Genomic DNA, 114,158 nt, shown 5'->3' with positions numbered 1-114,158 from the left:
GGCGTTGTCGTATCCGGACGTCGGATCCTCGCCGAGGCGAGGCCCAGCACTCAGTCGAGCACGACGAGCCGGTTGGGCAGTTCATTGCGCTCGTGGGTCGCCGGCACATGGGCCTCGAGCAGCTCGCCACAGCTATCGATGCAGTCCAGAAAGCCCTGCAACGTCTCGCCGGCTTTGACGCGAGCGGTGAACGCCTCGACGATCGCCTGCCAGGTATCGTCGCTCAAGCGTGCCGAGATGCCCCGATCGACGAGGATCTCGACGTAGCGCTCGGCCTCGGAGACGAAGATCAGCATACCGGTACCCGCCTCGGTGTGATGCAGGTTCTGCTCCAGGAACTGGCGCCTGGCCAGGTTGGAGGCGCGCCAGAAACGCACATGCCGCGGAATCAGTCGCGTCAGCACCGGCGGCAGCCGGAACACCACCGCCAGCACGATGAAGACCAGCCACTGCGCCAGCAGCAGATACCAGGCGCTGCTCCCGCCCAGCCACCCCAGCCAACTGGCGATGACGCTCAACGCGCCGGGGACGATGAGCGCCGTCAGTCCAGCCCACAGCAGCGGAATATAGGTGTAATCGTCGGCCTGACGCGCCAGGACGGTGACGACCTCGGCGTCGGTGTCGCGCTCGATCCGGGTGATCGCATCGCCGACTTGCCGTTGTTCGCTTTCACTCAATAAAGCCATGCTGTCGTTATCCTGTCGTCTACCAGCCACCGGACGCGCCGCCGCCGCCGAAACCACCACCACCGCCGCCGAAGCCGCCGCCCCCGAAACCACCACCGCCGCCGAAGCCGCCGGAACCGCCGAGAGCGCCGAGAGCGCCGCCCAGCAGCACGCCGCCCATGGCGCCTCCGCGCCGGCGCCGTCTGCCGCCGCGTCCACCACCGCCACCGCCGCCACGCACGATCAGCATGACGATCATGAATAGCGCGAAGAACCAGATCCCGGCACCACCCAGGTGACGGGATTCCTGCTGGGCGGGCTGAGGCGGCGGAGCCGCCTCAGCCTGGGCGTCGCCGCCGAGCGCTGCGATCATCGCCTGAACGCCACCCGTGATCCCGCCGGCGTAATCCCCCTTGCGAAACGCGGGGGTGATGGTCTGGTTGATGATCGCGGAAGACCGGGCGTCGGTCAGCCGGCCCTCGAGGCCGTAACCCACTTCGATCCGCACGGCGCGCTCGTCCACGGCGACGATCAGCAGCGCGCCGTTATCCTCCCCCTCCTGGCCGATACCCCAGTGGCGGCCGAGCTGGTAGCCGTAGTCCTCGATGGCCTCTCCCTGAAGGTTCGGCAACGTCACCACGACGAGCTGCTCGCCGGTCGCCTCCTCGTGGGCCGCGAGCATGTCGGTCAGCCGATCGCGGGTCGAGGCATCCAGCAGGTCGGCGTTGTCGACGACGCGCCCGGTCAATTCGGGAAAGTCCGGGGCCGCCTGGGCGAGCAACGCGAATGCCATTAGCCAGAGGCCCAGCGTCAGCGAGATAGCGCGCGTGTACGTTCGTCGCGTCGGACAGCGCATCAGAACTCCACCTTGGGCGCCTGGTCGGCGTTCTCCGCGGTGGCCTCGAAGTTCTCGCGAATCGGCATATCGCTGTAGAGCACGCTATGCCAGATCTTGCCCGGGAAGGTCCGGATTTCGGTGTTGTACGCCTCGACCGCCTGGATGAAATCGCGACGTGCCACCGCGATCCGGTTTTCGGTGCCTTCCAGCTGCGACTGCAGCGCCAGGAAGTTCTGGTTCGACTTCAGATCGGGATAGCGCTCGGAAACCGCCATCAGCCGGCTCAGCGCCCCGGTCAGCTGGCTCTGGGCCTGCTGGAACTGCTGCAGTTGCTGGGGATCGTTCAGCGTATCGGCATCGACCTGGATCGAGGTCGCCTTGGCCCGCGCTTCGACGACCGCCGTCAGCGTCTCCCGCTCCTGGCTGGCGAAGCCCTTGACCGTCTCCACCAGGTTGGGCACCAGGTCTGCGCGGCGCTGATACTGGTTCTCGACCTGGGACCAGGCCGACTTCACCTTCTCGTCCAGGGTCGGAATGTTGTTGATGCCGCAGCCGGAGAGCGACAGCATCAATACCAGCAGCAATAGCCACCGCCACGGTTGACGGGCGGCGACGGGCAAGGCGGTCACGGGTGTCTGCATGAAGGGTTCCCGGTTGAAGGAGATTGGAGATCGGAGCCTCGAGGGTTCGCGAATGCGCGGGCCCTGGCGGCGATGACGCCAAGTTACAGGTTGGCCGGCGCCATGGGAAGGCGGTTCCCCGCCACTTAGGCCGTGTCGCCGGCGACCCGGATCCGGGCGGCAAGCGCTGCCAACTCGGCATCGTCGGCACGCCGGTAGTCATGGGAGGAGAGATAGCCTTCGTAAACGTCGAAGTACTTGTCGACCCTGGACTCGACCGGTTTGAACGCGGCGTCGTCCCCCGTGCCATGCATGGGGAACAGCTTGGCGTGGAGATGATCGACGCCGTAGCCCTCGAAGAACATGCCGCAGCGGGCCACGCCCTCCAGCGCCCGATCCAGGCGCCTGGCCACCTGCTTGGTCGCCACGATCAGCTCACGCAGCACCGCGTCTTCCTGATCGAAGGCATAGCTGCCGTGATGCGCCTTGGGGATCACCACCGAAAAACCCTCGGTATTGGGGAAGATGGAGAGAAAAGCCAGGTGCGACTCGTCTTCCCAGATACGGTGGGCCGGCGCACGACCGGCGACGATGTCGCAAAAGATGCAACTCATGAGGGTCCCTTCTCTGTATTGGACTGATGACCGATGGCCGGCCCTCCACTAGCCAATGGTCGATCATGAAGCGTCAATCGATCCCCCCGAGCGAAACCTTTCGCATCGCCATGGCGTGTCGATCCCGGCTCGTTTCCTGGCCTTCGTGAGTACCCTGCGCGATCATCAGGCGGTGCATCGATCACAACAACATGGACAACACCAAGGATCCTATAGTGACACAACCTTTCAACCACCGAGTCACCCTCTCCCTCGTCGCCGTGGCGATCGGGCTCGGCCTGTCTTCCACCGTTCAGGCTGCCGCTCCGCAGCACGTACGAATCGCCGTCGACGTGCCCTATCCGCCGTTCGAGTATCGCAATGCTGACGGTGAGCTGGAGGGGTTCGAGATCGACCTGGGCAACACCCTGTGCCAGCGCGCCAAGCTCGACTGCGAATGGGTGGTGCAGGGCTGGGACGGCATCATCCCCGGCCTGCTCTCGCGCAAGTACGACGCCATCATGTCGTCGATGCGGATCACCCCGGCGCGGGAGCGCCAGGTGCTGTTCACGCGCCCCTATGCGATGTCGCCCAAGGTGTGGGTCGCCCGCCGCGGCGAGACGATCGATCTCGACGACCCCGCCTCGCTGAAGGGATTGTCGGTCGGCGTGCAGCGCGGCACCACCCAGGACAGCTACATCACCCAGCAATACGCGGACACGCTCGACATTCAGCGCTACGCCACCGCGGCCGATGTGGCGCTGGACCTGGAGTCGCAGCGGCTCGACCTGGCTTTCCTCAACTATCCGGTGGCGCTGGATTCACTGGAGATCGGCAGTCCCGACAGCCAGTTCGTCCAGGTGGGCCCGCGCATCGACCGGCCGGAGTCGATCTTCGGCAAGGGCAACGCCATCGCCGTGCGCCCTCGCGACCAGGATCTGGCCGACATCTTCAACCAGGCGCTGGATGGCGTTTACGCGGACGGCACGTTCGAAACCCTGATGCACCAGTATTTCGACTACGACCTGCGCCCCGCTTCCCGCAAGACGGATAGCTGACAGCGATCGGAAGGTGTGAAAAAGCGCCGCCGGACANNTGTCCGGCGGCGCTTGCGGTTTACCTCAGGTGGCCACGCCAGTGATTGACGCTAACGATCAGAACTCAAGGCAGATCTTGCCGAAGTGCTTGCCGGACTCCTGGTGGCGGAAGGCATCGGCGATTCGGTCGAGCGAGAACGAACTGTCGATGACCGGTTTGAGTCCGGTGATCTCGAGGGCGCGGATCATCTCGATCTGATGACGACGGCTGCCCACGATCAGCCCCTGCAGCCTGGCCTGCTTCGCCATCAGCTTGGAGGTGGGAATATCGCCGCCGCGACCGGTCAGGACACCGATCAGCGAAATGTGGCCGGCAATGGCCACGGCGTCGATGGATTGCGGCAAGGTGCCCGGTCCGCCGACTTCGATGACGTGATCGGCACCGCGGCCATCGGTCAGCGCCTGGACTTTCTTGCCCCATTCCGGCTCTTCGCGGTAGTTGATAGTGTGATCGGCGCCCAGCGCCTTGAGCCGGGCGATCTTCTCCTCGGTGGACGAGGTCGAGATGACCCTCGCCCCCATCGCCTTGGCCAGCTGCAACGCGAAGATCGAGACACCGCCGGTCCCCAGCGTGAGCACGGTATCGCCGGCCTTGAGACCACCATCGACCACCAGCGCGCGCCAGGCGGTGAGGCCGGCCGTGGTCAGCGTGGCCGCTTCGGCGTGGGTATACCCCTGGGGCGCATGGGTGAACCAGTGGGCGGGGCGTACCACCTGCTCGCGGGCGTAGCCATCGACGCCGTCCCCCGGCACCGTCTTGAAGTCGGCCACGCGTGCCGGTCCATCGAGCCAGTGGGGGAAGAAGGTCGAGACGACATGGTCGCCGGTGGCGAACTCCGTGACGCCCTTGCCGACGGCCTCGACGACACCCGCGCCGTCGGCCATGGGAATACGTCCCTCCTCGGTCGGGGATTTCCCGCTGGCGACGACATAGTCGTGGAAGTTGAGCGAACTGGCGTGAAGGCGGACGCGGATTTCTCCCGGGCCCGGCTCTCCCGGCCCTTCGACCTCGTGCAGCTTGAGCTGGTCCAGGCCGCCGGGAGACTTGAGATTGATGACTTGCATGGGGCACTCCTCGAACGCGACGACCTCGAAGGATCGCCTGATGGTGTGCTCAGAGTGTAGACGCTCCCCTCCCGCACCGATCAAGCCGTGCCGACGACGCCCCGCTTTTTGCCGGCATGACAGCTGCCTCGTCGCCCACTACCACGCCGGCTCGTCGTCATCCTGCTCCCGCGCCTGGCGCTCCGCCGCTTCTTCGCGGGCGGCGTCGATGACCTGCATGACATCGCTGACATCGACGAGCGTCGCATCCGGCACGAACCGACCCGTGAGCCGAACCTCGGGGTGGAGCTCGCCCGCCTCGTAGAGCGCCCAGATCTCCTTGCCGTAGTCGGTCTTCAGCAGTGCCGGTTCGAAGCGACCGAAGTAGCCGCGCAGATTGTCGACGTCGCGCACCAGCATCCAGGGCGCGTTGTTGTTGCCCGCCGCATCCACCGCCTGGGGCAGGTCGATGATCACCGGCCCTTCGGCACCGACCAGAATGTTGAACTCGGACAGGTCGCCGTGGATCAGCCCCGCGCACAGCATCTGGACGACCTCGCCGATCAGGCGCTGGTGATACTCGAGCGCCAGCTCCGGCGTCAATTCGACGTCATCGAGACGTGGCGCAACGTCGCCATCGGCATCGACGATCATCTCCATCAGCAGCACGCCATCGACGAAGCCGTGAGGCGTCGGTACTCGCACGCCCGCTTCGGCGAGGCGATAGAGCGCGTCGACTTCCGCGTTCAACCAGGCAGACTCCTGCTCGCGCTGACCGTAGCGGGTCTTCTTCGACATCGCCCGCGCGCGGCGGCTGTTGCGCACCTTGCGGCCCTCCTGGTAGGCCACCGCCTGCTTGAAGCTGCGCTGCTTGGCTTCCTTGAACACCTTGGCACAGCGCAGCTCGTCACCGCAGCGAACCACGAAAACCTGGGCCTCCTTGCCACTCATCAGTTGACTGACGACCTCGTCCACCAGGCCATCCTCGACCAACGGCTGCAATCGCTTGGGTACTTTCATGCTTTCGCTATCCTCACAGGTCCTCGCTATCCTCAGCGTCCGATTCGGCGCACCCGGCAGCTGCGCCCTTTCAGTTTACCGGCGCTCAACGTCGTCAGCGCCTGCTTGGCGATACCGCGCTCGACCGCGACATAAGCGCTGCGATCGAGCACCTTGATCTTGCCCACCTGGTCGCCTTCGATGGCGTCGTCACCGTTGGTCAAGGCCCCCAGCACGTCACCCGGGCGGATCTTCTGCTTCTTGCCGGCGTCGATCTGGAGCGTCGCCATGCGCGGTTGAAACGGTTGTTGTCCGGCGCCGGCACGGCCAGGCAACGGCTCCACCGGCAGTCGTTCACCCAGGAACGCCTCGAGACGTTCGAGTCGATAGGCCTCCTTCTCGGTCAACAGCGTGCAGGCCACGCCGCTCGCGCCGGCACGCCCCGTTCGGCCGATCCGATGCACATGCACCTCCAGTTCACGGGCGATCTGGTAATTGAATACCGCATCCAGGGCGTCGATATCCAATCCGCGTGCCGCCACGTCGGTCGCGACCAGCACCGAGAGACTCTTGTTGGCGAACCGAATCAGCGTCTGGTCGCGATCGCGCTGCTCGAGATCGCCGTGCAGCGCCTCGGCGCTGAATCCCATGGCGGCCAGTTCGTCCGCCACCGCCTGGGTCTCGCGCTTGGTATTGCAGAACACCACGCTGGATTCCGGCCGGTAGTGCAGCAGCAGCTGGCGGAGTGCCGCGAGACGGGCCGGCTCGTCGGCGACCTGATGGAAATGCTGGTGAATGCTCTGCTCGTCGTGGGTCGAGGCCACTTCCACCGTCACCGGCTCGCGCAGCATGCGCTCGGCCACCGGGCGCACGCTGTCACCATAGGTGGCACTGAACAGCAGCGTCTGGCGTGTCGCCGGCGTCGCCGCGACGATGGCGTCGAGGGCGGCCTGAAATCCCATGTCGAGCATGCGGTCGGCTTCATCCAGCACCAGCACGCCGAGCGCGGACAGATCCAGCGATCCCTTGCGCAGATGCTCTTCGATGCGGCCCGGCGTGCCGACGACGACGTGCGCCCCGTGGGAGAGCGAGTTCAGTTGCGGGCCCAGCGGTGCGCCGCCGCAGAGCGAGAGAATCTTCACGTTGGCCAGCATGCGAGCCAGCCGGCGCAGCTCCTCGGCGACCTGATCGGCCAGCTCGCGAGTCGGGCAAAGTACCAGCGCCTGGACCTGGAACCGGGTGACCTCGAGTGCCGACAGCAGGCCGAGCCCGAACGCCGCGGTCTTGCCCGAACCGGTCTTGCCCTGGCCGATCACGTCCCTGCCGTCCAGGATGGGCGGCAGGCTGGCGGCCTGAATCGGGGTCATCGTCAGATAGCCCAACGAGGCAAGATTGTCCTGCAGCGCCGGCGGCAGCGACAGCGAGGAGAACGGCTCGGGCGAGTACGCCGAGGCTGACTGTTCCTCGCCGCGGCGCGTCTCGTGATGGTCGGTATCGGGCACGGCAGGCGCTCCTGGTCGAGATGAAGGGATCGATGCAGTCAACCGGCGGACGCCTCGGTCTCGCCATGTCATGCTCGGGCGCGGCAGAATAACAGAGCACGGCGAGATTGACGCCGTCTCGTCGCCCGGGGGTGGTCAATTGGTACCGGAAAGGCCAAATAAACCTGCAACATCGGCGCGATGTTGCGTAAAATCTCGCCCGTCGTTGACAACCTGATAGGTAGTGACAATGGGTAGGGCCTTCCAGAATCGCAAGGAATCCATGGCCAAAACGGCCGATGCCAAGACCAAGGTCTACAGCAAGTATGGTCGCGAAATCTATGTCTGCGCCAAGTCCGGTGGCACCGACCCCTCCGGCAACCTGACGCTGCGCGGGCTGATCGACAAGGCCAAGAAGGACCAGGTTCCCTCGCACGTGATCGACAAGGCGCTCGACAAGGCCAAGGGCAGTGGTGGCGAGGACTTCTCGTCGGCACGCTACGAAGGCTTCGGTCCCGGCAACTGCATGGTGATCGTCGAGTGCCTGACCGACAACCCGAACCGGACCTTCGGCGACGTGCGCGGCTGCTTCACCAAGACCAAGAGCAAGATCGGCACCCAGGGCACGGTCAGCCACATGTTCGACCACTGCGCGATCTTCGCCTTCGCCGGAGACGACGAGGAGGCCGTGCTCGAGGCGCTGATGGAAGCCGATGTCGACGTTACCGACATCGAGAGCGAGGAGGGCCGCATCACCGTCTTCGCGCCGCACACCGACTACGCCAAGGCCAAGCAGGCGCTGCTCGATGCCTTGGGCGAACTCGAGTTCGAGGCCGACGAGATCCAGTTCCTGCCGCAAACCCATACGCCGGTCGAAGGCGATGACGTGGCGATGTTCGAGAAGTTCATCGACATGCTGAACGATCTCGACGACGTGCAGAACGTCTATCACAACGCCGAGCTGCCCGAGAGCGCCTGACCCCTCGCGCCCGCCGATCTCCCGGCTTGCTGCAAAAAGAAAACCCACCTCACGGTGGGTTTTCTGCGCTGGGCCGGTGAATCACTCGGCTCGACTCAGGGGCTGACCTTGGAGATCTTGGCGCCGTTGAGCGAAACGCCACCCTGGATGCCCTGGTTGTTCATCACGAATGCCACCACCTCCTGGTTGGCGGTGTTGTTGGTGATCTGGCCGTTGGCACCGATATCCGCCACCGCGACCCCGGCGCTGGCGCCTACCGACCAGTCGTTGTCGCTGCGTACCCGATTGAGCGCCTTCTCGGTCATCAGCATGTAGACGATGGCCTGGGACTGGGCCCCGGCCTGGAAGCCGATCGAGCCGCTGGTGGTGGTGTAGTAACCCGCCTTGGCGCCATCGATCAGCAGTGAGCCGTCGCCATGGCTGGCGCCGACGATGAAGCTGGCGCCCAGCACGCCGGGGAACACCAGTACGCCCTCCGCGCGCTCCGCCAGTGACCGAGCCTCCGGCACCGAACGGTAGAGCCGATCCAGCGTCTGTTGCACGTCCTGGTCTAGCTGCTGGCGCTGAGACAGGCGACTCTCCCTGTCGGAGGTCGTCGTCGTGGTACAGGCGGACAGCGCCGTGCCGCCGAGGACGGCAGCGAACAACACGATGGCGGTGCGATGGATAAAGGAAGAACGTGGCATGAATGGCCTCCTTGCTGATGCGAGCTCGGTCTCTTTTCGACACCGGCCTTATCGGTAAGATTTTTTATGTTGCCTGTTCGTTATAGCCAACTCTGTGCCATTACGCCCGTTTACGCCCATGGCAGGGCCCCTTTCACGCTTTCCCGGCCCCATCGGCACGCTCCCGCTCTCTGACGGGTCCAGCCGGCGCGCTTTTTCGCCTACAATGATGGCCCCTCACGTCACGATGTATCGCCTTTCATGAATCACGAGACGCCCACAGCGCCAGAGCACCAGGCCAAAGCCGACTCCCCCGCCGACCGGCCGGCGCCGGTGATCGCCATCTCCGGCCTTTCCAAGCGCTACGACTCCGGTTTCGAAGCGTTGAAGCAGATCGACCTGGAGATCCAGCGCGGCGAGATATTTGCGCTGCTAGGTCCCAACGGGGCCGGCAAGACCACCCTGATCAGCATCATCTGCGGGCTGGTCAATGCCACCGGCGGCAGCGTGGTGGTCGACGGTCACGACAGCGTCACCGACTACCGCGCGGCCCGCGCCAAGATCGGCCTGGTGCCCCAGGAACTGACCAGCGATGCCTTCGAGACGGTCTGGAACACGGTGCGTTTCAGTCGCGGCCTGTTCGGCAAGCCGCCCAAGGACAGCCATATCGAGCAGGTGCTCAAGGCGTTGTCGCTCTGGGACAAGCGCAAGAACAAGCTGATCACGCTCTCCGGCGGCATGAAGCGCCGTGTCCTGATCGCCAAGGCCCTGGCGCATGAGCCGGAGATCCTGTTCCTCGACGAACCCACCGCGGGTGTCGACGTCGGGCTGAGGCGCGACATGTGGGAAGTGGTCAGGGAGCTTCGCAACAGCGGCGTGACCATCATCCTGACCACACACTACATCGAGGAAGCCGAGGAGATGGCCGATCGGATCGGCGTCATCAATGGCGGTGAGATCGTGCTGGTACGGGAGAAGGCGGCGCTGATGCGCCAGCTCGGCAGCAAGCAGTTGACGCTGCACCTGCAGACGCCGCTGGCCAGCGTGCCGCCCGCGCTGGCCCACCACCCGTTGACGCTGGCCGAGGACGGCAACGTGCTGGTCTACACCTACGATGCCAGCGAGGCCGGCGATAGCGATCACGTCAGCATCAGCGCGCTGATCAACGAGATCGAAGCCGCCGGGATCCGCTTCAAGGACCTGCATACCAAGCAGAGTTCGCTGGAAGATATTTTCGTCAACCTGGTCAGAGAGCGCCCATGAACCTGCAAGCCGTCCGCTCCATCTATACTTTCGAAATGGCGCGTGCCGGGCGCACGCTGCTGCAGAGCCTGATCTCCCCGGTCATCTCGACTTCGCTCTACTTCGTCGTCTTCGGCGCCGCCATCGGCTCGCGCATCCAGGAGGTCGAGGGGGTCAGCTATGGCGCCTTCATCGTGCCCGGTCTGATCATGCTGATGCTGTTGACCCAGAGCGTCTCCAACGCCTCCTTCGGCATCTTCTTCCCCAAGTTCACCGGCACCATCTACGAGGTGCTGTCGGCACCGATCTCGTACTTCGAGATCGTGCTCGGCTACGTCGGTGCCGCCGCCTCCAAGTCGGCCATCCTGGGGCTGGTGATACTGGGCACGGCCAACTTCTTCGTCGACCTGCATATCCAGCATCCGTTCATGATGATGCTGTTTCTACTGTTGACCGCCCTCACCTTCAGCCTGCTCGGCTTCATCATCGGGATCTGGGCGGACAGCTTCGAGAAACTGCAACTGGTGCCGCTGCTGATCATCACGCCACTGACGTTTCTGGGCGGCAGCTTCTATTCGATCGATATGCTGCCACCGTTCTGGCAGGCGGTGACGCTGGCCAATCCGGTGGTCTATCTGGTCAGCGGCTTCCGCTGGAGCTTCTACGGCATCAGCGACGTCAGCGTGATCGCCAGCCTGGTCATGATCGGCGTCTTCCTGGCCGTCAGCCTGGCCGTCATCAGCTGGATCTTCCGCACCGGCTATCGCCTCCGTCCCTGAGGAGGCCCCGGCCAGGATACGTCATCGTCTCTCTCGCGGGCTGCCGGCCGGTGGCCCGCCCTTTCACGCTTCACGAGCCATCTCATGCCGATACTGCAGACCTGCGCCCACCGCGTCGATAAACCGGGCGACGAACAGCCCGCCACGCTGACGAGCGGCGAAGCCATGAGCGACATCGCCACGGCAGAGTCGCTGCTGGCCGCGTTCAACTCGAGCTTTCACGGCAAGCCCAAGGCGTGGGGGCACTTCGTCGAAAGTGAGGCGGAAGATAGCGATGACACCAACGGCGAAATGGCGTCATCGTCGCGTTTCGCCTACGAACTGGCGCGCTATCGACGCGGCGAGGTCAACTTCACCGACTTCACCCGCCAGACCACCGAGAGCCTGACGCCGCTGATCGACGCCCATCTCTCGATCGGTGGCCACTGGTGGTTCGTCCACTCACGCCAGGGCGAGGCGGAAATCCTGACCCTGACACTGCTCCATCAGCGTGACGGCTACGGTGTCGATTCCGATCTCAACATCATTCCCGCCCAGCAGCTCAACCTGGGCCAGTTGATGCTGGCAGCGCGAATCGACCTGACCCAGTGGCAACGGGGGGAGTCACGCCAGTACATCACCTACGTGCAGGATCGGGGCAACAAGAAACTGGTGGAAGCCTTTCGACAGTGGCTGGGGTGTCAGGAGGGCGTCAACGCCGGGGCCGAGACGCGCACCCTGCTCAAGGCGTTCAGCGACTACGTGGAAAACGAGGATCTGCCCGAGGAGGCGAGCCGGGAGAAGACCGACACCCTGATCGACTATGCCAATGCCCAGGCCAAGCGTGGCGAGCCGATCACGCTGGACGAGCTCTCCGAGCTGGTCGACGAGCAGCACCCCAAGGCGTTCTACGACTACATCCGCAATCAGGATTACGGCCTCGCCGCGGAAATTCCGCCGGACAAGCGCACCCTGCAGCAGTTCAAGCGCTTCGCCGGGCGCGCCAGCGGCGTTTCGATCAGCTTCGACTCCCATCTGCTCGGCAACAGCATCGAATACGACGATGAGCGGGATCGGCTGATCATCAAGCAAGTACCCGATCAGTTGAAGGACCAGATCAAGCAGCGCGGTCACTGAGCCGCCCCCTCGCGCGGCGTCCAGGAGACGCCGCCACCCTCTTTCTCTTCGTTCCCGCCTCCCATCCTGCCGCGTCGACGCCGCCTGTCGCTGTAGGTCGACACCTCTCGAAACTCAATCGCCACCGCAGCGTCTTTTAGCGTCGACAAAAGTTAAATTGCACTTCAATAAAAATTGAATTTTGCCGATAGGAATTTAACTACGCGGGCCCGCGTGGAAACACGCGCCTTATCTGAAAGAGTGTTTTGAGGGACCAAACATGAGAATTGCGCTTCATAGCGTCAAAGCCAGGCTATTCCTGGCGCTGGGCCTGATCATCCTGCTGCTGATCCTGATCGGGGTACAGGGCGTCCTCAGCAACCGTCAGACCCAGCAGGCGATGCAATCCATCGTCGCAGAGAACGTCCAGGCCATGATTCAGCTCTCCACGGTGAGGGGAGCCACCGGCGACAATCGCACCATCTTCGCCAGGGTTGGGGCCGGCAACCTCTCCGATGCCCAGCGCCAGGAGGTCGAGGCGAACCGCAAGCGCACCGACGACGCCTGGAACAGCTACTACCCGGCGCTGGTGTCGAGCGACACGGAGCGGCGACTGGCCGATAGCTACCTGCAGCAGCTACAGTCGCTGCGCAATGATTTGGATAGCGGCCAGGCTAGCGAAGCGCAGGTCAACCAGGGCTATGCCAACCTCTACGAGACGATCACCTCGCTCTATCGCGGGGCACGGCAGGCCACCCTCGACAGCTACCAGCAGAGCGTCAAGGAGTATCAGTTCAGCCGAAACGTGATCATCGGCGCCATCCTGTTCGGCCTGCTGATCGCCATCGCCATCGGCTGGTGGCTCAGTCGCGGCATTCTCAAACCCTTGCGGGAGGCCACGGCGTTTTCCGGATCGCTGGCCGAGGGGGATCTCGGCGTCCGCCTGAGCGCCAACTACCGCGACGAGTTCGGCCACATGCTGGACACCATGGCGTCGATGCGGGATAGGCTATCGGGCGTGATTGGCGAAGTCGCGCGCAATGCCAGAAACGTCGAATCGATCTCCGCGGAACTGGCGGCCGGCAACGAGAACCTGAGCCAGCGCACCCAGGAGCAGGCCGCCAGCCTGCAGGAGACCGCGGCGGCGCTGGAGCAGATCACCAATACCGTCAAGCAGAATGCCGACAACGCTTCCCAGGCCGACAGCCTCGCCGAACAAGTCAGCAGCCAGGCCAAGCAGGGCGGAGAAGTGGTCAATGAAGCGATCACCGCGATGCAGGAGATCGACAACTCCAGCAAGCAGATCGCCAACATCATCGGCCTGATCGACGAGATCGCCTTCCAGACCAATCTGCTGGCGCTCAACGCCTCGGTCGAGGCTGCCCGTGCCGGTGAGCAGGGCCGGGGGTTTGCGGTGGTGGCCCAGGAGGTACGTCAGCTGGCGAGCCGCAGCGCCGATGCCGCCGGCGAGATCAAGCAACTGGTATCAGAGAGTGCGCAACGGGTGTCGCGAGGCTCGGAACTGGTCAACCGCTCCGGGGAGACGCTGGCCGAGATCGTCAGCAACGTGGAAAAGGTGACGGATCTGGTCTCGGAGATCGCCGTTGCCAGCCGCGAGCAGTCCACCGGCATCCAGCAGATCAACCTCGCGGTCGGCGAGATGGACAGCGTCACCCAGCAGAATGCGTCGCTGGTCGAGGAGTCCACCAGCGTGACCGGCAACCTGCAGGGCCAAGCGGAGCGGTTGGCTCGCGAGGTCGGCTTCTTCCGTGGCTACGACGCCTCGCAGCCAGCGCAACACAACCCCGTGCCGCTGCCGATGACCACCACGCGTGCCGATGCTCCGCGCCAGGCCAAACGGCCGGAGACGGCAGAGGCCGAGGAGTGGTCCAGCTTCTGACGCCGCAATAACAGGACGAGGCCCCGCTCACCGGTGGTGAGCGGGGCCTCTTGGTCATGCGTCGGCCAGGTTTCGGCGTTACTTGCCGCGATTGGCCTTCACCCCCTCCTCGATGCGCTTGCCGATCGTGGCATCGATGTTGTGCCAGTATTCGAACACCCGGGACAGCACCGGCTCCTCGACACCGCCGGAGACGTGACCGACCACGTTGTTGACCAGCCGGTCGCGGGCGGCATCGTCCATCACCTTGTTGACCAGATCGTTGGCCTGGCTGAAATCGTCATCCGCTGGACGCAGGGTGTAGGCGGTGCGGACGAATTCGCCATCGGCCTGCCACACCGCGTCTTCCGGATAGCGCTCGGGGTCGGCCTTGGAGCCGCCTTTGCTGTTCGGCGCATAGACCGGGTCGCTGGCGTTATGCATGCGCATCGCGCCGCCCTTGCTGTAGCTGTTGACCGGCGACTTGGGCGAGTTGACCGGGATATGCTTGTAGTTGACCCCCAGCCGGGCACGGTGTGCATCGGCGTAGGAGATCGAACGCGCCAGCAGCATCTTGTCCGGCGACAGCCCGGTGCCCGGCACCATGTTGTTGGGCTCGAAGGCGGCCTGCTCGATCTGGGTATGGAAATCCTCCGGATTGCGATCCAGCGTCATCTTGCCCACTTCCATCAGCGGGTAGTCGTCATGGGGCCAGACCTTGGTCAGGTCGAAGGGGTTGAGGCGATAGGTCTTGGCATCCTCGAACGGCATGATCTGGACCTGCAGCGTCCAGGTCGGATAGTCGCCGCGCTTGATCGCCTCGAACAGGTCGCGCCGATGGTAGTCGGCATCGCTGCCGGCCATCTGGTCGGCCTGCTCCTGGGTCATGCACTTGATGCCCTGGTCGGTCTTGAAGTGATACTTGACCCAGAAGCGCTCGCCTTGAGCGTTGACCCACATATAGGTGTGGCTGGAGTAGCCATTCATGTGACGCCAGGAGGCAGGAACGCCCCGGTCACCCATCAGCCATGTCACCTGGTGGGCAGACTCCGGCGCCATGGTCCAGAAGTCCCACTGCATGTCGTGGTCGCGCAGGCCGTTATCGGCACGACGCTTCTGGGAATGGATGAAATGCTGGAACTTCATCGGATCGCGCACGAAGAAGACGGGGGTATTGTTACCCACCATGTCGAAGTTGCCTTCTTCGGTGTAGAACTTCAGGGCGAAGCCACGAGGATCCCGCCAGGTATCGGGGCTTCCCGATTCGCCGGCCACCGTCGAGAAGCGCGCAACCATCTCGGTCTTCTTGCCCGGCTGGAGAAACTTGGCCTTGGTGTATCGGCTGACATCCTGGGTGACTTCGAAATGGCCGAAGGCCCCGCCCCCCTTGGCGTGCGGCTGGCGATCCGGAATCATCTCGCGGTTGAAGGCAGCCATCTGCTCCATCAGGTAGTGATCGTGCAGCACGATCGGACCGTCGGGGCCTACCGATAGTGCATTTTCCTCACTCGCTACCGGGATGCCGGCATCCGTGGTCGTCGGTTTGCGGTTGTCGCTAGTCACGATGATCTCTCCCTAATTCAACGCTGCAGGACGATGATCGACCTGCACGGGTAACTCCTGCGGCGATGCCCTTCATGGGCGGTCACGACGAGTCGATGCCATATGGCGGTGAAGACTCGACTGTCAGGTTCGCGACACGATCGCCTGAATGCTGTCCACCAGAACCGCTAGAGACCCGAGCGCGGGAACCCGGCTCAAGCAGGACGTCCGCCCGATCCGGGCGCACCACAATGTATAGAGTGAACCCTTGGCCCTGTCCAACCACTGAAAACCGACCTTCGGCCAATGAGGCGGCCCTGGGTCGTGGGCTCCCCTCGCGAGATTCCACCCATTATCTGCCGAGCCCGCTAACGGCAAGGGCTTGGCGATAGCCAAAGACTTTTCTAAGCATGACTGCGATAGCCCCAGACAATACTTCCCATGCTCAAATTTCATCGCGACCGTCAGGGAAATCCTTCCTCGAACAACGCTGGCATCGATCAGAATCGTTTCTATAGTAAAGAGGCTAACGAGTTGGGTTAGCGAACCATGAGTTTCGAAACAAGGACGTTTCCAGAGGTCACCGTGTTCCATCCCCTTTTCCATCTGCGAACCCATTCGCACTATCGCTACTGGTCGATCGGCCTGCTGGCGATATGGCTCTCCGGTTGTAGTGAGCACCCCATCTCGTTTCTCGATCCGCAAGGACCGATTGCCGCCGCGCAGCGGCATCAACTGGGGGTGATCATCGGCTTGACGTCGATCGTGGTTCTTCCGGTGCTGATCCTCACCCCGTGGCTCATCGTCCGCTACCGCTATGGCAGTCGATCGACGTACCGTCCTCACTGGGGATTTTCGAAGCTGGCGGATATCGTGATCTGGGGGATTCCCTGTCTCGTCGTCGTGGCCCTGGCCGTGGTGGCGTGGCGCGGCACGCTGGCGCTGGATCCGTACCGCCCCCTCTCCGGTAGCGAGGACGTCAAGCCACTGCGAGTCCAAGTCGTGGGCTTCGACTGGAAGTGGCTGTTCATCTATCCCGACCAGGGCATCGCCACGGTCAATGAGCTGGTCGTCCCCGTCCACCGCCCCCTGGCGCTGAAACTGACCTCCGCCAGCGTCATGCAAGGGTTCTTCATTCCCGCTCTCGGCAGCCAGATCGACGTGATGAACCGCATGGTCACCCAGTTGCATCTCGAGGCGGACAACCAGGGCGAGTTCCCCGGCAAGAACATGCAGTACAACGGCAAAGGCTTTCATCACCAGCACTTCGTCACCCGCGTGGTCGACGATTCCGCATTTCAGAACTTCGTCACCCGCACCCGCGAGAGCGGCATGACGCTCGGCCCCCGGGTCTTCGATCGACTGATGGCACAGAATACCGGCCGGGCGCTGGTGCAATCGCTGGAGCCCCCCGGCGCGGACAATGCCACTCCCGAAGGCGATCGGCGCCTGCGCTTCGGCCATCTCCCCGCCAACCTGTTCGACGACATCGTCGAGCATGCCACTCCCCACTGGTCATCGATCGAATCGGGCGGAACGAGGAACGATGCTTCGTCTTCACCGGAGGCCCGACCATGACTCACTGGGCCGAATGGATGCTGGGCCGACTGGACTGGAGCGCGTTGCCGTTCTGGGACGCCATCGTCGACCCGACGACCAAGAACATCGTCAACGCGATCATTGCCAGCGGCGCGGGTGCGATGGTGATTCTCGGCGGCCTGATCGTCGTCGGCGTGCTGACCTGGACCCGACGCTGGCGCTGGCTGTGGCGCGAATGGCTGACCAGCCCCGACCACAAGAAGATCGGCATCATGTTCATCGCCATTGCGCTGGTGATGTTGGCGCGGGCAGTGATCGAAGCGGTTTTCATGCGCCTGCAGCAGGCCTTCGGGCTGGACGGCGGCTTCCTGACGGCCGATCACTTCGGCCAGCTGTTCACGACCCACGGCACCATCATGGTGTTCTTCATGGCGATGCCCTTCCTGACCGGCATCATCAACTACGTGATGTCCCTTCAGATCGGCGCACGGGATCTTTCGTTTCCGGTCATGAATTCGATCAGCCTAGGCCTCACCGCCGCCGGCGCGGCGATCGTCATGGTCTCACTGATCCTCGCGCCGTTTTCCACTGGGGGCTGGAGCGGCTATCCCTCGTTCACCGAAAGCGCGGCCAATCCCGGTGCCGGGGTCGACTACTGGATCTGGGCCGTGACCCTGTCGACGCTGTCGTCGACACTCACCGGCATCAATTTCGCGGTCACCATCTACAAGCAACGGGCACCGGGCATGAGCTGGCTGCGCCTGCCGCTGTTCACCTGGACGGCGCTGTGCACCTCGATCCTGATGATCTTCGGCATGCCACCGCTGACCGTCGCTACCGCCCTGCTGGCACTCGATCGCTACCTCGACTTCCACTTCTTCACCGCCGATCTCGGCGGCAACATGATGAATTACATCAACCTGTTCTGGGCGTTCGGCCATCCCGAGGTGTACATCCTGATCCTGCCGGCCTTCGGCATCTTCTCGGAGATATTCTCGACCTTCTCCGGCAAGAAGCTCTACGGCTACGGTGCCCTGGTGATCGCGACCCTGGCGATCGCGGTGCTCTCCTTCACGGTCTGGCTGCACCACTTCTTCACCATGGGCCAGAGCGCCCATATCAACGCCATCTTCGGCATCGCCACGATGCTGATCGGCATCCCCACCGGGGTCAAAATCTATGACTGGATGCTGACGATGTTCCGCGGCCGTATTCGCTTTTCGGTACCGATGATCTACGCCATCGGTTTCATCATGCTGTTCGTGATCGGCGGATTGACGGGAATCATCCTTGCCGTACCCAGCGTGGACTATCAGATCCACAACTCGCTGTTTCTGGTCGCCCACTTCCATAACATGCTGATCCCTGGGTTGCTGTTCGGCATGCTGGGCGGTACCAACCTTTGGTTCTCCAAGGCCTTCGGCTTCCGCCTGGAAGAGCGCTGGGGCCGGCGAGCAGCGTGCTGCTGGATCGTCGGCTTCATGCTCGCCTTCTTCCCGCTCTATGCGCTTGGCGTACTCGGCATGCCGCGGCGCTCGGTGGCATTCTTCGAGCCCGCCTATCTGCCGTGGACGGTGGCCGCCATGGTCGGCGCAGTGATCATCCTCGTCGCCATGCTCTGCCTGCTGATCCAGCTCTGGGTCAGCGTTCGCGACCGCCATGCCAATCGCGTGCCCGGTGGCGACCCGTGGGATGGCCGCAGCCTCGAGTGGTCGGTCTCGTCGCCACCGCCCGAATACAACTTCCCGGTCATTCCCGAGGTCCACAGCCGCGACGCCTACATGCGCCAGAAGGAGACCGGCGGTGGCGCGCATCCGCGACCCGACGACTACGAAGATATCGAGATGCCCGCCAATAGCGCCATGGGACCGATCTTTGCCATCACCGGCTTCCTGCTGGCATTCGGACTGACCTGGTACCAGTGGTGGCTGGTCGTGGCGGCAGGAGTGGCGGCGCTGATCGCCCTGATCGCCCGCGGCTATGTGCGTGATACCACGCGCTTGATCCCGGCAGCCGAGGTCCGCCGACAGCACGAAGCGTGGCTCGCGACGCTGGCATCGCTCACGCCGGTCACCCGCGCCGACGAGCAGAGCGCCGCCAACCGCGGCCTGCCCGCTTCGCCCATCGAGGGAGCGGTCCAATGAGTTCGACCCCCATCAGACACCCGGGCCTCAACCTGGGGCACGCCCACGCCGAGGCCCACGAGGCGAGCGAGTCGCTGGTCTTCGGCTTCTGGGTCTTCATGATGAGCGACCTGATCATCTTCGGTCTGCTCTTCGCCACCTACGTCACCATGCTCGGCGGCACCGCCGGCGGCCCCGGCCCCGGCGAGTTGTTCGAGCTCAAGAGCGCGTTCATCGAGACCTCGCTGCTGCTGGTGAGCAGCTTCACCTTCGGCATGGCGTCGCTGGCACTCAAGTACCGCACCGATCGCAAGGTGCTGGTGGGCTGGCTGGTGGTGACGCTGCTGCTAGGCCTCGCCTTTCTCGGCCACGAGCTCTACGACTTTCACAAGATGTTCACCGAGGGCGGCGTGCCGAGTCGCAGCGGCTTTCTTTCGGCGTTCTTCGCGCTGGTGCCGCTCCACGGGCTCCACGTGACCGCCGCCTCGATCTGGCTGATCGCACTGCTGGGGCAGATCGCCGTTCACGGACTCGATACCCAGACCAAGACCGGCCTGATGCGCCTGGCGATCCTGTGGCACTTTCTCGACGTGGTCTGGATCGGGATCTTCTCACTGGTCTACCTGGGAGGGACGGCATGAGTCATCGACAGCTCAGCGACGAGGAAGCGCGGGAAAAGGCGCAGGAGCTTCGCAGCTACTGCTGGGGCTTCGGGCTCGCGGCCGTGTTGACGCTGATCCCGTTCGGCCTGGCGGCGTTCACCCAGATCGCCACCGCGACGCTCTATTGGGTCATCGGTGTCTGCGGCGTGATCCAGATCGTGGTGCACTTTCGGTTCTTTCTGCACATCACGCTGGCCAGGAACAAGCGCGAGGACCTGCAGTTGATCCTCTTCACGGTGCTGATTCTCACCATCATGGTGGGTGGCACGCTGTGGATACTGTTCAATCTCTATTACCGCATGATGCCATCGATGATCCCCTGAGCCCTGTCCCCTGGCCTTTCGGCTAGGCGCGCCAGCGCTGCCTGTCTCGCTGCGGCGGCAGGCCGAAACAGCGCCGATACTCGCGGCTGAACTGGGAGGGGCTCTCGTAGCCGACGCGCTGCGCCACCGTGGTCACCTCGAGGGTGCCGGCGAGCAGCAATCGCCGCGCCTCCTGCAGCCGCAACTGCTTCTGGTACTGCAGGGGACTCATCGCCGTGACCGCCTTGAAGTGATGATGAAGCGACGACACGCTCATGTGCACGTTTTCGGCGATGACGGCGATCGGCAGCGGTTCGGCGTAACGTTCTCGCAGCAGGCGAATCGCCGCCGCGACCCGTCGGGTCTGGCTATCCTGCAGCGCGATCTGGCGGAGTCGGTTGCCGTGCCCATGACGAAGCAGGCGGTAGGCGATCTCGCGCTGGATCATCGGCGCCAGTACCGGGATGTCCTGCGGCGAGTCCAGTAAGCGCAGCAGACGCAGCACCGCCTCCAGCAGCGGGGCTTCGAGCCGGTTCACGTAGAGCCCACGTGCCGGTTCCGCAGCCGGATCGGGCGGCAGCTTGTCGTCATGGATCAGCTCGCCGATCAGGTCGACGTCGAGATCCAGACGCAGCCCGAGGTAGGGTGCCGCCCGGCTGGCCTGGGAGACGCCCGCCAATACCGGCAGGTCGACCGACGAGACCAGGTAGTTCATCGGGTCGTATTCGTAGATCTCGTTGCCGATCGAAAGCCGCTTGGCCCCCTGGGCGATCACGCTGAACACGGGATCGTGGACCACGTATCGTGGTGGCACCGGCGCGCTCAGTCGGTGGATCGACAGGCCGGGTATGGCGCTCGGCAACTTGCCTTCGCGACCTCGTGTCAGACGATCGAGCAAGTCGACCAGCTCCCGGCGGTAATGCACGAGCAGCCCGTCGCTCTCGACCGTCGGCCCGCTCTGATAGAGCGGCGTCAACGCATCGACTCGTTGGTTCATGGTGGCGATTCCCCTCCCGACGACCGGTTCAGGCTATCCCATCCCTCTCCCGAGAGACATGTGAAGATGTGACTCCGGCAGGTTTAGGCAAAGATCCGATCGGATCGAGCCAATCCCGCTCCCGCCGTGGCCCATACTCACTCCCGTGGAGACCCTCTCCCATCGATAACCAGGAGTGTCATCATGCGCTACCGCAATCTGGGCAATACCGGCCTGTTCGTCTCCGAGCTCTGCCTGGGCACCATGACCTTTGGCGGCAACGGCGAGATGTGGGGCCAGATCGGCGACCTGCAGCAGGCGGACGCCGACAAGCTGGTCGGTCGTTCCCTCGACGCCGGCATCAACTTCATCGATACGGCCGATGTCTACTCCCAGGGCCAGTCGGAGGTGATTACCGGGCAGGCGCTACGGAATCTGGGCGTTCCGCGCGATGACGTCGTCGTCGCCACCAAGGTCTTCGGCCCCACCGGCACCGACGACCCTTACCGCTCCACCGGCATCAACAATCGCGGCGCTTCGCGCTATCACATCATGGAAGGCGTCAAGGCGAGCCTGAAGCGTCTGCAGCTCGACCACATCGACCTCTACCAGATCCACGGCTTCGATCCCGCGACGCCGATCGAGGAGACCGTGCGCGCGCTGCATACCCTGGTCGAGCATGGCCACGTACGCTACGTCGGCGTCTCCAACTGGGCGGCCTGGCAGATCATGAAGGCGCTGGGCATCGCCCGGCAGAACGGCTGGCATCGGTTCGAATCGCTACAGGCTTACTACACCCTGGCCGGGCGCGACCTCGAGCGCGAGATCGCGCCGCTGCTGGAGAGCGAAAAGCTGGGGCTGATGGTCTGGAGCCCGCTGGCCGGCGGGCTGCTCAGCGGCAAGTACACGCGGGACGGCGAAGCCAAGGCGGGCGATCGGCGCGCCACCTTCGACTTCCCGCCGGTGAACCGGGAGCGCGGCTTCGACTGCATCGACACCATGCGCGAAATCGCCGATGCCCGGGGCATTTCGGTCGCCCGAATCGCGCTGGCCTGGCTCCTGCATCAGAAGGTGGTGACCAGCGTCATCGTCGGCGCCAAGCGCCTCGATCAGCTCGAAGACAACATCGCCGCGACCGAGGTGCGTCTCGATCAGGACGAGTTGGCCCGCCTGGACCAGGTCAGCGCGCTGCCATCGGAGTACCCGGGGTGGATGCTGGACCGCCAGGGCGACTATCGCCGCCAGCAGTTGTCGGAGTCCCGGCAACGGTAATCGCACGCCGCGACGGGGCCGATCGGCTCCGTCGCCGGCGCCTGTCAGGGCACCCCCTCGGCATCCTCCGGCTGCAAGTCGTTGGCCCTGGCAAATGTCAGGACCACCTGCCGCAAGATCTTGCGCTGCGCTTCGTCGAGCCCACGGTAGATGCGCAATATCTCGTCCTCCTCCCCTCCTACGGGTATTACCCAGGTCGCCTGCATGGGACCGCGAACCTGCAGGGATTGGTCGCCGTAGCGCAGGACCTGTGGCTCGACGCCCAGCCAGCCAGCCAGAACCTGCAGCTTGTCCTGGGAAGGGATCGAGTCGCCGCGCAACCACCGTCTCACGCCCTGGAAAGTCACGGGCGCCCCCCAGTAACGCAGGTTGAATTCACGCTCCAGTACCGAGGGGCGAGGTTGGTATCCGGCAGCGATCAGCGCCGCTTTGAGGCGTAGTGCGAACAAGCTCTTTTCGTCCATTGAATCAATTTGAACTATTTGTTCAATTTCAGTTGAACCATTGTTCAAATTTGTATTGAATTATTCATTCAAATCCTTGTCGAGTTGCGAGTAACGACCATGGCTCGAGGCCATGAAATCACTATAGATCGGTTGTTGAGGCGCCACACGAATGGCAGGAAGAGGGCGGCTTTCGACGAGGTGCCACACCGTGGATCAGGATCGTGACGAAACGGATCGGCGAGATGCCCCGCGTCATCCGGGGGCCATCGACACGCTTACGGCGGAGCGCATCGACCGGATACGCTGGATTGCCAGACGGCACTATCAGGTAACGGATGCGTGGTTCATACCGGCGAAAGGTGGTCAGTGGCACGACATCCGCGGGCCAAACACAACGCTCAAACTCGCCGACGCCCAGGTCTTCTGCCACCGCACCCTCCGCCATGATGCACTGCTGGTCATCGAGGATGCCCGACGACATCCCGACTTCGCCAGCCACCCCCAGGTCGCTGGGCCACCCCATCTGCGCTTTTATGCCGGCGTACCGGTCCGGGATCCCGCCGGCTTGGGCATTGGCACACTTTGCCTTATCGATATGGCACCGGTCGCCTCGTCAGCGCTCGATCTCGGTATGCTCCAGGTCCTCGCCACTCAGGTCGAGGAAGAGCTGGGCAAGCGTCCATCGCCCCAGCCGGCTCTGAAACCGAGCCGGGATCACATCGACACGCTGACCGGTTTGCCGAATCGGCGCCTGCTCCAGATGCTGATGGAAGCGGAGCTGGCAGTCGCCCGGCAGCGCAATCACAGCCTGTCGGTCTGCCTGATCAATCTGGATGGTTTCAAGTGCATCAACGAATCGCACGGTAGCGCCATCGGTGACGAAGTTCTACAAGTCATGGCTGGACGCTTGCGCGACGCGGTGCGGAGACAGGATCTGGTGACGCATCTGGGAGGCGACGAGTTCGCCATCATCCTACGCGACAGGTTACAGCCTGAAGCCTGCAACCGTATCCTCGACCGGCTCCGCATCCCCATCAGAACATCGACGCACGTTCTCACCCTCACAGCCAGCATGGGCGTCACCTGCTACCCCGACGACGACGAGGACCCGGACGCACTGCTCCATCACGCCTACCAGGCCATGTACTCGGCCAAGGAAGCTGGAAAGAACGGCTATTGCCGCTTCGATCTGGAGCATCACCACTTCAGGCGCCAACGCCTGGCTCTCGCCCGCGACGTGCACCTCGCCCTGTCGCGACAGCAACTGGAGCTCTTCTATCAGCCCAAGATCGATTATCACGGCGACACGGTCGCCGCCTTCGAGGGGTTGCTCCGCTGGCGCCTCCCGTCTGGCGACATCCTGCCGCCGGGCGCCTTTCTTCCCGCCATCGAGAACAGCTGGCTCGATATCGAGGTGGGCAAGTACGTCATCGACACCGCGCTGAGAGATCTCGACCGGATCCTGCAGCGCGGGCTGCCCTATTCGATCAGCGTCAATGTCAACCCTTCCAGCCTCCTCGACAGCGGCTTCATCGATCACCTGCACCACGCCCTGGCGCTTCATGACCGGGATCTGGCAGGAAGGCTCACGCTGGAGATTCTGGAAAGCACCTCGCCCCCGGAAGAGCTCGACACCATCGTCTCCAACCTTCAGGCATGCCTGCGGCTCGGGCTGCAGCTGTCGCTGGACGATTTCGGCACGGGCCAATCGTCGTTGAGTTACCTGCGCACCTTCCCGACCCAAAAGATCAAGATCGACCGATCCTTTGTGATCGGCATGCTGGACAACCCCGAGGACGAAGCCATCGTCGCGGCGATCATTGGTCTCTCCAAAAGCTTCAAGCGGCGGGTCGTGGCGGAAGGAGTAGAAAATGGGGCGATCGAGGCACGCCTCAAGGGGCTTGGCTGCGATCTGGGGCAAGGCTTCTACTACAGCCCCGCCCTCCCCTTCGAACAAGCCATGACGTGGGCCGGCGACTATGCGAGACGGCGGCATTGAGCTGCCGCTGGCGGCACGCTCCCGAGACCGTCAGTGTCACCGCACTCAAACACCGGCATCGGCGAGCCGAACGAATGACGTCAGCCGGACATCGACGGTCACGCTGAGCGAGTCCAGTGCTGCCGCCCGGTCCCGGCCTTCGGCGCTGGCTCGATAGAGATGCGGCGTCATCGCCAGCAGGTCGGCAATGGCCTGCGGTTCGCCCAGCGTCAGCGGGAAGCGGACCGTCTCGACGTCTCGCCGGACCAGTCCATCGGGCGCGGCCTGAGACGGTTCCCGCTCCGGCTTCAGGCTGGGGTAGATGATCTCGCGCAACTCTCTCAGATGGTCCGGCCCCACCTCGGCCTGAATCAGTATCCCCTCGGGTGCGAGCACGCGGGCGAACTGGGCGTAGACGGGAAAGCCGAACAGGCAGAGCACGCAATCCAGCGCGCCATCCTGAACCGGCAGCCTGGCATTGCTCGCAACCACCCAGTGACTGCCCGCCTCCTCCTGCAGCTCGCGCGACATCGCGCGCTCCTGTCTGGCGGCGCTCAGCACCGCCCACTTGGAGATATCCAGCCCCAGCAAGGATAGCGCCGCGTCCTGCTCCCTCGCCGCCTCGGCCAAGCGACGCAAGTAGTAGCCCTCCCCGCAGCCGGCATCGAGACAGCGAAGCACGCCTCCTTCGGGCTGTGCCGAGAGGGCGGCGCGGGCGACAGCATCGGCGACCGGACGATAGTGGCCGGCATTCAGGAAGCGTTGCCGCGCGGCGACCATCGCCTTGCTGTCGCCGGGGTCACGCGAACGCTTGTGCTGGACCGGCAACAGATGGGTATAACCCTGGCGCGCCACGTCGAAGCTATGGCCGGCATCGCAGCGCCAGGTCCCGCCCTGAAGTTGCATCGGATTGCCGTCCAGCGGGCATGCCAGCGCGGAGAAAGGAGTGGAAGACATATCGCTACCGCTTGTTCGTGGAGCCCGCCAGTCTACGCGACATCCCTCTCGAGAGGGCGGGGGGTCAGGCCGAAAGACGTGCCAGTCCGAATCCCGCCAGCGCCGCTGGAGCCGTTTCCGTCCGCAGCCACTGCCCCAGCGCTTCGCCCATGGCGCTAGCGAACTTGAAGCCGTGACCGGAGAATCCGCCGGCAATGATCAGACCGGGTAGCGGCTCATCGATCAGAAAGTGCTCGTCCGGCGTGCGGATATACTGGCAAACCGCGCCATGCTTGAGCTTGCCGACCCCGGGTAGATAGCGGTCGATCACCTGCTGCAGTTCGGCGACGTCCTCCGGGTGATCGCCGAACGGCGCCATCGGCGCGCCAGGCGTCAGCGGCTGGCCGCTGTCATGGCGGCCGATCTTGAAACCGGCACCATCGATATCCGGGAAACCGTAGTAGATGCCCAGTTTATCGTCGGTCAGGCTGAATCCGGGGAAGCGCTCCGGCCGATAGCGGGCGTCCGCCTCGAACCAGGCAAAGGTCTTGCGTACTCGGGTCAACGGCAGTTCGATCCCCAGCGGCGCCAATAGCGGCGCCAGATGCTGACCGGTCGCCGCCAGCACCCGATCGGCGACGAAACGGCGGCCATCGGCGCAACTGGCCGTGAACCGTCCATCATCCCGATGCCGAATATCGGTTACCACCGCCCCCGTCGTCAGCGTCACCCCAGCGCGCCGCGCCACCCGTTCACGCCAACAGGCGATGATACGCTCGACCCGCAGCACGCCGGCCCGCGACTCGAAACCGCCGCGCATCGAGTCATCGAGCTGCCACCCCGGCCAGCGCCCGGCAGCCGCCTCGCCACCGAGCAGGTCCAGCGGCAGGCCGAACTGGCTCGCACTGGCTTCGACTTGCCGAATGAACGGCGCCGAGGCCGGACCGAGGTTGAGCACGCCGGTGGGCAGAAAAAGCGAGGCCCCGGTATCGCGCTCGAGCTGTTGCCAGCGCTCCAGCGCGCGCAGGGCCAGTGGGACATAGCCGCTGCCCTCGCCGTAAGCCAGCCGGATCAGGCGCGTCTCGCCATGGTGCGCGCCCTGGTCATGAGGCGGGCTGTGGGCGTCAAGCAGCTGTACCGACTCCTCTCCGGCGCCGGCCAGGAAATCGGCCGTCGCCAGCCCCATGCTGCCGGCACCGATGATCAAGGTCCGGCTGTGAACGGTGTGTGTCATGCGTCGACGATTCCTTGAGCGCAAAAGCGTCAGGTGGCGGCCGAATCCGCAGCGCGCGACGCATCCTCGCCCTCGCTGCGGGAGATGATGGCGGTGCCCGCCAGGTCGCCGGTGACATTGAGCGCGGTACAGCCCATGCCGACCAGCGCGTCTATCGAGGTCAAGAGCGCCACGGTCTCGATCGGCAACCCGACCTGGGCAAAGACCGTCGCGATCATCACGATACCTGCGCCGGGCACCCCCGCCGTGCCGATGGAGGTGAGCGTGCCGATCAGCACGATCTCGACCATGGTCATGAAGTCCAGCGGGATGCCGGCCACGTTGGCGGCGAAGACCGCCGATATCGCGATCCGGATCGCCGCGCCATCCATGTTGATGGTCGCGCCCAGCGGCAGGCTGAACCCATACAGACTCTGCGAAATACCGAGCCGGCGCGCCGCGTTCAGCGTCAGCGGTAAGGTGCCGGTACTGCTCTGCGTGGCGAAGGCCGTGGCCATGGGCGTCCGGGCTTCACGAAAGAAGTCCCTGAGACGCACGCCGAAGGCACTCATCAATACGCCGTAGAGCAGCAGATGCACCGCCAGTGCGAGATAGAGCACCACCACCATGTTGCCCAGCGAGAGGATGGTATCCAGGCCCTGCTTGGCCACGGTGCCGGCCACGATCGCGAACACGCCGATCGGCACGTACTGGAGCACGCCCGACATCACCTTCATGGTCACTGCGTTCAGGCCTTCGATGACGCCATAGAGCTTCTCACCCAGCTCGCTCTGCCCGTCGCCATGGCGCATCTTCAACAGCGCGATGCCGAAGACGAACGCGGTGAAGATGATCCCCAGCAGGTTAGGCTGCGCCAGCGCGCTGACGATATTGTCCGGCACGATGCTCAGCAGCACGCTGACGATGCCCGGATTTTCCGGCACCTCGACACTCGCGCTGTCGTCGAGGGTCATCCCCGTGCCCGGCGAGAGCAGCGAGGCGACGACCAGCCCGACGACGATCGCCAGCGCCGAGGTCACCACGTAGTAACCGAACACCTTGCCGCCGATTCGCCCCATGCGGCCGAGATCGGCCTGATTGATCCCCACGATCAGGGTAAACAGCACGATCGGCACGATCAGGAACTGCAGCAACCGCAGCAGCAGTTCACCCAGCGGCGCCAGCCAGGCCGCGACGGTCTCACCACCGATCAGCCCGACCGCTACGCCCAGCACCAGGGCGATGGTCACGCGCAGAATGAGAGAGGAGTCGAGATAGCCTCGAAACAGAGTTTTCATGAATGTGCCTATGACTAGCCGTGAGGACGACGCCTGGCGAAGCGGCGTCGATGCCGCATAGCGTAACGCAAAAGCCCGACGCAAGGCCGGGCTCGGTGAAGGGGCAGCGCGATATCAGCCGCCGATCTTGTCCTGTGTCTGGGTGTCGAAGTCGCTGGCGTCGTGACGCTCGTGAAGCTGGGTTTCCGGCTCACCGAAGGTGCGGTTGACCATGCGGCCGCGCTGCACGGCCGGACGGGCATCGATCTCCCTGGCCCAGCGCTGGACGTTCTCGTAGCTCTCCACGTCCAGAAACTCTGCGGCATCGTAGAGACGGCCCAGCGCCAGCTGGCCGTACCAGGACCAGGTCGCGATATCGGCGATGGTGTACTCGTCGCCGGCGAGGTAGCGCGACTCGGCCAGGCGCCGATCGAGCACGTCGAGCTGACGCTTGGCTTCCATGGTGAAGCGATCGATGGCGTATTCGATCTTCTCCGGCGCGTAAGCGTAGAAGTGGCCAAACCCGCCCCCCAGATACGGGGCGCTCCCCATCTGCCAAAACAGCCAGTTCATCGTCTCGACACGCAGGGACGGATCGCTCGGCAGGAAGGCGCCGAATTTCTCGGCCAGATGGAGCAGGATCGAACCGGATTCGAATACGCGGATCGGCTTGTCGCCACTGCGATCCATCAGTGCCGGGATCTTGGAGTTCGGGTTGACCTCGACGAAGCCGCTGCCGAACTGATCGCCATCGCCGATCTTGATCAGCCAAGCGTCGTATTCGGCATCCTTGCCCAGGGCCAGCAGCTCCTCCAGCAGCACGGTGACCTTGACGCCGTTGGGCGTCGCCAGCGAATAGAGCTGAAACGGGTGCTTGCCGACCGGCAGTTCCTTGTCGTGGGTGGGCCCGGCGACAGGACGGTTGATGCTGGCGAACTTGCCGCCGCTCTCCTTGGGTTCCCAGACGCGGGGAGGCACATAATCGCTCATGGATGACTCCTGATTGGCGAATGTCGTACGTGATCCGAAAGATAGCTTGTTAAGGATCGCATCGCGAGTCGTATCTTTTCGAACCACGAGCCGCCGGATGATCGGCCCATGGCGAGCCACCAGCCTGTTCACGGGCCTCACCGTCCCCGGGTGAGACAGATGCAGCGCACGCCTTGGGCACCGACGTTCCCTGTTCACGCATCGTGAAAGCCGAACGGACGGCAAGCGGGTTATCGGCATTCGAGCCCCGAACCGTGGATGTACTCCCTCCTGGTTGGCTGTGTCGCCGGCGCCAGATATCCCATCGCCTCGATGGGACGGGTCAATCCCGTCCATGGTCTATTGCTGGTGGCAGCGGCTGACTGATCTGCCGTGGCACGCATCAGACAGACTCATCACGCCTCTTCGATGCCAGCAACGCTTCGGACGACGTCCACAAGGCAGCGCCCAGGAGTGTGAGATCCTTCACGAGAAAGCCGGCCGTGACCGTTTCCAGCCCGAGGTCTGGTGTCGTGAACAGGAAACTTAGCGTACCGACCAGTGCAAACGCGGCCATCAAGCTCCCTAGTGCAGAGAGTTTCGGAAAAGGCCGCCGCAGCGCAATGAGCACGGCCGTGATCACTTCGATCACACCGATCAGATTTGAGCCCCCACGCTGCCCAAGCCAGGCATTGACCCACGAGAAGAGTGGGCTGTTCTCCGTGAGCGGTGCTATCGCAGCAGCTTCGTAGGCGGTGAATTTGAACAGGCCATAGCCGAGAAAGATCAGCACCAGACTGTAGCGAAGGATGATGAGGCCGGCTGCAGCGATCAGCGGTTGTAGTCTATCAAGCGCGTTCATACGACCCCCGTGAGCCATTTCAGTGGTGACGCGACGTGATCAACACGGCAATTTCGTAGGCCACGCGCCTGTAAACAGGTGCCGATCATCGCCCTCTTTTTCAGATTCCCGCCCACCAGTCGTATCCCCTGTCCTCCCAGTAGCCGCCCTTGCCACCATGAAGGTGCTTGAAGCTGTCGACGAGCTCCACCCGCATGACGTACTTGGCCTGCTTGTAGCCCAGCTGGCGCTCGGCTCGCAGACGCAGGGGCGCACCATTGGCTACCGGCAGCGCAGCATCGTTCAAGCCATAGGCGAGTATCGTCTGCGGATGGTAGGCCTCGACCATGTCGAGACTCTCGTAGTAGAGATCGCTACCGCCGTAGGTGTGATCGGCACAGTGAAAGACCACGAATCTGGCCTGATCCCGTGGCCGCACGCGATCGAGCAGATCCGCCAGCGGCACGCCGGTCCACTGGCCGATGCAGCTCCAGCCCTCGACGCAGTCGTGGCGGGTAATCTGCGTCCTCGACGGCATCTCGCCCAGCTCGGTCAGCGACAACGTCGTGGGCTGCTCGACCAGGCCGTCGATCGTCAATCGCCAGTCGGCGAAATCGTTCTCCACCCAGGCGCGATAATAATCTTCCTGGGGATTGGTGGTGCCGTTGGGACGGAAGACCGGTGCGATCTGGCTCTTGTCGAACTCCTGCGCCAGCGCCTGCCGCGAGGCGATCAGCCGCTGCGCCTTGTAGGTCAGCTGCTCGACACTACCCAGCGCGCGCTTTACCGACGCGTTGTCGGCGATCCGGTCGCAACCCGCCAGCAGGCTTCCCGCCCCCAGCGCCGCCATGCCGGAAAGAAGCCGGCGCCGACTCCGATCCGGCCCGGACGATTGTGACTTACTCATGCGAATCCTCCCGATTCACCGGCCCGGCCGGTCTGGCGGTGATGCGATAGCGCCCTGTCACCATCGAACGCAGGTTGTTGAAGACTCCCGAGACCAGCACCAGGGCAATATGCACGAAGAAAAAACCCACCAGCGAAAACGCGCAGATGAAATGCAGGGTCCTGGCGCTCTGACGGCCGCCGAACAGCTCCGTCAGCAACGGCCAGGCCGCATTGATCGTGGGAGACATCGTCAACCCGGTGAGGATCATCATCGGCAACAGCACGAACAGCACCAGGACATAGGTGAGTTTCTGGATGCCGTTGTACTCGGCCTCGTGATGGAAGCGGAATCGGGCATGATCGACGATCGTCCTGGGTATGGCTCTCAGTTGTCTGCGCGTCGGAAAGATCGCGCCTCGTCGATGGCGGCTGATCACGGTGTAAAGCAGGTATGCCACCACCGAAGGCGCAAAGATCCAGCCCGCGAGAAAATGCCAATTCCTTCCCATCGTCAGCCACTTGTCCCCCGGCAGCGTTGCCCAACGGGGAAAGGCACGTTGGCGTAGCTGGCCATTGTCATCGGAGAGCCCCAACACGCCCGTGGTATCGATCGTGTAGCCCGCGACTCGCACCACGCCCCGTTGTTCACCGTCGTTCCCGGCTTGGGCGTGAATCGCGATGAACGGATCGGAGAAACGGGATTGCTCGCCCCAGTACAGCGCAGGGTGGGCGTTGAATATCTGCAGACCGCTCATCAGCAGCACGATGAGACAGAGGAAATTGATCCAGTGCCACAGTCGAGTGCCCAGGCTGTGGCGCTTGATCAATCGGGACGACGCCAATGCTCCCGGCTCGGAGGCCGGCCTGGCACGGGAATCGGGCTTGGGATTGGCAACGGGACCGATACCGGATGGCATGATTCACCTCGCTTTCACGCAGACGGCATCCGGCGGCCGTGGCCGCCGGGAGGCCATGGCTCAGTTACCGTGATCCATGCTGTCCTGCCCCATGGCGTCGTCGTGGCCCATGCCATCCTGACCCATGGCGTCGTCGTGGCCCATGCCGTCCTGACCCATGGCGTCGTCGTGGCCCATGCCGTCCTGGCTCATGGCGTCGTCGTGGCCCATGCCGTCCTGGCCCATGGCGTCGTCGTGGCCCATGCCGTCCTGGCCCATGGCGTCGTCGTGGCCCATGCCATCCTGGCTCATGCTGTCTTGACCCATGGCGTCTTGGGACATGCTATCGGTTTGCGTTTCCTGGGCACTGGCCAGGGTCGTGAAGAACACGCCACTGCTCAGCAACGTGGCACTCAGTGCCAGCAGGAACTTCGATTTATTCGCGATCATGACCTTTCTCCGTATTCCTTGTCGGTAGCCACCTCCGTAGCGAGGCGGTGATAGCAAGGTAATCGGTGATTTCAGGCCAATCATCACGAAACCATAACGTCCGATCATCCCGTTCCAGGCGTGATATTCGCGTGATGACTCGGTCGGGCATCTCGGCTATGTTCGGTCCTTTGATCCTCCGGAGTCCGATATGCCACGTCCGATACTCTGCGTGGAGGACGATCCCGATATCGGGCGTCTTCTGGAGACCATACTGGCCGAGGCCGGCTACGCGGCCGAATGGGTCACTACCGGGGAAGCGGCGCTACAGCGGTGGAAGGCGTCGTCGATGATCATCCTGGATCTGATGTTGCCGGGCATCGACGGCCTTCAGGTCTGCCGGGAGATTCGTGAGCAGGATGCCGCCATCCCGTTGATCATGCTGACGGCGCTCGCCGGTACCCGAGAGGTGGTCGAAGGCCTGGAAATCGGTGCCGACGACTACATCACCAAACCCTTCGATACCGACATTCTGGTGGCCAGGATCCACGCGCTGATGCGGCGCCGGGAAGCGGTCGACACGCACCGGGCGCCAGACGCCCGCCCCGTGGTCGTCATGGATCTGGAGATCGATGCCACCCATCACCGCGCGACACTGCACGGGCAACCGCTCTCCCTGACCGCCAGAGAGTTTGCCCTGCTCTCGTTCTTCTCTCGCCACCCCGGTCACGGTTTCTCCCGGAGCGAGCTGCTCGATGCGGTGTGGGGCGCGGAGTTCGACGGTTACGATCACACCGTCAACACGCATATCAACCGTCTACGCAACAAGATAGAGGCCGATCCCGCCAACCCGCGTTACATCCTGACCGTGTGGGGCATCGGCTACCGCTTTACCGATCTTCCGCCATCGGCGGCCGAGTGATCATGTGGCCACTGCTCAGAAGCGCCTATCGTAGTCTCTACGCCCGCATCGTCTTCATCTACCTGGCCAGCATGCTCGCGCTGTCCGCGGCGACCGCGCTGATCGCGGTCGATCAGTTCGACCAGTTGGGCCGTGAGTGGCTGCAACGCTCCCAGATCAACATGGCGCAACAACTGGCCCAGACGCTCCGAGAGCCGCTCAGCCAGGGGCTCGACAACGACCGGGTGCGCACCGCCGTCCAGCAGATCATGACCATCAATCCATCGCTATCGCTGTATGTTCTCGATGACGACGGCCGGGTGGTCGGTGCCTACAGCGAGGGGGCGTGCGGTCTGGGCAAGCAGATCGACCGGGGCGCCATCACCGAGCTGCTCTCGGAAATGCCGATGCTGCCGGTCTATGCGGATATGCCCTGCCAGGACGGCGAAGGGGTCTTCTCGGTAGCGCCGGTGACCTTCGGCCCCGAAGCCTCCCAGGGCTACCTGTTCGTGCGGCTGGAGGCCAACACCCAGGTCTCGATGGCCAACATCTGGCAGACCAGCGGCATCACCCGGACCCTGTTCATTGCCACTGGCGTTGCCCTGCTGCTGACGCTGATCGTGGGGCTGGCACTGTTCGCGTTGCTGACCCGCCGGTTCACCCGGATGACACGCGCCGTACGCCACTTCGCCCGCGGCGATTACCGGCAGCGCGTGCCCGACCGGATCGACGACGAGATCGGTCGCGTGGGCCGGGCCTTCAACGAGATGGCGGCCACCATCGAGGCGCAGATGGAGGCCCTGCGCGACAACGACCGCCAGCGCCGGGAGCTGGTCGCCAACCTGTCCCATGAGTTTCGCACCCCGCTGACGTCGCTGTCCGGCTACACCCGGCAACTGCTGCGCACCGCCAGCACCGACGACAGCCGCGAGAACCTCGAGGCCATACGCCTGAATGTCGATCGACTGACCCGGCTGGCCGCGCAACTCTCCCAGATGTCGCACGCCAATATCGCCGATCGGCCCCTGGCTCTCGAATCGTTCTCCTTTGCCGAACTGGCCAATGACATCGTCACCAACTTCCGCCCCAGGGCCGAGGAGAATGGCATCATGCTCAGTGTGGAAAACGAGGCGGACATGGCCCAGGTGGCAGCGGATGTGGAGCTGATCGATCACGCCCTGACCAATCTGGTCGACAATGCCCTGTTCGCCACCAATGCCGGGGGACAGGTCACGATTCGTATCCTCTACCTGGATGCCGACACCCTCAAGATCGGCGTTCGCGACACCGGCATCGGCATGAAGCCCGAGGAGATCTCCCTCGTGTGTCAGCGCTTCTATCGTACCGCCCATAGCCGCGAACGCGGCGACGGGACAGGCCTCGGTCTGGCGATCGTCTCCGATGTGCTGAAACGTCACGACTCGAAGCTGACCCTCGAGAGCAAGCCCGGCCGCGGCTCCTGCATCTGGTTCACGCTGCCGCTGGCGAAGCCATGATAATCTGAACGGGAGACAATCCCGGCTCGCCGACCCTCCCGGAGCTTCCCATGACCGATCGTATCCTGGTGTTCTACGGTTCCTACCGATCCGATCGCGCCGGCATCCGGCTGGCCGATTATGTGGTGCAAGCGCTTAACGCCCAGGGTGCCGAGGCCGAGCTCATCGACGCCAAGGCGATCGACTTGCCGATGCTGGACCGCATGTACAAGGAGTATCCCGAGGGCGAAGCGCCGAAGGCGATGGAGACACTGGCAGGCAAGATTCGCGATGCGGACGGCTTCATCTTCGTCACCGGCGAATACAACTGGGGCGTGCAGCCAGGGCTGAAGAATCTGACCGATCACTTCCTGGAAGAGTGGTTCTGGCGCCCGGCCGGAATCGTCAGCTACTCCGCCGGCCGCCTCGGTGGTGCCCACGCCAATCTCGCCTGGCACGGCACCCTGGCCGAGATGGGCATGGTGGTCATCTCCAGCACGGTCGCGGTCGGCCAGATCGGCAAGACGCTGGACGATACCGGCACGCCCATCGGCGATGCCGGCCAATCTCTCGAGCGCGCCTTCGGCCGATTTGCCGAGGACCTGAGGTGGTGGGCGGAGGCTGGAAGGCGCCAGCGCGAGCATCGATCCCCGCCATTTTAAGCAAACGCGTTACACTGAGATGACCATCCCGCTTCTGGACGCGGGCGACGCCGGCCATGGATTGAGGCCCGACGTCGGCTTCATCGACAAGGAGTCCCCGATCCTCGCATGATCATCACACCTCTCTTGCCACGCCTCGGCCATCGCGGGCAGCCGCCGCGGCGATGAGCGACACCCGGCTGTTCCGCTCGCTGCGCGTCTACAACTTTCGGGTCTGGGCCGCCGGCGCGCTGGTCTCCAACACCGGCACCTGGATGCAGCGAGTGGCCCAGGACTGGCTGGTCCTGACCGTACTCACCGACCACAACGCCAGCGCCGTCGGCATCACCATGGCGCTGCAGTTCGGGCCGCAACTGCTGCTGCTGCCGTTCACCGGCTATGCGGCGGACCGCTTCGACCGCCGTCGACTGATCATGCTGACCCAGGCCCTGCTGGGCCTGCTGGCGCTGGGGCTCGGCCTGGTCACCGTGACCGGTGTGGTCACGCTATGGCAGGTCTATGCCTTCGCTCTGGGACTCGGCTGCGTCACCGCCTTCGACGGTCCGGCGCGCCAGGTATTCGTCAACGACCTGGTCGGCGAGACCTACCTCACCAACGCCGTCGCCCTCAACTCGACCTCGTTCAACAGCGCGCGCATGATCGGCCCGGCGGTGGCCGGCGTGCTGATCGCCGCCATCGGCACCGGCTGGGTCTTCCTGGTCAACGCGGCCTCCTTCGCGGCGGTGCTGGGCTCGCTGTTCCTGCTGCGGGTCGACCAGCTCCATACGCCACTGAAGTCGGGCCGCCGCGCCGGTGGGTTGCTGGAGGGTTTCCGCTACGTCTGGAGGCGCCCCGACCTGAAGGCGATGATGGTCATGCTGTTCCTGATCGGCACCTTCGGCTTCAATTTCCCGATCTATATCTCGACCATGTCGGTCTCCATCTTCCAGGGCGGCGCCGACCAGTACGGCGTTCTCACCTCGGCGCTGGCGATCGGCTCGGTGGGCGGTGCGCTCATGGCCGCCCGCCGGGAGCGACCGGACCTGCGCCTGTTGGGTGTCTCGACCCTCGCCTTCGGCGTCTTCACCGCCCTGGCGGCGGTCTCGCCCAACGTCGTCCTTTTCGCCGCCATGCTCACCCTGACAGGATTCACGGCGCTGACCTTCAACACCTCGTCCAACGCCTTGATGCAGTTGACCACCGATCCCGCCATGCGCGGCCGGGTGATGGCCTTGAGAATGGCAGTGATCATGGGTGGTACCCCGCTCGGCGCTCCCATCGTCGGCTGGCTGGCCGATCACGCCGGACCCCGATGGGCGATGATGGTCGCTGCCGTGTCCGGTTTGATCGCGGCGGCAGTGGCCGCAAGGCTCATGTTCCAACAACGCCGCCGGGTACCGTCGTCCTGAGTCGGGAAATCGAGCGCCGGTACGGCCGGCGCATATCATCATGAATGTCAGCCGGATCCCTGCTCATCGCGGGGTAACGCCTCCACCAGAGATCGCAGCTCCTCCAGAAAGCTCTCCAGCACCAGGTTGGGCGGGCGTCCCTTGCGGGTGATGGCGTAGTAGCGGGTGGCGTACTCGAAGGTATCGGGCGCGAGCCGCTTCATGCGCCCGTGATCGCTCCAGCGCCGGGCGAAATGGGTGGGCAGAAAACCGAGATAGCTGCCGGTGAGCACCAGGAAGGCGACCCCCTCGCGGTCGGTGGCCGAGGCCATCGGCTTGAGCGCTTCATGCACGCGCTTGATCTCGGGCGTCTGGGCATAGGAGGGCACCACCGCGTCGTAGCCGGCGATCTCGTCCACGCTCGGCGCCTCGCATACAAACAGCGGATGCCGGTCGCTGCAATAGAGCGCCGACTGCTCTTCGTACAGCGCCAGGTAGTCGAGCCCCGGCACGCGCTTGAGTTCCGGCACCACCCCCGCGTGCAGGCTGCCGCCGAGCACCGCCATCTCGATGTCGTTGGGCGGAGTCATGCGGATATTGATGTGAACGTTGTCGCCACGCGCCTTGAGTGCCCGCAGCGCCTCGGTCACCTGCATGTTGGGCAGCGTCACCAGATTGTCGGTGATCCCGATATTGAGCTCGCCGGTCAGACTGGAGTGCAGCCCGTTGACGCGGGTACGAAAGTCCTCCACGGCGGCGAGGAGCTGCATGGTGGCCTCGAACACCGCCTGCCCTTCACTGGTCAACTGGAAACCACTGCGGCCACGCTGGCAAAGCCGCATCGAGAGACGTGCCTCCAGGTCGCTCATCGCCATGCTGATCGCCGCCCGGCTGATATCGAGATCGACCTCCGCCGACGAGAAACCACCGCATTCGACCACCTTGCGAAATATCCGCAGCAGGCGCAGATCCACATCCCCCAACTGCCCCATCAACGTGATCTTGCGTGGACTCATGGCGGTACCTGTCGTTGCCCACGCCCTGACGGCCGAACAACGGCGGGCGATGGGAAAAGTTAAGCAAAGCGTTTAGTGAAATTAAGCATACAGGAATTTATTGACGCTACCCTCCAGCCTCAATCTGGACCCTGGCCATAGGGACAAGCGCTCGCCAAGGCGCCGTACCCGAGATTTCCCATCGCCGATTGATACCCAAAGGATCGAGATCACATGTCCGATACGCTGACTCATTTCGTCGACGGCAAGCACGCCGCGCTGGACTCGACGCGCACCAGCCCGCTCTTCAACCCCTCCACCGGCGCCCAGTCCGGCGAGGTCCTGCTGGCCTCCAGTGCGGACGTCGAGCGGGTGATCGCCTCGTCACAAGCCGCATTCGAGCAGTGGTCGACCTTCTCCCCGCTCAGGCGCGCCCGAGTTCTGTTCAACTACAAGACACTGCTGGAGCAGCACAGCGACGAGCTGGCACGCCTGATCTCCCAGGAGCACGGCAAGGTCTTCTCCGACGCCAAGGGCGAGCTGACCCGCGGCCTGGAAGTGGTCGAGTTCACCTGCGGCATGCCGCACCTGCAGAAAGGCGAGCACTCGCTCAACGTCGGCCCCGGCATCGACTCCTTCTCGATGATGCAGCCGCTCGGCGTGTGCGCCGGCATCACCCCTTTCAACTTCCCGGCCATGGTGCCGCTGTGGATGTTCCCGATCGCCATCGCCGCCGGTAACACCTTCGTGCTCAAGCCATCGGAGAAGGACCCCTCGGCCACCCTGCGCATCGCCGAGCTGTTCAGCGAAGCGGGGCTGCCGGACGGTGTGCTCAATGTGGTCAACGGCGACAAGGAGGCGGTCGATACCCTGCTCACCGACCCGCGGGTGCAAGCGGTGAGCTTCGTCGGCTCGACCCCGATCGCCGAGTACGTCTACGCCACCGCCTCCGCCCACGGCAAGCGCGTGCAGGCCCTCGGCGGGGCAAAGAACCATATGGTGGTCATGCCCGATGCCGATCTCGACCAGGCCGCGGACGCGCTGATGGGCGCCGCCTACGGCAGTGCCGGCGAGCGCTGCATGGCGATCTCGGTGGCGATGCCGGTGGGTGACGAGACCGCCGAGAAGCTGCGCGAGAAGCTGCTGTCACGGCTGGACGAACTGCGCGTGGGCGCGAGCATCACCGACGGCCCGGACCACGACATGGGCCCGCTGGTGTCGCGCGCGCACCTGGAGAAGGTGAGCGGTTATATCGAGCAGGGCGTGCAGGAAGGCGCCGAGCTGGTGCGCGACGGTCGCCAGCTCCAGCATGAGGGCGACGGTTTCTTCATCGGCGGCACCCTGTTCGACCACGTCAAGCCGGGGATGCGCATCTACGACGAGGAGATCTTCGGCCCGGTACTGGTGATCGCCCGTGCCGAGAGCTTCGACGCCGCGGTCAAGATGGTCAACGACCACGAGTTCGGCAACGGCACCGCCATCTTCACCCGCGACGGCGACAGCGCGCGTCAGTATTGCGAGCAGATCCAGGTCGGCATGGTCGGGGTCAACGTGCCGATCCCGGTGCCCATGGCGTTCCACAGCTTCGGCGGCTGGAAGCGCTCGCTGTTCGGCGCGCTGCACGTGCACGGTGCCGACGGCGTGCGCTTCTACACGCGCATGAAGACGGTCACTGCGCGCTGGCCCTCCGGTCTGCGGGAAGCGACCAATCAGTACACCATGCCAACGCTGTGAGCGCAGCGCCTCGGACACCATGTGACATAACAGGATTCCCCATGCACTCGATCGACAATCAGCAGGTGAAGGCGCTCGACCGCGCCCACGTGTTCCACTCCTGGTCGGCCCAGGGCGCGCTCGATCCGATGGTGATCAAGAGCGGCGAAGGCTGCCGGCTTTGGGACTACGACGGCCGCGAGTACCTCGACTTCTCCAGCCAGCTGGTCAACACCAATATCGGCCACCAGCACCCGCGGGTGATCGCGGCGATCAAGACCCAGGCCGACGAGCTGACCACCATCGCCCCCGCCCACGCCAACTGGATGCGCGGGCGCGCTGCCGAGAAGATCCTCGAACGCGCCCCGGCCGGCTTCGCCAAGGTGTTCTTCACCAACGCCGGCGCCGACGCCAACGAGAACGCCATCCGCATGGCGCGCGCAGTCACCGGCCGCGACAAGATTCTTTCCGCCTACCGCTCCTACCACGGCGGCACCGGCTCGGCGATCGCCGCCACCGGGGATTTCCGCCGCGTGCCCAACGAGTATGCGCGTGGCCACGTGCACTTCTTCAACCCCTGGCTCTATCGCAGCGAGTTCTGGGCCGGCAACGAGGAGGAGGAGTGCCAGCGCGCGCTGCACCACCTGCGCCGGGTGATCGAGTGCGAGGGGCCGGCGAGCATCGCCGGGCTGCTGCTCGAGACCATCCCGGGCACCGCCGGCGTGCTGGTGCCACCGCCGGGCTATCTGGCCGGCGTGCGTGCGCTGGCCGACGAGTTCGGTCTGGTGCTGATCTTCGACGAGGTGATGGCCGGCTTCGGCCGCACCGGCGCCTGGCTGGCGCTGGACCACTTCGGCGTGGTGCCGGACCTGATCACCTTCGCCAAGGGCGTCAACTCCGGCTACGTGCCCGCCGGCGGCGTGATCGTCCACCAGCGCATCGCCCACCACTTCGACGACGAGATGTTCTACGGCGGCCTGACCTACTCCGGCCATCCGCTGGCCATGGCGGCGATCTGCGCCACCCTGGAGACGATGCAGGAAGAGGGTATCGTCGACAACGCCCGCCAGATCGGCGAGACGGTGCTCAGCCCCGGCCTCGCCCGCCTGGCCCAGCGCCATGCCCAGGTCGGCGAAGTGCGCGGCCTGGGGGTGTTCCACGCCATCGAGCTGGTCGAGGATCGCGACAGCCGCACGCCGCTGGCCGCGGCCAAGGTCGGCAAGCTCAAGCAGGCGATGATGGAGCGTGGCCTGCTGGCATTCGTGGTCGCCAACCGCATCCACGTGGTGCCGCCGTGCGTCGTCACCCCCGGCGAGGCAGAACAGGGGCTGGCGATCATCGACGAGGCGCTGGGTACACTGGACTGACACGGCGCCGGGGCTTATTGATCCGCAGAGTCGACTGTCGCGCCGGCCATGCCACTGGGTGTGGCCAAGCTGGCGTGTATCGGCTCACCGGCAGCGTAGCGCCCCGGCGTACAGCCGAATACGCCATGAAAGCGGGCGATAAAGGCGCTGGCACTGGTGTAGCCCAGTGTCAGCGCCGTGCTCTGTACCGTCTCCCCCGAGGCCAGGAGTTCCAACGAGCGCAACAGCCGCGCGCGCTGGCGCCACTGGGTCAGGGTAAAGCCGGTCTCCGTGACGAAGCGGCGCGACAGCGTACGCGTGGAGACATGAGCCCAGGTGGCCCACTCACTCAGCCGCCGCTCATCCTGCGGGCATCTTGCAATGGCGTCGGCGACACGACGCAAGCGCGGGTCGCCGGGATACGGCAAGCCCAGCGGCTCGTGGGGAGCCGCGCAGGCTTCATCGAGCAGTGCTAGCGCGAGACGACGATGGGCCGGGTCGTCTGGCCCGCGGGTATCACTCGCTAGCCGCCTCACCATCTCGCGCCACAGCGGCGACATCCGACAGAGATAGGGCGTGGCCGGAAAAAGCACGCCATGCGCTGGCGCCACATAGGCGCTCCAGCCCTCGAAGGCACCATGAGAGGACATGCCGTGGGGCACATGCGGCGGCACCCACATCGCATAGGTGGCGGGCACCACCCAGCGACCGTGGTCGCCGTCGACCGTGATCAATCCCTTCGATGTCCCCAGCCACTGGCCACGAGCATGCGTATGACGAGGCGTCGTGCGCCCCTGCCCGTCACTTCTCGCCACCACCAGCACCGGGGGGCCTTCCGAGCTATCCGCACGGGAGGGATCGAGCATGGGCGTGCGCATCAAGATTGGCCTCTCTGCGCTATCGAATGGCCTTCAACGCTTATCCATGACACTTCGATACCCTCTATCGTGAGCGAATACCACGCCTCGACCGGAGACAATGCATGCGACCAGAAGACCTGCTCCCCGATGAACAGGACCATATCGAACGTGATGGCATCAGCATTCGCAAGGGCACGGTGGGTGCCTTCCTGGCGAGTGCCAGCGTGTGGCTCGATCCGCTGACGACAGATGCCGAGCGCCAACGGGCAGCGGACAGTATCGAAACCTTGAGACCCGCACTCGAAGCGCTGGGACTGTTCGAGATTCTCGAAGTTCGCGACGACGCGCTGCGCAGCAGCATGCACGCCGCGGCGACCGACGACTGTGCGACGCCCCCGGCCGCCAGCCCTCGCCGAGACGACAGCTAACGCGGCATCAACTGCCACGCCACTTCGACAAATCGGGAGACGCCAGCCTCCTTGAAGTTGAGCGACGATTCGAGCACGTCCTTGCGCGACAGTTCGGTAATGGTATGACTCCCGGCGTAATGATCGGCCACTTCCTCTGGCAACACCGGAAATGGCGGCCCCGCCTTCTCCGCCGGATCGTACTCGAAGGTGATCAGCAGCTGCGGCGCGGCGTGGGTCAACGCCAGGAGCTGAGCGGCATAGGCAGCACGCATCGACGGTGGCAAGGCCACCAGCGCAGCGCGGTCGTAGACCAGGTCGACCGGCCCCAGATCGTCGACGCCGAGGCGGAAGATATCGCCCTGGAAGATCGTCAATCTACCGGCGTGCCAATATTGACCGCCCTCCCATGAGGAGATGTCCGGGACCAGTTTCAGTGCTTCGAAAAGCTGGCCAACCGCGATCTCGCTCAGCTCCGCGCCGACCACCCGGTACCCCGCCTCCAGCAGCCAGCCGATATCCAGCGTCTTGCCACATAGCGGCAAAAAGATCCTCGCGTCGGCAGCGAGACTGAACCGCGACAGGTTGCGCTTGAGAATGGGATGGACGAACGAGAGATGGAAACCGAGTTGATCGTTTTTCCATCGGGTCTGCCAGAAGTCGTGTTCCATGCGGGTGCTCTTCATGAGGGCCAGCAGGGAGCTTACTCATATGCGTCCATTCTGACAGCACGACTTAGGTTTGTAGGGAGTGCAGGCCCAGAACCTTCGACCCAAACCTGACTATTCGTCAAACGATCGACGTCTAGTTTATGACCGCTACCTCGCCTGCCTTAAATATCGACTTAAGTTGAAAGCCATTTCCCATTTAAACCTTTATGAAACAATAAAAATTATAAAAAAACGCGATAGGCATTCAAATTAACCCAAAGGGAGATCTATCGAGCGAATTCGAGCCTTACCCTCTAGGGGTCACTCACATCACGAATGTCTTTCAGCAGGTCCAGGCGTCTACCGATCTCGCACCTGCGATGCCCGAAAAAACCGGCCACTTGAGAGTCGACGGGAATAATAACCAGGAGCCCCGCCATGTCCGTTTCAGGAGTTGTCGTCACGCCTCGCAGTGTCGAAGAGTCGCTCTCCCGCAAGTCGAGCGACAGCGAAGCGTCCGACAAGGAAAATCCGAGTCTCGAGTCGTTCAGAGCCAAGGCCAAGGAAAAGAGCTGGCATGTGGTGGAAGAGGACGACGGGCTCCCCCCCGTCAGCAACCTGAAACCCAACCGTGAAGACGCCACCACCATCACCTTCAAGTATGAAGGCGAGACTTACGCCGTTTCCGAGCATCTATCGCCCTTCAAGTACTCGGTGCTGGAAAACAAGCTGGCAGGTACCGAGATCAGCCAGACCGATAACAATATCGAGGTCAAGGTCGAGGAGTCGGAAGCGACCGATGTCATGAACGCCAAGACGACCGAGGATGGCAAGACGGTTGGCGAGCTGTTCAACGACACCATGAAGGAAGAGTGGAGCGACCTGGATCTCGACGACCCTCGTCGACAATACTACGAGTTGCTTCAGGCCAAGTCCGCCCTGGTCAATGGCTACGGCATCCTGCCCTACCAGACCCAGAAGGATGCGTTTCCGTGGCCGGGCGATACCGAGCCGACCCTGCCGAACTCCGTGATCATGGATCAGGCGAGCACCTACGGCCTGCTCGACGAGGAGGAGATCGCCAGCAAGCTCGCCGAGGTGTCCCAGAACGAGAGCGTCGTCTCCGGCGTCGACGACCTGATGCAGGGCGCGGTCGACAAGATCAAGGACAAGTCCGGCCTGACCCATCGCGTCCACGAGACCATGATGAGTTCCGAGTATCTGGAGATGCTCGAAGGCTTGGGCGACGACGCCGCCAAGACCCGCTTCGCCAACGACATCAAGACGCTGGACTATCTGGATAGCGACAAGGCCAGCGAAGTACGCAGCCAGATACTCGACAAAGGGCTGATCGACGAGATCAGTGGCGTGATCGAAGAGGGAAACTATTCCGACGAAGCCCTCGAAACGGCCGTCAACGATCAGGTACAGATGGGATTGCAGGGCACGTTTTCCTCCATCTTCGGCATTACCTTTTCCGACCGGACCGTCCAGAACTACCTCAAGAACGGCGAGGGCGACCTGCCCGACGACGTCAAGCGCGGGCTGGACAGCTACAAGGCGGCGGTCAAGATCGCCTCCAACGCGGTTCTCGGGTCGTTCAAGGAGAATGGCAAGTTCGACATCAAGGATGTCTCGTCGCGAATCTCCCAGGTCATCGGCCAGAACAACCCCGACCTGCCCACCGGGGTGAGAAACGGAGCGGCCGCGCTGCTGCAGGCCAGCATGAAGAACGGCGTGCTACCCGGCATGGGTGGCATCCTCACCGCCACCGCCGCGATCTACACCCTGAACAAGAACATGGGGGAGACCACGGAAGATCGCCTGGCGGCAGCAAGACTGCTGCTGATCACCGTGGCCACCTCTCCCGCCATGGCGCTGGCCGGCGCCAAGACGTATGAACTGTTCCAGGACACTCTCAACAAGCCCGGCATGGCGACACGGCTCGGTCTCGAGAACAACGATCAACTTCGGGAAGCGTTCGTCAAACACTTCCCGGACTCGACGGAGAGTGTCTCGGTACCGGAAGCCGACGTCGTCGAACTGGAATCCCTCGAGAGCCAGCGCCAGGCGATCTCCGCAACCCCGCCGCAACTGGATACGCCGGACCTTGCGCCGGGCTGGGCCGACGACGTCGAGCGCTTCTTCGACGAGATCGCCAGCGGTGAAGGTGATGGTGCCCGCTTCGTCCCCCTCCCCGACGATGCCGACGTTGGCCTGGAAGAGGCGCTTAACGATCCCAACGAGCGCATCTCCAGCGCGGGCAGCAACAATGGCCAGAGCCTGGCCGACAATCTCGATGATCTGGATGCCGACAGCCGCGCCAGCGTGATGGGCATGGCGGATGACCGGCTCAGTAACATGGGGCTCGATCCGAGCGAGATGGATACCCCCAGCAAGCTCAGGATCGTGGGTTCGGTGATGGGGACGGTCGGCGGCATCGCCGATGGCGCCGGCGGTATCCTGGATATCGCCCTCGGCGCCATGTCGATCGACCAGCTACGCGACAACCCCGATGCGCTGCCCAGCGAATACGCCGCGGCCTCGATGCAGCTACTCGGGGGCGTGGGCATCGCCGGCATGGCCGGGACCCAACTGGCCAGCATGATCGCGGGGCCGGCCACCGCCTCGGCGCTGGGCGTGGCCTCGGGCGCGCTGGGGATCGCCGGCGTCGGCTTCGGCGCCATCGCCGCCATCGTCACCGGCGTGATCGCCAAGCAGAAGCAGGATCAGAAGAAAGCGGAAGTCCTGGACGACTTCCAGACCTGGAGCGGGCTCGGCGTCACCGAGGACGACTGGGGCGACAAGCTCAACTACGTGCTCCACGCCCGCTACGAATACAACTACTACCACGGCTCCAGTCGTTACGACGACCTCTACCCCGAAGACAAGCCCATGTGGGAAGCCAGGCCGGAGCAGTACGAGGATTTCACCGAATACGTCGAAGAGCACGGCAATATTTCCGACGACTGGTTCGATGACTGGGACGACGATCATGACGCCGGTATCGGCGAGGGCACACCGGATCCTTCGGGCCTGCCTCGCTTTGGAGACGACGGAGACCCCGGTACGGCCAGTGACTTCAAGACAGACGTCGATCGCGTCGACGTGGGCTCGATCGAGCTGGCCGACGACGGCCGCGTCATCTTCGTCAAGGATGGTGTCAAGCAGGTCATCGATCCGCTGATTGGCGAAAAAGCCGGTGAGAGCGACCGCAAGGAGATCATCGACTACCTGACCGACCTTCATGAAATCACGCATCCCGACGGGAAGCGCGATCAGAAAATCATCGACCGAATTACCCAGCTTCATGACGAATCCGACCGCTACAACGACATCGACGACCTGAAACGGGCGCTCGATGATTCACAGCCCTTCCTGCTGGGCAAGGATGGCAAGCACAAGGCGGGCACGTTCGAGGACTTCCAGGAAGATATCGATCGAGTCGAGATCGACTCCATCGAACTCGACTCGACCGACAGCAGCAAGATCAGCTTCATCAAGGATGGCGTCCGTTGGCAACTCGACACCGAAAACCGCGGGAGTCTGTCAAAAAGCGATGCCAACGATATCTTCGATTACCTCAAGAACCTTTACATCATGGTCCACCCGGATGGCGAACTGGACCAGGAACTGGCGGACGAGATAGATGAGCTGCAGGGAGGCTCGGACGACTATAACGACCTCGACGATCTACGCGAAGAGCTCGACCTCGGCACCGATCCCAGTGGCCTGCCGGTCTTCGGTGACGGCGGCATTCCCGGAACCTACGGCGACTTCAAGGAGGACATCGACCGCGTCGACATCGGCTCGATCGAACTGAAGGACGATGGACGCGTCATCTTCGTCAAGGACGGTGTGAAACAGATCATCAACACTTCAGAAGGCGATGACTCCGATCGGAGCACGCGGGAGAAGATCATCCGTTATCTGACGGATCTTCACGACATCGCCAGTCCCGATGGAGAGCTGGACCAGGATCGCGTCGATGAAATGAACGATGTCTTCGGCAAGACCGATAGATACAACGATACCGACGCCATCCGACAGTATCTCGACGCCGACGCCCCTGCGGCCTGGGACGAGAACCCGGGAACGGTCAAGATATTCGGTGACAAGGGAAGTCCGGGCCATTTCAGTGAATTCAAGAAGGACATCGATACCGTCGACATTGCCTCCATCAGGCTGAGACCGGACGGCGAGATCTATTTCAAACGCTCGGGAGAGTGGTACGTCCTGACGCCCAACGCCAATAGCAAGATCGAGGATGAGTTCGACGATTTCGTGGACTATCTGACCGAACTTCACGATATCACCCACCCGGATGGCGTTCTGGACAAGCGACTTGCGGCCAGGATCGATGAACTACAGGGCGGCAGCGACGACTACAACGACCTGGATGACTTGAAGGCGTTTCTGAACATCGGGTAAGGGGAAATCTTCCCTTGGGGCGGACCACGCCCCTTTACTCGAAAGCTCCGGCCGTCTCGACGGCAATCTCATCGTGCCATCGACCGCGCTACCGCTTGTGAAGAGGTTCAAGACCCGAGAGCGACAAGTCCAAACCCGTGAGCCGCCTCCGGCGAGGTGGCTCGCGGCCCTCCTCGGCTTCAAGCCGACACCGAAACCGGTTCTACCGATGAGTGACAGGCCAGATGAGCACTGCTGCCTGTGTTGCTCTCTGCCATTGAAAAGACGGTTGCGAAAAAACCCGTCATGCCAACCACCTATAGCGCTATCGCTAAAAAAGCAAAATCCTAATTAAAGCTTGTCGTCTGTCGGGCCGATAGGGTTCACCAGATCCAGCCAGGGCTGGATCGGGAATCGTCAAGGTATCTCCGATGGGACCGGAAGTGTCCATCTGCATCGACCAGGAAGATGGTTCCACCGTTACCGTCATGCCGCCACGCGGCGATACCAGAGGATTTCACCATCAAACGCTCGACACTGATTCGCTCGATAGGCTTCATGGGAATCGCACTCATGGCCGCCACACTCACCGGCTGCGCGAACACGCGGGGTCCGGGCCTCGGCTCGGCTCTGGACGCCGCCACCACCGCCTACGCCCTGGATCACGGGTACGAAGAGGCCAACCCGCTGTTGTCACCCATCGGCGACCCGTACCTCTCGGCGCTGGCGGTCATCGGGGTGAAACAAGGCATCAAGTACTCACTACATGAGTATGCCGGCCTGAACGAGGATTGTGCGCATTACGGCGTGGAGACGGCCGCCATGGGCGCTGGCGGCTGGAACCTGGCCATACTGGCGGGGGCCGCAACGGGCCCCGGCCTGATCGTCGGCGCACTGTTGGGCGCCGGCTACTGGCTATGGAGCGACGGCGACGAGGCTTGCCGATAATCTCGACCACGAAGTGTGGCCGGGCACCGCGATGATGAGTCCGGTCGCGTCATTGAACCAGCTCGTCGGCATCGCCCGAAGCGTGCCCTCGGGCGATGTCGCGATGGCTGATCACGACCACATCCCTGGGCCACCACTCGGGATGCTCGTCGCGGATGAACGCCAGCAGTTTTTCCCGGACGCTCACCTCGGCGGCCCACCCGGAGAGCGGGTCGATTGTCATCAGGTAGCAGGTCACGGTCTGCGCCGGGCCGGTCTGGTCGGTCACGCAACACAGGAGTTTGTGATGCTCGATCACATTCTCCTCGGCCTTGGCGAACTCGAGGAACTTGTCGCGCAGGATCGCGATATCGGCGCTCAGGTGCAGCGTCAGCACAAGGCTGCGGTACTCCTTCGTGCTCTTGGAGGAGAGGTTCTCGAACGCCTTCGACGCGAAATAGGTGACCGGCACGATCAGGCGGCGCTCGTTCCATAGCCGCAGCCTGATATGCGTGTAGAAGATCCCCTCGACATAGGCCCACTGCCCCTCGAACATCACCAGGTCGCCGACCCGTATCGGTTTGGCCAGCGACAGCTGAAACGATGACAGGATGTTGCCGAGCACGGCCTGCCCCGCCACACCCACCAGCACCGCCAGCACGCTCGCAGAGGCCAGAATCGACAGCCCCAGGGTTTCGAAGAGCTGAACCTGCCCCAGCACGTAGATCGTCACCGCCGTCACCAGAACGAGAATGATGATGCGTCGCACCGCATAGAGCGTCGTCAGCAGCTTGCGGTCGTCCCGGGGCTTGGAATCGTCGATCTGGCCCGCGAGGCGACGCGTCATCTTCAGCATCATGGTATCGACGAGCCGCAGCCCGACGGCCCCGATCCCCCAGGCCAGGATGGCGATCAGCACCACGCGCAGGGTGGTCGTCGCGATCGCCGAGAAGGAGACGACGTAATCGAGCAGCGCCTGGGTCAGCAACGACATCACGATCAGCGCCACCGGGCCGCGAATCTGCTTGGCAAAGATGCTCGGCGAGCCGGAGGGCAACCAGCGCGTCATCATCTCGACCAACCGGTAGACCGCCTTGCCGACCAGCGCGACCGCCAGCAGCACCAGTGGGATCGCGATCCACTCCCAGAGCCTGAGCGGCCCGAAGGAGTTCTTGAGGCTCTCGGGAATGTGGCGCTCGAACGCCGCCGGGCCGTACTCGTGATAGAGCGCGGGAATCGCCGCCACGCTCTCCGGCATGATCAACCAGACCGGCTCCTCGCTATCCAGTTGATAGCGCCCCAGCCGGATATCGTAGGTGTCGCCGTCGGCCTCGAGCGTGGCCAGCTCGATATCGCGCCGTGGCTCGCCGGCATGAGGGCTCTCGCCGGTGGGATTCTCGATCGCGGCATCCTGACGCCCGGAGAGATTGGAGATACGGATCGACTTGCCACGCTGGAAGATGGCGGCGAGCTCTCGGGCCAGCTCGGCACCCCGCTCGCGCTGTTCCGCCGGGGAAAGATCGGCAAGGTTGAGGATGTGGGCCGCCGCCTCGAAATCGCCCTGGTCGGTCAGATCGCGGAAGGTACGCATCGACTCCCGGGGCGTTCTGAGCTTGACGGAACCCGGCGCCTTCCCCAGGCCACTATTCAGCGAATCGATGGCGTACCAGTCCTGCACGCTGTCTGCGTCCTGGGTCTGCGCCAGGCACAGGCTGGATACCAGCCATATCGCTGCCGCCGCCAAACACCGCTGCCATGAGCCCGTTCGCTTCATCCTTGAGTCACCGCCTTCCTGAATCGTTCGCCGGATCATCCCGCCTTCCGTGATCCACGTCCATCACGCAAGTCAATCCCGCATGCGGGATTGCCTTTAGGATCCACCGCGGCTCCGGCACTGGCAGCGCTCGGAACAATCGATGACGTTTACCCGGTCGTGCTCGCATTGCCTGCGCCATGCGAAAGGTTGCCCACAAACAGGGCAAACCTTGGTCGGCGGATCGGGGGTTCAAGAAAGCATGAATCGCTGCCGGTTCTCGACTAGGTGACGTCAGCCACTCACATCGTCCCAGGCGCCCCGGCTATCGGCGAGATCGTGGTTTCAGCGTCTTTCAGCAATGACTTCAACAGCGTTCGCCGTCGCTCGAGGTCTGCCATCTGGCTGTCGATCACTGCAAGGCGCCGGCGGTGTGCCGCGACGGTTTCAGGGCATGGCGGCGCGCCATCCAGCATCACCATACATTCCGGAAAGGTTCGAATTTCCACGAGGCTGAAACCTGCGGAGATGAAGCGCTGGATCTGAATCACGCGAGTCACGGCGGTTTCCGGAAACCACCGGTAGCCGTTATCCGCTCGCCTGGACGTCAGAAGCCCCTCGTTCTCGTAGTGTCGTAGCCCCCGTCGACTGACGCCGGTTCGTTCGGACAGCTCGCCGATGGAGATCGTCGCTGGAGGGCATTTTCCCTGGTTCATAACGCACATGGCGGGAGGCTATCTCTTTTTTCTTGACCTTGACGCTAGTGTAAGCCCGGAAGCTGTGCCGGGTACCCCTCAATCAAGGAACGAGATATGTTTCCAAGATTTCTGACGCGCCCCCTCGCATCACTCGTGCTTGCGACGCTCTGGCTGGCCGTTTCAACAGCCGCTCTGGCCGATATACAGAATCACACCGTCAGGACATACGGCATCAAGGCCCCGGACGGCGTTGATCTAGCAGTCCAGGAAACCGGCAATCCCGAGGGTACGCCGATCATCTTCATCCACGGACTATTGGGGAGCCATCTGAATTGGGAAAAGCAGTTGGAGGACCCCGCCCTGCAGCAGCATCGGCTGATCACTTACGATTTACGGGGTCACGGCCAGTCTGGCAAGCCGGCCGAGGCCAGCGCTTATACTGAAGGGCGCCGCTGGGCCGACGATTTAGCGGCCATCATCCAAGCTCGAGATATCCAGAAACCCGTGTTGGTCGGCTGGTCCCTAGGTGGCGCCGTGATGACCAACTATCTCGCGGCCTATGGAGATGGCGATATCACCGGCGCGGTCTATGTCGACGGTGTCGTCGAACTCAAGCCGGATCAAATCCAACCGCACCCGGACGTCTATCGAGACATGGTTTCCGCCAACCTGAAGACCCATCTCGATGCCGAACGCACCTTCCTGGGGCTCTGTTTCCATCAACAGCCCGATCGGGCAATCTTGGACCGCCTGCTGGCCAACGCGGCGATCGCCTCGTGGGATATGCAGCGCTCGGTACAGTCGATGACGATCCCTGCGGCCGAAGGTCTAGGCAATGCCACCGTACCGCTGCTTTTCATCTCGGGTGCGCAAGACGCGCTGATCAAACCCGAAGCGACGATCGCGAGAGCCAAGAGTTTCAATCCGAGCCTCGACAGCAAGTTATATGCCGATACCGGTCATGCGCCCTTCCTGGAAACGCCCAAACGCTTCAATCGCGATCTGCTGGCATTCGTGAAACGCATTACCCACCCCTGAAACCGCCACCGGCAGTTTTGAAGCGCCTGGATCAAAATCACCCATGAGCACACGGGTCGCTCTCGGCGACCCGATGCAATGCGGAGAGGGAACTCACAAGTCGAACAGCTGCCGTTCGATCTCGGTCTTGTCGATGACCGACCACACCTGCTGAATCTTCCCCTCGGCGAAACGATAGAAGACGTTCTCGTGAAACACGACCCGCCGACCGTCGATGGGTAGCCCCATGAACTCGGCCTTGGGATGACAATCGAAACATAGCCTGCTGGCGACGGTCGTGGCGTCGCATACCAGCCGTTCGACGGAGAAGCGCAGGTCGGGTATGTCGCGGTAGTCGCCGGCGAGCATCTCGCGATACCTCCTCAGGCCAAGCTCCGAACCATTGTGGATCACGGTGTCACTGACGAACTCATCGAGTCCGTCCAGATCTCGTGCGTTCAGACACGCAATATAGGCTTCATAGCGCGGCTTCAGATCCATTCACGCCTCCTCGTCTGATCGATATGAAAAGAGCTTTCGCAACCCGCCCCGAATCAGCGATGCGAAAGTCTCTGCGGCTTCGGCCTCACCGCAATTGCCGCGCACCATCGCGGCTGACAAGGCTTCACCGGCGCCGATCAGACCGATGCAGCGCCGCTCCAGCTCGGCCTGCTGCAGATCGACATGCGGTTTCAGCACGGCGGCGAACAGCTGGACGTAACCATCGAGCAGCTCCTGATAAACCGCCTCCTTCTCCTCGCTCCCCGCCAGCGCCGCGCCGATCGCGTGCCACTCGCCAGTGGTATCGGCGTAGCAGTGAATGTAGGCCGAGGCGAGAGCGGCGATGGTCTCCTCAATACTGCGCTCGCCGGTGGTCAGCGCGGCCTGGAGCGCCGCGGCCTGTGCCTGGTCGATCGACTTGTAGAGTTCGATGAGCAACCTCGAACGCGTACCGAAATGGTCGTAGGCGACCGGTTTCGAGATCCCGGCGCGAGCTGCCAGGTGTCCCAGCGTCAACCGGTCGGCGCCCTCATCACGGACGATCGTCAACGCCACATCCAGCAGTTGTCGCCGCCGCTGGGTACGGGAAAGCCGGCGCGATGCGGGCTTTTCCATCTGCTCCCGGGGATTGCCTTTTTTTTTCTCGCTTACCAATCGATCACTCCTCGTTGATAACCTACCAAAAGTANNTACTTTTGGTAGGTTCTATCACGATCCCAGGAGACGTCGCAATGACACCCGATCCCATTCTGCTCGTCGGCGGTGCCGGCATCGTCGGTCGCCAGACGGCGAAGTACTTGCGCCACTCATATCCGGAGGTACCGCTGCTGATTGGCGGCCGCGATCTCGACAAGGCGCAGCTCATGGCCCGGGAGATTGGCCATGCCGAAGCGGTGACGGTCGACCTCGCCGCAGCCGACCTGGGCCTTGGCAAACGGCCGATCAGCGCGGTCGCGATCTATTTCACGGATACGAGTACCGCTGCGCTCGCCTTTGCCCTGGCCCGCAAGGTCCCCTATCTCAGCATCTCACCCGCCCTGTATGAGATCGGTTCGGAGATCGCGGCTTACATGCACGCGCCGGATGCCGCGCCAGTGGTGCTGGGCACGGAGTGGCTAGTGGGCGCCACGACGATCCCCACGCTCGAATTCGCCAAGGCGTTCAGCCACGTCGGTTCGATTCGGCTTGGCGCGCTGCTGGATATCCAGGACGAAGGCGGACCGGCCGCGTTCGACGATCTCGAGCGCCAGACGCAGGCCATTCCAGCCGTTCAGGTCCGTCGCAACGGCGCCTGGATCTGGCGAACCGGGGCTGACCTCAAGACCACCTTCCTCGCCGCCGATGGGATCGAGATGGAAGCCTCCGCGCTCTCGCCCCACGATGTCGTCGCCCTGGCCACCGCTACCGGCGCGCCGAACATCGAATTCAACCTCGCGATCGGCGTCAGCTCCAGCCGCCGACGCGGCGAGCCGATGTCCACCGAGATTCTGGTCGAGCTCACCGGACGCGATCATGACGACAAGTCGCTACGCACGCGGCATGCCGTGATCCACCCCGAGGGCCAGATGCCGCTGACCGGGTTGGGGGTGGCACTGGTGCTAGAGAGGCTGCTGGGACTCGATGGCGGGCCAGCCACGCCACCCGGACTCTATTTCCCGTATCAACTGCTGGATTCAAGGCACTATTTCGATCGGTTCCGGCAGGCTGGGGGAAAGATTTCGACACTCGCTCCGACTGGAGTCTTCAAGTAGCGCTCCCGCGCGCTGGATAGCCGACAGACTCATCCTGAAGTCCGCGGCCTGGCCGCCATCGCCGTTCCTGCCGACGCGTTCGGCGGGAACGGACGCGTGATCGGCATGTTGAGGGCTCGACGAGTCAACTACACTTTCCCCAATGGACGGGATGTCTCCCCCCGACAAGGCCCTTGCCACCCCGGTGACGTGTCTTCGTTTGACCAGCAAAAGGAGCTTGCCATGATTGCCACTGCCGAACGACCGGTCCGCACCGGGCCGAATCCACTACACGGAATGCTGCTTGCCGGCGGCTTCCCGCTCTTCCTGGGTGCCGCGCTGAGCGACTACGCGTATTTCACGAGTTTCAACATCCAGTGGGCCACCTTCTCCTCCTGGCTGATCGCCGGTGGCCTGGTGTTCTGCGGCTTTGCGCTGATCTGCGCGCTGATCGGGATCTTTCGCCCCGCCGGCAGCCGCGGCCTCTCCATACTCTACTTCGTGCTGCTGTTGGTGACTTGGGTCCTCGGCTTCGTCAATGCTCTGGTCCACGCCCGGGATGCCTGGGCGATGATGCCAACGGGCCTGACCCTCTCGGTGGTCGTCGCAGTGCTCGCGTTCGCCGCCATCTGGATTGGATTCACCAGCCGCAAGAGCGGAGGTTACTCATGAGACACGCCAACAGATCAACCCGCTTGCGTTATGCCGCCCCCTTGTCGATCCTGCTGCTGGCGGGAGGCGCCCACGCCGTTGACGACGATCAGCAGTATGGCGCCAACCCGGAGCTGCCCGATCCCCAGCGCGGCCTGCTGCCCAACATGAGCGTCCCCGAGCAGGCGCCCTGGGATGACAAGCTACCCACGGTACCGGATGGCTACAGCATTCAGGCCATCGCGACCGATCTCAAGATTCCGCGTCAGACACTGGTGCTGCCGAACGGCGATATCCTGGTTGCCGAGGGCAGTGGCGGCCACGCCCCGAAACTCAAGCCGAAGGACTTCATCGCCGGTGTGATCAAGGCCAAGGGCAAGACCTCGGTCCAGGGTGGCAACCGCTTGACGCTACTGCGTGACAGCGACGGAGACGGCACCTACGAAGAACAGACGGTATTCGCCGAGAATCTCGACGCGCCCTACGGCCTCGCCCTGGTCGGCAACGACCTCTATGTCGCCAACCAGGGGGCACTCGTTCGATTCGATTATCAGCAAGGCCAGACCCAGGCCAGCGGCGAGCCCGAGCTCGTGACGCCGCTGCCCGCCGAGATCAACCACCACTGGACCAAAGCGCTGACGGCAAGCGCCGACGGGCAGACGCTATACGTCGGGATCGGCTCGAACAGCAATATCACCGAGCGTGGCATGGAAGCCGAGGTGGACCGTGCGGAAATCTGGGCGATCAACCCGGAGACCGGCGCGCATCGCGCCTACGCTACCGGCGTGCGCAACCCCACTGCGCTGACCATCCAGCCTGGAACCAACCAACTCTGGGCCGTCGCCAATGAGCGTGACGAGCTCGGCCCGCATCTGGTGCCGGACTACCTCACCTCCATCCAGGATGGCGGCTTCTACGGCTGGCCGTACAGCTACTGGGGACAGCACATCGACCCGCGAGTGAAACCGCAGAACCCGGAGTTGGTCGAGTCGGCGATCGCCCCCGACTACAGCCTGGGCTCACATCGCGCGCCCCTGGGTGTCGCCTTCTCCAATGATGCCGTGGGGGGTGGGTTCACTGATGGCGCCTTCGTCGGCGAGCACGGCAGTTGGAACCGTGCCGATCCCGTCGGCTACAAGGTCGTCTTCGTGCCGTTCGAGAACGGCGAGCCTGCCGGCGATCCCGTCGACTTCGTTTCCGGCTTCCTCACCGATGACGGCAGGACACGGGGACGCCCGGTCGGTGTGACCGTTGCGCCGGATGGCTCGGTGATCATCGCCGACGACCTGACCAACGCGGTGTGGCGCGTCACACGGGATGATGCGGGTCAACCCGCCAATGACGAGGACGGCGCTGCCATGTCCGAGGACGATTCCACGATGACTGGCGGAGAAGCCGACGCCGCCAGCGACGATCCGGCCGCCGCGGACGAGACCGACAGCTCGACCTGATCACGACGGCAGGATCGACGATGCCCCACTGGCGCAAGCCAGCGGGGCATCGTCGTAACGACCGAAGGTAACTTCCCGGGTTCAGAACTTGGCGGCTTCCGGCGACGCCACTGCCGGGCGCTGCTCGCGCGCCAGCGACTCCACGGCCGATTCCAGATGGCTGGCATTGATATCGGCAGGCGAGTGGGCACCGATCAGCGTCATGGTCACGCGCAGGTCCGCCGCGATCAGCTCCAGCAGATGCGAGACGCCGCGCTCGCCATCCGCCGCCAGCGCATAGGCGTAGGCCCGGCCCAGCAGCACCCCCTTCGCGCCCAGCGCCAGCATCCTGACCACATCCAGCCCGGAGCGAATGCCGGAGTCCGCCAGCACCGTCAGCTCGTCACCGACGGCGTCGACGATATGCGGCAACGCCCTCGCGGTGGGGATGGCGCCGTCGAGCTGCCGTCCGCCATGATTGGAGACGATGATGCCGTCGGCGCCCATGCGCACCGCATCCCGGGCGTCTTCCTTGTCCAGCAGCCCCTTGATGATCAGATTGCCCTTCCAGCTATCGCGGATCCACTCCAGCTCGCTCCAACTGATGGAGGGATCGAAGTTCTTGGCCAGAAACCCCATGTAGTCGTCCATGTTCATCTCGCGGCCGGTATACGCCTCGATATTGCCGAACGACAAAGGCTTGCCCTTGAGCGCGACGTCGAGCGCCCACCGGGGGTGCGTCAGCGCCTGGACGGTCTGGCGCAGTTTGGCATGGGGGCCGGACATGCCGGAGTGGCGGTCGCGGTAGCGCGAGCCCGGCAGCGGCATGTCGACGGTGAAGACCAGTGTCTTCATACCCGCCGCCCAGGCGCGCTCCAGTGCGTTCTGCATGAAGCCGCGATCCTTCAGCACGTAGAGCTGGGACCATAATTCTCCGCCAGCGCCCTTCGCCACCTCCTCGATGGAGCAGACCGACACTGTCGACAGTGTGTAGGGAATGCCGGCCTTTTCCGCCGCCCTGGCGGCCTGGACCTCGCCGCGACGCGCGTACATGCCGGTCGCCCCGACCGGTGCCAGCGCCACCGGCAGCTTCCAGCGGCTGCCGAGCACCTCGGTCTCGAGCGCCGGCGTGCCGCCGCCCTGCAGCACCCGCTGACGCAGCGGAATGGCCTGCAGGGCCTCGACGTTGCTGCGCATCGTGCTCTCGGTCACCGCGCCACCGTCGAGATAGTCGAACAGAAAGCGAGGAACACGCCGCTTGGCAGCTCGGCGGTAATCGGAAGGGCCTGAGATGATCATGGATTCGCCTTAACGCTCGGTTCGGGAGCAGTGAAAAAGTCGCTCGGTTCGGGAGCGATGAAGAAGATACTCGCCGCACGGCGAGGGGAAACGGAAGCTGCGATGACTCGCTAGCGTACCAAGTCTCCTTGCAGAGGCGCGGGTCTCGAGATTAGGACTTTAGTCGGAGTCGCCGACCCTGGCGCGGCTGGCGTCTCACCCCGCCGGACCGAAGGTCTCGAAGTCGATCCGATCCGCCGCGACACCGCGCGCCTCCAGCCCGGCGCTGATCTCGGCGAGAAACCGGGCCGGGCCGCAGAGCAGATAGCTCGCGTCCGCCCCAGCGCCGAGTTCGAGCAGGTCGTCGGGTGTGAGGCGGCCTTCAGTGTCGTAATCGACACCTGCCGTGTCATTCGGGCGCGGTGCACTATAGAAGATGCGTCGTGTCACGTTGCCGGCCTTGGCCAACAATTCCCCGACCTCGGCCTGGAAGGCGTGCGTCCCGCCGTTGCGCGTGGCGTGCACGAACCAGACCGGTGGCCCCTCGTTCTCCGCTTCCGCTCCCACCGCGTGCAGCATGGCCAGCATCGGCGTGATCCCTACCCCGGCGCTGACCAGCACCAGCGGCCCTCGCCGGGACGGCAGGACGAATTCCCCCGCCGGCGGGCGTGCCGCGATGGCGTCGCCGATGGCGATTCCGTCGTGCAGGAAACGTGATGCCGTGCCCCGCTCCTCGCGCTTGACGCTGATGCGGTAGATCCCCTCGGCGGGCGATCCCGAGAGCGAGTAGCTGCGACCGACCCGACCCGAATGCTGGGGAATATCCAGCTCGACCGCCAGATGCTGGCCGGCCTGGAATGGCGGCAGCGCGCCACCCTCGGGCTCGGCCAGGTAAAAAGAGGTGATCTGGTCGCTCTCTGCCACCTTGTCGACGACCGTCAGCCGCAGCGGGGCTTCTTCCTCCCGCCGCCATCGCAGGGCCAGCGCGGCCGGCCGATCGACGACCTGCTCGACGCTCACCTCGATCCAGCGCTTGGCGTTCGGATCGCGGCTCTCTCCCTGGCTCTCCTGCGGCGCCCAGTCGATGCGGGCCCGACCGGTGACCTGCAGCAGGCCGCCGGTTTCGAAATCAACGAACAGCAGTCCCACCCGGGGATCCTGGATCAGGTTGCCGAGGGTGTTGAAGAAGTTGTTGCCGGCGTAGTCCGGGATCCGCAGCGTTCCGTTCTCGGTCACTTGTACGAAGCCGGGCTCGCCTCCGCGATGAGAGGCGTCGTAACCCCGGCTCGCGCTGGGCTCCGATCCTGAATCGTGAGCGGAAACGGAGCCGGAGACGGAGCCGATGAAGAAGGTATCAGCCGCGGCGATTCGCGCACGCTGCCCGCTATCGAGTCGCTCGGAGACGGCGGCGTCCGGCGCGGCCACGAATTCGACGCGCCGCCACTCGCGCTCGCGGATGTACTGCGGGCAGTTGCCGAAGCTCTGTTGCACCTCGACGACCAGACGCTCCTGCGCCGACCGGACCACCCCGTTGAGCCGGTTGCGGCGACGCGTTGCCAGCTCGATACCGAGCAGGCCCACGTCGACCCCGGCCACGATCGCCGAGGCCAGCGGGTCCTGGGCATCGGGCGTGGCTGCCATCGCCAGCGTCCGCGCATCGGGCGTCTCGATGAAACCCTCGTCGCCCTCCAGCAGCGTGACCCAGGGTCGCCCCCGCGCATCGCCGGCGGCCATGACGATGAACGGCAACTGAGCGAAGAACTCGCGATGCTGCTCGGGCATGTGGTCACGGATGAAGCTGCCGGCCGAACTGGCCAGACTTTCCACGCCGGCGCGCCGCTGCGCTTCGAGCTCGCCTTGATGGAACGGCGTCTCCTGGAGAGTCGTCTCTTGGGAAAGCATCGTTTCGCGTGTCATGACCGACCTCCGTCCGAACGTCCTCGACTCAGGCCAGCACCGGCGAGCGCGCCATGCCGATGAAGCGGGGCAGCGCCTCGATACGCGCCAGCCAGGCCCGGACGTGCGGATAGGGATCGAGACTCACGCCGCCCTCCGGGGCGTGGGCGATATAGCTGTAGCCGGCGATATCGGCCAGCGTCGGCCGGTCAGCCACCAGCCAGTCGCGATCCTCGAGGTGGGCGTTCATCATCGTCAGCAGACCATGCGCCTTGGCCTTGGCGGCCTCGTGATCGAGCGGTGCGCCAAACACGGTGACGAGTCGCGCGGCGCAGGGGCCAGCGGCTATCTCGCCCGCCGCAATCGAGAGCCAGCGCTGCACCTGAGCTTTTTCGAGCGGCTCGTTGCCGATCCAGACTGCAGGGTCACCGTAACGCTCGACCAGATAGGTGATGATGGCGTTGGAATCCGAAAGCGTGATGCCGTTGTCCTCGATCGCTGGCACCTGCCCCAGCGGGCTGAGCTTCAGATAGGCGGGCTCGCGGTGAGCGCCATTGGCCATGTCGAGATCGACGGTGTCGTAGGGTACCTCCAGCAGGGCCAGCATCAGCTCGACGCGGTGGCAATGGCCCGACTTGGGGTTGCGATAAAGCTGTACGGGCTGATCGGTAAGGGCGTTGGTTTCAAGGTCGGCGTTCGACATGACAGGCTCCCTCATCGCGATGATGATCGGGTGATCGGAGCCGTCACTCTAGAACCACTTGGATTACGAAAGAATAGGCGCATTCTGAAAGGAACTATTTTATATTCTGAAACTATCACTCCTCTCGAGCCAAGCTGGACATCATGGACCGCCTCCAGGCCCTCAACGTTTTCGTCGCCGTGGCCGAAGCCGAGAGCTTCGCCAAGGGCGCCCGCGCCACCGGGCTCAGCGCACCCTCCGCCACGCGAGCCATCAACACCCTCGAGACCACCCTCGGCGCACGGCTTTTCACCCGCTCGACACGACAGGTCAGGTTGACCGAAGCCGGCCGGGCCTATCTCGGGGAAGTGCGCGACATCCTCGCGCATCTGCAGGCCGCCGACGACATGGCCTCGGGCGCGGCCAACACGCCGGTCGGACAGCTGCGAATCACCTGTCCGCAAGAGTTCGGGCGAATCCATGTCGCGCCGCTTCTGACCGAGTTCCTCGACCAGCATCCCCGGATTCGCGCCGACGTACTGATGGTCGACCGCATCGTCAACCTGGTCGAGGAAGGCCTGGATATCGCCGTACGTATCGGCCACCTGCCCTCATCCGAACTCTCCGCCGTCCGGATCGGTCAGGTTCGCCGCGTTATCTGCGGCTCGCCGGACTATTTCGCCACGCATGGCCGCCCGCAGACGCCGAGCGATCTCGCTTCTCATCGTGTAGTTGCGAGCGGGGCGACGCCTCCTCTCGACGAATGGCGGCTTGGCCGGGACGGGACGCAGAGCGTCAGGGTGAACCCTCGACTGACGGTCAGCAGCCTGGCCGCGGCCATCGATATCGCCAGGCGAGGCTGGGGGCTGTGCCGCGTGCTGTCGTATCAGGTTGGGCCCGATATCGAGTCAGGTAGGCTCCAGACCGTGCTGGAAGAGCACGAGCCCGCCCCGCTGCCGGTTCATCTCGTGCACGTGGAGGGGCGCCGCGCGGCAGCGAAGGTTCGCGCCTTCATCGATTTCGCCGCGCCGCGATTGCGCCAGATCGAGGGTTTGCGTTGAGGTCAGCAGAGCCGATCAAAACTAGGACCAATCTGCTTTCATCCCTCCTACCAGTAGTCTGAGAATGCCATATCCGCCGCCTCGCGACTCACGCGAAGCGGCGGGTTGCGCCGAAGTTCAGTTACGCCTAAATGCCGAAGCCGCCAGCGACATTGATGGCCTCGCCATTGACGTAGCCGGCGGAAGGCCCGGCCAGGAAACCGACGATGTCCGCCACTTCCTCCAGGGTCGCGATACGACGGATCGGGTGCATGTCCAGAATGGCGTCACGGTCGGGAAGCTCACCGGCCACGTTCGAGGCCATGTCCGTGGGCATGATGCCCGGCTGTACCACATTCACCGTGATGTTGCGCGGGCCGAGGTCGCGAGCGATGCCCTTGGCATAGCCGGCAAGCGCCCACTTGGTGGCGGCGTAATCGGCGACGCCAGCGAAAGGCACGTAGGATCCGAGCAGGGAACCGATGAAAATGATGCGACCGCCATCGGTCAGCTTGGGCGCCGCCGCCCGCGTGATCGCGATGGTCCCCATCACGTTGACCTGCCACTGACGGTTGTATTGCTCGCCATCCAGCGCGGGGTCGTCCACCAGTTGGCCCTGGATCGCGATGCCGGCGTTGTTCACCAGGATGTCGAGCTTGCCGAATTCGGCGATGACGGCGTCGATCAACGGCCTGGCGACCGAGAGATCGGCCTGATCCGCCTGGATCGCCATCGTGCGAGCCCCTGTCGACTTCAGTTGTTCCACAACCGTATTCGCCTTGTCGGCGGAAGAGGCGTAGCTGATTGCCACATCGGCACCCAGTTCCGCCAGCCGCGCTGCCGTTACCGCGCCGAGTCCCCGCGAGCCGCCGGTGACCAGCGCGACCTTGCCTTCCAATATCCGATCCATCTCTGCTCCTCCTGACCGATGACATGTCGCCTGCGGATCGAGACCTCACCGTTGACGACCCAAATTAAATAACGACCGTTACGGTAACGATGATTACGAAATGGCTCGCAGCTGTCCAGTGTTTTATAATGGCCGTTACGAAATAAAGGAGAGTCCCATGGGACGACGTCGAGAGTTCGATGTGGAGCAGGCGTTGGAGGCAGCGCTGTGCGTGTTCTGGCGCAAGGGTTACGAAGGCGCGTCCTACAACGATCTGACCCAGGCCACTGGGGTCGAACGGCCCGCACTCTACTCGGCCTTCGGCAACAAGGAAGCCCTGTTCCTTCGCGCCCTGGAGCGCTACGAAGCGCAACAGCTGGGTTTCTTGCCGGAGGCGCTCGCGCAGTCGACCTCCCGAGACGTCGCCGAGCACGTGCTCCGCGGTGTCGCCGAACTGAATACCCGCCATCCGGAGCACAGCGGGTGCTTCATCGTGAATGGCGCGCTGGCGGGGGCGGACGAGTCGGAACCCGTGCGCCAGGCGCTGATAACAGCGCGCGCGAAGGGAGAAGCCCAGCTACGCGAGCGCTTCGAACGGGCGAAGCAGGAGGGAGATCTGCCGGCAACCACAAATTGCGCCGCGCTGGCCGCGTTCTTGATGGCGGTGACTCACGGCATGGCGGTGCAGGCCAAATCCGGGTTCAGTCGAGAAGCCCTCGATACGGTAGCCGATCAGGCTCTGGCGGCCTGGCCGACGAACGCCTGATCATCAGAGGGGGAATTGCCGTTCCCCAGGTTCGATGGCGCGAAAGCGCCAAGGAAGGTGCAAAAGCCTGCCTCCGTCAAACCGTCCCGCCATGCCGTACGATCCACAATCGGATCGTGCGCTGCCGCCAGCCATTTTTTCAACGGGGATAGGTCACCGCCGATCGTCATTTCGCCCGTGCCCAGATAACGGTCTAGGGCGACCCGAGACGTTGCCGCGCCAGCTTCGAGGCTCTGTCAGCGCGAGCCAACGTGCTCGAGCGCTCGAGCTCCGCCGACGAAGCGCTCGTGGCGTGGGTTCAAGAAACCGTTGAGTTCACTTGCCGCCAACGTGGCATCATCGTGTTGCGGCCTGCAGGCTCGCGTCGGATGAACAACTCGATTCAGCAAAGGACCCAGGAATGACGGTTACCAAGCAGGCCGAACTGGAGGGGCTGAAAGCCATCGGCCGTATCGTCGCCAATACGATGCACGCCATGGCGAGGTCGATGGAGCCAGGCATGACGACGCGAGAGCTGGACGAGATCGGTAAGGCGTTGCTGGAGCGAGAGGGGGCACTATCGGCGCCACAAGCGATTTACGACTTCCCTGGAGCAACCTGCATCAGCGTCAATGAAGAGATCGCCCACGGCGTTCCAGGCGAGCGAATGATCGCGCGGGGTGACCTGGTCAACATCGATGTTTCGGCGTCGAAAGACGGCTATTTCGCGGATACCGGGGCAACTTTCCGTGTCGCCCAGGTGGAGCCTCCGCTGGAGCGTCTCTGCCGTGACGGCAAACTTGCCATGGAAATTGGCATTGCCAAGGTCTGCAGCGAAAAGCCGCTGGCGGGTATTGGCCAGGCAATCGGGCGCTTTGCCTCGGATCGGGGCTACACGCTCATTCGCAATCTCGCCAGCCATGGCGTAGGCAGATCCCTGCACGAATATCCTGAAGAAATCGCGACCTGGCCGACCCGAAACGACAAGCGGCGTATCAACAAGGGGCTCGTTCTGACCGTCGAACCGTTCCTCTCCCGGGGTGGGCTCTGGGCCGCCGAAGGGAGTGACGGATGGACGCTCTACAGTGAACCCAGCGCTCCCGCCGTGCAGTATGAACATACGGTCGTGGCGACGGATCGGGGCGCGATCATCGTTACCCTGCCGGGTTGATCATCTGCGCGCCAGCGCTATCGGTAGGATGAGACGGAGGGGCCGTTGCCGATGAACACAATTGGCGATCCGGGGCTTGATAGCGCCTGCCGGTTATCCCGCCGCCCCCATGCACGACTTCACGAAGTCGTTCATGCTGGACGTATCACCGCCCTCTCGTCATTCACCACAGTCCGCATCGGCCAGGAGCAACCATGACTCGACAATCGGAGCCCACCCGCCAAGCGCTATACGAACAGGCCCAGCAACGCGGCATCGAGGGTCGCTCGTCGATGACCAAGGCACAACTGTCGGCGGCGCTCGAGCAGAATCCGCCCAAGGAGCCCGCACCGGAGGCGGCAACGCGATTCGAGACGTTCAAGCGCCTGGCCGAAGCGGTGGCCGACGGAGAATTCGTCCTGCGGCCGCGCGCGCTGACCGGCCACGAGCGGCGACGCCACCTGCGCCAGACACTGCGCGAGGATCATCGGATGCGGATCGCCAATGGCTCCGAGGAAGGAAGCATCAAGTTCGCCAAGCTCTCCGACTCGCTGTTCTCATTCTTTCGCGGCACCGCGCTGCTGTTCTACCGCGACATGGCTGGCGACGACGCCTGGATGCCAACCGTGCTCGCCCTGGGCGACGTTCATCCCGGCAATTTCGGCGTCATGCCCAATATCGACAACGTGCCGATCTTCTCGGTCAACGACTTCGACGAAGCGTATTACGCGCCGTTCACCTGGGACATCAAGCGTGGCGCGGTGGGCTTCATGATCGCCGCGGAGGTCGAAGGCGAGCTCAAGCGCAAGCATCGCATCAAGATCGTGCGCCGATTCGTGGAGGGTTATATCGAGGAGATGGCGCGACTGGCGAGGGAAGGCACCGAGCAGGACGAGGAGATGCGCCACGACAACGCGCCCAAGTTGATCAAGAAGCTGTTCGAGGATGCCGACGAGGATCGCGCCGAGTGGCTGACCGACGACTATCTCGACGAGACGCGCAGCGGGTATCGTCCGACCAAAAAGCTGGTGCCGATCTCCTCGCGGCGTGAGGAGTTCCAGGCGATCATGGATCGCCTGATCGTCGACAACGACATCGAGATACCGGACCGTACCCGCGCGCACGATGGCGACGGCGTACGCGTGAAAGATGTCGCGATCCGGCTCGGCCAGGGCACCGCTTCACTGGGGCTCAACCGCTACTACGTGCTGATCGAAGGCCCCGGCGGCGAGGGCAAGGACGACCTGATCGTCGAACTCAAGCAGGCCCGGCGTTCCGCCCTGTCCGGCCTGGTGCCGCCCTCCCCCTACGAGATGGACTCCCTTGCCGAGCGCGTCAGCCATGCCCAGGCCGTGCATCTGGTGCGCGGTGATATCTTCTACGGGCACGTCGAGTTCGATGGCCTGAGTTATCTCTCCCGAGAGCGCGCCCCGTTTCGTGACGATATCGATCTCGACGATCTCTCCAAAAGCGAATGGAAGGACTACGCCCACATCTGCGGTGGCGTCCTGGCCCGCGTGCACGCCCTCTCCGACGAATCCGGCAGACTCGACTACGATATCGAACCCGCAATCGTCGACGCCATCGGCCCACCGGCACTGTTCACCGAGGACATGGTGGAGTTCGCTGTCGAGGCCGCCGACCGCGTGCGCCGCGACCACGAGATGTTTCGCGAGGATCATGCCCGCGGCGCGTTCGAGCATCTGGACTGGGTGCATCGGTGAGACGCCATCGCTGCGCGGCAGTCTGCCGATGTGACTGGACGGGCAAGAGTGCTGTCGCCGTTCGCTGAGGCGCCGGCACGATCAACTGGATCGTTCAGCGAGCTTGAAACTTCTGCCATGGAGGCCGTTCAACCACTGATGGAAGGGGAGCACACTTGGAAAATGCCACGCCGGTGACAATCAGCTCACTCGTCGATCGACCGGACTTTGTCGACGCCTGCGCAGCCTGGACCTACGGCCAATGGGGCGTGGGCTCGGCACGCACGCTCGAAAGTACGCTGGAACGATTCAGGCAGACCGCCGGCGACCACGATATTCCGCTCACCGTCGTGGCCCATATCGATGATCGGCCCGTCGGCATGGCGAGCCTGTTCGATGACGATTGCGATCTTCGCCCTAGTCTGCGGCCCTGGCTGGCTGCCGTGTTCGTTCACCCCGACCATCGCGGCAAGGGCGTCGCCGGTCTACTGATCGAGAGCGTGGAACAGGCGGCACGTCACCTCGGCGAAGACACGATCTATCTGACCACCCAGGACAGCCAGAGCCTCTACGCCCGCCACGGCTGGCAGCACGCCGGCATCGTCCAGTATCCGGACTGCGATCTCTACCTCATGCACAAGGCATTGAGCTGAAATCGAGGCCACCTCGCCCTACACCGGATCTCCGATCCTCGCCTCAACCCAGCAGCAGGTTGCCCTCGATGGAAATGAACTGGCTCGCCGCGTTGATGAGCGAATGCGCGGTGAACTTGGGCACGCCGTAGACTTCCACGCGTTTGCCGTGGACCTCGCGAATCTTGCGCGCCAGCAGGTCGAAGTCGCCGTCGCCGGAGACCAGCACCACCACATCCGCCCGGGCCGCGTACTCGATGGCATCGAGGGTGATGCCCACGTCCCAGTCGCCCTTGGCGGAGCCATCCGCGCGCTGGATGAAAGGCTTCAGCTTCACCTCGAAGCCGATCGTGCGCAGCGTGTTCTGAAAGCCGCGCTGCTTGGCGTCACCGCGGTCGGTGGCGTAGCAGCGCGCGGTCACCACTTCGCGGCCCGCCGTCACCCGCGCCCAGAACCGGCGATAGTCGAACTGCTTGGCGTAGGCGTCGCGTGTGGTGTAGTAGACGTTCTGGGTGTCGACGAAGATCGCGACGCTGGTCATGGGGCAGGATTCCCTGGGGTGGCCGAGCGCCGTCGCCTTTTCGTACAAACCCAAGCGAACCACAACGCGTCGGCGGGCCGTTTCCGGCCCGCCGACATCGAACTCGCTGCGGCCGAACCTAGCGGGCGAGTTCCTGGCGCACGATGGCCGCACCAGCGCTCAAAGCCTTCAGCTTGCCCTGCGCTACCTCACGAGACAAGGGCGTCATGCCGCAGTTGGTGCAGGGGTAGAGCTTGTCGGCATCGACGAACTGAAGGGCCTTGCGCAGGGTCGCGGCGACCTCTTCCGGCGTTTCGATGGTGTTGGTGGCCACGTCGATCGCCCCGACCATCACCTTCTTGCCGCGGATCAGTTCGATCAGCTCCATCGGCACATGGGAGTTCTGGCACTCCAGCGAGACGATATCGATGTTCGACGCCTGCAGCTTGGGGAAAATCTCTTCGTACTGGCGCCACTCCGACCCCAGGGTCTTCTTCCAGTCGGTGTTGGCCTTGATGCCATAGCCGTAGCAGATATGCACCGCGGTCTCGCACTCGACCCCTTCGATGGCTTTCTCCAGGGCGGCGATACCCCAGTCGTTCACCTCGTCGAAGAAGACGTTGAAGGCGGGCTCATCGAACTGAATGATGTCCACGCCGGCGGCGGCCAGGTCGCGAGCTTCCTGGTTGAGGATCTTGGCGAACTCCCAGGCCAGCTTTTCACGGCTCTTGTAGTGGCCGTCATAGAGCGTATCGACCATGGTCATGGGCCCGGGCAGGGCCCACTTGATCGGCTGGTCGGTCTGCTGGCGCAGGAATTTGGCATCCTCCACGAAGACCGGCTTATTGCGCGCGACGGGACCGACTACCGAGGGCACGCTGGCGTCGTAACGGTCGCGGATCTTGACGATCTCGCGCTGCTCGAAATCGACACCGCTCAAGTGCTCGATGAAGGTGGTGACGAAGTGCTGGCGAGTCTGCTCGCCGTCACTGACGATATCGATACCCGCCCGCTGCTGATCGTGCAGGGAGACCCGCAGTGCATCCCGCTTGCCCTCGGCCAGCTCCTCGTCCTGCAGTTTCCACGGCGACCAGAGCGTCTCAGGTTGGGCCAGCCAGGCGGGCTTGGGCAGGCTACCGGCGGTCGACGTGGGCAACAGAGTCTTCATGCAAAAATGACCTTCATAACGGGTTGATCAAAGAATGTCGTTGGAACGGATCGATCAAAGGGAATAATTAGCCGACCACTGCTCGAGCACCTGGCGGTAGGGCTTGATGAAGTGCCGCTCGGTGAACTTGCCCTGCTCGACGGCCAGTTGGCTGCGCTCTTCGCGGTCGTAGACGATGCGCGTCAGCGAGTAGTCCTGATGCTCGAGGCTCGGCTGGTAGATCTTGCCGGCGACCGAGTTGGCGTTGTAGATCTCGGGGCGGTAGATCTTCTGGAACGTCTCCATGGTGCTGATGGCGCTGATCAGTTCGAGATCGCTGTAGTCGGCCAGCAGATCGCCGGAGAAGTAGAACGCCAGCGGTGCGACGGCGTGCGGCGGCATGAAGTAGCGCACCTGCAGGCCCATCTTGCCGAAGTAGAAGTCCGTCAGCGAGGAGTCGTCGTTTTCATACTCCACGCCCAGCACCGGGTGGCGATTGTCGGTCTGGCGATAGACCTTGCTGCTGGAGACGCTGAGGCAGATCACCGGCGCCTTGCCGAGGGAGGCCCGGTAGGCGTCGGACTCGACGAAGCGCTTGAACAGCTTGCCGTGCAGGTCGCCAAAGCCCTCGGGGATGCCGAATTCGGCACGATCCCGGTTGTGCTCCGACAGCCACACGCTGAAGTCGTAGTCACGCACGTAGGAGGAGAAGTTGTTCCCCACCATGCCCGGGATGCGCTTGCCGGTGTGCTTGTCGATGATCGTCGTCTTCAGCATCTCGATCGCGGGGAAGGTGTCATCCTCGTCCTCGGCCCCCACGCTCAGCTCACCGGTGATGATATCGAGTTCGACGGCGTAGCGATCCGCCTTGGGGTTGTCCCAATGCGCCAGGGCATTGAAGCGGTTGTCGATCATCGTCAGGGCATTGCGCAGGTTCTCCTCGCGATGCTCCCCTCTTGCCAGGTTGGCGAAGTTGGTCGTGGTGCGCGTGTTCTCGGCCGGACGGTAATGCTCGTCGAACCGAACGCTCTTGATATCGAATGTGAAGTCGTGACTCATCGCGAACAAGCACCCTGTTTGTCGAGAGAGGCGCCGGCGCCATCGGCAGGCCCAGCGTCCGTCAATGCCATATTGATCAGTACGTGTTTGCCAACGTGTTGACCAATACCGTGTCTGACGTATCGATCGACAGGCGCCAGGGCGGCTGTCGTCGAAGCGGATGCGCTATTTATGCCAGCCGGCTGGATGCATGAAAAGCGATAAGATTTCAGCCCAAGATGAATCTATTTCATGATTAGTTAAAACCCTTGCCGGCCAGCCAGGGGGTTAGCGTGATGGCGGGTTCTCGCGGCAGGCGGATTCGGAGCACTTTGCCGCCCTTCTCCCATCGCCACGGCCACCCGAGTCGAGCTGCTGCGCAAGCCCCCATCGCAGGCGCCCCGTAAGATCAGCGTGCCTGCACGGCGATGGTAAACCCCGATGGTAAACTCAAGGCACCGTGCGTTAGCCGCGATCAAGGGGCCGGGGTGCCTCGTTCGAGGGGATCGATCTACTGATCCAGTCCGCTCATCAGCACGTATTTGACGTCCACGTACTCCTCGATGCCGTAGAAGCTGCCCTCGCGGCCGTAACCGGACTGCTTGACGCCGCCGAACGGTACCGACGCCGTGCCCACCGAGCCGGTGTTGAGAATGACCATGCCCGCCTCGAGCGCGCGTGACAGCCGGAACGACCGCCCCAGATCCCGGGTGTAGCAGTAGGCGACAAGACCATACTCGGTGGCATTGGCACGCTCGATCACCTCCGCCTCCGTCTTGAAGCGATAGACGGCAAATACCGGGCCGAATATCTCGGTCCGGGCCACCTCGGCATCGTCGTCCAGTTCGGTGATGATGGTCGGTTCATAGAACAGGCCGCCCTGCGCATGCGGTTTACCGCCCAGGACGATATGCGCGCCGTGCTGACGGGCACTCTCCACCAGCGAGGAAACCTTCTCCAGCCCAGCCCGATTGATCATCGGCCCGACGACGAAATCGTCTCGCATGCCCTCGCCGACCTCGATGCCGGACACCCGCTCGACCAGCTTCTCGACGAACCGATCATGAATGGCGTCATGCACGTAGAAGCGATTGGGTGAGATGCAGACCTGGCCCGAATTACGCAACTTGGCACTCACCGCGCCCGCCACGGCGGCGTCGATGTCGGCATCGTCGAAGACGATGAACGGCGCATTGCCACCCAGCTCCAGTGTCATGCGGGTCAGCGTCTGGCCGGCAGCGCTGGCCAGCCGGCGACCGACGGCGGTCGAGCCCGTGAACGAGATCTTGCGGATCCGCGTGTCGGCGGTGAAACGCTCGCCGATCTCCTGCGGATTGCCGGTCACCATTTCGAACACGCCCTCCGGAATGCCAGCCTCGCGCGCGGTTTCCAGCAGCTTGTAGGCCGTCAGCGGTGTCTCCTCGGAGGGCTTGATGATCATCGTGCAACCGGCGGCGAGTGCGGTGGCGATCTTGCGGGTGATCATAATGAAGGGGAAGTTCCACGGCGTGATGGCCGCCGTCGGGCCGACCGGCTCCTTGACCACCATGATCTGGGCATTCGCCGCGTGGGTGGGAATGGTATCGCCATAGACACGCTTGGCCTCTTCCGCATACCACTCGATGAAACCGAGGCCGTACTCGATCTCGCCGTAGGCCTCGGCGAGACACTTGCCGTTCTCCTTCACCATGAGCTCGGCGAAGGCGGCCTTGTCGTCGCGAATTCGCTCGAACCAGCCACGCAGAAAGTCACCACGCTCTTTCGCCAGCTTGCGTGACCAGGCGGGAAAAGCGGCGCAGGTACGGTCGATCGCCGCGTTCACTTCATTCAGGGACATGGCCGGCGCTTCACCGACCACCGAGCCATTGGCGGGATTCAGGACTTCGATCATGGTGCTGTTCCTCAGGAGTGGATGGCTGAGATACCAGGCTTCGAACCCTCGCTGGTATCGACCTCCTCCCGTTGAGCTCGGGCAGGAGACGCATTGCATGATAGAAAGCCGAATCCCCATCCACGATGGCCCAGAATCTCCCGTTATTGCCTAAACCTCTTGATCGCCAAGAATATCCTACAAAGCTGTGGCAAACTCCTCCCCATCGATTGACCCCGTCACAAGCCATCACGCGGCGCACCAGGAGACTCGGCCATGACGCGATCCCAGCCCTCTCGGGCACCGAGACACCAACCCGAAGCGGATACGCCGCAACAGGCCATGATCGCGTTGCTGAAAACGCTGGCGCCTGACGAGGGCTACAACCTGACGGCCCTCCCTGACGTGCGCTTGCTGCGCTCGAACCGGCCCCTCGCCTCCACGCCCGTGCTCTACGACCCCGGCATCGTCATCGTCTGCCAAGGGCGCAAACGGGGAATCTTCGGCGGCCAGGTCTATCTCTACGATGCGCAGCACTACCTGGCAGTCTCCGTCCCGGTCCCTTTCACCATGGAGACCGATGCCAGCGAGCACGAACCGTTGCTCGCCATCTACATGCACCTGGACTTCAAGCTGGCCGCCGACCTGATGCTGCAGATCGATCAGCTGGGCGGCACCGAACCCGCCACCCCCCGGGGAATGATGTCGACGCCCATGGACCGCCGACTGAGCGATGCCGTGCTGCGCTTCCTGGAAGCGATGAGCCGGCCGCTCGAGGCCGCGATACTCGGGCCTGCGCTGGTGCGGGAGATCTACTTTCATGTGCTGACGGGAGAACAGGGGCACTCGATGCGGGCGGCACTGGCCATGCAGGGCCAGTTCGGCAAGGTGGCACGCGCCCTGCGCTGCATTCACGCCTCCTACGCGGACGATCTCGACGTCGAACAGCTCGCCAGCCGCGCCGGCATGAGCGTTCCCACCTTTCATGCGCACTTCAAGGCCGTGACCCACACCTCGCCCATGCAGTACCTGAAGTCCACGCGCCTGCACCAGGCGCGGCTACTGATGGTGAGAAACGGCATCACCGCGGCGGCGGCCAGCGTCCAGGTCGGCTACGAAAGCCCGTCCCAGTTCAGTCGCGAGTTCAAGCGCCTGTTCGGCCGAACACCGGCGGCGGAAGTGAAACGGATGAAGGCAGAGTTCGCGATTCCACCCGCGCATGCGGCGGCGACGTTCGTGTCGTCGCACTGAACCGGGAAGAACGCCACCGAGGCAGGAACGCGTGGCTGAGCGCATTGCCGAGTCTCAAGCGCTTGCCGTCGCCATATACCAGTGAACCGCCGGCAGTATCCAGCGGTTCAGGGCAGCGTGGCGATGGCTGCCGAGTTCACTCGTCGTTCACGTCGATCACGATCTTGCCAAACGGCCTGCGCTCCAGATGATCCAGCGCCTGAGGCAGCTCGGCGAAGGTATAGCGCGCCTCGATGACCGGCTCGAGCCGGGCCTGATCCACCGCCCGCACGAAGCGCTCCAGCGCTCGCCGGCTACCGGTGCCGATACCGTGGATCGTGACGTCCTTGAGCATCAGCGGCATGGCTGGGGAGGCGATATCGAATCCTGCCAACGCCCCGATCTGGCATACATGCCCGCCTACGGCGGCCAGTTGGACGGAGACGCCGAGATTATCGCCACCGACCACGTCGAGCACATGATCCACGCCCTCGTCATCGGTCAGCGCATATACCGCTTCCATCCAGTCATCGCGGGAACGATCCACCCAGTGATCGGCTCCCAGCGCCAACGCCCGCTCACCTTTCTCCGGTTGGGTGGCAACGATCACCTCTGCCCCGCTCATCTTCGCGATAAGCAGACCGAATAGCGCCACGCCGCCGGTACCCGGAATCAGCACCCGATCGCCAGCCTTGACTCCGGCTCTCTCGACGAGCGCAAACCAGGCGGTCAGTCCGGCGCAGGGCAAGGTACTGGCCTGGGCATCATCCAGTGCGCGCGGCGCATGAACCAGCCAGGCGGCAGGCATGGCCAGGTATTCGCTCAGAACGCCGGGGTAGAAACCGCCCAAGGTACGATAGGCCGGTGTTCGCGCGTTACCCGGGCGACGCCCATCGATCCAGTCGGGCGTGAATACGGAGATGACCCGATCCCCCTCGGCAAACCCTTTCATTTGCTCTCCCAGTTCGACGATGGTGCCGGCCATGTCGGAACCGGGCGTGAAGGGATAAGCCAGCGGCAGCCCCCTGCCACTCTCGATCACCATCTTGTCGCGGTGGTTGAGCGAGACGGCTCCCACCCTGACCAGCACCTCATCCGCCGCCGGGCGTGGCTTCTCGCAGGTGGCCAGTGTCAGTCTCTCACGACCGATCGCGTCCATTTCCCAACGCCTTGTCGCTTGCATCATGTTGGCTCCATCGAGGGGTGCCGACGGTCGTCGTCGACAGCGTGGCGAGACTATCCCACGACGGTGAGCGCACTATAATACGCATCAATCGATACACACTGATGAATAAGAGACAGCAATATGAGCGGGAACAGGGTATGAACGGGAAGGAGATTGCCGAACTCATCGCGTTCATGGAGGTTGCCAGATCGCAGAGTTTCCGCCGTGCTGCATCACGCCTGGGAATGTCGCCCTCGGCGGTGAGTCACACCATCCGCTCACTGGAGACGCGGCTGGGCGTCAGAGTCTTGAGTCGCACCACCCGTAGCGTATCGCTTACCCAGGCGGGCGAACGGTTACTGGAGCGTGTGGCGCCGGCGATCAGCGACATCCGGCAGGCCGTGCATGAGTCGGCGGCGTTTCAGACCTCACCACAAGGCAAGATCCGGATCAACTTGCCGCGCATCGCAGCCCAACTCGTGCTGGTGCCGCGACTTCAAGCCTTTCTGGAGCGCTACCCTCGTATCGAGGTGGATCTCGTCATCGACGACACGCTGACCGATATCGTCTCGCAGGGCTTCGATGCGGGCATTCGCTCGGGTGAGCGCTTGCAGCAGGAGATGGTCGCCAGACAGTTGACGCCGGCACTGAACATGGCCGTGGTGGGGGCACCAAGCTACTTTGCTCGACGCTCGCCACCGGAGGTCCCGGCAGATCTCCACGCGCACGTCTGCATCAACTACCGCTGGAGCGACTCGAACGCCTTGTACGCCTGGACCTTTCAGGAGGGCGACAGACGTTTTGACCTCCAGGTTCGCCACGCCTTGACCCTCAACGACACCAGCCTGATCGTCGCGGCGGTTCTGGAAGGCACCGGACTCGCCTATCTGCCACAGAATCATCTGCAAGCCTACTTCGACAGCGGTGAACTGGTGCGAGTCCTCTCCTCATGGACGCCGTCGATCCCGGGGTTCTACCTCTACTATCCGCACCGCGAACACATGCCCAGCGCGCTGAGAGCCTTCGTCGACTTCATGACCGGGCCGGTGGACCAGCCACTCTCACACACCCAGTAATGGCGGCGGAAATAGACGTGGGGGTGGGAAAGCCTTCGTGAGCGTGGGGAAGGAATAGTCAGAAATTTGGCGAGCAGTTCTGCAAAGGTGGAGCCTTTGACAATTTCAGCGCCCTACATCATTTAGACGTGCTGACCACCGTTGATATGTATCTCTGCGCCATTGATGTAGGAAGCCTCGCCTGAGCAAAGAAATAGAACCGTAGCAGCGACCTCCTCTGGCCTTCCCATACGATGCATTGGAATCTGGTTTTCGACAATCGCCTCGGTGCCAGGGGAAAGAATTGACGTGTCGATCTCTCCGGGAGCGACGGCATTGACACGTATGCCGTAACTCCCAAACTCCGAAGCTTGCTCCCTGGTTAGCGCGGCGAGAGCCGCCTTGGAGCATGCGTAGGCCGCTCCCGCGAAAGGATGAACTCTGACCCCGGCAATGGATGTGACATTCACAATCGTTCCGGAAGTGGCTTTAAGCTCCGGCAACAAGAGCCGAGACAGGAGCGCTGCGGAAAACAGATTCACGTTGAACACGGAAAGCCAATCATCATAGCTCGTATCCTCTACGCCCATTCGAGTTCTATCCGGTCGCTTTGGGGATACGCCTGCATTATTGACAATCGCATGCAGACCTAGCTCGCCCAACCGATCACGCACCTCGTCAGCCAGCCTGTCATAGCCTTTCGGAGAGGAAAGATCGGATTGGATATGATTTTCCAGGCCGCCATTCCATGGGCAGTCACTAGTGAACGGCACCCTGGAGACAGTGAGGACTCGCCAGCCGGCCTGATTGAACAACTTGACCGTCGCATGCCCGATTCCGCGACTTGCCCCTGTCAGGAGCATCGTTCTTTGAGCGCTTTCCTTCGTCATGGTCAGACCTCTTTGAGGACCTTCTCGACCTGGCCCAGTCTCGACTCGATCTGCTTGGTCTTGTCTTTGATTTCAGCCAAGGTAGAAGCCACCAATTCTTCCGACTGGATGGATCGCCTCGCCAGCTCGATATAGGTCTCTTCCTTGGCTTCTTTCCGGTGTTCCTTTCGCGCCAATGAAAAGTATTTGGCACCGAATATCAACAGCATGACAATCATAAAAAGAATTGTCAGCAAAAAATATTGTCGCTTTATCTTCCATTTTGCCATCCTCTACTCATCGGATTTTTTTGAACCCAGACTGAGCGATTGTGACGCGGCCGCCACTGTTTGTGGCGTCAGGATCATCTCGAATTCGAAACCTGAAAGTAGTTATGTGACGTCCCATCCTCTGAAATCCCCAATTGGCTATTCACAAGACCAGCCTCTTCCAACTTTCGCAGATGAAGATGTAGCAGGGGACGACCAATACCAAGGTCACGGGCTAGCTGGCTGACGTAATTACGGCCCCTCATTTGCAGCGCCGCTAGTATCCGTAAGCGATGCGGATTAGCCAGTGCGGCAAGGGCCTCCAACAGCTTGTCTCCGTCGCTTTCCACTTAATGCCTCATACCATTTGCTCACTTGTAGTAGACAATCTGACACGGCTCCCACTTAACGCCAAACATTAATGACACGTGTCATGTATTTTTGACATGTATACCCAAACCCGCACCTTGGGCAGATACCCAATGCATTGAGCGCCTTTGACAATTTCATGGCCGGGCCGGTATCAGTGCATGACGACCATCACCGCCAGCACCACCGTCAGCAGTAGCAGATACACCCCGGCATGAACGCGATCGGGAATGCGCCCGATCCATCGCGATGCCAGGCGGATGCCGAGCCACGACCCCACCGCCAGCGCCAGCAAGGCGCGCAGATCCACATATCCCGCATACCAGGCGCCCAGCGGGGTATCGCCGGCCGACAACAGCACATAAGTGGCGGTGCCACTGATCGCCATGGGCAACGACAACGGATTGGCCATTGCCGTGGCCGCCGTCATGCTGGCGCCTCTGCGGCGCATCAGCGGTACGGTCATCACGCTGCCGCCAACCCCCAGAAAGGCCGCGATAACACCGATGAATAGGCCTGTGATCGCCGTCACCAAACGGCCCATGGGGCGCCCCTCCCCCTTCGCCTGGTGCAGGAACCCAGGCCGCATAACGGCATCCGCAATGGTGATCGCCAGATAGCCGATGAACATCCAGCGCACCCAGTCCCCACTCACCGACACCGCCGCGGCCGCGCCGAGCACGGCACCGACAGCGATATAACCCACCAACGGACGCACCAGGCGCCATTGCACGGTCCGCCGCCGATGGTGACGCCATGTCGACAGGGAGGCGGCAAAGATCATCAGCGCGGTCGAAGTGGCCACCGCGATATGCATCGCTGCCTGGCCGGCCACGCTATCCGCCCCGTGAACGGCAATCAGCAAGGTAACCATCAAGGGAACGACGACGAAGCCACCACCGAAACCGAACAACACCGTGGTCACGCCGGCCAGCCCGCCGCAGAGAAGCAATACGCTATACACCGGAACTCTCCTGATGGAACGCAACGACAGGAACGATATTCCGATGAGGAGTGGCCGACATTCGCCCGTTGGCCAATAATCGTTGTATTTCGGCCACTCTGAGGGCAAATGCTCAATATTCCCCTAGCGGACGTGGATCATGTGGCTCGGCCCGTCGTGGCCATCGGCACCGACTACAGTCCCGGCACCCTGCTCGACTTTCATACCCATCGCCGTGCCCAGTTTCTCTACGGCATGACGGGCTTGATGGAAGTCGACACCGATGACGGCACCTGGATGGTACCGCCCTACAGCGGTGTCTGGTTGCCGGCAGGTAAGCGGCACCGGGTGCGGATGAACGGCGTCAGTACTCGCAGCCTGTATATCGAACCGATTGCGGCGCCACGCCCCTCCTCCGGTTGCGAAGTGCTGGTGGTGTCGCCGCTGCTTCATCACCTGCTGCTGGCCTCCGCCAACATGCCCGCGCTCTATGATGAGAGCGGTCGCGATGGCGCCCTCGCCCAACTCCTGCTTTGCGAACTGCAACTGGCGCCATCGCTGCCACTGTTTGCGCCGCTGCCCCGGGATCCTCATCTGGCCCGCCTATGCAGAGATTTTCTTGGCCAGCCGCATATCCATAGCCTGCCGGAAGACTGGGCCCGACAACTTCATTGCAGCCAGCGCACCTTCAATCGACTGTTCCGTCAGCAGACCGGCCTGTCGTTCGCCGTATGGCGCCAGCAAGCCTGCCTCATGGCCGCCCTCCCCAGACTGCTCTCCGGCAGTTCCGTTACCCGAGCCGCGCTGGAACTCGGCTACGATAGCCCCGGCGCCTTTTCCAATATGTTTCGCAAGGTGCTCGGTCAATCCCCGACCGCCTTCGTTCGCGCGGCTAGCCGCCAGTAGGAAGAGATGACCGGCGGTAGTTGATGCGGGAAACAGCCCTGCAACCCCGCATGACCCGATTAGGACCTCGGACTAGTAGCCATGAACTCCACTAGGCCAGCGACGATGAGGAAGCGGAAGCCGAGGCTAGGCGCAAAAATAATTAAAGATCGCACGAAAAATAGAGTCGAAAGCTCCCAGCGTCCTAGCACCTTGAAACGCTGTATGTTTGCAGCGGCATGAATCGTTGATATCCCGCTAAAGTCGCTTTGCCTTGATCCTTGCATCGGTCTAATGTGTTATGGAACGTAACAATACTAAAATTTCCGTACGCGAGGGAAACATGGAACTAGGAGACAAGCTCAGCAGCATTGCCCAGCGAGGACGTGACCAGCTGGACCACATTAAGACCGAAGAAGCGACAAAAACTGCGCTGGTCATGCCATTGCTCGCGGCGCTCGGCTACGACCCATTCGATCCGCGGGAGGTAGTCCCGGAATTCACTGCAGATGTCGGGACGAAGAAAGGCGAGAAAGTCGACTATGCCATCCGAAAGGATGACGAACTGTCGATACTGATCGAATGCAAACCGCTGGGGACCGACCTTGCCAATACCCAATACTCCCAATTGTTCCGCTATTTCGGGTGTACTGAAGCCAAGTTCGCTATTCTTACCAACGGTTTAAAATACCGTTTCTATTCCGACCTGGACGCACAAAACAAACTCGACTCTCGCCCTTTCTTTATATTCGACCTTGAGGACTTTAACGACGGTGACGTGGAAGAGCTACGTAAATTCACGAAGCCCAACTTCGATGTAGAAGCGATTTTGAGCACGGCGAACCGGCTGAAGTATACAAACCTTGCCAAACGAGCCATCGAAGAAACGATCAAAGAGCCTCCCGAAGAGTTCGTGAAATTCATTGTCTCTCGATTCTACGAAGGTCGGCACACCAGACAGGTAGTCGACGAATTCATGCCAATCGTGAGGGAGGCAGGCAAGCTGTATATCAAGGAACAAGTGGCACAGCGCTTGAAAGGTGCTCTGGCTCGGAACTACGTAGATGACACCATCCCTCAACCCGAGCCTGTTCAGGCACAGCTAGCGCCCGAGCAGGATGACATTGTGACCACCCAAGAGGAAATCGATGCATACAATATCGTTCGCTCGATCTTGTCAGAGGTTGTCGATGTCTCGCGCATTGCCATGCGTGATGCAAAGTCATACTGCGCTATCCTCCTTGATGACAATAACCGCAAGCCTCTCTGTCGACTTCACTTCAATACAAAGAGCATCAAGCGTATCGGCTTCTTCAAGGATAAACAGCAAGAGCTGGTAGACATTGAATCAGTAAGCGATCTTTTCAAATATCGCCAAAAGTTGATAGACACACTACAGGAATATTCTTGACAAAGCATGGAATGGGCAGAAGCGAGAAAGTGAAAAATCAAAGATAGCCCCAATCATAGCTGGGGCTGTTTATCGATGATCCTTACTAATTTTCGGGCAGATACTGGTGGGTGATTTGAAAGTTCAGCGCGCCTTTGACCGACTATCGACCATGATCATTGATGGAAACGTGCCAAGTCATTTTTCACTGAAGTCACTCTAGGATCTAAAACTATCGAGCTTCTAAGACATAAGATGTGGGCATTCACATGAGCACGATAGGAGGCATAATCACCGATAACAAGATGGGGGATCCAGAATGCTTCTATGATATCGAAAAGCTCATCAAATATGACTGCAACCAACACATCGAAGTCGTTCAATGCATAGTTTCGAATTGCACTTAGCTGCCATACCTTGTCCCTAGGCTTGACGCGTCGCCCTTTTATCTGAACACGCAGTTCATCATGAGATCCGGCATTCCTGATTCCATCGCACCCTGCTTTCGAGTTTGTCTGGAGCTGAAGCCGGAAGGCTCTCGCCACTAGCCACTCTGTATAATCGCCCAAGGGATTGTTATTAGTTCTGACGATATTTCTTGCTTTAAGCTCATCTGTTGCCGATGCCTGCAACTGTAAAAGCTCTTTGACCGTGAGATCAGCCAATTCCATTACACGACCCTAATCTACAGACGCAAGCGATAGATTGAACATCTGACACAAAAACTTACTAACTCTAATAAACCTATCACCGGTTAGAGATTAAAGCACCATGATTTTTCTTGTTTCTCTGGCTTAGTACCAGCTTGAGTGTGTAACGACCTTCTCAGTCAGCAGTACCAGGGACAGCCCCTCATGAATGCGTTCGGTAATGCGCCGGGGCCATAGCGATGCAGAAGATGTGCCGAGCCAAGGCCCTCCGCCAGCGCCAGTGCGACATGCAAAACTTCATCCCCTGGACAGAAAAGCCCTCAAAACTCGCCCGAATAAAAACATTCTACAAACAGAACCCGCNNGCGGGTTCTGTTTGTGGCCTAGAGAAAATTTAATAATCACTCCCACTCAATCGTCGCCGGCGGCTTGCTGCTCACATCGTAGGTCACGCGGGAGACGCCGCTAATCTCGTTGATGATGCGGTTGGAGACTTTCTCCAGCAGCTCATACGGCAGGTGGGCCCAGCGGGCGGTCATGAAGTCGATGGTTTCGACAGCGCGCAGGGCGATGACCCACTCGTAGCGGCGGCCATCGCCGACCACGCCGACCGACTTCACCGGCAGGAAGACGGCAAAGGCCTGGCTGGTCTTGTGGTACCAGTCGGCGTTGTGCAGTTCTTCGATGAAGATGGCGTCGGCTTCACGCAGGATGTCGGCGTACTCTTTTTTGACTTCGCCGAGAATCCGCACGCCCAGGCCCGGCCCCGGGAAGGGGTGACGGTAGACCATGTCGTAGGGCAGGCCGAGTTCGAGGCCGAGCTTGCGCACTTCGTCCTTGAACAGTTCGCGCAGCGGTTCGACCAGCTTGAGCTTCATGGTCTCGGGCAGGCCGCCAACGTTGTGGTGCGACTTGATCACGTGGGCCTTGCCGGTCTTGCTGGCGGCGGATTCGATCACGTCCGGGTAGATGGTGCCCTGGGCGAGAAAGTCGACGCCGTCGATCTTGGCGGCTTCGCGGTCGAACACGTCGATGAAGGTGTTGCCGATGATCTTGCGCTTGGCTTCGGGGTCGTTCTCGCCGCCCAGGTTACCGAGAAATTCATCTTCGGCGTCGACGCGGATCACCTTGACGCCCATATGGCTGGCGAAGGTCTCCATCACCTGGTCGCCTTCGTTCTTGCGCAGCAGCCCGTTGTCGACGAAGACGCAGGTGAGCTGATCGCCGATCGCCTTGTGCAGCAGCGCCGCAACCACGGAGGAGTCCACGCCGCCGGAGAGGCCGAGCAGCACGTGGCGGTCGCCGACCTGTTCGCGGACGCGCTCGGTGAGGTCTTCGATGATTTGCGCCGGGGTCCAGAGTTTTTCCGCCTGGCAGATATCCAGCACGAAGCGCTCGAGGATGCGCTGGCCCTGCAGGGTGTGGGTCACTTCCGGGTGGAACTGGACGCCGTAGAAACGCTTTTCCGGCCAGGTCATGGCGGCGATGGGGCAGCTCGGCGTGGAGGCGGTGACGGTGAACTCCGCCGGTGCGCGGGCAACCTTGTCGCCGTGGCTCATCCACACGTCCAGCAGCGCCCCGCCGTCGTGGTCGACATGATCCTTGATCCCGCCGAGCAGGTCGTCTTCCGCGGAAACGCTGATCTGGGCGTAGCCGAACTCACGCTTGTTGGAGCCTTCGGTGGCGCCGCCGAGCTGTTCCGCCATGGTCTGCATGCCGTAGCAGATGCCGAACACCGGCAGGCCCATCTCGAACACGCATTCCGGCGCGCGCGGCGAGCCCAGCTCGGAGACCGATTCCGGCCCACCGGAGAGGATGATGCCGTTGGGGTTGTATTCGCGGATCTCTTCTTCGGTGATATCGAAGGCGCGGATCTCGGAGAACACGCCGATCTCGCGCACGCGGCGGGCGATCAGCTGGGTGTACTGGGAGCCGAAGTCGAGGATCAGGATCTTGTGCGAATGGATGTCGGTCATGAAGGGGCCACCGCCGTAAGGGTTTCAATTGCCGAGACAAAAGCACGGCCGGAAAAGAATGAAGAGGAAAGAGCGAAGGGGAAAGATGCACTTCCCACTTCTCCCTTCCCTCTTCCGACTAACGGGTCAATCACGCGCCGCGATAATTCGGCGCTTCTTTGGTGATCTGCACATCGTGTACATGCGACTCGGTAATGCCCGCACCGGTGATCTTGACGAACTCCGGCAGCGTGCGCATCTCGTCGATGTTGTGGCAGCCGGTGTAACCCATGGAGGCGCGCAGGCCACCCATCATCTGGTGGACGATGGCGCTCATCTGGCCCTTGTAGGGCACGCGGCCTTCGATGCCTTCCGGCACCAGCTTCTCGACGCCTTCGTCCTTGCTCTGGAAGTAGCGATCCGAGGAGCCTTGGGTCTGGGACATCGCGCCCATGGAGCCCATGCCGCGATAGGCCTTGTAGGTGCGGCCCTGGAACAGCTCGACTTCGCCCGGCGCTTCCTCGGTGCCGGCGAGCATGCTGCCGAGCATCACGGTGCTGGCGCCGGCGACGATCGCCTTGGCGATATCACCGGAGTAGCGCACCCCGCCATCGGCGATCAGCGGGATGTCGAACGGCTTGAGCGCTTCGGCGACGTTGGCGACGGCGGTGATCTGCAGCACGCCGACGCCGGTGACGACGCGGGTGGTACAGATGGAACCGGGGCCGATACCGACCTTGACCGCGTCGGCGCCGGCTTCGGCCAGAGCGACGGCGGCTTCACCGGTGGCGATGTTGCCGCCGATCACCTGCAGTTCCGGGTAGTGCTCCTTGACCCAACGCACCCGGTCAATGACGCCCTTGGAGTGGCCGTGGGCGGTATCGACGACCAGCACGTCGACGCCAGCTTCGACCAGCGCGGCGATGCGGTCCGGGGTTTCCGGGCCGGTGCCGACGGCGGCGCCGACCAGCAGGCGGCCATCGGCGTCCTTGGCGGCCATCGGGTAGGTGCGGGCTTTCTCGATGTCACGTACGGTGACCAGGCCGCGCAGATGGAAGTCCTTGTCGACGACAAGGATCTTCTCGATGCGGTTCTCCTGCAGCTTGGACTTGATCACGTCCAATGAGGTGCCTTCGAGCACGGTGACCAGCTTGTCACGCGGGGTCATGATCGCTTCGACGCTGTCGCTGTGGTCCGGCTGGAAGCGCATGTCGCGCCCGGTGACGATGCCGACCAGGGTCTCGCCCTCGACCACCGGGAAGCCGGAATAGCCGTACTCCTTGGCCATCTCCAGCAGGTCCTGCAGTTTGGCGTTGGGACCGACGGTGACCGGGTCCTTGACGATAACGCTCTCGTGCTTCTTGACCTTGCGGACCTCGGCGGCCTGCTGGGTGATCGACATGCTCTTGTGAATGATGCCGATGCCGCCTTCCTGCGCCATGGCAATCGCCAGGCGCGCTTCGGTGACGGTATCCATGGCGGACGAGAGCAGCGGGATGTTGAGGGTCAGATTGCGGGTCAGGCGGGACTTGAGTTCGACGTCTCTGGGCAGGACATCCGAGTAGCGGGGTACGAGTAATACGTCATCGAACGTAAGAGCTTCTTGCGCTATACGTAGCATGGTCGGAAACCCAATTGGCAGGTGGTGGGGAGCCTGTAACAGCCTGCGGCACCGCGATGAGGCATGCAGTGTGACCGAATCGGGGCCGCGAAAAGTTAATCGCGCATTATAGTCGTTTGGTCGGTGCCTCTCAATGGCAAGCGGCAGTTGTGTGATGGGAGATGGATGATGCACGCCGGCTGGTGGATTCGTGTAAGGCGTGCTCATGGCGCACTTTTCCCGCCAAGTCACGGTTTCCCTACGACATCCTCCCGCTCGGTGGCATGTTCGGGGGAGCCATGGCACGCCAGGATCTGCCGCAGACAAGAGACAATCTCTGAGCTTGTCTTCGTCTGAGAAGCCTCGTCAAGCGCCGCCTCCAGGAAGCCATCGTAGTCTTGGCTTGCCTCGGCGTGAATCTGCCGTCCACGCTTGGTGATGACGGTATAAACGCCACGCTTATCGTCTGGGCAGACATCGCGAATCGTATGCCCATTGCGTTCCATGCGCTCGACAAGCCGAGTCACGGAACTCTGATTCAACCCGAGCCTCTTCGCTAGCTCCTGCATTCTCAACTCAGCATCAGGTTCGGCGGCGAGCAAGTGTAGAGCGCGATATTCGGTCAAACCCAAGCCATGCTGGCGCTGAAGGCTCTTGGCAACCTGATGCTCGACGGACTCGAAAACCCCTTTCAAGCTCTGCCACATCACCGACGGTGACGTCATAGCGGTCCTCATTTGGCGACAACCCTGGAACCAACATGGTTGTATACACATACAATATTCAATGAACCGTCCCATGACCAGCTATTCAGGACTGCTCCCACCGCCTGAGGAGTGGGACTAACGCTAATGGCTCTGAAGCGCCAATGGTTCTTTCGTACTGCCGACGGAATGAATCCAACGTCAGTCACCAATGGGTTGGCGTCCTATAGGGAGTCTATAAAATATAATTCTATCAAAGAGTTAAAACTGAATTCATCCTGAAGCAAATCATCTCAAAAATACTTGCATGTGCAAGCATATTGACAGCGGCGAGAGCGCCCCCGTAGATTTCAGATACTTGCATGTGCAAGTAAATTCTCGATTGTTGGCACCATCGATCTCAATCGATTAACGGGAACAAGGGGAGATGAGCATGCCCATCACGATCTATACCGACTATGTCTGCCCTTACTGCCTGCTGGCAGAGCACGTCATTGAGGATGTCATCGAAGGGCTGGACGTCGATATCCATTGGCGGCCCTACGAACTGCGGCCGGAGCCGGTGCCGACCCTTCGTATAGAGGATCCCTATCTTCCAACGGTCTGGAAACAATCGGTGTACCCGATGGCCGAGCGTCTCGGCGTGCCGATCAAACTGCCCTCACTGTCGCCCCAGCCACGCACTGACAAGGCGTTCGAGGTCTTCGCCATGGCCGATGAGCAAGGGCTTGGACACGCGTTCTCGATGCGTGTCCTGCAAGCATTCTTCCAGGAAGAAAAGGATATCGGCCACGCAGAAACATTGGCTGAGCTGGGCGCAGAGGTAGGTCTCGAGCGCAAGGCCGTTCTCCGGGCGCTGGCTGACGGTACTTATCGTGAGCAGCATCGGGAAGCCCTTCGCCACGCGCGCGAGGACATGGCGATCACCTCTGTCCCCACCATAGTGGTCGGCGAGCAGATCTTCCGTGGCATTCCCTCTCCGGGTGAACTGCGCCGGGCTGTCGACCGGATCACCACTCCCGCCCATGCCACAGAAGTGGCAGTTAACCCACGCTAACCCCAGCAAACAGGGGCGTCACTCACTTCGCTTCAGGAGCATTCATCATGATCAGTTGGGTTTATCTTGGTATCGCTGTGCTGTTTGAAATTGCTGTCGCCTTTTCGGCCGGCAACGCTCAGGGCTTCACCCGTCTGTGGTGGACCATCGCTACCCTCGTCAGCGGCGCCATTGCCACTTTCTTCCTCAGCCTTGCCCTGCTCGAGTTCGATGTGGGCGTGGGCTATTCCATCTGGACCTCGGTGGCTGGCGTGGGAATCGTCGTGATTGGCGCCGTGTTCTTCCAAGAGCGTCTCAACCTGAGAAAGCTATCCGGCATTGCCTTGGTGATAGGCGGCGTCATCGGGCTTCGGCTCAGTGGGGCTACCTGAGGCCAAGCGCGAGACATAACCGTAATTACGCCATCCACAGTATTACTGACTATTAAAGGAAAATGTCATGTCCAACACTGCTAGCAATCAAACCAGTACCAGTCGCGCCTGGGTCATGCTACTTCTCGCTGGCGCGTTCGAAATTGTCTATGCCCTCAGCGTCGCGGGAAGCCAAGCCTTCACCGTGCTGAGTTGGTCTATTTCCGCGATCGTGTTCTTCCTACTCACTCTGTACGCCTTGAGCGTGGCCCTGAAAACGATCGACGTCGGCATTGGCTACGCCGTATGGGCGGGAATCGGCGCAGTGGGCTCGGCCGTCTTCGGCAGTGTTCTGCTCGATCAATCCCTGACGCCCCCCCAAGCATTCTGGTTGGCCGTGATCATCGCCGGGGTTATCTGGTTGAAACTCGCCAGCAGCGAGAAGTTACAGCCGGAGAAATCAGAGTTAGTGGCTTCCTGAAGCTTAACGCCTCTCTAGCAAAGGGGGTGGTTTATTCTCGCTCACCCTATCGCTCGGACAATTTCACCACTGGAGAAACCCATGGCGACTACTCCCCCGGACCACATCATTCGCCTCATGGAAGATGTTGTCGCGTACTCCATGGAGCATGTCCGTAGCGGCGGCATCCCGTTCGCGGCCTATGTTGTCGACGACAAAAGAAATTTGCTGGGTCGTGGGGTCAACCGCGTTTTTGAGCACCATGACCCTACCGCTCATGCAGAGGTCGAGGCCATCCGTGATGCATGTAGGAGTAAGGGTGTCACTAACCTACGCGGCTCCACATTGCTGGCCTCGGGAGAACCCTGCGCCATGTGTTACCTCAACGCACTGTTCTCGGGTATTGGGGAGGTGATTTACGCCGTCGACCGGGACAGTGCCGCCAAAGCGGGCTTCGATTACCGCAGCACGTATCAGGTGCTGGCCGGTTTCCCCGATCGCTGGTCCATGAAGGTTCGCAAGTACGCCACGACTCACGCTACCGAGCCGTTCAATCTCTGGAGACAAAAAAGAACCTCGCGGTGAACACTCCTTAGGACAACGTCTAGACCAACCCATTATCAGCGGTAGCAGAAGATTTTCGATGACTGCTATTGGCCTGACGCCCGAACACCGAGGCAAGCGACCATGACGGGAGTGATAGACTGCCCCTTTGTTCGACTTGCGAGGCTTCGATGGACGCCACCGGTACTCCCCCCCTCTCCGTCAGCGATCTCAACCGTCAGGCCCGCCAGATGCTGGAGCGCGGATTCGGCGACTGCTGGGTCGAGGGCGAGATTTCGGGGCTGGCGCGGCCTGCGTCCGGGCATATCTACTTCAGCCTGAAAGACGCCAAGGCCCAGCTCAAGTGCGCGTTCTTCCGCAACCGGGCGAGCCTGTCGCGCACGCCGCTGAAGGATGGCGACCGGATCAAGGTTCGCGGCCGGGTATCGATCTTCGAGCCGCGTGGCGACTACCAGTTGATTGTCGATGCCGTGCAGCCCAGCGGCGAAGGCGAGCTGATGGCGGCTTACGAACGGCTCAAGCGCCAGCTGAGTGCCGAGGGCATGTTCGCCAACGCGCGACCGCTGCCCTACCCGCCCCGCCATCTGGCCCTGATCACCTCGCCCACCGGCGCGGCCATTCGCGATGTGCTTGCGGTGCTGCAGGCGCGCTGGCCGATGGTGCGCGTCAGCGTGTTCCCGTCGCCGGTGCAGGGTCGCGAGGCACCGCCGGCGCTGATCCGCGCGCTGGCCTTGGTCAATCGCCAGGCGCGGCGGGACGCCGAGACGCCGGTCGCGGCGCGGGCACCAGGTGCCCCTGAGCCATTCGACGCCGTGCTGATCACCCGCGGCGGTGGCAGCCTGGAAGACCTGTGGGCGTTCAACGACGAACATCTGGTCCGGGCGATCTACCACTCGGCGCTACCGGTGATGGCGGCCATCGGTCACGAGGTCGACACGACCCTGGCCGAGTTTGCCGCCGACGTGCGGGCGCCGACCCCCTCCGCCGCCGCCGAACGGCTGGTGCCGGATCGCCGCGATCTCGAGGCGACGCTGAGTCAGCAGCGGAGAAGGCTCCTTCAGGCGTGGCGCGGGCGCTTCAATGCCGAATCCCAGCGCCTCGATCACCTGCGTGCCCGGCTGCGCCATCCCGGTGAACGCCTCGCCCAGCAGCGCCAGCATCTGGCGGGGCTGGATCGTCGCCTGCAACTGGCGATGCAGCAGCGCCTGCAGCGGGATCGTCAGCGGCTCGAGACCGCCACCCGGCGCTTCGCGCGCCACGACCCGAGCCGTACCTTGCGCCAATCGCGGGAGCGCGTGGACCAGCTACGCCAGCGACTGGAAAGCGCCCAGCAGCGCCAGCTGCAGCGGGAACGCCAGCGGCTGGAGGGGGTGGCCCGGGAGCTCAACGCGGTCAGCCCGCTGGCCGTGCTGGGACGGGGCTACTCGATCCTGCAGGACGACGACGGCCAGGTCGTGCGCGCCGCCAGCCAGACCCAGCCGGGCCAGATGCTCACCGCCCGCCTCGGTGAGGGGCGCCTGAAGCTGGAGGTGAAGCGGCGGCTGAAGCGCTGAGCCATTCGCGGCCGCTAAGCGAGCCGCTCTTCGGGATCCCCCGGCTGCACCAGATGGATTCGCGTGCCGCCCTCGCCTTGACCCAGCCCAGGTTTGAGCCGCTGATCGGTATCGTAGTGTCCGCCGTTCTGGCACCGATAGGCGATCGGCGCGTCGCTGAACAACCCCGCCAGGCGCTGCTCGAGATCCGTCGCTACCTGCTGCCAGCCGGCATCGTCCAGGCGATCGCTCGAATAGACCGGAAACGGCGGCATGACCGCCAGCCCGGGATAAAATAGCGTGCCGTGGTGGATCGGCCACAGAATCTCCTCCAGGCTGCCATTGACGCCGCGATCGCTGTAGTGGCGCGCACGCCCGCCGATCGGCACCATCAGCATTGCCCGACGACCGGCCAGCACGCCTTCGCCGTAACGATCGCCCCAACGTTCCCCACCGTGTTCACCGACCCCGTAGGCAAACCCGAAAGCGAACACCCGGTCGACCCAACCCTTGAGAATCGCGGGCATGCCGAACCACCACAGCGGGAAGCTGAACAGCACCGCATCGGCCCACAAGAGCTCGCGCTGCTCGGCGGCAATATCGAGCGCCTGGGTGTCGGAGGCATAGGCGTGGCGGGATTCGGCGATGTAGCTCAGGCGCTCCGGGTCGACGGTGTCGGTGAAATCCTCGCGATCGGCGAGCGCCTTCCACCCCATGGCGTAGAGGTCCGAGACCCGGACCTCGTGCCCCTGTGCCTGCAGGAACTCCACCGCCAGGTCCTTCAGCGCGCTGGTCAGCGACTGAGGCTCGGGGTGGGCGTGGACGATCAAAATATGGCTCATGGTCCGGTTCCTCGTTGTAGAAACGATCGGGGAAATGTTCGGGTTCGGAACCTGATCTTGAGGCGTCATCTGGTATTGTAGAAATCCAATATTTTATGGCTTGGTATCAACCGAATGGATATCGAACGGCTGGACCTGAATCTGCTGGTGACCCTCGACACCTTGCTGGTGGAGCGCAATGTGAGTCGCGCCGCAAAGCGGCTGCATCTCAGCCAGCCGGCGATCTCCACTCGCCTGACCCGGCTGCGCGAGCTGCTGGGCGACCCACTGCTGCTGCCCGCCCAGCGTGGCATGATCCCCACCCAGCGCGCGCTCGAACTCCAGGCGCCACTGCACGCCGCCATTGAGGGCGTGCGCCAGGTCGTCGCCACCGGCAGCCCGTTCGAACCGGCCACGGCCAAGGCCACGGTCGCCATCGCGGCCAGCGACTATGTGCAGTATTCGGTCCTGATGCCGTTGGCGCTGGCCCTTAGCCGGGAGGCGCCGGGGCTCAGGATCGCCTGGCGGACGATAGATACCGAAATCCTGGATGCGCAAATGGCGCGTGGAGAAGTCGACCTGGCCTTGACCACCCCCGGGACGGCACCGGACAACCTGCGCATGCGCACGCTCTATCGCGAGGAGTACGTCGCCATCGTGCGCCCGGACCACCCTGCCTTGTCGGAACCGCTCGATCTCGAAACCTTTTGCCGGGTGGATCACGTCATCGTCTCGCCGGAAGGCGGCGGCTTTCACGGCCCCGTGGACGATGCCCTGGCCGCCGTCGGCCGGTCCCGCCGCGTGGCATTGTCGGCGCCGGGATTCCTGGTGGTGCCGGAGATCGTTGCGCGCAGCGACATGATCGCGCTGGTCCCCACCCGGGTCGCCGGGGACCGCGTCGGCCGGATCCGGCTGCTGGCTCCGCCGCTTCCCGTTCCCGGCTTCGATATGGCCATGGTCTGGCACGAGCGCACCACCACCCACCCGCTGCACCGATGGCTGCGCCAGCGAATCGGCGAACTGGCTTCGGATGCGCGGGAGGATGGCGGGGAGATGCCGACGCGTGCCTAGCCCGATGAAATGAAAAACCCGATTCGGCAGGGTCATGCCGAATCGGGTGGTCGCCCATCGAGGGGGTCGTGTCAGTTGGCCGGCTGCCTCGCCTTGGCGAGTTCGGAGCGCCGGCCGGTGGAGATCAGCCAGCCTGCTCCGGCATCGCGCTCGGCTTGAAGCTGCCGGGATCGAGGTCGTGGCGCGCGAGCAGCTTGTAGAAGTCGGTGCGGTTACGCCCGGCGATGCGTGCCGCCTGGGTGACGTTGCCTTCGGTGATCTTGAGCACCTTGATCAGATAGCCACGCTCGAAGCCGGCGCGCGCCTCACTGAACGAGGGCAGCGCGTTCTCCTCGGCGGCCAGCGCCTGGGAGACCAGCGCTTCCGGAATCATCGGCGTGCTGGTCAGCGCCACGCACTGCTCGACCACGTTGACGAGCTGGCGCACGTTGCCCGGCCAGCCGCTGGAGGCGAGCAGGTTGAGCGCCTCGGGCGAGAAGCCCTTGACGAACGGCTTATGTCGCGCGGAAACCTGCGCCACCATGTGCTTGGCCAGCAGCGGGATGTCCTCGGCGCGATCGCGCAGCGGGGGCAGCTTGAGATTGACCACGTTTAGGCGGTAGTAGAGATCCTCGCGGAAATCGCCTTCGTGCATGGCACGGTCAAGATCGCGGTGAGTGGCGGAGATGATCCGCACGTCGATCGGGAACGACTTGGTGCTGCCCAGCGGACGGACCTGACGCTCCTGAAGCACCCGCAGCAGCTTGACCTGCAGCGGCAACGGCATGTCGCCGATCTCGTCGAGGAATAGCGTGCCGCCGTCGGCGGCCAGGAACAGCCCCTCGTGCTGGCTGACCGCGCCGGTGAAGGCGCCCCGGGCGTGACCGAACAGTTCGCTCTCCAGCAGTTGCTCCGGTAACGCGCCGCAGTTGATCGCCACGAACGGCTTGTCGGCGCGGGGGCTGGCCTGGTGCATCGCGTTGGCCAGCAGCTCCTTGCCGCTGCCGCTGGGGCCGGTCAGCAGCACGCTGACGTCGGAGGCGGCGACCATGTAGGCCTGCTCGAGAATACGCTCCATCTGCGGGCTGCGGGTGATGATCTGGGATCGCCACGCCTCGCCACCCTCGCCGCGGGTGGTCGGCGTCTGCTTGAGCGCCTCGTCGATCGCCTCGAACAGCTCGTCGCGGTCGACCGGCTTGGTCAGGAAACTGAACACACCCTGGCGCGTGGCGCTGACGGCATCCGGGATCGAGCCATGGGCGGTGAGGATGATCACCGGCATCCCCGGCATGCGACGCTGCAACTCATGGAACAGCGCCAGGCCGTCCATCTCGTCCATGCGAAGATCGGATAGCACCAGGTCCGGCGAGGTCTCTTCGACATGTGTCAGCGCTTCGCGACCGCTCTCGGCGGTGGTCACGCGGAACCCGCGGCTTTCCAGACGCATCCCGAGCAGCTTCAGCAGGCTGGTATCGTCGTCGACCAGCAGAATGTGAGCCGTGGTATCGCTCTTGCCGGGCTGCATGGCCGGCGTCCGTACCGGGCGGGGCTTCTGAGCTTCTGTATTCAATGACATGGGATTTGCACCTCCTGCCACCGCTTGTACCTTATCGCTGCCGATCAGGCTGTGTCACGTTCGTTGTGACGCGGTCGCGCGCGCCGAGATATGGCCTGGCATCGCGCGGATGGCTTGGTTTTACGTGAGTGTTGTCGCGCGCAGCTTGCGCGTCGTTAGTCGCGGGCGTTGATCGTCCGCTCGATATCGGTCAACGCTTCGAGCTTGTCCGACATCTCCTTGAGCTGTTGCTTCAGCTTCTCGTTTTCCTGCTTCAGTGCCCGCGTATCATTGCCTCCCGCCCGCTGACTCCCGTTCGTGCCTCGCGAGGCGTAGAGTTGCCGACGCTCCTCGAGTTCGTTAAGCCATTGCTGCAGCAGGGGCTGCAACCGGGCCGGCGCCGAACCGATCGAAGCCTTGTAGAAATTCGAGGCCTGGGCCCATTGAGCGGGGCCATCCCAGGAGAGCACCACGGCTCGCACGGCCTTCTGGTCCATGCGGCTGCGACCGACCCGTTCCAGCACCTCGTCGCGCCACTCGTCGTCGCCCCGCTGCGCTTCCAGACCGAACGCGACCCAGGAGTCGACCAGGCAGACATTGTCGGCGTAGGTGGGGATGTCGCCACAGCCATACTGCTTGGGTTCGCTGGACAATGACTGGCAACCCACCAGCGCCAGCATGCCGAACAGGGCGAGCGACGTTCTTATCTGACTGACCATGTCTCTTTCCTTGCCTCACCGCCCGGAAACGTATCGTCCGGCGCGGCCTCATTATCGTATTGCGCGCCGCGCACCGGCGCGCTAGCCCACGGCAGCGTGAGCCGGAAGCAGACGGGCAATTCGGTATCATCCACCAGCGCCAGCTTTCCGTGCTGCAATCGGGCACAGTCCGCGGCGACCGAGAGTCCGATGCCGGAGCCCTTGAGCGGCCCCTTGCGACGCGCACTGCCCTGGTAGAACGCTTCGAAAAGGTGCTCGCGATCCGACTCGGCAATGGGCTCCCCGCTGTTGGCGACATCCAGTGCCAGCCAGTCGCGCTGATGGGTGGCGCGAATCACCAGTTCGCCACCGTCGCTGCCATAGGCGATGGCGTTGGAGATCAGGTTGTCCAGCACCCGGGCCGTGCGCTCCCGATCCGCCTGCCAGGTCAGCGGATGATGCGGACTTCTGACCTGCATGCCCTTGTTGTCGAGTGCCAGGCGGTGCTTGGAGAGAACCTCCTGGATGACCGTCGCGACATCGAACTGGGTGACCTTCATTCGGCGACTGTTCTGCAGCAGATTGTAATCCAGGAGCTGCTCGATCAAGGTCTGCAGCTCCAGGCCATTTTCGTCGATCAGCCGCACGACCTCGCTCTGGCGCTCGTTGAGCTCCCCGGCCACGCCGTCGGACAACAGTGACGTGCCCTCGCGAACGCTGGCCAGCGGCGTTTTCAGCTCATGCGACATGTGGCGCAGGAACTGCTGCTTCTGCGCTTCGAGTTCGGACAACCGACCCGACAGCCAGGTCAGCCGCTCGCCCAACTGGACCAGCTCGGCGGGCCCCTGGATGCGGGTGGGCGTGTCACTGTGATCGCCACTGCCGAGGCCGAAGATCCGGCGCTCGAGCTGACGGATCGGGCGAGTGATCAGCCAGGTGAAGAACAGCATCAGCATCAGGCTGGCGGAAACCAGGGCGGCGGTCTGCATCCACAGCCGGGCCTTCACCGCGTCGGCCTGTTCGCGGATATCGGCGATGCGCGCGTCGATCAGGTCGTTGGTGGCATCCCTCACCGCATCTGACTCCGCGGCAAATCCCGAGAACCGCTGCAGGAACGCCCCCATATCACCGTCGACCGACGAAGGCGGCAGAACCCGGAGTTGCCGGAAGCGCTCGACCAGCGACCGAAAGTCAGGATTGTCGCGCATCAGCGGCTCGTGCTGTTGGAGCAGCTCACCGAACTGCCGGGCCTTCTGGTTGTAGATATCGCGCAGGCCCTCCTCTTCGATCACCGCATACTGGCGGGCGCTGCGCTCCATCTGCAGCGCCAGCGAGCTCAACATGCGGGCGCGGCGGGTCTCCTCGACGGCCTGGCGAGCACTCTGGTCGGCCAGGCTCGAGAGCTGCGACAACGCCTGCCCGGCCTGGAACATCAGCACGGCTATCGGCAGCATGACGACGACGAACGCCAGCAGTACCAGTTGCAAAAGCGAGCGCGGCCGCCAACGTCGGGAGAGCTCGGTGGTCATGAGATTCGCTCTGTGCAGGATGCCCATTGGGGTCATGGATCGTTCCGCAAGGATAACATCTTTGTTGAAAGCCCATTCAGGTCGAACCGTTGAGCGCGAATCCGCACTTCAGCCGCCGGTCGACAGTGCCGGTGCCGATCGTTGGCGGGAAATCCACTCAAAAAAAGAGGGCCGGCAGAGCCGGCCCAAGGTACGCAGGGAACTGAAGGGTCGAGAACGACCTTGAAACACTGCCTGAATCAGCTATTCGAGATCGCTCCCGTGGCCCGAAGGCCTCGAAGCCAGTATTCGACTGAGCCATTCAGGGGCTATCGAATACCGGGGCGGCGAACCGCCTGCTTCGTCTTCGAGCCGGTCGCCGGGGGTGATCCAGCGGCCGACTGCAATGGGTCCCCTCTCACGAGGGGGAAGGCTTCCTTGCCGGGGCATCCTTGCCCAAGTGGTGCATCTCCTTGCCCGATGGGCCACACCCGTCTCATCGCAACCTAAGTCACACATCGCGTGGAGCGGACGCTGACGAATCCTGAAGGCCCTGCACAGGGTAGTCGAGGCACCTGCCAGGATTCGGCGAGCCGAGTCCGAGGACATCGTCTCGTCGCTCTCGACCTATGCTGTTGCGATAGCCGTGCCAATATTTTAAAAATCAAACAATATCAATAGCTTGAAAAATCACACTTTCCATCTTCCGGGCCGCCGGCCGCCGATTGCCGCGGAGGGCCGAAAAAAAGGGTCGAAAACGTCGGCTTTGACCGACGCTTTTCGACCCCATTTATCATATTTCAACAAAATCAAATACTTGACGCGTCTCCGATTGGAGACACCATGATGGCAAACCGGCCGATTCAGGTGTCGCTTTACAGCGACTTGAGCAGCACCTTGGAGCGCCGGGCCTGATCGTAGGTCCCGCGCTTGAGGTCCGGCAGCGCTTCCGGCGTGGCGAGCGAGAAGCCGCGCTCCACGAACCAGTGGGTGGTATGGGTGGTCAGGGCGAACAACTTAGTGAACCCTCGGCGACGCGCGCGGCGCTCTATCTCGGTCAGCAACGTTTCCCCTCGGGTTCCCCGGCGATAGTCGGTGTGCACGGCCAGACAGGCGAGTTCTCCCATCTTCGCTTCAGCGTAGCCATGCAGCGCCGCACAGCCGATCGCCATGCCGTCGCGGTCGATCACCACGTAATCCTCGATCTCGTGTTCGAGCCGCTCGCGGGTCCGAGCCACCAGCATGCCACTGGCCTCGAGCGGCTTGAGCAGGGCCAGCAGGCCACCGACGTCATCCAGCACGGCCTGGCGCAGCAGCTCGTAGCGATTCTGGGTGATCATGGTGCCGACGCCATCGCGGGTGAACAGCTCGCCGAGCAGGGCGTCATGATCGCGCCACGACAACAGGTGGGTACGACCAACACCGTGACGGGCCGCGCCGCAGGCGGCGCTGAGGTGGCGGGAGAGTTCGCTGCCGGGGCTGGCCCGTTCGCGCAGGATATCGGCCTCGTCGGGGGTCAACTGGCGCTGCAGTTGGCCGTCGTCGTCGTGCAGTCCGGCCGACTCGCCGAGCAGGATCAGCTTGTCGGCCTTTAGCGAGACCGCCACGTGCTGGGCGATCTCCGAGGCATCGAGGTCGAAGACCTCTCCCGTACGGGAGTAGCCCAGGGGAGGCAGGATCACCAGGTTGCCGCCGGCGAGCAGGCTCTCGATGGCCTCGCTGCGGACCCGGCGCACTTCCCCGCTGTGGTCGAAATCCACGCCGCCGCGCACGCCCAGCGGCTTGGCCGAGACCAGGTTGCCAGAAACCGCCGTCAGCTCCACGCCGTGCAACGGTGTGTTGGGCAGCCCCAGGGAGAGCTGGGCCTCCAGCTCGAGTCGGTGGACCGCCGCGATCCGCTCGACATGATCCATGATCTCGCGATCGGCCACCCAGCGTCCGTCGACGTGAACCGGCTCGATCTCGGCACTCTCGAGAGCGGCGGCGACCTGGGGCCGAATGCCGTAGACGAGCACCACCCTCACGCCCAGGGTATGGACCAGTGCCAGATCCTGCAGCAACTGCCCCCGCCACGATGACGCCATCGCCTCGCCCTCCACCAGAATGACGAAGGTCTTGCCACGGTGGGCGTTGACGTAGGGCGATGAGTGGCGAAACCAATCGACGAAGGGAAAACGCGAGTCCAAGGGGTTGACGCTCCGGCAGTGAGACAGGGCTCTGACGAGTCTGCGCCAACTATACCAGAGCGTCTCGGGGCCGGTAGACCGGCCCGTCGCTGACGGAGCGTTGCGGCGCAGCGCGAGCCGTCAGCCGAACATGCCCTTGAACATGAAGAAGAAGGCGATGGAGAGTAGCGCGCCAGCCGGCAGGGTAATCAGCCAGGAGAGCACGATCGAGCCGAGCACGCGCAGGTTGAGTGCCGCCATGCCGCGCGCCAGCCCCACCCCGAGTACCGCGCCGACCAGCGTGTGCGTGGTCGAGATCGGCAAGCCGGTACCGGAGGCCAGCACGACGGTGGAAGCGGCGGAGAGCGTCGCCGCGAAACCGCGGCTCGGGGTCAGCTCGGTGATCCCGGTGCCGACGGTGGCGATGACCTTGTGGCCATAGGTCACGAGTCCGACCACGATCCCGCCGCCGCCGAGCACCAGGACCCACCACGGCATGGTGGCCGAGCCGGTCACGCTGCCGCTGTTCTCGACCACGCTGATGACCGCCGCCAGCGGGCCAACCGCGTTGGCGACATCGTTCGAGCCGTGCGCGAAGGCCATGGCGCAGGCGGTGAACATCATCAACACGCCGAAGATGCGCTCCACGCTGGAGAAGTCGTAGTTGCTGCGCGCCCGCCGATCGCCGCGATTGATGCGGTTTTCCAGCAGCAGGCCGAACATCATGATGACGACGCCGAACGCCACCGCCAGCAACAGGCTCTCGCCGAAGGTCAGGTGCAGGCCGACGTGGGACAGCCCCTTGACCAGGGTCACCATCGAGACGATGAAACCGACCAGGAAGATATACCCCGGCACGTAGCGCTTGGCCGCCGCGAACGGATCAGGGTTGTCGAAGATCAGCACCTGCACGGAACGGAACAGCATGAAGGCGAACACCCCCGCGATCAGCGGCGAGGTGATCCAACTGAGTGCGATCGTTCCCACCGACCCCCAGTTGACCGACTGGACCCCGAGCCCGGCCACCGCGAACCCGACGATGGCGCCGACGATGGAGTGGGTGGTGGAGACCGGCCAGCCCTTCATTGATGCGATCATCAACCACGATCCGGCCGCCAGCAGCGACGCCAGCATGCCGTAGATCAGCATCTGGGGGTCACTCTCCAGCAGGCCGGGGTCGATGATGCCCTTGCGGATCGTTTCGGTGACCTGCCCCCCGGCCAGCCAGGCGCCGAGGAATTCGAAGATCACCGCGATGATGATCGCCTGCTTGATGGTGATCGCCTTGGAGCCGACCGAGGTTCCCATGGCATTGGCGACATCGTTGGCACCAACCCCCCATGCCATGAAGAAACCGAAGACACAGGCGAGAATGATGAAGACATCACCGTATTGCGCAATGATGGACATAGGCTTTGTTCGCTTGAGTGGCGTGACGAAGGCGTAGAATGACGAAGACCCGCGTTCAGCGGGCCGTCAGTATCTGCAGGCGGCTACCCACGCGCTCGGCGCGGTCGGATAGTTCACCGATCCATTCGATGATTTTATAGAGGAAGATGACATCGACCGGCGGCAGTTCCGCCTCGAGCTGGAACAGCTGGCGGCGGATCGCGACCTGCTGATCGTCGGCCTGGTGCTCGAGATCGTGCAGTTCTCTGATCAGTTCGTGCATCACGTCGGAGACATTGCGACCGAAGCCCGACTCGAGCAGGTCCTCGAGTTCTTCCAGCGCCTTGCGCGCCTGGTCGACGGTGTCCACGGCGGTCCGCAGGTAGTCGCGCATCGGCTCCGCCAGCGGCTCGGGAATGCTCATGTTGCGACCGAGCATGATCCCGGTGATATCCCGGGCCTTGTTGGCGATCTTGTCCTGAACGCTGATCAGCTCCAGCAGGTCGGAACGCGACACCGGCAGAAACATGGTGTTGGGCAGGTTGAGGCGCAGTTGCGTCTTGAGCTCGTCCGCCTCGTGCTCGAGCCGGGTGATCGCCTCGCGATACTTGCGAGCTTCTTCCCAGTCGCCTCCCAGCGCGGCATCGAAGAAAGGCAGCAACTGGCCGGCGCATTCGCTGGTCTTGACGATGTGAGCCAGGAGCGGTTGGAACGGCGATCGTCCAAACAGCGCCGAGAACGGATTGGTACTCACCATAACGTGGCCTGGATGCGTTGGAAGTGGCGGCGCCAGTATAATGATTGCGTCTGGATGCGTCATGAAAAATTCATGTTACGCCCCCGGCCTGGCCGTGGAGCGAGTGATCCCGCCACCGCTGCCGGACGGGCGACTTCAGACCGGCAACCCTTGACCGGCCACCATCAGGAAGCTGCATGAGCGACGAGATCGAACTCAAACTGGCGCTATCATCCCAGGGCCCCGCCCTGTTGATCGAGCATCCGCTGCTCCGTACGTTGACCTCCCGCACGGTCTCGCTGGGCAACCAGTACTACGACACCGCCGAATCGGCCCTGCGATCGCGACGCGTCGCCCTTCGCGTCAGGCGCCAGGGCGAGCGGCGCCTGCAGACGCTCAAGAGCGCCGCAGAGAGTCATGGCGGCCTGTCGAGTCGCGGCGAATGGGAGTGGTCGCTGGATGGGGTCGAGTGCAATGCCGCCGGCCTCGACGTGAAAGGGCTTCGCGCACTGGAGCACCCCGCCCTTTCCGGACTGGCGTTGGAGACGCTTCGCCCGGTCTTCACGACCGACTTCGAGCGCCGCCTCTGGCACTACCGGGATGACGAGTGTGAGATCGAGATCGCCCTCGACCAGGGCACCATTGATGTCGGTGCCGCCACCCTGCCGATCCGCGAGCTCGAACTCGAGCTCAAACGGGGGAATCCCGCATGCCTGTGGACGCTGGCCGACGCCTTGTGTGCGCCGGCCGATGCCTCCGCAGCGCCCCTGCCGGCACGCCCGGCCAATCACAGCAAGGCCAGCAGGGCCTCTTGTCTTGCCAGTCGTTGGCCGGAGCCGATAGACCCCCAACACGCCTCGGTGGATTCGCTGATCGATGCCATCGATAGCTGGCAGGACAGCCAGGACCGCGCCTGGCTCACCAATGCCGAAGCCCAGTGCGAGCGACTGATCGAGCGCTGGGCCATCGACGAAGACACCTCGTGCCGACAGGCCGGCGAGCGAATCCTGGCGGATCTGCGTGACGGAAACGTTCCCTGGCGAAGCCGGGACTGGCTGGCCCTTCGACAACTGGCCTGACAAGCGTCGGACCGGTAGCTGCCGGCAGACCTGAAGCTGGCGCCGGGCCTGCTGGAGCCGGGTCCGATCCAGAAGCGTCGCTCAGGGCGCGGGGAGCGATGTCCCGCGAGCCCGTGACACGGGAGACAGGCCGGCCAGGTAAGGTTTGGGCGGCCGAAAGTCCTGCACCAGGCGGTCCAGCGGCAGCGGCCGGGAGTAGATGTAGCCCTGAATATCGGTAGCGCCCCAGTCATGCAGGATCTCCAGGGTCTCCCGCTCCTCGACGCCCTCGACGACGATGCCGTAATCGAGACGCTGGCAGAGGGCGACCACCGCCGACAGCACGTGGCGCTTGCGGGGCAACGAGGTGACGTTCATCACCAGTTCGCGATCGATCTTGACCGTATCCATGGGCATCGAGGTCAGTTGGGCCAGCGAAGAGTAGCCGCTGCCGAAATCGTCGAGGGCGACGCTGATGCCGGCCTCCCGAATCCGATCCAGGCTGCGGAACGCCTTGATGGGGTCGCTGAGTACCGAGGTTTCGGTCACTTCGATCTGTAGCCGGGTATGGGGCACCCCGTGGCGCCTCGATGCCGCGATCATGTCATCGAGCAACCCCGGATCCATCAGCTGGCGGGTGGACAGGTTCACGCTGAGCAGGAAGTCACCGCCGAAACGCTCGCGCACGATGTCGTCCCGCAGCAGCGGCAGCGCCTGCTCCATCAGCATCTCCCAAAGCGGCGCGATCAGCCCGGAGCGCTCCGCGACCTCGATGAAATTCGCCGGCGCCACGATGCCCTCCGTCGGATCGTACAGCCGCATCAAGGCCTCGAAGCCGCGGACCTCGCCCGTCGATGAATCGACGATCGGCTGCACGAAGCAGCGCACGCCGTTCGTCGCCAACGCCCCGCGGATCAACTGTTCCGCACGGCTGTTCTGGCGCTCCCACTGGCGTAGCGACTCGCTGTAGTAGCGCCGCGAACCGACATCGGAAAGGCGCGCGTTGGCCAGTGCCAGGCGGGACTGGTGACGCCACTCGTCCACGCTCACCGGCTCGGCCGGATCGAGCACGGCCACCCCACTGACATGCGACAGCCAAACCTGCTGCCCGTCGATCTCCACCGGCTGCGAAAGCAACGCCTCGAGCGGTTCGAGGGCTTCGTCCAGCCGCGCCACCTCGCCGGTCTCGAACACCATGGCGAAGGTATGTTCCGGCAGCGCGATCAATGCCACTCTCGGTGGCAACTGCTGGCGCATCCGCTGGACCAGCCTGCGTAGCGCACCGACGGCATCGTCGACGGCGATACCGTCGAACAGCGACGCCACGTTGAGCAGCTGGAATTTGACCAGTGCCAGCGGTGGCAGCGGCGAGCGCACCAGACACTCCTGCAGGAGCAGTTCGAGATAGGCACCGTTGGGCAGCAGCGTCATCGGATCGCCGAGCCGCTGCTCCGTGGTGTCGGTCTGGGTGCCGGCCATGCGGATGGCCACCCCGCGCTCGTTGCGCTGGCACAGGCCTCGGCACAACACCATCCGCCAGGCGCCGCGCGCGTCCCGGATGCGGTATTCGACGGCCACCGAGGCGGTCAGGCCGTCGAGATGCTGATAGAGCGACCGCTGTACGTCGGCACGGTCGTCTTCGTGGATGAGCGCCAGCCAGTCATCGAGCCCACGCCGTCCTCCGTCGTGCGGCAGCCCCAGCATGTCCGACCATCGTTGAGACAGCGTGAGCTGGCCGCTATCGATATCCCACTCCCAGACCCCATCGTTGGTCGCCGTCAGCACCAGGTTCAGGCGTTGGGTTCGCTCCTGCACCCGGCTTTCCAGCTCATCGCGGGACGCCTTGAGGTCGCGGATCGTGCGACGCACCGAATCGAGCACGAAATTGTTGAGTTGCGCCATCTTCTGCAGCGCGATCTCATCGCTGTCGGTATGGACGTGAAATTCGAACTGGCCATCGACCGCCTGACACAGCTGGTTGCTGAGGGAGTCGATCTCCGCGATCAGATCTCGCTCGCGCGCTTCGGCGTCGGTCAAGGATGCTTCACTCATGGCACCGGCGCCTCCCCGAAGGTCATCTCGAAGCGGCAACCGTCATCGCCCCGATGTCGACACTGGGTCTCCACGATGGTGCCGGCTTGCGCATACTCCTCGAGAATTCGAGAAAACAGCGCGTGATAGAGCGAGCAGAGCCCGTTGCCCGAGCGATATTCCACCACCAGACGCGACGGCGCCTGCTCGACGATACGAAACTTGTCGCTGACCCGGCCCCGGAGTTCGGGATCGCGAATGCCGGCACCGATCGAGGCATGGATGGCAGGCTGACGGGTCAGGAAGGCTTGCGCCGACTCTGCCATCGAGAAGAACATGGGGTAGTGTCGGCGTGTCCATTTGACGAACAGGTCCGCATACAGCGCCATCAACGCCTCGTGGTCGAGTTGCAGGTAATCGCCAGCGGCCGCGAAGAAAGCCAGCGTATCGGCATCGTCGTAATCGACGTCTATCCGTCGCCCCAACGAGACCAGGCCGGCCTTGGCGGCGATGGAGTCGACGACCGAGGGGCCGTAGCGGGTTTCGATATGGTCGATGAGGACGCGCTGAATCAATCCGATCATGGCAAGACCACTCTGGAGTCTGTTACCGCTCCGACATCGGTCAGCGGCGTCACGCTAATTGGTCGCTTTCCGCAGGATGCAAGCGATGGCCGCCGGCGTTATCGAAGTATCATTAGCATTATCGGCGGTCGAATCACGAAGTTGAGTGCCGTCGACATCCATTATCGAGCGCACTCGATGCGCTATCACCAGGGACAGGAACTGACTTGATGCAATCGGGCGATTCACTGCTACGCAAGCGGCTGTTTCAAATCATCTTCGAATCGGACACACCGCAAGCGAAGGCTTTCGACATCGTTCTGATCACGCTGATCCTGGTGAGCGTGGGAACCGTCTTTCTCGATAGCGTGCCGGGTCTGCATGCACGCTACGGGAGAATTTTCTATTTCATCGAGTGGGGGTTCACCCTGATCTTCACGCTGGAGCTGGCGCTCAGGCTCTACTGCCTCGACCGCCCACTGCGCTACCTGCGCAGCTTCTACGGGGTGCTGGACCTGCTCGCCATACTCCCGACCTGGCTCGCCCTGTTCATACCCGGTGCACAATCGCTGCTGGTGGTCAGGGTGCTGCGGGTGCTGCGCGTGTTCCGGGTCCTGCGGCTGATGGAGTTCGTCGGCGAGGGTCGCATGCTGGTGGAGGCGCTGCAGCGCAGCCAGCGCAAGATCCTGCTGTTCCTGACGACCATATTGCTGATCATCACCATCTTCGGCGCGTTGATCTACATGATCGAACCGCCGGAGGCCGGTTTCACCAGCATGCCGAGGGCCATGTACTGGGCGATCGTCACGCTGACCACCGTCGGATACGGTGATATCGCGCCGGTGACGCCGCTGGGCCAGTTCATCTCTGCCGTCATGATGATTCTCGGCTATTCGATCATCGCCGTGCCCACCGGAGTCTTCTCCGCCGAGGTGATTCGATCGATCCAGCGCGAGCGCTACTCCGAAGAAGCCTGCCCGGGCTGCGGTCATGAGGGGCACGAACGCGGGTCCAAGTACTGCCGTTTCTGCGGCACCTGGCTCGATGAAGAGACCGAGGATCCCCATGCGCCTTCCACCGAGACTTCCGACACGGCGTCGGAACCTCCCGAAGCGGACGCGAAAGGCGATTGAAGCCTTGAAGCGAATCGATTGTTAATGTTTGTCATCAAATCGTGACACAAAAAACACAGACTCCCACGACGCCGCATCAGGCTGTTCGTCCTCATCGGGAGTTGTCATGCAATCGCTTCGTCCTACGCTCCGCAGCGGTCTCGTCGCCATGCTGCTGCTGTTCGCGCTGCTGATGTCGGTCATCGGCGGCGGCAGCTATCTCGCCATGAAACAGGCGCGAAACGCCTTCGATTCGGTCTACACCCTCAATGTGGTGCAGCTCGGGATGGCGCGCGAACTCTATGCCGAACTGCTGCAGACTCGAGTCCTGCTGGACAGCTATCAAACCGATTACAATCGTCTGCGCGTCAAGCCCGCCAAGCAGACCTGGGCGCAGGCCCAGGCCACCCTCGCGAGCGCGAAGCAGCGCCTCGCGGAGATGCCCCCGGCAGCCCCCGACTCGCCGGGCAGCGATCTCGTCGATCGCTTCCAGGCGCTGATCGACGACGGCATCCAGCCCGGCTTCGATACGCTGAAGGCTTGGGATGTCTCGGCCTACCAAGCCAGTGTGAAGCAGGCCAACGACCTGACCGCCGCGGTGGATGCCAGCCTTGCCAGCCTGTCCGCCACCGCCAAAGCCAATGCGGTGGCGGGAGCGGCCGCCATGGAGCGCGACGTGCATCTCCTGCAGGTCGGGCTGGCCACGTCGGCCGTGGTCACGCTGGCGTTGATCCTGTTCGCCTTCTTCATGTTCCAGCGCCACCTGTTGCGCCCGCTGGGCGACGTGAGGCGACACTGCGCCGACATCGCCAAGGGCGACCTCAGCCAGCGCCTGTCGACCCGGGGCGCAAGGGAGATGCGGCTGCTCAAGTCCGGCGTGGATGCGATGCAGGTCGCACTGCTGGAGCTGGTCTCGCAACTGCAGCGGGGGAGCCGGGCGGTGCGGGGCGATGCCCAGGAGTTGACCGAAGCCAGCCACACGCTGAATGACCAGAGTCGGCAACAAGCCCAGGCGCTCCAGCAGACGACCGCCAGCATGGAGGAGATCACCGCCACCGTCTCGCACACCGCGGATCATGCCGACCGGGGCCAGGCGCTGTCGGAGGAGAATCGGCGCCGGATCGATGCCAGCGGCGACCAGGTCTCGACGGCCGTCGCCGAGATCGAGGCGGCCCGGGCCCGCTCGGAATCGTCGCTGGAAGTGATCGGGATGATCGACTCGCTGGCCTTCCAGACCAACCTGCTGGCGCTCAATGCGTCGGTCGAGGCGGCCAGGGCCGGGGCGCAGGGGCGCGGGTTCGCCGTGGTGGCCGAAGAGGTTCGCAGCCTCTCGGCGCGCTCCGCCGAGGCCGCCAGGACCATCAGGGCCCAGATCGAGGGGACGCACCTACAGGTGAGGAAAGGCGCCCAGGTATTGACCCAGGCCAAGGAGACGATGGCCACCGCCGTGCAGTCCGGCCAGCAACTCGGCCAGTTGCTGGAGGGTATCGCGCTGTCATGCCGTCAGCAGCGAGATGGCATTCATCAGATCGATCAGGCAATCAACGCCATCGACATCGCCACCCAGCGCAACGTCGCGCTGGCGGAACGCACGCTCAGGGCCACCCAGGAACTGGACGCCCGGGCGCAGCGCCAGCAGGAGCACAGCAATCGGTTCAAGCTGGAGGCGCCAGTGGCGGAACTCGATGCCGAGAAGCCGGCGAGCACCGAGCCGGATGGCATGGGTCTGGCCGATGATCGGCCTCGCCTCCCCGTAAAACGGCACCAAGAGGCGCAGGAGGCGCTGCCGGTTTGAAAGCGCTCCCGGCTCCCTCCCGGGCGGCGCCATGCGCCGATATCATGGGAGGGTATTTGTGAGACATCACGCCAAGCTAGGCTAGGCAGCGCAGGGCCAGCGGCGAAGTACGCATTTCAGCGAATTCGCCACCTGCTGCCAGCCGATCCATGATGCCTCAAGGGGATACGCCGCCACGTTTCGGCCTGCCCTGCCATGCTTCCCGGCCACCGTGCCACCAGCTCAGAAGGACGTTTCAATGAACGAGACCAACAATACGATCGACAAGAACAGCACCCGGCGCCGACTCTCGTGGGTGGTAACGACCGGCTTGATGCTGGGTATCGCCTCGACCTCCCAGGCCGCTGCCGCCGATGATGCCTGTGCCCCAGAGGCCTATGCGATGGCCCTTCGCTACCAGCAGCAGTCGGCCGAGGTCGACGCCCTGCAGCGACAGAGCTACGCCCTGGCCACGGCGAGACTGCAGCAGAAGATCGCCGCTCACCCCGAAGCGGACAACCTGGCGATCATGACCGACCTGGACGAGACCGTCATCGACAACTCGGCGCTCCTGGTTCGCGACATGCAGGCCTGTCACGACTTTACCGGCTGGGATACCTGGAAGGTGTGGGAGCGCGAGGGCCACCCACGGCTGATCCCCGGCGCGCGCAAGTTCTTGAATTACGCCGATTCCCAGGGCGTGACGATTTTCTATGTCTCCGACCGCTACGAGGAGAACAAGGCGTCGACGCTCGCGACGCTACGCTCGCTGCACCTACCTCAGGTCAATGACGCCCAGGTACGGCTGCTGGGCCCCTCGAAGGGAGAGCGGCGCGCCGCCATCGAGCGCGATCACGATCTGGTCCTGCAACTGGGTGATTCGCTGGCCGACTTCTCCAGCGACTTCCATCACGCCGACCTGGAGGATCAGCACCGGCTGGTGGCCGAGGACGATGCCCGTTTCGGCGATGACTGGATCATGTTCCCCAACGCCAGCTACGGCAGCTGGAGCGACGCCGATCTCGAGGCCTGGGCGGCGCCCCTGAAGACTCGCTGAGCGCGGGAGGCGGGACACCGCACGTCCCGCCCTTGATGGCGGCCAGCCCGCTGGTGGGGCCGCTCAGCGGAAGGGTGCCGGATCTCCACGCCCTTCCCGTACGACAACGGGGGGAATCTCGCGCAGATCGACCACCGTGGTCGGCTCCAGTTGGCAGGCGCCGCCATCGATGATCAGGTCCAGGTGGGCGCCGAGCCGCTCGCGAATCTCTTCCGGATCGGTCATCGGCCATGTCTCTCCCACCGGAATCAAGGTCACGCTCATCAGTGGCTCGCCCAGTGCATCGAGCAGCGCATGGGTGATCTTGTGATCCGGCACGCGCACACCGATCGAACGGCGCTTGGGGTGCAGCAGCAATCTTGGCACTTCGCTGGTGGCGCTGAGGATGAAGGTATAGGCGCCGGGGGTGTGCGACTTGAGCAGCCGGAAGACGCTGTTGTCGACCTTGGCATAGGTGCCGATCTCCGAGAGGTCGGAGCAGACCAAGGTGAAGTTGTGACGGTCGTCGAGCTGGCGTAGCCACTTGATCTTCTCGATCGCTTTCTTCTCGCCCAACCGGCAACCCAGGGCATAGCCCGAATCGGTGGGATAGGCGATCACGCCGCCCTGGCGAAGGATCTCGATGGCCTGGTCGATCAGGCGCTTCTGCGGGTTCTGCGAATGAATCTGGAAGAATTGGGTCATCTCACGCTCTCCTGGAACCGCTGTCGAAATCTGCCGACCCCGAATGCTGCGGCCGTTCGAGGGACTGCTGCTGTCTTCGGGTCCGTTACTGCTTCACAGGGTAACAGACGCGGCGCTACTCGCCGCCGGCAAAGCATCGCAACGCCGGGTGACACCAGACCGGCCTGACATGGGAGCGCGGCGGGGGGCTGATCGTGCCTGGGGCCAGGGGGCCTCCCGGGTAATGGAAGTCGCTGCCGACAGATCCGTAGAGCCCGTGGAAATCGAGCTGACGGGCCAGGTCGTGGGTCGTGTCCGGATTCTGATAGCCGCTGACCAGTTCCGCCGCTTCCCCACCGGCATCGATGAAGGCCGAGAACATCAGGTCGCGCTTGCGCCGGGTCATGCCGTAGCGCAGCGGATGCGCGACGACGGCGACCCCGCCGGCATCGCGAATCCACCCGACGACCGCGGCCAGTTCGGGCCAGTGCATCTTGACGTCCCCCCGCTTGCCGGCGCCCAGGTAACGCTTGAACGCCGTCTTGACATCAGGGACCACGCCGGCGGTAACCAGCGCCGCCGCGAAATCCGGCCGCCCCAGTGGGCGCTCACTTCCCGCTTCCTGGCGTGCCCTGGCGAGACCATCGTCGAGGCCGACCTTCTCCAGGCGATGAGCGATCTCCCGCGCTCGCCTGTCGCGGGCGAGTCCCAGCGTCCTCAATCCCTCCCCCAGTACCGGGGAGACACCCTTGGGCAGAAGCGCCACGATATGCAGAGCGATACCGCGCCATTGGCAGGAAAGTTCGGCCGCTGACAGCAGGGAGAGACCGTGAAGCCGGCATCGGGCATCCGCTTCCTCGACGCCGTCGACGGTGTCGTGGTCGGTCAGGGCGACATGGGTCAAGCCACGCGCATGACACAGGTCCACCAGCGAGGCAGGCGAGAGCTTGCCATCGGAAGCCGTGGAATGCAGATGCAGGTCGATCCCTTGGATACTTTCCAGCGTATCGGACAGCACGGTCGAGCTGGCCTCGGGATCATCGGTGGGAAAAGCGCTCATGGGCATGACGCCAGCCAGCGTCTTTGTCAGAATAGGTCGACTATGGTGAGGGCCGCGGCGAACGGGGTCAATCGTCCACGCCACCACCACCCGCCGGAGGCCCAGCCCGTATGAAACTGCTGTTCGATTTTCTGCCCATCGCGATCTTCTTCGCCGTCTATCATGTCAGCGGCGATATCATCATGGCGACGATGGTGCTCATTCCCGCTACCGTCGCGCAACTGGGCATCGTCTGGTGGCGTCAGCGCCGCATCGAAAAGATGCTGCTGATCACCTCGGTCATCGTGATCGTCTCGGCCACCGCGACCGTCGTCTTTCACAATCCGGCCTTCATTCAGTGGAAGCCCACCGTCATCAATGCGCTGTTCGGCGTCGCCTTTCTGCTCTCGCCGCTGTTCGGGGGCCAGACGCTGGTCCAACGGATGATGGGCAAGGCGGTATCGCTGCCGGTGGCCGTCTGGCGGCGCCTCAACCTGGCGTGGGTGCTGTTCTTCTTCGCCATGGCCGCACTCAACGTCTATGTCTTCAGCTATTACGATGAGGCGACCTGGGTCGACTTCAAGCTGTTCGGCATGCTGGGACTGACCCTGCTGTTCGTGGTCGGCCAGGCCCTGTTTCTGGCCCGTCATCTCTCGCAATCACAATCGAAGGAAGGCTCCTGATGCTTTACGCCATTATCAGTGAAGATGTCGACAACAGTCTGGACAAGCGGCTCGCGGCTCGCCCCGAGCATTTGAAACGTCTGGAAGCGCTGAAAGAAGAAGGCCGACTCGTACTTGCCGGCCCCCACCCGGCCGTCGACAGCGACGATCCGGGTAGTGCCGGCTTCAGCGGTAGTCTGATCGTGGCCGAGTTCGATTCGCTCGAGGCCGCACAGCGCTGGGCGGACACCGACCCGTACGTCGCTGCTGGTGTCTACGCTCAGGTCCGGGTCAAGCCGTTCAAACGGGTCCTTCCGTAACCCGGCCTCCTCCGGCGAACCGGTTATCCACAACCGCTGGCGTGACGGTTTTGCACACCTGCTGTGGATAACGCTGTTAAGATCCCGCGGACGTCTTTCTCCGCTCCCGATAAGCCGCCGCCTGGCGAAAAGTGTTCAATTTTCATACAACGCGCCATCGACCCCTGCCCGAGGGGTCGTTCGATGATCCCCAGACGTGGAAACCATGAACGGCAAGCCGGTCACTTCTCATCGCCAGGCCATACGACATGCCGAGCTCGACTGGCGGGCCGACGACGGCGACGTCGAAGCGCCGTTCTCGACCGCTTACGATGATGTCTATTTCTCGCGCCAGGATGGCCGCGAGGAGACGCGTTTCGTCTTCATCGACAACAACGACCTGCCGCAGCGGTTGGCGGCCTGGCGCGAGCGACGCCCGTTCACGATCGGCGAGACGGGCTTCGGCACCGGGCTCAACATGGTATGTGCCTGGACCTGTTTCGACGAACACGCCCCCGCCGATGCAAGACTGCACCTGATCTCGACCGAAAAGCACCCGCTCACCCGCGAGGCGCTGGCACGCGCCTGGCGCAGTTGGCCGCAGCTGTCGCGTCAGGCCGCTGCCCTGCTCGAGCAGTGGCCGCCGGCGGTGGCGGGTGTCCATCGCCTGCAGTTGGACGCCCGCGTCATCCTGGATCTGCACTTCGGCGATGCGGCCGATTGCCTCGACCGACTGGACGGACAGGTGGACGCCTGGTTTCTCGACGGCTTCGCGCCTTCGAAGAACCCCGACATGTGGCGACCCGAACTGTTCACGGCCATGGCCACCGCCAGTCGGCCGGGCGCGACCTTCGCTACCTTCACCTGCGCCGGTTTCGTGCGCCGCGGCCTGAGCGCGGCGGGCTTCCACTGGCGCAAGGTGCCGGGATTCGGTCGCAAGCGCGAGATGCTGCGGGGCGAGCATGATCCCGCCGCCCCGAGCGCGCCTCGGAGATCCTCGGCCAGAGCGGCCACTCCCTGGTTCCAGCCACCGCCGCCGAGGCCGGCGGACCACGTGGCGGTGATCGGCGCCGGCATCGCGGGTACCAGCGTCGCGGCGGCACTGGCGCGCCGGGGCAGCCAGGTGACCCTGATCGACCGCGAGGGCATCGCGGCAGGCGCTTCCGGCAATCCCCAGGCCGCGCTCTACGTCAAGATGGCCATCGAGCCCAACCTCCAGAGCCGGTTCTATCTCGCGGCGCTGCTCTACACGCAGCGCTGGCTGGCGCGTCTCGATCCGGGGCGCCGCTGGTGGTCGGATTGCGGACTACTGCAACTGGCGGGAAAAGCCGGCGACATCGAACGCCAGCAACGCTTCCTGGCCCATTACCAGCTGCCGCCGGCCGTCGTTGCCGCCAGCGACCCTTCGTTGGCGACGACACTCGCCGGTGTGGCGCTTCACCAGCATGCGCTGCACTATCCACTGGCGGGCTGGGTCGACCCCGTCGCACTCTGCCACCATCTCGCCGCGACACCCGGGGTCGAGGTCCGTCAGGCCAGGCTCGATTCACTGCGGGAGACGGACGCCGGCTGGCGGCTGGCGCTGGGGCAAGAGTCGCTTCATGTCGATCAGGTCGTGTTCGCCACTGGTCATGCAAGCCGCCACTGGCTCGACGGACTGCCGATACAGCCGGTCCGGGGTCAGATATCCACGCTTGCGCTGGCACCGGGCCACGGCTCCGGGGAGACACCAGCGCTGGATCGCGTTCTCTGCGCCCAAGGTTATGTCATGCCGCCTCGCGAGGGACGGCTGACCTTCGGCGCGACATTTTCGCCCAACGATGACGACGATACGGTGCGCAGCTCGGATCATCGATGCAACCTCGATGAATTGGCGCGCCTGGTCCCCGCGCTGGCGGAGTCGCTTGGAGATCGCTCTCCGGCGGCATGCGGCGGGCGTGCCAGCGTTCGCGCCGCCAGCCCGGACAAGACGCCCTACGCCGGGCCGCTGCCCGAATTCGATCGCTGGCGTCAGGACTACGCCGCCCTGGGCAAGGACGCCAAGCGTACGTTCAGCCAACCGGGCCGCCACTACCCGGGATTGTGGATGAGCACCGCACACGGCTCCCGGGGCATGGTCAGCGCGCCGCTGTGCGCCGAACTGATCGCCTCCAGGCTCCACGATGAACCGATGCCTCTGGAGCGCGAGCTGATCGATCATCTGCACCCCGGTCGGCGGATCATCGCCGATCTGATTCGAGGCCGCTGATCCGGGCGGCGGGCAGGCTACGCTTCGCCTGAAAGAGGCCTGCCCTCGCTACCACGGCATCACGATCGGTTCACTGGACTGCGTTCAGAGCGCCCTGATGACGGCCCAACGGGCGAGTGCAGCGGCGCTGTCCCAATCGTCACTCCTGGCGATTGGCCGCCGATATCTGCCTTGCGACCCACAAGGATGCGGGAAGTGCGTTGGAACATCGGGAACGGGCCTGGACCTGGCCATCGCTCGTCGGTTTTCCCGACGGCCGAGGCCCGTTACGGTGAATGCTGACTCAGGGAGTCGCGGCGCCGGTCTCCCCCAGCAGGGCCAGCGTCTCGCCATCGAGGCAGCGATAGGTGAAGGAGGGGCGACCGATCTGGCCGTAGTGGAAGGACTCTTCGAGCACGCCACGATCCACCAGGTGCTTGAGATATTTCCGCACCGACACCCGTGACATGCCGGTATTCTCGCTCAGCGTCTCGGTGGTGAAAGGTGTCCCCGTCTGCTCGGCAACGGCCCTGGCCACTTGGGCCAGGGAGTTGGCGGTGAGGCCCTTGGGCAGGTCGCCGGGGCGGGCCGGTTGCGTGGCGGTCGCCTCTCGCCGAAACAGCGCGTCGAGATCACGCTGATGGGCGCGAGCAGGCAGCCGGGACAGCCGCTGGTGCGTGTCCAGGCAGCGGGTCAGAGCCTCCCTGAAGCGCTCGAACTCGAACGGCTTGACCAGATAATCGCTGACACCGAGATGCTTGGCTTCCCTCACGGTCTCCATTTCAGAGGCTGCGGTGATCAGCACGATCTGGATATCGCGGGCCTGACGGCGCAGGTCCCGCACCAGCGACAGGCCATTGTGCTCGCGCAGATAGACATCGAGCAGCAGCAAATCCACGGTCTCCCGCGCCAGAATCTCTCTCGCCGCCGGCAGATCCTCGCACTGGGCGACCAGATCGATGCCGTCGATGCGGTTGAGGAACTCGACGTTGAGCCGCATCACCATTGGATCGTCTTCCACGACCAGCACGCGCATGAATCAAGTCACTCCGTCGGTTACCTGCATTACGTCCATCACATAGGGCACGGTCACCTCGACCAGCGTGCCGCGCCCCGGCGTCGAATAGAGCGCCAGCGTACCACCTAGCGATTCCACATGGGCCTTGACCATGGCCAGTCCATAGCCCCGTCCCGCCCCCTTGGAAGAGACGCCCTGCTTCATGGCAAGCTGCTGCTGGCTGTCACTCATGCCCCTGCCGTTGTCCGACACGTGCAACGAGAGCGCGCCGGCGTCGACACCCAGGGTCAGGCTCACCTGGCGCACCTCGCGACCGGCGACCGCCTCGAAGGCATTTTCCAGCAGATTGCCGATGATGGACACCAGCAGGTGCACGACCTCGCTTTCGTCTGGCGCCGGAATTTCGCTCTGCAGGTCGATATCGAGCTCGACCCGGCGCTCTCTCGCCTCGCTACCCTTGGCCAGCAGAAAGCCCGCCAGCACCGGATCCCGAACCCCGGCGACCCGTGCCGCGGCCGGCGCGATCAAGGTGTCGTCTAGCTCACGCAGATAACGCTCCAGACGCCCCAGGTCGCGCAGCTGCACCAGGCCGAGGATGACGTGCAGCCGGTTCTTGAACTCGTGGGTGGAAGCCCGCAGCGCCTGCGCGTAACGGCTGACACCGGTCAACTCCTCGGCGAGCCGGTTGACCTCGCTACGGTCCCGCAACGTCACCACGCTCCCCCCCGCGCCCCTCTCGCCACGGATGGGCACGCGGTTGACGATCAAGGCGCGACCGTTCAGCGTCAAGCGCCGGTTGAGCGCGGGCGTGCTCCTGTCGAACAACTCTCCGAGCGTGGCTGCGGGTATTCCCGAGCCGTCGCCGGCGCCCGCCGGATCCAGCAACTCGCCGGCGGCCGGGTTGACCATGGTGATGACCGAATCGCCATCGATCGCCAGCACCCCCTCGTGCAGCGAGGCCAGCATCGCCTGACGCTGCTGGACCCACTGGGATATCTGGTGGGGCTCGAACCCCAGCAGGATCCGCTTGATGTACCGTGCCAGACACCAGGCGCCCATGGCACCGACCACCATCAGCAACACGATGCCCAGCAGCAGTACCTGACGCCGCTCCGCCAGCAGCAGCCCGACCCGAGTCAGGGTGACCCCGGTGGCGACCGCACCGATCACCGCGCCCTGCCCATCGAGGACGGGCGAGAAACCCCGGATGCTGACACCCAGGGTACCTTCCGAACGGGAGACGTAGGACTGGCCATCCAGCGCGGGCCCCTCGTCGCCGCCGCGAAAATGACGCCCGACCTCGCCGGGGTCGGGATGCGTCAGGCGCAGATGGTTCCGATCCATCACGGTGATGAAATCGACGCCGAGCCGATTGCGCAGTGCCTCGATCTGCCGCCGCAGCTCGGAGTCGGGGTCATGAACGATGGGCCTGGCCATGAGTGCGGAGCGCACGTCGTTGCGATCGGCCAGCACCGCCGCGAGCCCCATCACACGCTCCCCCTGGGCCTCCTCCAGATTGGCACGCAGCTGGTAGTTGAAAAGCAGCAGCGCGACGCCAAGCGTCAGCACGACCATGCTGGCGACCAGGACGAATATCTGGGCACTCAGGCGCAGCCGCTTCACGCCTCGCCCTCCGGGGACTGGCGTGGTATGGCCATGGCGCCAACGTGGCCGCCGCATCGGACCGATCCGGAACTCATTACCCACTCCTCGCTGGAGACGCCGGCGGAAAAGCACGACTGCCGGCCTATAGACCAAGGTCGAGCGCCGTTTAGACCATGGTGGTATACCTTACTGGCCGGGGGTGTGCGCCGTACCACCCCATACCTTTCAATAGTTTCTAAAGGCTTTAATAATTTCATAAAACTTGGTCGACACCTCGGGGCCTCTATCCTCGGCAGCGTACCGCTCATCGGGGCAAGAATACCGCTTACCGCCCTTTGGGCGAAAATCCTTGGGGAGCCAACCATGACTTCAACCGTGACGCAAACCGTGCCGTCCGATTCTGGCCGTCGAGACAGCTGGCTGTCGACGCCGATCTTCGGCATTCCCTTTCCCCTCTTCGCCATCGCGGCCGGGGTTCTCGTCGTCTCCATGGCGACGGACACGATACCCACCGGCATGATCGGCGCCCTGCTGGTCATGATGATCCTGGGCGAACTGATGGGATTCATCGGCGATCGCCTGCCGATCGTCAAGAGCTATCTGGGTGGCGGCGCCATCCTGGCCATCTTCGGTGCAGCGACGCTGGTCTACGTCCAGTGGCTGCCGACCGGTGTCGTCGACAACGTGACCCAGTTCATGAAGAGCGGTGGCTTCCTCAACTTCTACATAGCCGCGCTGATCACCGGCAGTATCCTGGGCATGGACTCCCGCGTGCTGGTCAAGGTCGGCTCGCGCTACGCCCTGCCGCTGATCTGCGCCGTGCTGTTCGCCGCCCTGTTCGCGATCGCCGTCGGCTGGGTCATGGGATTCTCGCCCCAGGACGCGGTCGTGGTCATCACCCTGCCGATCATGGGCGGCGGCATGGGCGCCGGTGCGGTGCCGATGAGCCAGATCTACGAGCAATTGCTGGGCCAGCCCGCCAGCTACTACATCTCGATCCTGGTGCCGGCGCTGGCGCTGGGCAACGTCTTCGCCATCATCATTGCCGGCCTGCTCAACGGCCTGGCCAACCGGATGCCGAGCCTGACCGGCAACGGCCAGATGATGCCGGGCGTCGAGATCGAAGAGCGCGAAAGCAAGCCGGATCTCTCCAAACTGGGCATCGGCGTCATCGCCGCCCTGACCTTCTTCGTCGCCGGTGAAATCCTGGGTGGATTCATTCCGCTGCATCCGTACGCGCTGATGATCATTCTGGTTGCCGTGCTCAAGATCGCCAACGTGGTGCCAGAATCGATCAACGAGGCCGCTGCACAGTGGTTTCAGTTCGTCGCCAAGAACTGGACCTTCGCCCTGCTGTTCGGTATCGGCATCGCCTATACCGACCTCGGCCAGGTGATCGATGCGATCTCCATCACCTACGTGATGATCGTCTTTGCCGTGGTGGCGGGTGCCGCCTTCGGCGCGGGCCTGGTCGGCAAGCTGGTCGGCTTCTACCCGATCGAATCGGCGATCACCGCCGGCCTGTGCATGGCCAACATGGGCGGCACCGGTGACGTCGCCGTGCTCTCCGCCGCCAAGCGGATGCAGTTGATGCCGTTCGCGCAGATCTCCTCGCGCCTCGGCGGTGCGCTGATCCTGCTGATCTCCAGCATCGTGGTACCGCTGTTCTTTACCTGAACCGCCAGCTCAGGCCAGCCGGGTGACGGCATGGCCATGTAAAACGGCGCCCCCGT

103 protein-coding genes and 1 pseudogene are annotated in these 114,158 nt (G+C 63.3%); 48 read left to right on the top strand and 56 right to left on the bottom strand.

What is annotated here, in order from left to right; translation table 11 throughout:
• Positions 1–50 precede the first annotated feature (50 nt).
• From DOM56_RS07450 to DOM56_RS07435, 4 genes are all read right to left on the bottom strand, one after another.
• Positions 51–686, bottom strand: a complete 636-nt coding sequence (locus DOM56_RS07450; RefSeq protein WP_110708201.1) for a TPM domain-containing protein — start codon at positions 684–686, stop codon at positions 51–53.
• Positions 687–705: 19 nt separating this feature from the next.
• Positions 706–1,521: a TPM domain-containing protein gene (locus tag DOM56_RS07445; protein ID WP_110708200.1), complete on the bottom strand. Its 816-nt coding sequence runs from the start codon at positions 1,519–1,521 to the stop codon at positions 706–708.
• On the bottom strand, positions 1,521–2,144 hold the full coding sequence (locus DOM56_RS07440) for a LemA family protein (RefSeq protein WP_110708199.1): 624 nt from the start codon (positions 2,142–2,144) through the stop codon (positions 1,521–1,523). The genes DOM56_RS07445 and DOM56_RS07440 overlap by 1 nt, the downstream gene beginning before the upstream one ends.
• A 125-nt stretch (positions 2,145–2,269) precedes the next feature.
• The gene (locus DOM56_RS07435; protein ID WP_110708198.1) at positions 2,270–2,737 is read right to left on the bottom strand and encodes an HIT family protein; all 468 of its coding nucleotides are present in this window, start codon (positions 2,735–2,737) and stop codon (positions 2,270–2,272) included.
• Between the two features lie 215 nt (positions 2,738–2,952).
• Here DOM56_RS07435 and DOM56_RS07430 point away from each other — a divergent pair, with 215 nt between their 5' ends.
• The gene (locus DOM56_RS07430) at positions 2,953–3,774 is read left to right on the top strand and encodes a transporter substrate-binding domain-containing protein (RefSeq protein WP_232822220.1); all 822 of its coding nucleotides are present in this window, start codon (positions 2,953–2,955) and stop codon (positions 3,772–3,774) included.
• 96 nt (positions 3,775–3,870) lie between these two features.
• Here DOM56_RS07430 and DOM56_RS07425 read toward each other — a convergent pair whose 3' ends face one another.
• From DOM56_RS07425 to dbpA, 3 genes are all read right to left on the bottom strand, one after another.
• A complete protein-coding gene (locus DOM56_RS07425; RefSeq protein ID WP_110708196.1) occupies positions 3,871–4,878 on the bottom strand; it encodes an NAD(P)-dependent alcohol dehydrogenase in 1,008 nt (335 codons plus the stop codon).
• A 138-nt stretch (positions 4,879–5,016) separates the two neighbouring features.
• Complete coding sequence (locus DOM56_RS07420; protein ID WP_110598678.1) at positions 5,017–5,877, bottom strand: PA4780 family RIO1-like protein kinase; 861 nt, start codon at positions 5,875–5,877, stop codon at positions 5,017–5,019.
• Between the two features lie 32 nt (positions 5,878–5,909).
• Positions 5,910–7,358 (bottom strand): ATP-dependent RNA helicase DbpA, encoded by a 1,449-nt coding sequence (dbpA, locus tag DOM56_RS07415; protein WP_280951285.1) that lies wholly within the window; start codon positions 7,356–7,358, stop codon positions 5,910–5,912.
• Between the two features lie 229 nt (positions 7,359–7,587).
• Between dbpA and DOM56_RS07410 the strand changes: the two genes are divergently transcribed.
• Complete coding sequence (locus tag DOM56_RS07410) at positions 7,588–8,316, top strand: YebC/PmpR family DNA-binding transcriptional regulator (RefSeq protein WP_110708194.1); 729 nt, start codon at positions 7,588–7,590, stop codon at positions 8,314–8,316.
• A gap of 95 nt (positions 8,317–8,411) precedes the next feature.
• On the opposite strand, the gene DOM56_RS07405 is transcribed toward DOM56_RS07410, so the two are convergent.
• Positions 8,412–9,002 carry a lipid-binding SYLF domain-containing protein gene (locus tag DOM56_RS07405; protein WP_110708193.1) on the bottom strand — a complete coding sequence of 197 codons (591 nt, stop codon included), beginning with the start codon at positions 9,000–9,002 and terminating at the stop codon, positions 8,412–8,414.
• Between the two features lie 240 nt (positions 9,003–9,242).
• Here DOM56_RS07405 and DOM56_RS07400 point away from each other — a divergent pair, with 240 nt between their 5' ends.
• The 4 genes from DOM56_RS07400 (at position 9,243) to DOM56_RS07385 (ending at position 13,997) form a co-directional block, all read left to right on the top strand.
• Positions 9,243–10,244, top strand: coding sequence for an ABC transporter ATP-binding protein (locus DOM56_RS07400; protein ID WP_110708192.1), 1,002 nt, complete (start codon positions 9,243–9,245; stop codon positions 10,242–10,244).
• Positions 10,241–11,002 (top strand): ABC transporter permease, encoded by a 762-nt coding sequence (locus tag DOM56_RS07395; RefSeq protein ID WP_110598683.1) that lies wholly within the window; start codon positions 10,241–10,243, stop codon positions 11,000–11,002. Before DOM56_RS07400 ends, DOM56_RS07395 begins: the two co-directional genes overlap by 4 nt.
• Before the next feature lie 84 nt (positions 11,003–11,086).
• Positions 11,087–12,118, top strand: coding sequence for a nucleoid-associated protein (locus tag DOM56_RS07390; protein ID WP_110708191.1), 1,032 nt, complete (start codon positions 11,087–11,089; stop codon positions 12,116–12,118).
• A 259-nt stretch (positions 12,119–12,377) separates the two neighbouring features.
• A complete protein-coding gene (locus DOM56_RS07385) occupies positions 12,378–13,997 on the top strand; it encodes a methyl-accepting chemotaxis protein (protein ID WP_110708190.1) in 1,620 nt (539 codons plus the stop codon).
• A gap of 78 nt (positions 13,998–14,075) precedes the next feature.
• Here the strand turns inward: DOM56_RS07385 and DOM56_RS07380 are convergent, their stop codons facing one another.
• Positions 14,076–15,539 (bottom strand): catalase, encoded by a 1,464-nt coding sequence (locus DOM56_RS07380; RefSeq protein ID WP_110708189.1) that lies wholly within the window; start codon positions 15,537–15,539, stop codon positions 14,076–14,078.
• Between the two features lie 564 nt (positions 15,540–16,103).
• Here DOM56_RS07380 and DOM56_RS07375 point away from each other — a divergent pair.
• From DOM56_RS07375 to cyoD, 4 genes are read left to right on the top strand one after another with little or no spacing between them, the layout of a single operon-like run.
• Positions 16,104–17,096: a cytochrome ubiquinol oxidase subunit II gene (locus DOM56_RS07375; protein ID WP_198655715.1), complete on the top strand. Its 993-nt coding sequence runs from the start codon at positions 16,104–16,106 to the stop codon at positions 17,094–17,096.
• A complete protein-coding gene (locus tag DOM56_RS07370; protein ID WP_110708187.1) occupies positions 17,093–19,201 on the top strand; it encodes a cbb3-type cytochrome c oxidase subunit I in 2,109 nt (702 codons plus the stop codon). Before DOM56_RS07375 ends, DOM56_RS07370 begins: the two co-directional genes overlap by 4 nt.
• Entirely contained in the window at positions 19,198–19,821 is a 624-nt protein-coding gene (locus DOM56_RS07365; protein ID WP_110598690.1) for a cytochrome c oxidase subunit 3, read from the top strand. The genes DOM56_RS07370 and DOM56_RS07365 overlap by 4 nt, the downstream gene beginning before the upstream one ends.
• Positions 19,818–20,165, top strand: a complete 348-nt coding sequence (gene cyoD, locus DOM56_RS07360) for a cytochrome o ubiquinol oxidase subunit IV (protein ID WP_110598691.1) — start codon at positions 19,818–19,820, stop codon at positions 20,163–20,165. The genes DOM56_RS07365 and cyoD overlap by 4 nt, the downstream gene beginning before the upstream one ends.
• 22 nt (positions 20,166–20,187) lie before the next feature.
• On the opposite strand, the gene DOM56_RS07355 is transcribed toward cyoD, so the two are convergent.
• Entirely contained in the window at positions 20,188–21,141 is a 954-nt protein-coding gene (locus DOM56_RS07355) for an AraC family transcriptional regulator (protein WP_110708186.1), read from the bottom strand.
• Between the two features lie 183 nt (positions 21,142–21,324).
• On the opposite strand from DOM56_RS07355, the gene DOM56_RS07350 reads away from it, so the two are divergent.
• Complete coding sequence (locus DOM56_RS07350) at positions 21,325–22,392, top strand: aldo/keto reductase (protein WP_110708185.1); 1,068 nt, start codon at positions 21,325–21,327, stop codon at positions 22,390–22,392.
• 44 nt (positions 22,393–22,436) lie between these two features.
• Here DOM56_RS07350 and DOM56_RS07345 read toward each other — a convergent pair whose 3' ends face one another.
• Positions 22,437–22,841 carry a transcriptional regulator gene (locus DOM56_RS07345; protein WP_280951284.1) on the bottom strand — a complete coding sequence of 135 codons (405 nt, stop codon included), beginning with the start codon at positions 22,839–22,841 and terminating at the stop codon, positions 22,437–22,439.
• A gap of 205 nt (positions 22,842–23,046) precedes the next feature.
• Here DOM56_RS07345 and DOM56_RS07340 point away from each other — a divergent pair, with 205 nt between their 5' ends.
• Positions 23,047–24,837 (top strand): sensor domain-containing phosphodiesterase, encoded by a 1,791-nt coding sequence (locus DOM56_RS07340; RefSeq protein WP_232822219.1) that lies wholly within the window; start codon positions 23,047–23,049, stop codon positions 24,835–24,837.
• Positions 24,838–24,882: 45 nt separating this feature from the next.
• Here the strand turns inward: DOM56_RS07340 and DOM56_RS07335 are convergent, their stop codons facing one another.
• The 8 genes from DOM56_RS07335 to DOM56_RS07300 form a co-directional block, all read right to left on the bottom strand.
• Positions 24,883–25,773 (bottom strand): putative RNA methyltransferase, encoded by an 891-nt coding sequence (locus tag DOM56_RS07335; protein ID WP_110708183.1) that lies wholly within the window; start codon positions 25,771–25,773, stop codon positions 24,883–24,885.
• 64 nt (positions 25,774–25,837) lie between these two features.
• Positions 25,838–26,986, bottom strand: coding sequence for an N-methyl-L-tryptophan oxidase (gene solA, locus DOM56_RS07330; protein WP_110708182.1), 1,149 nt, complete (start codon positions 26,984–26,986; stop codon positions 25,838–25,840).
• Positions 26,987–27,015: 29 nt separating this feature from the next.
• Complete coding sequence (locus DOM56_RS07325; RefSeq protein ID WP_110708181.1) at positions 27,016–28,263, bottom strand: dicarboxylate/amino acid:cation symporter; 1,248 nt, start codon at positions 28,261–28,263, stop codon at positions 27,016–27,018.
• Between the two features lie 114 nt (positions 28,264–28,377).
• Positions 28,378–29,232: a glutathione-dependent disulfide-bond oxidoreductase gene (yghU, locus tag DOM56_RS07320; protein WP_110708180.1), complete on the bottom strand. Its 855-nt coding sequence runs from the start codon at positions 29,230–29,232 to the stop codon at positions 28,378–28,380.
• 382 nt (positions 29,233–29,614) lie between these two features.
• Entirely contained in the window at positions 29,615–30,073 is a 459-nt protein-coding gene (locus tag DOM56_RS07315; RefSeq protein ID WP_198655714.1) for a DUF417 family protein, read from the bottom strand.
• Positions 30,074–30,173: 100 nt separating this feature from the next.
• Positions 30,174–30,959: a molybdopterin-binding protein gene (locus tag DOM56_RS07310; RefSeq protein WP_110708178.1), complete on the bottom strand. Its 786-nt coding sequence runs from the start codon at positions 30,957–30,959 to the stop codon at positions 30,174–30,176.
• Entirely contained in the window at positions 30,952–31,857 is a 906-nt protein-coding gene (locus DOM56_RS07305) for a cytochrome b/b6 domain-containing protein (RefSeq protein ID WP_110708177.1), read from the bottom strand. The genes DOM56_RS07310 and DOM56_RS07305 overlap by 8 nt, the downstream gene beginning before the upstream one ends.
• Before the next feature lie 60 nt (positions 31,858–31,917).
• The gene (locus tag DOM56_RS07300) at positions 31,918–32,286 is read right to left on the bottom strand and encodes a pentapeptide MXKDX repeat protein (RefSeq protein ID WP_110708176.1); all 369 of its coding nucleotides are present in this window, start codon (positions 32,284–32,286) and stop codon (positions 31,918–31,920) included.
• Between the two features lie 190 nt (positions 32,287–32,476).
• Here DOM56_RS07300 and DOM56_RS07295 point away from each other — a divergent pair, with 190 nt between their 5' ends.
• The 4 genes from DOM56_RS07295 to DOM56_RS07280 all read left to right on the top strand — a co-directional run bounded on the left by DOM56_RS07295 (position 32,477) and on the right by DOM56_RS07280 (position 36,691).
• Positions 32,477–33,187, top strand: coding sequence for a response regulator transcription factor (locus DOM56_RS07295; RefSeq protein ID WP_110708175.1), 711 nt, complete (start codon positions 32,477–32,479; stop codon positions 33,185–33,187).
• Between the two features lie 2 nt (positions 33,188–33,189).
• A complete protein-coding gene (locus DOM56_RS07290) occupies positions 33,190–34,662 on the top strand; it encodes a HAMP domain-containing sensor histidine kinase (protein ID WP_110708174.1) in 1,473 nt (490 codons plus the stop codon).
• A 50-nt stretch (positions 34,663–34,712) separates the two neighbouring features.
• Complete coding sequence (locus DOM56_RS07285; RefSeq protein WP_110708173.1) at positions 34,713–35,303, top strand: NAD(P)H-dependent oxidoreductase; 591 nt, start codon at positions 34,713–34,715, stop codon at positions 35,301–35,303.
• 164 nt (positions 35,304–35,467) lie between these two features.
• A complete protein-coding gene (locus DOM56_RS07280) occupies positions 35,468–36,691 on the top strand; it encodes an MFS transporter (RefSeq protein WP_110708172.1) in 1,224 nt (407 codons plus the stop codon).
• A 47-nt stretch (positions 36,692–36,738) separates the two neighbouring features.
• Here DOM56_RS07280 and DOM56_RS07275 read toward each other — a convergent pair whose 3' ends face one another.
• Positions 36,739–37,686, bottom strand: a complete 948-nt coding sequence (locus DOM56_RS07275; RefSeq protein ID WP_110708171.1) for a LysR family transcriptional regulator — start codon at positions 37,684–37,686, stop codon at positions 36,739–36,741.
• 213 nt (positions 37,687–37,899) lie between these two features.
• On the opposite strand from DOM56_RS07275, the gene DOM56_RS07270 reads away from it, so the two are divergent.
• Positions 37,900–39,399 carry a CoA-acylating methylmalonate-semialdehyde dehydrogenase gene (locus tag DOM56_RS07270; RefSeq protein ID WP_110708170.1) on the top strand — a complete coding sequence of 500 codons (1,500 nt, stop codon included), beginning with the start codon at positions 37,900–37,902 and terminating at the stop codon, positions 39,397–39,399.
• Positions 39,400–39,440: 41 nt separating this feature from the next.
• A complete protein-coding gene (locus DOM56_RS07265) occupies positions 39,441–40,745 on the top strand; it encodes an aspartate aminotransferase family protein (RefSeq protein WP_110708169.1) in 1,305 nt (434 codons plus the stop codon).
• A 14-nt stretch (positions 40,746–40,759) separates the two neighbouring features.
• On the opposite strand, the gene DOM56_RS07260 is transcribed toward DOM56_RS07265, so the two are convergent.
• The gene (locus DOM56_RS07260) at positions 40,760–41,602 is read right to left on the bottom strand and encodes a helix-turn-helix transcriptional regulator (protein ID WP_110708168.1); all 843 of its coding nucleotides are present in this window, start codon (positions 41,600–41,602) and stop codon (positions 40,760–40,762) included.
• A 104-nt stretch (positions 41,603–41,706) separates the two neighbouring features.
• Between DOM56_RS07260 and DOM56_RS07255 the strand changes: the two genes are divergently transcribed.
• Positions 41,707–42,012: a hypothetical protein gene (locus DOM56_RS07255; RefSeq protein ID WP_110708167.1), complete on the top strand. Its 306-nt coding sequence runs from the start codon at positions 41,707–41,709 to the stop codon at positions 42,010–42,012.
• On the opposite strand, the gene tmpT is transcribed toward DOM56_RS07255, so the two are convergent.
• Positions 42,009–42,662, bottom strand: a complete 654-nt coding sequence (gene tmpT / locus DOM56_RS07250) for a thiopurine S-methyltransferase (RefSeq protein WP_110708166.1) — start codon at positions 42,660–42,662, stop codon at positions 42,009–42,011. The genes DOM56_RS07255 and tmpT overlap by 4 nt on opposite strands.
• A 417-nt stretch (positions 42,663–43,079) precedes the next feature.
• On the opposite strand from tmpT, the gene DOM56_RS07245 reads away from it, so the two are divergent.
• On the top strand, positions 43,080–47,072 hold the full coding sequence (locus tag DOM56_RS07245; RefSeq protein ID WP_110708165.1) for an MgtC/SapB family protein: 3,993 nt from the start codon (positions 43,080–43,082) through the stop codon (positions 47,070–47,072).
• 552 nt (positions 47,073–47,624) lie between these two features.
• Complete coding sequence (locus DOM56_RS07240) at positions 47,625–47,999, top strand: hypothetical protein (RefSeq protein ID WP_157958179.1); 375 nt, start codon at positions 47,625–47,627, stop codon at positions 47,997–47,999.
• 49 nt (positions 48,000–48,048) lie between these two features.
• Here the strand turns inward: DOM56_RS07240 and DOM56_RS07235 are convergent, their stop codons facing one another.
• From DOM56_RS07235 to DOM56_RS07225, 3 genes and pseudogenes are all read right to left on the bottom strand, one after another.
• The gene (locus DOM56_RS07235) at positions 48,049–49,752 is read right to left on the bottom strand and encodes a mechanosensitive ion channel domain-containing protein (RefSeq protein ID WP_110708164.1); all 1,704 of its coding nucleotides are present in this window, start codon (positions 49,750–49,752) and stop codon (positions 48,049–48,051) included.
• Positions 49,753–49,848: 96 nt separating this feature from the next.
• Positions 49,849–49,962 (bottom strand): annotated as a pseudogene (locus DOM56_RS19920) (DUF2256 domain-containing protein); the annotation flags it as partial.
• A gap of 71 nt (positions 49,963–50,033) precedes the next feature.
• Entirely contained in the window at positions 50,034–50,447 is a 414-nt protein-coding gene (locus DOM56_RS07225; RefSeq protein WP_110708633.1) for a MerR family transcriptional regulator, read from the bottom strand.
• A 96-nt stretch (positions 50,448–50,543) separates the two neighbouring features.
• Between DOM56_RS07225 and DOM56_RS07220 the strand changes: the two genes are divergently transcribed.
• Positions 50,544–51,467 (top strand): alpha/beta hydrolase, encoded by a 924-nt coding sequence (locus tag DOM56_RS07220; RefSeq protein WP_110708163.1) that lies wholly within the window; start codon positions 50,544–50,546, stop codon positions 51,465–51,467.
• Positions 51,468–51,560: 93 nt separating this feature from the next.
• On the opposite strand, the gene DOM56_RS07215 is transcribed toward DOM56_RS07220, so the two are convergent.
• Both DOM56_RS07215 and DOM56_RS07210 read right to left on the bottom strand, forming a co-directional pair.
• On the bottom strand, positions 51,561–51,947 hold the full coding sequence (locus DOM56_RS07215; protein ID WP_110708162.1) for an ester cyclase: 387 nt from the start codon (positions 51,945–51,947) through the stop codon (positions 51,561–51,563).
• A complete protein-coding gene (locus DOM56_RS07210) occupies positions 51,948–52,562 on the bottom strand; it encodes a TetR/AcrR family transcriptional regulator (RefSeq protein WP_198655713.1) in 615 nt (204 codons plus the stop codon).
• Positions 52,563–52,678: 116 nt separating this feature from the next.
• Here DOM56_RS07210 and DOM56_RS07205 point away from each other — a divergent pair, with 116 nt between their 5' ends.
• From DOM56_RS07205 to DOM56_RS07195, 3 genes are all read left to right on the top strand, one after another.
• The gene (locus DOM56_RS07205; protein ID WP_110708161.1) at positions 52,679–53,698 is read left to right on the top strand and encodes an NAD(P)-dependent oxidoreductase; all 1,020 of its coding nucleotides are present in this window, start codon (positions 52,679–52,681) and stop codon (positions 53,696–53,698) included.
• Between the two features lie 222 nt (positions 53,699–53,920).
• Entirely contained in the window at positions 53,921–54,349 is a 429-nt protein-coding gene (locus tag DOM56_RS07200; RefSeq protein WP_110708160.1) for a DUF2231 domain-containing protein, read from the top strand.
• The gene (locus DOM56_RS07195) at positions 54,346–55,779 is read left to right on the top strand and encodes a sorbosone dehydrogenase family protein (RefSeq protein WP_110708159.1); all 1,434 of its coding nucleotides are present in this window, start codon (positions 54,346–54,348) and stop codon (positions 55,777–55,779) included. The genes DOM56_RS07200 and DOM56_RS07195 overlap by 4 nt, the downstream gene beginning before the upstream one ends.
• Before the next feature lie 81 nt (positions 55,780–55,860).
• Here DOM56_RS07195 and lldD read toward each other — a convergent pair whose 3' ends face one another.
• From lldD to DOM56_RS07180, 3 genes are all read right to left on the bottom strand, one after another.
• The gene (lldD, locus tag DOM56_RS07190; RefSeq protein WP_110708158.1) at positions 55,861–57,057 is read right to left on the bottom strand and encodes an FMN-dependent L-lactate dehydrogenase LldD; all 1,197 of its coding nucleotides are present in this window, start codon (positions 57,055–57,057) and stop codon (positions 55,861–55,863) included.
• A 195-nt stretch (positions 57,058–57,252) separates the two neighbouring features.
• Positions 57,253–58,953 carry a pyridoxamine 5'-phosphate oxidase family protein gene (locus DOM56_RS07185; RefSeq protein ID WP_198655712.1) on the bottom strand — a complete coding sequence of 567 codons (1,701 nt, stop codon included), beginning with the start codon at positions 58,951–58,953 and terminating at the stop codon, positions 57,253–57,255.
• 28 nt (positions 58,954–58,981) lie between these two features.
• The gene (locus tag DOM56_RS07180; RefSeq protein WP_110708157.1) at positions 58,982–59,635 is read right to left on the bottom strand and encodes a glutathione S-transferase; all 654 of its coding nucleotides are present in this window, start codon (positions 59,633–59,635) and stop codon (positions 58,982–58,984) included.
• A 143-nt stretch (positions 59,636–59,778) separates the two neighbouring features.
• On the opposite strand from DOM56_RS07180, the gene DOM56_RS07175 reads away from it, so the two are divergent.
• Entirely contained in the window at positions 59,779–60,675 is an 897-nt protein-coding gene (locus tag DOM56_RS07175) for a LysR family transcriptional regulator (protein ID WP_110708156.1), read from the top strand.
• A 127-nt stretch (positions 60,676–60,802) separates the two neighbouring features.
• Here the strand turns inward: DOM56_RS07175 and DOM56_RS07170 are convergent, their stop codons facing one another.
• Positions 60,803–61,564: an SDR family oxidoreductase gene (locus DOM56_RS07170; RefSeq protein ID WP_110708155.1), complete on the bottom strand. Its 762-nt coding sequence runs from the start codon at positions 61,562–61,564 to the stop codon at positions 60,803–60,805.
• 157 nt (positions 61,565–61,721) lie between these two features.
• Here DOM56_RS07170 and DOM56_RS07165 point away from each other — a divergent pair, with 157 nt between their 5' ends.
• The 4 genes from DOM56_RS07165 (at position 61,722) to DOM56_RS07150 (ending at position 65,794) form a co-directional block, all read left to right on the top strand.
• Entirely contained in the window at positions 61,722–62,309 is a 588-nt protein-coding gene (locus DOM56_RS07165; protein WP_110708154.1) for a TetR/AcrR family transcriptional regulator, read from the top strand.
• 319 nt (positions 62,310–62,628) lie between these two features.
• A complete protein-coding gene (gene map, locus DOM56_RS07160) occupies positions 62,629–63,459 on the top strand; it encodes a type I methionyl aminopeptidase (RefSeq protein WP_232822218.1) in 831 nt (276 codons plus the stop codon).
• A gap of 194 nt (positions 63,460–63,653) precedes the next feature.
• Positions 63,654–65,162 (top strand): DUF2252 family protein, encoded by a 1,509-nt coding sequence (locus tag DOM56_RS07155; protein WP_110708152.1) that lies wholly within the window; start codon positions 63,654–63,656, stop codon positions 65,160–65,162.
• 173 nt (positions 65,163–65,335) lie between these two features.
• Complete coding sequence (locus DOM56_RS07150) at positions 65,336–65,794, top strand: GNAT family N-acetyltransferase (RefSeq protein ID WP_157958178.1); 459 nt, start codon at positions 65,336–65,338, stop codon at positions 65,792–65,794.
• Positions 65,795–65,837: 43 nt separating this feature from the next.
• Here the strand turns inward: DOM56_RS07150 and DOM56_RS07145 are convergent, their stop codons facing one another.
• The 4 genes from DOM56_RS07145 to DOM56_RS07130 form a co-directional block, all read right to left on the bottom strand.
• Positions 65,838–66,314 (bottom strand): NYN domain-containing protein, encoded by a 477-nt coding sequence (locus DOM56_RS07145; RefSeq protein WP_110708150.1) that lies wholly within the window; start codon positions 66,312–66,314, stop codon positions 65,838–65,840.
• A gap of 118 nt (positions 66,315–66,432) precedes the next feature.
• On the bottom strand, positions 66,433–67,461 hold the full coding sequence (locus DOM56_RS07140; protein WP_110708149.1) for a methionine synthase: 1,029 nt from the start codon (positions 67,459–67,461) through the stop codon (positions 66,433–66,435).
• Between the two features lie 54 nt (positions 67,462–67,515).
• Positions 67,516–68,499 carry a DUF1852 domain-containing protein gene (locus tag DOM56_RS07135; protein ID WP_110708148.1) on the bottom strand — a complete coding sequence of 328 codons (984 nt, stop codon included), beginning with the start codon at positions 68,497–68,499 and terminating at the stop codon, positions 67,516–67,518.
• Positions 68,500–68,989: 490 nt separating this feature from the next.
• Positions 68,990–70,369, bottom strand: a complete 1,380-nt coding sequence (locus DOM56_RS07130; RefSeq protein ID WP_110708147.1) for an NAD-dependent succinate-semialdehyde dehydrogenase — start codon at positions 70,367–70,369, stop codon at positions 68,990–68,992.
• A 255-nt stretch (positions 70,370–70,624) separates the two neighbouring features.
• Here DOM56_RS07130 and DOM56_RS07125 point away from each other — a divergent pair, with 255 nt between their 5' ends.
• Positions 70,625–71,599 (top strand): AraC family transcriptional regulator, encoded by a 975-nt coding sequence (locus tag DOM56_RS07125; protein ID WP_232822217.1) that lies wholly within the window; start codon positions 70,625–70,627, stop codon positions 71,597–71,599.
• Between the two features lie 136 nt (positions 71,600–71,735).
• Here the strand turns inward: DOM56_RS07125 and DOM56_RS07120 are convergent, their stop codons facing one another.
• Positions 71,736–72,764 carry an NAD(P)-dependent alcohol dehydrogenase gene (locus DOM56_RS07120; protein ID WP_232822216.1) on the bottom strand — a complete coding sequence of 343 codons (1,029 nt, stop codon included), beginning with the start codon at positions 72,762–72,764 and terminating at the stop codon, positions 71,736–71,738.
• Between the two features lie 137 nt (positions 72,765–72,901).
• On the opposite strand from DOM56_RS07120, the gene DOM56_RS07115 reads away from it, so the two are divergent.
• Positions 72,902–73,819: a LysR family transcriptional regulator gene (locus tag DOM56_RS07115; protein ID WP_110708145.1), complete on the top strand. Its 918-nt coding sequence runs from the start codon at positions 72,902–72,904 to the stop codon at positions 73,817–73,819.
• Positions 73,820–73,941: 122 nt separating this feature from the next.
• Here DOM56_RS07115 and DOM56_RS07110 read toward each other — a convergent pair whose 3' ends face one another.
• The 3 genes from DOM56_RS07110 to DOM56_RS07095 all read right to left on the bottom strand — a co-directional run bounded on the left by DOM56_RS07110 (position 73,942) and on the right by DOM56_RS07095 (position 76,269).
• Complete coding sequence (locus DOM56_RS07110; RefSeq protein WP_110708144.1) at positions 73,942–74,688, bottom strand: SDR family oxidoreductase; 747 nt, start codon at positions 74,686–74,688, stop codon at positions 73,942–73,944.
• 2 nt (positions 74,689–74,690) lie between these two features.
• Positions 74,691–74,957 (bottom strand): hypothetical protein, encoded by a 267-nt coding sequence (locus DOM56_RS07105; RefSeq protein ID WP_110708143.1) that lies wholly within the window; start codon positions 74,955–74,957, stop codon positions 74,691–74,693.
• A 502-nt stretch (positions 74,958–75,459) separates the two neighbouring features.
• The gene (locus DOM56_RS07095; protein ID WP_110708142.1) at positions 75,460–76,269 is read right to left on the bottom strand and encodes a sulfite exporter TauE/SafE family protein; all 810 of its coding nucleotides are present in this window, start codon (positions 76,267–76,269) and stop codon (positions 75,460–75,462) included.
• A gap of 108 nt (positions 76,270–76,377) precedes the next feature.
• Here DOM56_RS07095 and DOM56_RS07090 point away from each other — a divergent pair, with 108 nt between their 5' ends.
• A complete protein-coding gene (locus tag DOM56_RS07090; RefSeq protein ID WP_110708141.1) occupies positions 76,378–77,154 on the top strand; it encodes a helix-turn-helix transcriptional regulator in 777 nt (258 codons plus the stop codon).
• A gap of 322 nt (positions 77,155–77,476) precedes the next feature.
• Complete coding sequence (locus DOM56_RS07085; protein WP_198655710.1) at positions 77,477–78,544, top strand: type I restriction endonuclease; 1,068 nt, start codon at positions 77,477–77,479, stop codon at positions 78,542–78,544.
• 155 nt (positions 78,545–78,699) lie between these two features.
• On the opposite strand, the gene DOM56_RS07080 is transcribed toward DOM56_RS07085, so the two are convergent.
• The 4 genes from DOM56_RS07080 to DOM56_RS07065 form a co-directional block, all read right to left on the bottom strand.
• Complete coding sequence (locus DOM56_RS07080) at positions 78,700–79,194, bottom strand: hypothetical protein (RefSeq protein ID WP_110708140.1); 495 nt, start codon at positions 79,192–79,194, stop codon at positions 78,700–78,702.
• 380 nt (positions 79,195–79,574) lie between these two features.
• Complete coding sequence (guaA, locus tag DOM56_RS07075; protein ID WP_110708139.1) at positions 79,575–81,149, bottom strand: glutamine-hydrolyzing GMP synthase; 1,575 nt, start codon at positions 81,147–81,149, stop codon at positions 79,575–79,577.
• A 130-nt stretch (positions 81,150–81,279) separates the two neighbouring features.
• Entirely contained in the window at positions 81,280–82,749 is a 1,470-nt protein-coding gene (guaB, locus tag DOM56_RS07070) for an IMP dehydrogenase (RefSeq protein ID WP_110708138.1), read from the bottom strand.
• 227 nt (positions 82,750–82,976) lie between these two features.
• The gene (locus tag DOM56_RS07065; RefSeq protein WP_110708137.1) at positions 82,977–83,453 is read right to left on the bottom strand and encodes a MarR family transcriptional regulator; all 477 of its coding nucleotides are present in this window, start codon (positions 83,451–83,453) and stop codon (positions 82,977–82,979) included.
• A gap of 412 nt (positions 83,454–83,865) precedes the next feature.
• On the opposite strand from DOM56_RS07065, the gene DOM56_RS07060 reads away from it, so the two are divergent.
• The 5 genes from DOM56_RS07060 to xseA all read left to right on the top strand — a co-directional run bounded on the left by DOM56_RS07060 (position 83,866) and on the right by xseA (position 87,416).
• Entirely contained in the window at positions 83,866–84,489 is a 624-nt protein-coding gene (locus DOM56_RS07060) for a DsbA family protein (RefSeq protein ID WP_232822215.1), read from the top strand.
• Positions 84,490–84,536: 47 nt separating this feature from the next.
• Positions 84,537–84,860: a multidrug efflux SMR transporter gene (locus DOM56_RS07055; RefSeq protein ID WP_198655709.1), complete on the top strand. Its 324-nt coding sequence runs from the start codon at positions 84,537–84,539 to the stop codon at positions 84,858–84,860.
• 67 nt (positions 84,861–84,927) lie between these two features.
• On the top strand, positions 84,928–85,320 hold the full coding sequence (locus DOM56_RS07050; RefSeq protein ID WP_110708135.1) for a multidrug efflux SMR transporter: 393 nt from the start codon (positions 84,928–84,930) through the stop codon (positions 85,318–85,320).
• A gap of 81 nt (positions 85,321–85,401) precedes the next feature.
• A complete protein-coding gene (locus tag DOM56_RS07045) occupies positions 85,402–85,884 on the top strand; it encodes a nucleoside deaminase (protein WP_110708134.1) in 483 nt (160 codons plus the stop codon).
• 149 nt (positions 85,885–86,033) lie between these two features.
• Complete coding sequence (xseA, locus tag DOM56_RS07040; RefSeq protein ID WP_110708133.1) at positions 86,034–87,416, top strand: exodeoxyribonuclease VII large subunit; 1,383 nt, start codon at positions 86,034–86,036, stop codon at positions 87,414–87,416.
• Between the two features lie 14 nt (positions 87,417–87,430).
• Here xseA and DOM56_RS07035 read toward each other — a convergent pair whose 3' ends face one another.
• On the bottom strand, positions 87,431–88,237 hold the full coding sequence (locus DOM56_RS07035) for an NAD(P)H-dependent oxidoreductase (protein WP_110708132.1): 807 nt from the start codon (positions 88,235–88,237) through the stop codon (positions 87,431–87,433).
• Positions 88,238–88,351: 114 nt separating this feature from the next.
• Here DOM56_RS07035 and DOM56_RS07030 point away from each other — a divergent pair, with 114 nt between their 5' ends.
• Positions 88,352–89,287, top strand: coding sequence for a LysR family transcriptional regulator (locus tag DOM56_RS07030; protein ID WP_110708131.1), 936 nt, complete (start codon positions 88,352–88,354; stop codon positions 89,285–89,287).
• Positions 89,288–89,411: 124 nt separating this feature from the next.
• Here the strand turns inward: DOM56_RS07030 and glrR are convergent, their stop codons facing one another.
• From glrR to DOM56_RS07000, 6 genes are all read right to left on the bottom strand, one after another.
• Complete coding sequence (glrR, locus tag DOM56_RS07025) at positions 89,412–90,791, bottom strand: two-component system response regulator GlrR (RefSeq protein WP_110599029.1); 1,380 nt, start codon at positions 90,789–90,791, stop codon at positions 89,412–89,414.
• Between the two features lie 206 nt (positions 90,792–90,997).
• Positions 90,998–91,540, bottom strand: coding sequence for a hypothetical protein (locus DOM56_RS07020; RefSeq protein ID WP_110708130.1), 543 nt, complete (start codon positions 91,538–91,540; stop codon positions 90,998–91,000).
• Complete coding sequence (locus DOM56_RS07015; RefSeq protein WP_110708627.1) at positions 91,525–93,048, bottom strand: ATP-binding protein; 1,524 nt, start codon at positions 93,046–93,048, stop codon at positions 91,525–91,527. Before DOM56_RS07015 ends, DOM56_RS07020 begins: the two co-directional genes overlap by 16 nt.
• Positions 93,049–93,902: 854 nt before the next feature.
• On the bottom strand, positions 93,903–95,213 hold the full coding sequence (gene argA, locus DOM56_RS07010) for an amino-acid N-acetyltransferase (RefSeq protein WP_110708129.1): 1,311 nt from the start codon (positions 95,211–95,213) through the stop codon (positions 93,903–93,905).
• Between the two features lie 120 nt (positions 95,214–95,333).
• Positions 95,334–96,602 (bottom strand): inorganic phosphate transporter, encoded by a 1,269-nt coding sequence (locus tag DOM56_RS07005; protein ID WP_110598833.1) that lies wholly within the window; start codon positions 96,600–96,602, stop codon positions 95,334–95,336.
• 55 nt (positions 96,603–96,657) lie between these two features.
• Complete coding sequence (locus tag DOM56_RS07000; RefSeq protein WP_110598834.1) at positions 96,658–97,338, bottom strand: TIGR00153 family protein; 681 nt, start codon at positions 97,336–97,338, stop codon at positions 96,658–96,660.
• Positions 97,339–97,514: 176 nt separating this feature from the next.
• Between DOM56_RS07000 and DOM56_RS06995 the strand changes: the two genes are divergently transcribed.
• Positions 97,515–98,396 carry a CYTH domain-containing protein gene (locus DOM56_RS06995; RefSeq protein WP_110708128.1) on the top strand — a complete coding sequence of 294 codons (882 nt, stop codon included), beginning with the start codon at positions 97,515–97,517 and terminating at the stop codon, positions 98,394–98,396.
• An 81-nt stretch (positions 98,397–98,477) separates the two neighbouring features.
• Here the strand turns inward: DOM56_RS06995 and DOM56_RS06990 are convergent, their stop codons facing one another.
• Together DOM56_RS06990 and DOM56_RS06985 are read right to left on the bottom strand one after the other, a co-directional pair.
• A complete protein-coding gene (locus DOM56_RS06990; RefSeq protein ID WP_110708127.1) occupies positions 98,478–100,427 on the bottom strand; it encodes a GGDEF domain-containing phosphodiesterase in 1,950 nt (649 codons plus the stop codon).
• Positions 100,424–100,990 carry a heme NO-binding domain-containing protein gene (locus DOM56_RS06985; protein WP_110708126.1) on the bottom strand — a complete coding sequence of 189 codons (567 nt, stop codon included), beginning with the start codon at positions 100,988–100,990 and terminating at the stop codon, positions 100,424–100,426. Before DOM56_RS06985 ends, DOM56_RS06990 begins: the two co-directional genes overlap by 4 nt.
• Before the next feature lie 209 nt (positions 100,991–101,199).
• On the opposite strand from DOM56_RS06985, the gene DOM56_RS06980 reads away from it, so the two are divergent.
• From DOM56_RS06980 to DOM56_RS06970, 3 genes are all read left to right on the top strand, one after another.
• Entirely contained in the window at positions 101,200–102,102 is a 903-nt protein-coding gene (locus DOM56_RS06980; protein ID WP_110708125.1) for an ion transporter, read from the top strand.
• Between the two features lie 106 nt (positions 102,103–102,208).
• The gene (locus tag DOM56_RS06975; RefSeq protein WP_110708124.1) at positions 102,209–103,876 is read left to right on the top strand and encodes a methyl-accepting chemotaxis protein; all 1,668 of its coding nucleotides are present in this window, start codon (positions 102,209–102,211) and stop codon (positions 103,874–103,876) included.
• Between the two features lie 313 nt (positions 103,877–104,189).
• Positions 104,190–104,912: an HAD family acid phosphatase gene (locus DOM56_RS06970; RefSeq protein ID WP_110708626.1), complete on the top strand. Its 723-nt coding sequence runs from the start codon at positions 104,190–104,192 to the stop codon at positions 104,910–104,912.
• A 63-nt stretch (positions 104,913–104,975) separates the two neighbouring features.
• Here DOM56_RS06970 and DOM56_RS06965 read toward each other — a convergent pair whose 3' ends face one another.
• Together DOM56_RS06965 and DOM56_RS06960 are read right to left on the bottom strand one after the other, a co-directional pair.
• On the bottom strand, positions 104,976–105,596 hold the full coding sequence (locus DOM56_RS06965) for an L-threonylcarbamoyladenylate synthase (RefSeq protein WP_110598846.1): 621 nt from the start codon (positions 105,594–105,596) through the stop codon (positions 104,976–104,978).
• A gap of 115 nt (positions 105,597–105,711) precedes the next feature.
• On the bottom strand, positions 105,712–106,635 hold the full coding sequence (locus DOM56_RS06960; RefSeq protein ID WP_232822214.1) for a PHP domain-containing protein: 924 nt from the start codon (positions 106,633–106,635) through the stop codon (positions 105,712–105,714).
• A 110-nt stretch (positions 106,636–106,745) separates the two neighbouring features.
• On the opposite strand from DOM56_RS06960, the gene DOM56_RS06955 reads away from it, so the two are divergent.
• The 3 genes from DOM56_RS06955 to mnmC all read left to right on the top strand — a co-directional run bounded on the left by DOM56_RS06955 (position 106,746) and on the right by mnmC (position 109,823).
• A complete protein-coding gene (locus tag DOM56_RS06955) occupies positions 106,746–107,297 on the top strand; it encodes a septation protein A (protein WP_110708123.1) in 552 nt (183 codons plus the stop codon).
• On the top strand, positions 107,297–107,596 hold the full coding sequence (locus DOM56_RS06950; protein ID WP_110708122.1) for a YciI family protein: 300 nt from the start codon (positions 107,297–107,299) through the stop codon (positions 107,594–107,596). Before DOM56_RS06955 ends, DOM56_RS06950 begins: the two co-directional genes overlap by 1 nt.
• 205 nt (positions 107,597–107,801) lie before the next feature.
• On the top strand, positions 107,802–109,823 hold the full coding sequence (gene mnmC, locus DOM56_RS06945) for a bifunctional tRNA (5-methylaminomethyl-2-thiouridine)(34)-methyltransferase MnmD/FAD-dependent 5-carboxymethylaminomethyl-2-thiouridine(34) oxidoreductase MnmC (protein ID WP_110708121.1): 2,022 nt from the start codon (positions 107,802–107,804) through the stop codon (positions 109,821–109,823).
• Between the two features lie 283 nt (positions 109,824–110,106).
• Here the strand turns inward: mnmC and DOM56_RS06940 are convergent, their stop codons facing one another.
• Positions 110,107–110,838 (bottom strand): response regulator, encoded by a 732-nt coding sequence (locus DOM56_RS06940; protein WP_110708120.1) that lies wholly within the window; start codon positions 110,836–110,838, stop codon positions 110,107–110,109.
• A 3-nt stretch (positions 110,839–110,841) separates the two neighbouring features.
• Positions 110,842–112,443: an ATP-binding protein gene (locus DOM56_RS06935; protein ID WP_232822213.1), complete on the bottom strand. Its 1,602-nt coding sequence runs from the start codon at positions 112,441–112,443 to the stop codon at positions 110,842–110,844.
• Positions 112,444–112,788: 345 nt separating this feature from the next.
• On the opposite strand from DOM56_RS06935, the gene DOM56_RS06930 reads away from it, so the two are divergent.
• The gene (locus DOM56_RS06930) at positions 112,789–114,102 is read left to right on the top strand and encodes a 2-hydroxycarboxylate transporter family protein (protein WP_110708118.1); all 1,314 of its coding nucleotides are present in this window, start codon (positions 112,789–112,791) and stop codon (positions 114,100–114,102) included.
• The last annotated feature ends 56 nt before the right edge of the window (positions 114,103–114,158 follow it).

Source organism: Salinicola sp. CR57, from assembly GCF_003206585.1.
Classification (GTDB): domain Bacteria; phylum Pseudomonadota; class Gammaproteobacteria; order Pseudomonadales; family Halomonadaceae; genus Salinicola; species Salinicola lusitanus.
Note: the sequence above shows the minus strand (reverse complement) of the source record. Positions and strands in the feature narration are given on the sequence as shown.

Bases quoted from the DNA above. Each gene is read 5' to 3' on its own strand.
- DOM56_RS07450 (WP_110708201.1), bottom strand. From the start codon at position 686: ATGGCTTTATTGAGTGAAAGCGAACAACGGCAAGTCGGCGATGCGATC.
- DOM56_RS07445 (WP_110708200.1), bottom strand. From the start codon at position 1,521: ATGCGCTGTCCGACGCGACGAACGTACACGCGCGCTATCTCGCTGACG.
- DOM56_RS07440 (WP_110708199.1), bottom strand. From the start codon at position 2,144: ATGCAGACACCCGTGACCGCCTTGCCCGTCGCCGCCCGTCAACCGTGG.
- DOM56_RS07435 (WP_110708198.1), bottom strand. From the start codon at position 2,737: ATGAGTTGCATCTTTTGCGACATCGTCGCCGGTCGTGCGCCGGCCCAC.
- DOM56_RS07425 (WP_110708196.1), bottom strand. From the start codon at position 4,878: ATGCAAGTCATCAATCTCAAGTCTCCCGGCGGCCTGGACCAGCTCAAG.
- DOM56_RS07420 (WP_110598678.1), bottom strand. From the start codon at position 5,877: ATGAAAGTACCCAAGCGATTGCAGCCGTTGGTCGAGGATGGCCTGGTG.
- DOM56_RS07410 (WP_110708194.1), top strand. From the start codon at position 7,588: ATGGGTAGGGCCTTCCAGAATCGCAAGGAATCCATGGCCAAAACGGCC.
- DOM56_RS07405 (WP_110708193.1), bottom strand. From the start codon at position 9,002: ATGCCACGTTCTTCCTTTATCCATCGCACCGCCATCGTGTTGTTCGCT.
- DOM56_RS07400 (WP_110708192.1), top strand. From the start codon at position 9,243: ATGAATCACGAGACGCCCACAGCGCCAGAGCACCAGGCCAAAGCCGAC.
- DOM56_RS07395 (WP_110598683.1), top strand. From the start codon at position 10,241: ATGAACCTGCAAGCCGTCCGCTCCATCTATACTTTCGAAATGGCGCGT.
- DOM56_RS07390 (WP_110708191.1), top strand. From the start codon at position 11,087: ATGCCGATACTGCAGACCTGCGCCCACCGCGTCGATAAACCGGGCGAC.
- DOM56_RS07385 (WP_110708190.1), top strand. From the start codon at position 12,378: ATGAGAATTGCGCTTCATAGCGTCAAAGCCAGGCTATTCCTGGCGCTG.
- DOM56_RS07370 (WP_110708187.1), top strand. From the start codon at position 17,093: ATGACTCACTGGGCCGAATGGATGCTGGGCCGACTGGACTGGAGCGCG.
- DOM56_RS07365 (WP_110598690.1), top strand. From the start codon at position 19,198: ATGAGTTCGACCCCCATCAGACACCCGGGCCTCAACCTGGGGCACGCC.
- cyoD (WP_110598691.1), top strand. From the start codon at position 19,818: ATGAGTCATCGACAGCTCAGCGACGAGGAAGCGCGGGAAAAGGCGCAG.
- DOM56_RS07355 (WP_110708186.1), bottom strand. From the start codon at position 21,141: ATGAACCAACGAGTCGATGCGTTGACGCCGCTCTATCAGAGCGGGCCG.
- DOM56_RS07350 (WP_110708185.1), top strand. From the start codon at position 21,325: ATGCGCTACCGCAATCTGGGCAATACCGGCCTGTTCGTCTCCGAGCTC.
- DOM56_RS07335 (WP_110708183.1), bottom strand. From the start codon at position 25,773: ATGTCTTCCACTCCTTTCTCCGCGCTGGCATGCCCGCTGGACGGCAAT.
- solA (WP_110708182.1), bottom strand. From the start codon at position 26,986: ATGACACACACCGTTCACAGCCGGACCTTGATCATCGGTGCCGGCAGC.
- DOM56_RS07325 (WP_110708181.1), bottom strand. From the start codon at position 28,263: ATGAAAACTCTGTTTCGAGGCTATCTCGACTCCTCTCTCATTCTGCGC.
- yghU (WP_110708180.1), bottom strand. From the start codon at position 29,232: ATGAGCGATTATGTGCCTCCCCGCGTCTGGGAACCCAAGGAGAGCGGC.
- DOM56_RS07315 (WP_198655714.1), bottom strand. From the start codon at position 30,073: ATGAACGCGCTTGATAGACTACAACCGCTGATCGCTGCAGCCGGCCTC.
- DOM56_RS07310 (WP_110708178.1), bottom strand. From the start codon at position 30,959: ATGAGTAAGTCACAATCGTCCGGGCCGGATCGGAGTCGGCGCCGGCTT.
- DOM56_RS07305 (WP_110708177.1), bottom strand. From the start codon at position 31,857: ATGCCATCCGGTATCGGTCCCGTTGCCAATCCCAAGCCCGATTCCCGT.
- DOM56_RS07300 (WP_110708176.1), bottom strand. From the start codon at position 32,286: ATGATCGCGAATAAATCGAAGTTCCTGCTGGCACTGAGTGCCACGTTG.
- DOM56_RS07295 (WP_110708175.1), top strand. From the start codon at position 32,477: ATGCCACGTCCGATACTCTGCGTGGAGGACGATCCCGATATCGGGCGT.
- DOM56_RS07290 (WP_110708174.1), top strand. From the start codon at position 33,190: ATGTGGCCACTGCTCAGAAGCGCCTATCGTAGTCTCTACGCCCGCATC.
- DOM56_RS07285 (WP_110708173.1), top strand. From the start codon at position 34,713: ATGACCGATCGTATCCTGGTGTTCTACGGTTCCTACCGATCCGATCGC.
- DOM56_RS07280 (WP_110708172.1), top strand. From the start codon at position 35,468: ATGAGCGACACCCGGCTGTTCCGCTCGCTGCGCGTCTACAACTTTCGG.
- DOM56_RS07275 (WP_110708171.1), bottom strand. From the start codon at position 37,686: ATGAGTCCACGCAAGATCACGTTGATGGGGCAGTTGGGGGATGTGGAT.
- DOM56_RS07270 (WP_110708170.1), top strand. From the start codon at position 37,900: ATGTCCGATACGCTGACTCATTTCGTCGACGGCAAGCACGCCGCGCTG.
- DOM56_RS07265 (WP_110708169.1), top strand. From the start codon at position 39,441: ATGCACTCGATCGACAATCAGCAGGTGAAGGCGCTCGACCGCGCCCAC.
- DOM56_RS07260 (WP_110708168.1), bottom strand. From the start codon at position 41,602: ATGCGCACGCCCATGCTCGATCCCTCCCGTGCGGATAGCTCGGAAGGC.
- DOM56_RS07255 (WP_110708167.1), top strand. From the start codon at position 41,707: ATGCGACCAGAAGACCTGCTCCCCGATGAACAGGACCATATCGAACGT.
- tmpT (WP_110708166.1), bottom strand. From the start codon at position 42,662: ATGGAACACGACTTCTGGCAGACCCGATGGAAAAACGATCAACTCGGT.
- DOM56_RS07245 (WP_110708165.1), top strand. From the start codon at position 43,080: ATGTCCGTTTCAGGAGTTGTCGTCACGCCTCGCAGTGTCGAAGAGTCG.
- DOM56_RS07240 (WP_157958179.1), top strand. From the start codon at position 47,625: ATGGCCGCCACACTCACCGGCTGCGCGAACACGCGGGGTCCGGGCCTC.
- DOM56_RS07235 (WP_110708164.1), bottom strand. From the start codon at position 49,752: ATGAAGCGAACGGGCTCATGGCAGCGGTGTTTGGCGGCGGCAGCGATA.
- DOM56_RS07225 (WP_110708633.1), bottom strand. From the start codon at position 50,447: ATGAACCAGGGAAAATGCCCTCCAGCGACGATCTCCATCGGCGAGCTG.
- DOM56_RS07220 (WP_110708163.1), top strand. From the start codon at position 50,544: ATGTTTCCAAGATTTCTGACGCGCCCCCTCGCATCACTCGTGCTTGCG.
- DOM56_RS07215 (WP_110708162.1), bottom strand. From the start codon at position 51,947: ATGGATCTGAAGCCGCGCTATGAAGCCTATATTGCGTGTCTGAACGCA.
- DOM56_RS07210 (WP_198655713.1), bottom strand. From the start codon at position 52,562: ATGGAAAAGCCCGCATCGCGCCGGCTTTCCCGTACCCAGCGGCGGCGA.
- DOM56_RS07205 (WP_110708161.1), top strand. From the start codon at position 52,679: ATGACACCCGATCCCATTCTGCTCGTCGGCGGTGCCGGCATCGTCGGT.
- DOM56_RS07200 (WP_110708160.1), top strand. From the start codon at position 53,921: ATGATTGCCACTGCCGAACGACCGGTCCGCACCGGGCCGAATCCACTA.
- DOM56_RS07195 (WP_110708159.1), top strand. From the start codon at position 54,346: ATGAGACACGCCAACAGATCAACCCGCTTGCGTTATGCCGCCCCCTTG.
- lldD (WP_110708158.1), bottom strand. From the start codon at position 57,057: ATGATCATCTCAGGCCCTTCCGATTACCGCCGAGCTGCCAAGCGGCGT.
- DOM56_RS07185 (WP_198655712.1), bottom strand. From the start codon at position 58,953: ATGACACGCGAAACGATGCTTTCCCAAGAGACGACTCTCCAGGAGACG.
- DOM56_RS07180 (WP_110708157.1), bottom strand. From the start codon at position 59,635: ATGTCGAACGCCGACCTTGAAACCAACGCCCTTACCGATCAGCCCGTA.
- DOM56_RS07175 (WP_110708156.1), top strand. From the start codon at position 59,779: ATGGACCGCCTCCAGGCCCTCAACGTTTTCGTCGCCGTGGCCGAAGCC.
- DOM56_RS07170 (WP_110708155.1), bottom strand. From the start codon at position 61,564: ATGGATCGGATATTGGAAGGCAAGGTCGCGCTGGTCACCGGCGGCTCG.
- DOM56_RS07165 (WP_110708154.1), top strand. From the start codon at position 61,722: ATGGGACGACGTCGAGAGTTCGATGTGGAGCAGGCGTTGGAGGCAGCG.
- DOM56_RS07155 (WP_110708152.1), top strand. From the start codon at position 63,654: ATGACTCGACAATCGGAGCCCACCCGCCAAGCGCTATACGAACAGGCC.
- DOM56_RS07145 (WP_110708150.1), bottom strand. From the start codon at position 66,314: ATGACCAGCGTCGCGATCTTCGTCGACACCCAGAACGTCTACTACACC.
- DOM56_RS07140 (WP_110708149.1), bottom strand. From the start codon at position 67,461: ATGAAGACTCTGTTGCCCACGTCGACCGCCGGTAGCCTGCCCAAGCCC.
- DOM56_RS07135 (WP_110708148.1), bottom strand. From the start codon at position 68,499: ATGAGTCACGACTTCACATTCGATATCAAGAGCGTTCGGTTCGACGAG.
- DOM56_RS07130 (WP_110708147.1), bottom strand. From the start codon at position 70,369: ATGATCGAAGTCCTGAATCCCGCCAATGGCTCGGTGGTCGGTGAAGCG.
- DOM56_RS07125 (WP_232822217.1), top strand. From the start codon at position 70,625: ATGACGCGATCCCAGCCCTCTCGGGCACCGAGACACCAACCCGAAGCG.
- DOM56_RS07120 (WP_232822216.1), bottom strand. From the start codon at position 72,764: ATGATGCAAGCGACAAGGCGTTGGGAAATGGACGCGATCGGTCGTGAG.
- DOM56_RS07115 (WP_110708145.1), top strand. From the start codon at position 72,902: ATGAACGGGAAGGAGATTGCCGAACTCATCGCGTTCATGGAGGTTGCC.
- DOM56_RS07110 (WP_110708144.1), bottom strand. From the start codon at position 74,688: ATGACGAAGGAAAGCGCTCAAAGAACGATGCTCCTGACAGGGGCAAGT.
- DOM56_RS07105 (WP_110708143.1), bottom strand. From the start codon at position 74,957: ATGGCAAAATGGAAGATAAAGCGACAATATTTTTTGCTGACAATTCTT.
- DOM56_RS07090 (WP_110708141.1), top strand. From the start codon at position 76,378: ATGCTCAATATTCCCCTAGCGGACGTGGATCATGTGGCTCGGCCCGTC.
- DOM56_RS07085 (WP_198655710.1), top strand. From the start codon at position 77,477: ATGGAACTAGGAGACAAGCTCAGCAGCATTGCCCAGCGAGGACGTGAC.
- DOM56_RS07080 (WP_110708140.1), bottom strand. From the start codon at position 79,194: ATGGAATTGGCTGATCTCACGGTCAAAGAGCTTTTACAGTTGCAGGCA.
- guaA (WP_110708139.1), bottom strand. From the start codon at position 81,149: ATGACCGACATCCATTCGCACAAGATCCTGATCCTCGACTTCGGCTCC.
- guaB (WP_110708138.1), bottom strand. From the start codon at position 82,749: ATGCTACGTATAGCGCAAGAAGCTCTTACGTTCGATGACGTATTACTC.
- DOM56_RS07065 (WP_110708137.1), bottom strand. From the start codon at position 83,453: ATGACGTCACCGTCGGTGATGTGGCAGAGCTTGAAAGGGGTTTTCGAG.
- DOM56_RS07060 (WP_232822215.1), top strand. From the start codon at position 83,866: ATGCCCATCACGATCTATACCGACTATGTCTGCCCTTACTGCCTGCTG.
- DOM56_RS07055 (WP_198655709.1), top strand. From the start codon at position 84,537: ATGATCAGTTGGGTTTATCTTGGTATCGCTGTGCTGTTTGAAATTGCT.
- DOM56_RS07050 (WP_110708135.1), top strand. From the start codon at position 84,928: ATGTCCAACACTGCTAGCAATCAAACCAGTACCAGTCGCGCCTGGGTC.
- DOM56_RS07045 (WP_110708134.1), top strand. From the start codon at position 85,402: ATGGCGACTACTCCCCCGGACCACATCATTCGCCTCATGGAAGATGTT.
- xseA (WP_110708133.1), top strand. From the start codon at position 86,034: ATGGACGCCACCGGTACTCCCCCCCTCTCCGTCAGCGATCTCAACCGT.
- DOM56_RS07035 (WP_110708132.1), bottom strand. From the start codon at position 88,237: ATGAGCCATATTTTGATCGTCCACGCCCACCCCGAGCCTCAGTCGCTG.
- DOM56_RS07030 (WP_110708131.1), top strand. From the start codon at position 88,352: ATGGATATCGAACGGCTGGACCTGAATCTGCTGGTGACCCTCGACACC.
- glrR (WP_110599029.1), bottom strand. From the start codon at position 90,791: ATGCAGCCCGGCAAGAGCGATACCACGGCTCACATTCTGCTGGTCGAC.
- DOM56_RS07020 (WP_110708130.1), bottom strand. From the start codon at position 91,540: ATGGTCAGTCAGATAAGAACGTCGCTCGCCCTGTTCGGCATGCTGGCG.
- DOM56_RS07015 (WP_110708627.1), bottom strand. From the start codon at position 93,048: ATGACCACCGAGCTCTCCCGACGTTGGCGGCCGCGCTCGCTTTTGCAA.
- DOM56_RS07005 (WP_110598833.1), bottom strand. From the start codon at position 96,602: ATGTCCATCATTGCGCAATACGGTGATGTCTTCATCATTCTCGCCTGT.
- DOM56_RS07000 (WP_110598834.1), bottom strand. From the start codon at position 97,338: ATGGTGAGTACCAATCCGTTCTCGGCGCTGTTTGGACGATCGCCGTTC.
- DOM56_RS06995 (WP_110708128.1), top strand. From the start codon at position 97,515: ATGAGCGACGAGATCGAACTCAAACTGGCGCTATCATCCCAGGGCCCC.
- DOM56_RS06990 (WP_110708127.1), bottom strand. From the start codon at position 100,427: ATGAGTGAAGCATCCTTGACCGACGCCGAAGCGCGCGAGCGAGATCTG.
- DOM56_RS06985 (WP_110708126.1), bottom strand. From the start codon at position 100,990: ATGATCGGATTGATTCAGCGCGTCCTCATCGACCATATCGAAACCCGC.
- DOM56_RS06980 (WP_110708125.1), top strand. From the start codon at position 101,200: ATGCAATCGGGCGATTCACTGCTACGCAAGCGGCTGTTTCAAATCATC.
- DOM56_RS06975 (WP_110708124.1), top strand. From the start codon at position 102,209: ATGCAATCGCTTCGTCCTACGCTCCGCAGCGGTCTCGTCGCCATGCTG.
- DOM56_RS06970 (WP_110708626.1), top strand. From the start codon at position 104,190: ATGCTGGGTATCGCCTCGACCTCCCAGGCCGCTGCCGCCGATGATGCC.
- DOM56_RS06965 (WP_110598846.1), bottom strand. From the start codon at position 105,596: ATGACCCAATTCTTCCAGATTCATTCGCAGAACCCGCAGAAGCGCCTG.
- DOM56_RS06960 (WP_232822214.1), bottom strand. From the start codon at position 106,635: ATGAGCGCTTTTCCCACCGATGATCCCGAGGCCAGCTCGACCGTGCTG.
- DOM56_RS06955 (WP_110708123.1), top strand. From the start codon at position 106,746: ATGAAACTGCTGTTCGATTTTCTGCCCATCGCGATCTTCTTCGCCGTC.
- DOM56_RS06950 (WP_110708122.1), top strand. From the start codon at position 107,297: ATGCTTTACGCCATTATCAGTGAAGATGTCGACAACAGTCTGGACAAG.
- mnmC (WP_110708121.1), top strand. From the start codon at position 107,802: ATGAACGGCAAGCCGGTCACTTCTCATCGCCAGGCCATACGACATGCC.
- DOM56_RS06940 (WP_110708120.1), bottom strand. From the start codon at position 110,838: ATGCGCGTGCTGGTCGTGGAAGACGATCCAATGGTGATGCGGCTCAAC.
- DOM56_RS06930 (WP_110708118.1), top strand. From the start codon at position 112,789: ATGACTTCAACCGTGACGCAAACCGTGCCGTCCGATTCTGGCCGTCGA.